The following is a 115,343-nucleotide window of genomic DNA, read 5'->3' as shown; positions in this document are numbered from 1 at the left end:
TTCGTTCTTTTTACCAATGGAGGAGAACTTGAAGTTATAAAAATGGATGCTTATAAAATGGAGTCAGTTTGGTCAGAAGAGAAGTAAAAATAGTAAACAACAATGAAAAATTTATTTGCAGGAATTATAATACTATTTACTGTAAATTCCATATACGCTCAGGAAATTAAAATTTATGACCCGGAAGCCAATGCTAAAGAGGAGTTGGCTGATGCGGTTAAAAAAGCATCAATGGAGAATAAACATGTTTTTATTCAGGTTGGAGGAAATTGGTGTCCCTGGTGTATAAAGTTTCATCGTTTTGTTGATGCAGATTCCGAGATTAAAATTTTTGTTGAGGAAAATTTTGAAATTGTCCGGGTGAATTATGACCCAAAGAATAAAAACAAAGAAGTACTTGCCGGACTCGAATTCCCACAACGTTTCGGATTTCCGGTATTTGTCATTCTTGACGGAGAAGGAAATCGGATTCACACACAAAATTCTGCCTTTCTTGAAAAAGATGATGGATATGATCGAAATAAGGTTTTAAGGTTTTTTAAGAATTGGGCTCCGTCAGCCTTAGAACCGGAAAATTACAAATGATAGTTTTGTTTTACAGGAGAAGTGAAATAAGCTGAACTACGACAATCAAAAGCACCATTGCCACTGGGTAAACAGTTGCGTAAGCAATAGAATGCGCGTTGGTCTCTGTCATAGAATCGGCAGCGGCAAGACCCGGTGTGCTTGTCATGCTGCCACTAATTGCACCGAGAAGACTTAAAACATTCATTTTGAAAAACCATTTTCCAACAAGTGCAGCAATTATCATTGGGAAAAGTGTTATTATTCCTCCAAATAAGAAAAGCTGAATGCCGTATTCGTTAAAGGTCTTCACTATTTCAGCCCCTGCATCAGAGCCTACTGCAGCAAGAAATAAAATAAGCCCGAATTGGCGCAGCAACTGATTTGCAGCGCCACTCATTGTCCATATCACTGGACCGGTTTTTCCAATCCTGCTTAATGCAAGTGCAATTACTAAAACACCGCCTGTAAGTCCTAGACTAAAAGAAAAACTTCCCATATTTAACCCGATTTTTCCAACAAGAACTCCCAGGATTATTCCAAGTGCAACGGGTAGAATATCTGTATCGGAAAGCCTTTTTTGATCGTCACCAAAGATTTTGGCAACCATTTCCATATTTGCTTTGCTACTGGCAATAATTAGTTTATCGCCAAATTGTAATTTAGAACCAGGCGAAGGTGAGATATTGATTCCTGAGCGACGAATCCGGGTAATCGTTGCATTGTAAGTGTAAAGCAGGTTTATTTGTCCGATGGTTTTATTTACAACTTCTTTGTTTGTAACTAAAACCCCACGTACATCATATTTAGGGTCAAGTGGAATTTCCTCCTCTGTCGGCTGCCCAATAAGTAATTCTACATTTTTTAACGCTTCTTCTGTTCCTACTGCCTTTATTAAATCTCCTTTATGTAGAATGGTTTCAGGTGTCGGTGTTACCGCAATTCCTTCATGTACAACACGCGATACTACTGCTTTGGTCATAAAACGAATGCGAAGTTCTCCAATCGTTTTTCCAACAATGTTTTCATTTTCAACAAAAAAATTCCGTCGATTTATTTCCGGGAACTCTTCTTTTATTTTTGAATTGAATTCTTCCTCCGATTTCTTAAGTGAAATATTTAGAATTTTTGGTAAAAAACGAATAAAAAGAATTACTCCAATTACTCCAAAAGGATATCCGACTCCATAGCCGATCGATGCAAGAGGAGAATTTGTATAATCAATTGCCGCAGCCAATCCGGGAGTACTTGTCAAAGCACCCGTTAGAAGTCCGATGGCAATATTTTTGTCAATTTTGAAAACAGAAACAATCAAGACAGTAAAAGCCGCCGCTATTACAATCAACACTGTAGCAAATGAGGCCAGTTGGCGACCTTCCTTTTTAAATGATTCGAAGAATCCTGGTCCGGCCTGTATTCCAATGGTGAAAATAAAAAGAACCAATCCGAGGTTTTGGAAATCTTTTGGGATAACAATTCCATAATGGCCAAAGATAAGCGCGATAAATATAACCGCAGAAACATCAAGCGAAAGCCCAAAAATCTTAATTCTGCCCAGGATAAACCCAAGCGCGACTATTAAAAACAGAGCAAAATAACTGTTTGACAAAAGTTCCATTTTCCATTCCAATTTTCGTTGCAAAGGTAAGGAATTGCTGAATTTACGATAGAATTCTTATTTCTACCCTTTATTTGTAACAAAGAATTAAAGAAACGATTTGAGAAAAAAGCGGATCAGAAATTCAAACTATTCGAGAAGAAAATTAAAATCATCCCCTTCTGAAAGTTCGATTGCTTGCTCTCCTTTTTTGAATATACGGCACGTTTTGTCTCCGATTAATTCGAGCTGATTATTTTCAAGCAAAAGCATTGTCCCTTCGCGCAGTCCGGCGACATAAACAGAAGGATTTATTTCGATAAATTCCGAGATTCTCTGTTCACGTGTTTCTCCGCCATGTCCCTCAGGGTTTTCATCTAAGTAGTGTGGGTTAATTTGAAAAGGAATTAAATTCATACAATCAAAACCTTTCGGGTCGATAACCGGCATATCGTTGGTTGTGCGGAGCGTAGGACAAGTAACGTTTGAACCAGCACTCCAACCAATATACGGCGTTCCTGATTTTACTTTTTGAGCTATGGCTTCCATTAATTTTTCATCGTTTAGCATCCGGGCCAATTGCCAGGTGTTTCCTCCTCCAACTACAATTGCTTCTGCATTTTTAATTGCTTCAGCGTGATTGTCAAAAGTATGAATTCCTCTTATGTGGTGGCCAATTTCTGCAAAACGTTCTTCTACTTTTTTACAATATGCGTCAAAGGAAAAAGTTACCGCAGCGTAGGGGATAAAAACTGCTGTTACAGGTTTTTCTCCAAAAAATTTTTGAATTTCGTATTTCGGATAATCCAGATAAGGTTCTCCGGGCATTGTTGAATTGCTGATTAAAAGAAGTTTCATAATTTAATGGTTGAAATTGGACGGCGAAATTATATAAAACCCTGATATTATTTGAACTAAAATGTTGGTCAAATTTTTTATTCCGTTTATTGTTGAAAAAAGTAAAGATTTGTAATTATAAAAATAGTTTTGCAAATAGTCTTCACGTTTTCTTTCTAAAACCTTGACAATTTATAAGTTAACAAATCGTTAATCGTACAAAGAGTTGATATCGCTATTGGCCAGTTCGATAAAATAGGCAGCAATTCTGTCTGTTACATCATTTAGAAAACGGACTCCCTTTTCGGGAGTGGATTTTTTAGGATTACCAACTCCGGTATCTTCCGATACCTTATCCCAGCGCCGGGGTGTCCAGGCTGTTTTTTCTTTTAAACTTTTTAATTTGAAAGATTTTTCTACTCCTTCACCCGCTTCTTCAAGAGGTCTTACCAATTGAGGGAAATAATGCATGATAATACTGGTTTCCATTTCATTGGCGTGGTCACCATCCTCTTCAAAATAGTCCTTATTGTCAAACAATTTGAACCATTCTACAATAGAAAGGAACATTTCCGGGAATTCGGGCTGCAGGTCTCTAATCAACTGTTTAAAGTCATTTCCTCCATGTCCGTTCATCAACACGAATTTTTTGATTCCCTGGTTGTACAAGGCTTTCAGAATATCGCGAAGAATCATTTGCTGAGTAGAAATCGAGGTGTGAAGGCAAAATGGCAATTCAATTTGCCCCATGTTTTGAATACCCAGGGGAATGGTGGGTAAAACCATTACTTTTGCGCTTTTCTCCCATGCTTTTTCTGCCGCTTCTTCTGCAATCTTAGCTGTTTCCAGCGAATCAGTTCCATACGGAAGATGATAATTATGTGGTTCGGTTGCTCCCCAGGGTAAAACGGCAACCTCGTATCTTTGACTTTTTATTTGTTTCCAGTTGGTTTGTTCTAAAATGTATGGTTTCATATTATCAATTTTAAAAACTTACTATGGTAAAGCCAAAAGTAAAAGGCGTTAATTCCGGGCCTTTGTGTTCTTTAAAAAGCGGAAGCAGTTCATAAGTGGCAAAAAGATTGATTCTTCGATAACCGATCCGAGCCATGAATCCGTATTTAAAGTTTTGTAAATGATAATGCCCGGGCACTTTCAATTTTTCTTTTTTCCCCTCAATCCGGTATTTTATTTTTGTATGACTGTTAATTCGGTAACTGGTGTATAATCCTGTCGATAAATAAAGCCTGTTTTCGTAATGATTAATAGGAATTTGGAACTCGGCAAGTAGAGGTAAAAGAACAGAAACAATAGAAAGTTTTGATTTCTGATTTTGGTCGAAATACAGGGTTTCCGATTCAATTTTATCATTGTCACCCCTTAAAATTGTTGTATTTTGGTCAAGGCGGTAGCTCTGTAGGTGAAGACCCAAACCCGTGACCAATCCAATTGTATTTCTGTTGTGCTGTAAACCAATACTTTGCTGAATAAAATTGATGTAAGTAGAATTTGAACGGAATACATCGTTATTCATAAATTCGGTTTCATAACCCGAGTAATCTTTATTCAGAAATGAGTTGAACCCAAAATCAACACCCGCCCAATGACCGATAAAGTTATCTTGCCAGAAATTAAAACCATGTTGTGTAATTTCACGAATATCAATTTTCCGAAGGATTTTCTCAGGATCTTCCTGAATAGGAATAATTGAATCTGTTTCCTGAGCCTGTATTTTTTTTACGGCTCCCAAAAGCACAAACAAGATTGTAATTTGGAAGAGTAATGTTTTCATTGGCAAATTAATATTCATACCTTTTTTGTTTTTGAAATGAATATTATAAGACAACAAAGGTAATGGTTTCATGTTTATAAAACTACAAATCCTAAACGTTCGTCAATTTCAGTTTTAAACTAAGTTTAGTATTTACCTCAGGTTTAGTTAACATTGAGGAGTTTATGTAAAGAAAGTTTTATAATCTGCTGAAATGCATTAACAGAATTTTGTTTATTTTTTTCCAGAAACAGGTGAATAACACTCTTTTTTAGGAAAAAAAAGCAGGTCCGATTACAGAACCCGCTCTTTGTTTGAGGGATGGATTTGGGGATTATTTAAAGGATGGTTTTATTCAGAAAGACATATTATTCTTTGAGTATCACTGTAAGTTCCTGTTTTTACGCTATTCCATATGGTTTTTTGGATAGCTTTTAAGTAGATGGAACCACAGTTTCTATTTGTAAATGTTACGATATTAAATTGACCTGAACCTGTGGTTGTGCCACTTTGTCCCAGACCGGTTCCTACCTTGGTGTATGTTCCGGTGTTTGTTGTTATCGAATACTTCTCTAAATAATTGTCATCAACTGTAAATTCACCGTGTATTGTATCTCCTTTTGCATAATGAGAGCAGTTTCCCTGATCATCGATCGTTAAACTAACTGCCGGAAATGTATTATCCATTTGTATAACCTGGCTATCAGAAGTTCCGTTTTGATTTTCTATGGTAACTAGCAGTTTATCGTTGGTGCCGGGTGAAAACCTCGCTAACACACTATCGATATTGTTATAATATGGCTGATACGTATATTCATCGCTAACCGGAACTTCTACCGGATGTGTGACTATCCCTGTGGCCGGGTTATAGCCTAACAAAGCAAGTTTATTGTTCAGGTAGTAGCTTCCACCCGTCGTGAGGTTTGTAATTTTAACCTTGTATTTCATTCCGGCAAATGAGGTTGATACGCCTTGTACCACGATAATTCCACCGAATGGACTTCCATTAAAGGTGTTTGTTTGGTTAAATTCTATTTTTGCTCCCGGTAAAGTAAGTCCGGTAAAATTGTCAATATTATCTGTAGAAACTCCGCCTAGGGTAATTATTTTAGGTGAATTTGCAGTCCACACCATTCCTGGTTTTATTTGGATATAAGATTCAACAATATTACCCCAGTGAGAACATTCCATTCCGGACGGCGGAACATTCCATGACAAGATTGCCCTGACTTTCAACACCCTTGGCCTATTGCATTTACGTTTAAATTTTGAGAAATCGTAAGGCAGGATAACTGAATATGACAATCCTCCCCTGGGAATACTTGCTATGTCGTGAACATTTACAGAGGTTGTACCTGCATGTTCCCAGCTGCAATTATCCTCTTCCTGTATCCAAAAAGAAACATACTCTCTGCTTCCGTCTTTGCATAAATCTCCGTTATAACCGGCTGGTTTCTTCACTTTCAGAGTTCCGATTAAAGCTTCCTGATTGTAATCTGCTCCCACACAAAGTAACTCTTCATAAGTCGTATTGCATTTTAACTTATTTAATTTTCCTAAACTTTCAACAAACGATAATTTATTGGATTCAAACAACTTATATACATTGTTTGAAATTGTGTAATCGGGAGAACTTCCTGCTTCTTCTAAAAGTTTATATCCAAAGCGGTATGGTTCTATTTTTTTCTTTCTGTAAGTATTGGCTAATTCCTGAAAATCAACCTTGCCGGATAGCATTTCCTTTTTTGCTTTTTTTAAAGAGACATCGCCTTCGGGAATTGTTGTAGCGATATCGTTTAACGAAACTTCCGGATTCAGTAATGCCTTTTCAAATAAGCTGCCAACTTCAAGTAAAGGTAAATTAGGGATAAAGAATTTTATGGGGCTAATTTGAATATATTCTTCTTTTACATCTCCCCAAATGTAGCTCCCTGTAGTTAAGTTGGGGTCATTCGGCGCAGGAACAGAATTCCATGATAACACAGCTTTAACCTTTGGCAAGTTTGCTTTTACACACAAATCCTGTTTTGGCTTAATTTTTAACCGAACTACATAATCAATTGGTTTTTCGGGTTTACTATCGCAGTCTTTTTGAGTAGGAATATCGTGGGCGTTAAAAGCAGTAAATCCCATGTCATTCCACCCTGAACCATCGTTATAATCCAAATAGAACCGCACATATTCGAATGAGCCCTTGGTGCACAAACTACCTGAATAGCCCGTTTCTTTTTTTATTTTTATTACGGCAGTTAATTCATTAAAAGCCGGATTAAAGCCAACGCATCCTAACTCCTCATAAAATTTATTCATTTTTGTTTTAAAAAAATCCAGAGGTGTGTTCAGCTTCAATTTTGGGAAATCTTTTTCTCCTACAGCCATAAAGAAGTTAAACTCTTTCCGGGCTATTAACAATTGTTTTTCGTTTAATTCTGACATGATTATTAATGTTTAATATTTCCTACTCTGTTTACAATTGGCTTTTCGGATTGCGCCCATTGGGAAAATTGTTTTTTCAATATCTGCATAACACAAAATTAGTATCAGTGGAGGCATGAGTCAAGAGTTAAACCGCTGATATACATTCATATGTGCCCCTTATGTTTCGAGGTAAAAGCTCTTGATTCTGAGGGTGAAAACCCTTCAGGCTGAACGGGGTAAATCCCCCCTTTGCAAAGGATTTTGACCCATTGTGACAGGAAATGATGTTTGTAATATTCAAGTAGTGAGAGCGATACCGCTTTCTTGTTTTTATTTGATGTAGAATATATATTGCATTACGTAGAAATGCCCGTAACTTTGTTTAAACCATTAAATTTTTAATATCATGAGAATTATCAAGATGAAAGTAACAGGATTGTTGTTTTTATTGTTAATAACACTTTTTTTCAGCGCCTGCAAACAAACAATTCCAAAGCCTGATCCGGTAAAAGCTCCTGAGCAAATTATATCTTTAGAAACTGCCCGGGAGATGTATGAAACCTATTCCAAACGTAGGGTTCCCGTTATCAGGGCATATGAGAAAGAGCAAAACAATAATGATGAGGAGTTTAATCCCACGCGTTCCGGTTGGTATGATTTTCGAACGATTAAACAGTACATCACTTTTATTGAACAGGAAGCGGAAGCAGCTGGTGTTGAGATTTCAGGATTACAATTTTATTTTGCCAATTATCCGGACAGGACAAAGTTTGAAGACGGAACAACGGTAACCTATCCAAGAAAGAATTCATTTTTTATTGTACCAACATTAAAGGTTGAAGGGAAAGACTATGGGTTCTTTACCGCTGAATCGGAAGATGGAGAGAGACAGGCAGTGTTGATAAATGAAAGGGCTAAGATTATGACTGATAGGTTGCAAAAAATTGATAAACACAACAAAAGCGGATCAATTGCCAATAAGACAGGACAGGTTAACAGTTTTTTTAGTTATGTTGGTTTTAGTAGTGGCTCAGGTTTCTCCGCTGCCAATGCATCGTCTGGTCAACGAAGTTTAATTTTGAATGAATCAAATTTAGTCCCGCCACCAAATCAAACTGATTTTGATTGAGTTGATACATAAGACCAATTTATGAAAGTTGAATTTTTAGATATTGTTTTAGGTTATTTCGTTTTAGTTATTCAGGTAGCCGTTGCTGTTATTGCAGTGGTTAAATACCAGGCGTATAAAAGTACGCCACTAAAATACATATCTATCATTTTAATTTACACTGCGGTTAATGAAATAATTGGTAGCCTCAATATTTATTCAAATAACAATAATGTATTGATTTACAATATATACAATGTTATATATTTTCTGTTTTTTTACAATGCTTTTTGGTATTCAATAACAAAGGAAAAGTATAGAAACTGGATTGTTGTTTGTGTAGGTATCTTTGTTTTAGCCAGCGTCGTCAATCCTTTTTTTCAGAATTTTATAACAGAATCTCAGTTACTGGCTTATGTAGTTGGGGCATGCGCTCTTTTGTTTTGTATTATTTTGTATTACATCGAAATTTTATCCACATCCAAAGTCTTGTTAATCAGGCGGGATCTTTTGTTTTGGATAAGTGTTGGATTATTGCTTTTCTATGTTGGTTATATCCCGATAAAACTAACAAGAGTATTTTTTGAGTATCAGGATAATGTATACTTAGCTTTAAGAATAGTGCATAGAATACTGATATTGATTTTAAACGGCTGTTTTATTATTGGATTTTTATGGATGAAAAAGAAATTGCCACGCTAGTCTCTGTAATTATTTTAGTTGTTCTTGTAATAATAATTATAACGTTATTTTCTGTTTTCGTGACCCGGAAGAACAGACTTTTAAAAGAGCAGGAGAAGGTAAAGGAAGCCTTTGAAAAAGAACTGACCGATACACAGATAGAGATCAGGGAAGAAACTTTACGCAATATCAGCTGGGAACTTCACGATAATATCGGGCAACTGCTTACTTTGGCAAAAATTCAGTTACAAAATGCAAACGACGATTCACAAGCTATTACCGAGGCCATTAATACAATCGGAACAAGTTTAAAAGAATTAAGAAGTTTGTCTAAACTTATTAATCCCGACACATTGAGAAGTCTTTCATTAGTGGAAGCAATTCAACTTGAAATAGAACGATATAATCGTTTAAAATACCTGGTAGCTACAATCCAATGTTCCGGGACTATTTTTTCTATAGATAATAAAGTTGAAATTATCATTTTCAGGATATTGCAAGAGTTTTTCACAAATACAATCAAGCATTCAAAAGCATCAGAACTTAATGTGGAAATAAGCTATAACGACAAAACATTAACAATTAATGCTGTTGATAATGGTATTGGATTTGATTCCACCCATTTTGGTCCCGGTAAAGGAATTGGTTTAAACAATATTAAAAGCAGGGCAAAAATGATTAATGCAGATCTGGAAATTTTATCCGCAAAAGATTGTGGAACCCAACTTTCGCTAACTTATAAAATTGAACAAATATGAATTATACTGTAGTTGTAGTAGATGATCATACCCTTCTGTCACAGGCGATAGGTGACCTGGTCGACAATTTTGATCATTTTTCTGTACTTTATGTTTGTAAAAACGGACAGGAATTGCTCACAAAATTCAAAGATCCTAAAAACATTCCTGATGTTGTTTTGATGGATGTGAATATGCCAATTCTAAACGGAATTGAAACTACTGCTCATTTAAAAGAATACTTTCCTGAAGTAAAAGTACTGGCGCTTTCCGTGGAAGAAGATGAAACAACCATTATAAAAATGCTACGTGCAGGTGCGAAAGGATATTTATTAAAAGATGTAAAAAAAACTGAACTTAAAAATGCCTTGCTTGAGGTTTTGAAACAGGGCTATTATTATACGAATACCGTTTCACAGGTTTTAATTCATTCACTGGAAAACAGAGGAGACAGCGCCTTTTCCCTGAAAGAACGGGAAATTGAATTTATTCGGCACGCCTGCAGTGAAAAAACATACAAGGAGATTGCCGGAGAAATGTATTTAAGCCCGAAAACAATAGAAGGATACAGAGATGCTTTGTTTGAAAAATTAAATTTGCGAAACCGCACGGGGCTTGTGATATATGCAATAAAAAATAAAATATTCGTTCCAAAGTAAATTTGATTGTTTACCTGGAAGATTAGAACTACTGTTTTATAGTTTCCAGTAGATACGATTTGTTTACAATCAAAAAGAAAAAGCTATAAATGCCTGTATTTCATTTTAAAAGAATACCTTTGCGCGCATTATTTTATAGAAGTATTTGAATGACATTATTTAATGAAATGGGGCTAAGCTCCGAAATTCAGTTGGCAATTGAAGAACTTGGTTTTGAGCAGCCCACACCAGTTCAGGAAAAAACAATTCCATTTTTATTGGAAGAAAAACAGGATATGGTTGCCCTGGCGCAAACCGGAACGGGGAAAACTGCCGCTTTTGGGTTGCCAATTATTCAGCAGATTGATACATCAAACAAAGATTCTCAGGCTTTGATATTAAGCCCAACCCGGGAACTGGCACTTCAGATTGCCAATGATATCAATACATTTTCAAAACATCTTCCCAAAATTAATGTAGCCGTTCTTTATGGTGGCGCCGATATAAAAAAGCAAATTAAAGATTTGGAGCGAGGCGCACAGATTGTAGTCGGAACACCCGGAAGAACACTCGATTTAATCAAACGTAAAAAGCTGAAAGTAAACGATATTCAGTGGCTTGTGTTAGATGAGGCTGACGAGATGCTTTCCATGGGTTTTAAAGACGATTTGGATGCAATCTTGGAAAATTCGCCGGAAGGAAAACAAACTTTGCTGTTTTCGGCTACAATGCCTAAAGAAATTGTAGGTATTGCAAACAAATACATGAGCAATCCATTTGAAATTTCAGTTGGGAAGAAAAATACCGGTGCTGAGAATGTGGAACACAATTATTATGTGGTTCATGCAAAAGACAGGTACCTGGCGTTAAAACGAGTTGCCGACGTCAATCCGAATATTTACGGAATTATATTTTGTCGTACCCGAATGGAAACCAAAGAAGTTGCTGATAAATTGATGCAGGATGGATACAATGCCGACGCACTGCATGGTGATTTATCGCAGGCACAGCGCGATCATGTAATGGCTCGTTTCCGGGGAAAACATCTACAAATGTTGGTGGCTACCGATGTGGCAGCGCGTGGGTTGGATGTGAACGACCTGACACACGTTATAAATTATAATTTGCCGGATGATCCGGAAGTTTATATTCATCGTAGTGGCAGAACAGGACGTGCAGGGAAAAAAGGTATTTCTGTTACTTTGATTCACCTGCGTGAAAAAGGTAAATTACGCCAGGTTGAAAAAATTGTAAATAAAAAGTTTGTTAAAAAAGAGGTTCCCTCCGGAAAGGAAATTTGTGAAAAGCAGCTCTTTAGTCTTATCGACAAGGTGGAGAGGATTGAAGTAAACGAATCACAAATTGGCGAATTTATGCCGGTAATCTACAAAAAACTGGCCTGGCTCGATCGTGAAGAACTGATCAAACGTTTTGTTTCGGTTGAATTTAATCGATTCCTCGATTATTATAAAAATGCACCCGATATTAATGTGGATGAATCCAAACAAAACGATGATTACCCGGAAGGGCGGCGGAGCAGAAAACGCGACCGTAAAAAAAGAGGTGACCGAAATGATCGAAGCGACCGCAATGACAGGAGGAGAGGCGGTTATGAGTTTTCCCGATTCTTTTTTAATTTGGGGAAAAAGAACGGTGTCAGTAAACGGACCATTATCGATTTAGTGAACCAGAATTTGCCCAATAAAAGCGTTGAGATTGGAAATATAGAGGTGCTGAAAAGTTTTTCGTTTTTTGAAGTTGATAAACGTTTCGAAAAAGAGGTATTGAAATCATTTAAAAATGCTAAATACAAAGGTCAGCGCATCGGAATTGATATTGCAAAAGGGAAATAGAAAGATGTAAAAATATGACTTGAAAAGCTGTTCGATTTGATTTGGGCAGCTTTTTTTATTTAAAGAATCAGTTAATTATTGCTGAACTTTTTGCCAGTCTGTCTCCCATCCAAACTCTGCCATCCGGCTTTTCCCTGTCCGGCTTTTTAAGGGAGAATATTCCCGAAAAGCGGAATCCACATTCGTAAGTCCCTTTGGGAATAAAAGGGTATCCCGATTTTTGAACAGTTCGGGTTATTGTTTCACCACTGTTTAATCTTATCATCCAATCCAGTGGGTTGTCACTTTCCGCAGGAGCCTGTGAACCGCTTGTGCTCTGATAAATTTTTTCTGTAGTTCTTAAAAACACTCCATTATGGTAGTAATGGAAATGTGCTTCTCCCATAATCAGAGGATCAAAAACATAAAGATTTAATTCGTCGTTATTTTTAATGGTGAAAGTATACCGCAGCTTGCAACGATTGTTTATTGAATCGTTTTCGATAATTTTTACAGAATCGATAGAACAATCAATACCGGCATGGAAAATCTCATAATTTCTTAAAGTCTGAATAATCGTATCGTTCATGCGAAAATCATGTTCCATCGGAATTCTACCTGTTGAGATTTTTATAATATCGTGTGGATAAAGTCTTGGCATAACATCAATAACGGGTCCTTTGTAGCTTGTCGAAGAATACCCGGGCCAAATTACGCCAGTATAATGTCGAACTGAATCAATTGCGACCACGAAAGGTCTTCCATAAACTGATATTCCTAACTCTGGAAAATCTACGGATTTGTTCAAATAAATGGCATGAACAGAAGTGTCGTACAATTCAATATTCCCCTGAGCTACAAATGGTGGTTTTAGTAATTCCAGTTTATTTATGTCTGCATTGGAAACATCGGCCCCTGTTAAACTTTCATCTTTCAAAAAATACATATTGAATCCTACATAAGAAGAATCAACAACTTCAGCCTCCAACTCTGGTTCTGGTTCTGTATTGATTAACTGATCATTTTTTTCATTGCAGGAAATAAACATTGAAAACAAAAACAGAAGGTGAAGAAGGCGTTTCATTTTATTTGGTTTAAAAGATTTTGGCAGTTATAAAGATAAGTAATTTGGTAAAAACCAACAATCTACATACTTCTTTTCTTTTTGCCCGATTTTGCTTTTGGGTTAAACTCCAGACAACGTTTTACCCATTTATCCAAATCCTCATCCATATCTACTGCTTCAGCGTTAATTAACAGGAACCCTTTCATCGACTTGCCGGAATCATCGAGCAAACGGCAATCTTTATTTTGCAAATATTTATCTTGATCCTCCGGAGGAATACGAACCAATAACTCTTCTCCGGACACTCCAACACACAATTTTTCATCCACAAAAAAACTAAGGGTACCAAACATTTTTTTCTCTTCAAATCCTATTTTGTTTCCTTTTAATGAATTGCGGACACGGTCGGCCAGATATTCGCAGTAAGCCATTTTTCTCTGTTATTTTTTGTTTGTGCCATTTTGCAGCCAGATATCGATTCCCGGGGCCCGGAAAGCGTAGGGTTTTGAAAGAATATCATAGTCTCCGTCGCCATCAAGGTCGGCAATTTTAGCTTCGTGGTGGCTAAAACCTTCGTTAATTATATAGTCGGTAAAATTTCCCTTTCCGTCGCCAAGTAGAATCCGAAGTTTTGCGTCAGGATTGTGCTGTTCGCTAAACCGCATTTCTGCATTAAAAATATCGAGGTGTCCATCGCCGTTAAAATCAATAATTTCTATCGAATGACCGTTGTCAATTTCAGTAATTAAAGTTTTTCGTTTCCATGTTCCGTTTTGCCATTCATACAAAAACATGGGAGCAATTCCATCGCCAACCACAAGTACAATTTCCGGTCGTCCACCTTCAATAAGTTGTGCTGCTGCAGAACGAGAGAAAGAGTAAGAGGCATCTACAATATTTTCCTGCAATTTTTTGTCTCCTATTTTTTTAAACCACCGGCCTCCGCCGATAATATCGGTAATACCATCTCCGTCAATGTCGGCTTTGGCCAGCCCTTCGTGTTCATTTACACGTTTCCAGCCTGGCATTTCACCCGGAGGTTGCATTTCGCTGTCGTTTGCGTAGGAATAAATCGGAATCATTTCCCACTCTTCACTTTCTCGCGGGTTTTTCGGAATTTCAGCCAGGAATAGCGTATTTGCATTCTGGTTCCAGAATGCCAGCTCCATTGAACCATCTCCGTCAAAATCCCCAAAAAGCTGGTCGTGGTGTTTGGTGGCGCCCGATTTTTTTATGGTATGGCGTTTCCAGGGTATTTCCGGACTGTAATCGGGATATGGATTTTCCCACCACCATACTTCGCTGGAGCGGGATTCGCCACCAAAAACGGGATCCAGGTCACCATCGTTATCAATATCCCAAACTGCTGCACCTGCTTCAATTCGCAAAAGCCCGGCATCTAAAATGTATCTGTCCCACTTTTCTCCGTTTTTTTTGTACCAAACTACTGCCGGCGCCTGCACTCGCTCAGCGACAATAAAATCATTTATTCCGTCTTTGTCGATGTCAAAAACAGCGCAACTTGTTTGTTGTTCGCTGCCGTTGGGAACCTCCAGATCTCCGTTTTCCGAAGAATAATGTTTCCATTCAGTCTCAGGGATGGGAGGCTGACTAAATCCTTTTCCGCTAAAAAGAAAAATTAAAAAAATGAGGTGTAAAGTTTTCATTCTAAACTAATTTTGTGTTATAAAACTAATTGCCTGTTTTGATTTTAGCAAGCGGAAAGTCCTCTCATTTTACGAATAAGCGTCTAAAATTTACGATTCAGCAAGATTTATTTTCAAATGCCGGTTTTTCTGCTGAATTTTATTTCCGGTAATATTGAGTTAAAACACCAAAAAACGAACATGTGAAAGTTTCAAAGAAGATATTTTTTACCCGGTTAAAAGTTTTTGGCGGAGCTTTGGGTATCTCGCTTTTTTTTAGTTTGGTTCTTCGCGGAAAGTTGTTCGGCTCTGGTTTATGGAACATGTTGGTTTTGACCTATATTCAGCTTGAAATATTTCTGTGGTTGGGAAATCGTTTTTTCAGAGATATAAAAAGAGAATCAGTTAACTACAAACGTAAAATGGTTTCGCGTTTGTTAAAGTTTTACCTTGCCGTTTTGGCTATTGCGTTTGTAATTTTTATGACGGTTTACACCGCAAATTTTGTGTTAAACGGCGCTGACTTTAGTTACTATTTTATCGGGTTGAGAGAAATAGAGATGAAAGGTTTTTTAACGGCCGCACTTATTGGTTTTTCGTTGGGTGCGCTTTTCTTTTTTTACGTCCAATGGGCAGAAGCTTTGCAACGCGAGCAAAAGCTCACACGGGAAAAGCTCGTTTTTCAGTACGAAACTTTAAAAAACCAGGTGAACCCGCATTTTCTTTTTAACAGTTTGAACACACTTTCATCGTTGGTTCGCGAAAATCCTGATCTTTCAGAAGAATTTATTCAAAAGCTGTCACATATTTATCGTTATGTTCTTCGTGATAAAGAAAAAGAGCTGGTGCCGCTTTCTGAAGAAATTGATTTTGTAAGAGACTATTTTTACCTGCGGAAAATAAGAGACGAAGAAAAGATTGATTTGAAAATTGAAATCAGTGAAATGCCGGGAGCCAAAGTGCTACCGGTTTCTTTACAACTTCTGGTTGAAAATGCCTTAAAACATAACTCTGCAACGCGCAACAATCCGTTGGAAATTATCATTCGCACTGATGGATTGGACAAGTTGGTTATTCGAAATAATTTACAAAAGAAAACAAGATGGGAAGAATCCTCTAAAATAGGGCTGAAAAATTTAAATGAACGGTGTAAATTAATACTAAACCAGGAGGTGGAAATTCGTGAAACTGAAAGTGAGTTTGTTGTAAAAATTCCTGTTAAGATTGAATCCATATGAAAGTAGTAATTGTAGAAGATGAACGTTTGGCTGCTGAAAAACTACAGCGGCTTTTAAAACAGGTCGATTCCGGCATTGAAGTTTTAAAAGTACTGGAGTCGGTTGAGGAATCGGTAAACTGGTTTTCTGCAAATGTTTCGCCCAATCTTGTTTTTATGGACATTCAACTTGATGACGGCATATCCTTCGAAATTTTTGACACCTTAAAAATTGAAGTCCCGGTTATTTTTACCACTGCATTTGACGAATATGCCATTCGGGCGTTTAAAGTAAACAGTGTGGATTATCTTTTAAAACCGGTTGAGAAAGCTGCCCTTGAAAATTCGCTGCGTAAATACAGGAATATTTATACTGCAAAACAAACAGAAATAAATATTTCGAAAGTGTTTGAGCACATGGCAAAGACTTATAAATCGAGGTTCCTGGTGAAAATAGGAACTCACTTTCAATCAGTGCCGGTTGAAAATATTTCCTGTTTTTTTGTTGAAGAACGTTCAACATTTCTAAAGACGAAAACCGGTAAGAATTACGATCTGGATTATTCACTTGACCAGATACAAAAGTTAGTGGCCCCGGAATTGTTTTTTCGGATAAACCGTAATTTTTTGGTCAATATCAATTCTATCTCTGAAATATTAAGTTATTCAACAAGCCGGCTAAAATTGAAACTTCATAATTTTTCTTCGGAAGGACTAATTGTTAGCCGCGACAAAGCAGGGGAGTTTAAGCTTTGGATGGACAGATGAATAAAAGTGAGATTAATAATACGGAGTACAGAATAAAAAAGGTTGAGTTCGGAAAACTCAACCTTTTTTACATTATATTTTTATCCTGGTACTAAAATCTCACATTTTACTTTTTTGTAATAACTGCTACCCAACCACCGCCGGGTGCCATTTCTACTTTTACTTTTGATGAACTGCTTACGGTTATTTTTTCCTGTGAAAAATCGGCAGCATGTTTATCGGCATTTACACCGTCTTTCCAAATTTCCATTGTATAATTTCCATCTCCAAGGAAACTTAGATCCAAATTTAGTGTACGCGGATCCCAGTCGGTCATTGCACCAACAAACCATTTATCGCCTGATTTACGGGCCACTGCTATGTAGTCGCTTACTTTTGCTTCCAAAACTTTGGTATCGTCCCAAACAGCCGGAACAGCTTTCAGAAATTCCATACATTCCGGTTCGCGGTAGTAATTGGAAGGGTTGTCGGCAAGCATTTGCAGCGGACTTTCAAAAACCACATACATACCCAACTGGTGACAACGAGTTCCCGGACTCATCGGCTCTGTAAAAACTGCGTTAAAATTGGTTTTGTTGGCATTTAACATTGCGCCCGGTGTAAAATCCATTGGCCCGGCTACCATTCTTGTAAAAGGTAAAGTAACATTGTGTTCCGGGTCTGGTTGATTTGACCATTTTGCATTTTCCAGGCCTTTTACACCTTCATACGAAATTACATTGGGGTATTTTCTGTCGAGACCTGATGGTTTATAGGCCCCGTGGTAGTCTACAAGCAACTCGCGTTTGGCACATTCACGCGCTATTTTTTCATAGAAATTAACCATCCACTGGTCGTCGCGCTGCATAAAGTCGATTTTAATCCCTTTTACACCCCATTCCTGAAATTGATCAAGTGCTTCGATAAGTTTATCGTCAAGAGCTTTCCATACTACCCAAAGAATTACGCCAACATTTTTTTGTTTTCCGTAATCAACCAGCTCCTGAATATCGATGTCGTCAACCACATCCATAATGTCTTCGAGGTGATACCAGCCTTCATCCAAAATAATGTATTCCAATCCGTATTTCGACGCAAAATCGATGTAATACTTGTATGTATTGTTATTCACCCCCGATTCAAAATCAACACCGTAAATATTGTTTGCATTCCACCAGTCCCAGGCAACTTTTCCCGGTTTTATCCAATCCGTATTTTCCAGTACATTTTCAGGAGCCAGTTTGTAAATCATTTCCGATTCTACCAATCCGGCATCATCGGTAATAATCATCGCTCTCCACGGAAATGTTCTTGTTCCCTTACATTCGGCAATATAATCGGCATATTTTGTAGGAGCCACGTTACGGTCGCCGTTTTGTTTGGTTTCCAAAACTACGCTTGGGTATTTTCCAACTAAAGCATTTGAATTCTCGGTGCTTCCTTTTAAAAACATTCCGGGATAATCCATTAAATCCGATTCAGATATATATACTTTAGTGTTGTTTCCGCAGTCAACCAGCATTCCCGTAGAACAGAAACGGTTAGGAGTTACATCTGAAAGTTTTACTCTTTCATAAATCCGCTCCTGATGAGTAAACATACTCTCTTCTTCGGGGAACCAAATTTCATGGTTTGCCGGAAATGCAAAAGTAGCCTGCTCACTCACAACTTTAAACGGTTCTTTCTTCTCAACTCCCCAACGATAAGCTACTCCGTCGTTATAAGCTTTGAATTCAAGCGAGTAATTTTTGAAAGATAGTGTGAGCAAATTGTAATGATCTTCAATTTGAGCGTGTTTTCTGTTCACTACCGGAATAATTTCCTGGTTTACTTCCGTTGTTTTTGTTTTTCTGACTCTTGCGTTTTCACCCAAAACCAAACCGTCATCCAACTTCATCGAAATTGCGGAAGGCGTGATGATTTCTTTTCCATTAAGTGAAACAGCGTAAGTAATGTTTTCATCTACAGAAACAGTAACCTTCAATTCTCCGGAGGGAGAAGAAACCGTGTATTCTTTTGCGTTTAGATTTAAAATCAGGAAACTAAACAGAGTAATAAATAAATATTTTTTCATTGTTATTAAGTTTTTTTGGTTTTAGGTCGGCAAGTTACTTAATAATTCAATTTTTTGGGAATTTTTATCTTTCGAAAATTACTTTCGAAGAAAAACTTCACAAAAAAAGATATAGATTATTTTACCCATTTAAAAGCAAAATATTCGCATTGTCCTTTTCCTGCATTTCGTATTCCGTGCGGAACTTCATCTGTAAGTAAAACCAGTGAACCTGGCCCCATTCGGTGAGGAGTTCCGGCTATGGATTCTTCAGCCTCACCTTTTATTATCAGAATAATTTCTTCATTGGAATGAACATGTTCAGCATGACTGGTAACTCCCTCATTTAATGTGGTAACATGCATTTCCAGATTCGAAAGCAGTGAAGTTTCACGATCCATGATCTGCCGTTTTCCTCCTTTGCTGGTTGTTTGAAACGCAATTTTCTCCCAGTCATAAAAGGCAGATCCTCCATTTTGTTTTGTGCCGTTTTTATCAACCTGTGAGTTGGCTTTCCAACGGATGATATAATAGGATGCCTGAGTATCTCCTGCATTCTGAATCCCGTGATCATCACCTGGTAAAGCCAGGATTACACTACCGGGTCCCAAAATCTTTTTTACTCCCTTAATGTTTTGTTCAATCTTTCCCTCTTTTACAATTATCAATTCTTCTATGTCGGTATGAACATGGCTTGCATGAGGTGCATTTCCCGGATCTAAAGTAGTTACGTGAATTTCAAGGTAATCCAACGCATTTGTTTTTCCTTCCAAGATCTGTCTTCGCTCCCCGGAATTTGTTTTTTCTATTTTCAACGCATTCCAGTCATAAACTTTTGTTGAAAGTTTTTTCTCTGGCACAGTTTGAAATGTATTTCCTAGGAAAAGGATTGGTAAAAGTAAAATTAATGTTTTCATTTTTAGTCGTTTAAGGATTACAATATATGGCTTTTTTTAACCAGAGAAAAGTAAAGGTGTAAAATGCTTGCAAATGAAGCCATGAAATTTATAACTTTAATGAAACTTAATTCTGAAAAAATGAAAAAAATAATAATTGGAATCTGTCTTCTGGTGGCGGGAATTTCGTTAAAAGCAGCCACGTTTGATAAAGACACAATTAAAACTTCGGATGGCGATTTAGTGATAACATTTATTGGCCACGGAACATTAATGATGGAATTTAACGAGAAAGTTATTCATATTGATCCGGTGGGGATGTTTGCCGATTACTCCGCATTACCAAAAGCTGATATGATTTTGGTAACCCATTCGCACGGCGACCATTTGGATGTAAACGTGATTAAGCTGTTAAAAAAGGAAGCCACAGTTGTTGTAATGACCGAGTCGTGCAAAGAGACATACCCGGATGGCTTAGTGCTAAAAAATGGCGATTCGGTAAATTACTTTGACATCGACGTTGATGCTGTTCCCGCATATAACATTAAACATGTGCGAAGCGAAGGAAATCCTTTTCATCCTAAGGGAGAAGGGAACGGATATGTTTTGCATTTTGGCGATATAAACGTTTATGTTGCAGGCGATACTGAAAATATCCCTGAAATGGCAGATTTAAAGGAGATTAATATCGCATTCCTGCCAATGAACCTGCCTTATACAATGACTCCGGATATGGCAGCCGATGCCGCCAGGATGTTTATGCCAAAGATTTTGTATCCGTATCATTTTGGCGAAACCGATACGAGGGAACTTGTTGAGCTGTTAAATACAGAGAAAGAGATCGAGGTCCGGATAAGAGAGCTAAAATAAATACCGGAAAAATGATACAGGTACAAGAAAGCCGCAGGATATTATCATGCGGCCTTCTTTAACCTTAAAATCTTAATTACGTAAAAAATGTTTAAGGAGTTAATATCGAGGAAACTATTTTTTTTTCATTTTTTTACAACCTCTAGTTACACAAACTGTTGTAATCGAAATTCCCATTATTGCAAAAGCGATAAGAGAACCATAGAAATATTTTGATGGTAAATTTGCACAACATGTCAAAAAACCAAAAAGTAAAGTGGCCAGGAATCCCAGAATTCCCCATATGCCTAAATTATATCCAATTAAGAACAGTTCTTTTTTCATTTTATAATTTTTTATGAATTTTGCATTGTATATTCTTTGACAAAATTTTCAAACTCCAATACTTATGCTTGTTTCATAATGTAAAAATAAATTTAATTCTGGTCATTTGTCCATAATGTTGTGTGATATTTGTTCTTATTTATTGTGATATTTGTTACATATTAAAAAAGGAGATAAATGGAGCGGGGAACAAAAAAATGTTTGGGTTGTACAATAAAATCGACTGCTGTTTCTATTTTGAATCAAAATGAATTGTCTGTTTTAGAAGACGGATGTTCTCAGCACGAGTTTAAAAAAGGAGAATTGCTTTTTAAAGAAAATACACCGGCTCATTCCATTTGTTACATACGAAGTGGTTTTGTAAAGCTGGTGAAGAAAGGTCTTGGTAAAAAGGACTTTATCTTAAATATCTCGAAAAGCGGAGCTTATCTGGGTGTTCAGCATTTAAGCCACAAACAGGGAAACTGTTATTTTTCAGCCATTGCAATAACCGATGTTCAGGTTTGTTTTATCGAACTTGATGTTTTTGGCAGACTGCTTGAAAGTAATGGTTCCTTTGCAACTGAAGTTATCTCGTATATTTTTGAAGATGAAATGAACTATTTCGACCGGCTGGTAAATAATGTACAACAACAGCTGCCCGGTCGACTGGCAAATACACTCTATTATTTTCGGAACGAAGTTTATAATCAAAAAGAGTTTAATTTGAATATCAATCAAACCGAACTTGCTTCGTTGATTGGAACATCGCGTGAAAGCGTTTCAAGGTTATTAAAGGAGTTTCAGCAAGCAGGTATAATTAAAATGGAAAAAAATAAAATTACCATTTTAGATGAAAACCGGCTTTTGGAGATAAAACATAAAGGTTAATAAAAAGCCGCTCTTTTTTAGAAAGGGCGGCTTAGAATTATTGTTTAATCTGTTAATCAATTCATTTGTATTGAAGAATCAATTTTTTTAATCGATTTCAGATTTTTATTCATTGATTTCATTACTGAATCAAAATTGCCTATATCAAATGACTTGTCTTGCATAGATGCCGCCGGAAGAACTGCAATTCTGAATATTTGATTATCTGTTTCTGCCGGGAGCAATTCTGATGTTGTCCATTCCAGAAAGATTTGTACATTCTCAACTGTATAATCAAAATTGTACTGAACAACACCGTCGTTTTCTATAACAACTGTTTGAGGGAGTAATCTCCAGATATCTTTGCCATCCCAAACATCCCATAAAATATAAACCAGAACAACATCCTCATTATAGACTGTAAAATTACTTGGGAAATCGAAAAGAACTGAATATTCATTTCCGGCAGTAAAGTTAATCGGATCGGTTTCAAAAACAGTTCCGATTTCTGCATCTATTCCATCAAATCCTGGTTCTCCGGGAGGGCCGGGAGGGCCAACTGGTCCTTCACACGATGTTGTAATGATAAACGCTAAAACTAAAAATAAACTTGCTATTGTTTTCATGACTAAAAAATTAAAAATGGTTAATTATGAAAAGTGTTAAACAATATTAATGCCAAATGTAATCAACTTCAGGAGATGTATTTTTTTTATCCCCTTAAAAAGTTTTCTGAACGTGCAAGTTTTAAGAAGAGTTGGTGTCAAAAGTTCAAAATTCATTAAAATGAAAATAGCTGTAGAAGTAAAGATTAGTAATAACGGGTTTGTTTTTAATTCAAAAACCGGCGATTCATTTAATCTGAATCCTTTTGGCCTGGAACTGATTAAAAATATCCAGGCAGGAAAAGATTTTGATTTTATAAAAAAGGAAATGCTTGAAAAGTATGATGTTGATGACCTTACTTTTGAGAAGGATTTTTATGAATTCTGCGCGTTGCTGAAACATCACCAAATTCTTGAACAGGGCGATCCGCTCGATTTTAATTAATCGCAAAATGGCAAAAACAAAAATTACATTGGCCGTTACCGGGTTGAATAATACAGATAATCCGGGGCCGGGAGTACCAGTGATTCGCGCAGCGAAAGAATCGGAAGAGTTGGATGTTCGGGTAATTGGGTTGGTTTACGAAAACCTTGAACCCGGAATTTATATGGAGGGTTTGTGCGACCGGATTTTTCAGATTCCTTATCCTTCTTCAGGCTCGAACGAATTGATTGAGCGGATTGAAAAAATTCATCAACAGGAAAAAATCGATGTGCTGATTCCGAATTTCGACGCCGAACTTTTTTCGTTTATGAAAAATGAGCAGCGGTTGCTTGATAAAGGAATCCACACCTTTTTGCCCAACCTGAAACAATTTCAGGAAAGAGAAAAAGAAAAGTTACCTGAGTTTGGTAAAAAGTACGATGTGAAAGTTCCGGGAAGCATCAACCTGGGAAGTACAAATCAGATTTCCGACATGGAAGACAAATTTGATTATCCTGTCATGATAAAAGGCCAGTTTTATGATGCTTACGAAGCCAGTAATAAAGAACAGGTAAAGCAGGCTTTTTACAAGATTTCATCGAAATGGGGACTCCCTGTAATTGCGCAGGAATTTGTAAAAGGGATTGAAGTGAATGTAGTTGCATTGGGCGATGGAAAAGGGAATACAATTGCGGCAGTTCCGATGCGAAAACAATATATTACCGACAAAGGAAAAGCCTGGGGGGGAATCACTCTGGCTGACGAAAAGATGATGGAACTCACTCGCTCTATTATTCAGAAAACAAAATGGAAAGGCGGCATGGAACTGGAAATGATTAAAACCAGCAAAGGAGAGTATTATTTGATTGAGATAAATCCGAGAATCCCTGCCTGGGTCTATCTGGCCGTTGGGGCCGGGCAAAATATTCCGGAAGCTTTAATAAAATTAGCACTCGGGCAGGAAGTTCAGCCAATGACGTCCTATAAAATTGGGAAAATGTTTGTTCGCTATTCGTACGATATGATTGTTGACCTCGAAAAATTTGCAGCAATTTCAATGAACAAGGAAATTTAAAACAACAGAAAATGGAAAAGTTAAAATATGAAAAGCCGCTTATCAGTAAAATTACGGCAGGGATGCCCAATAAATTCGGGTTGCCTTCAAAAATAAAAACAGTTTCTGAAATTGATGGAATTCCGGTGTCAAAATTAATGGAACAATATGGTTCACCGGTATTTGTGATTTCAGAAAAAACTATTCGGGAAACGTATGCTGAGGCAAAACAAGCATTTGAAACCCGCTATCCGAAAGTACAGTTTGCTTGGTCGTACAAAACCAACTATCTGGATGCTGTGTGCAGTATTTTTCATGATGAGGGATCTTGGGCTGAAGTGGTTTCAGGATTTGAATTTGAAAAGGCGCTCTCGCTGGGCGTAAATGGTTCACAAATTCTGTTTAATGGTCCTGAAAAGTCTGAAGAAGATTTGACCTTAGCAATAAACCACAATGCTTGCATTCACATCGATCATTTTGATGAACTGTATTTACTGATTGAAACTTCCCGGAAACTAAATAAGAAAGCGCGGGTTGCCATCCGGGTAAATATGGACACTGGTATTTATCCGATGTGGGACCGTTTTGGCTTTAATTATGAAAACGGAGAAGCCTGGAATGCCATTAACCGGATAATGTTGGCAGAAAGTCTTGATTTAATCGGGCTGCACACACACATCGGAACGTATATTATGTCCGCTTCTGCTTACGCTGTTGCTGCGTCAAAACTGGCAAATCTTTATATGGCTACTCACCGGAAATTTGATCACTGGTTAAAGTATATTGATCTGGGCGGTGGTTTTGCTTCAAAAAATACGCTAAAAGGCGCTTATATGCCGGGTTCGGAAACTTGTCCGTCGTTTGACGAATATGCAGAAGCCATTTCAAATGCTTTGATTTCTTCGGAAATTCCGCATGAAAATCTACCCGTTCTTTTCCTTGAAACCGGCAGGGCACTGATTGACGATGCCGGTTATTTACTCACTACAGTTTTAGCCAACAAACGTTCGTCTATTGGCCGCCGCTTGATGGTAATTGATGCCGGAGTAAACATTCTTTTTACAACGTTCTGGTATAATCTGGGTGTTTTTCCGACCAAGGAAACTTCTGATTTTTTGGAAGAAACTACTATTTATGGTCCGCTTTGTATGAATATCGATATTATTCGCGATGCCATAAATTTTCCATCAGTAAAAGTTGGAGATCAGCTTGTTATTGAACGGGTTGGCGCATATAATATGACCCAGTGGATGCAGTTTATTACATTCCGGCCAAATATTATTTTGATTGACACGGAGGGTAAAACGCATATTATTCGGAATAAAGAAAAACTGGAAACCATAACCAGCTTCGAAATGAATCCTAAAAAATAGCAATTTGGATGAAAAACAACACCTTGAACGGGAAAGATATTGTTGATTCGGTTTTAAACAGTTACGCGCAGGTATTTTTTTCAAAATCAAAACTACTTGCCGCATTTTTAATTGTAATCAGTTTTTTTGATTACGGTGCGGGAATTGGTGGACTGATTTCCGTTTTTATTGCAAATACACTGGCTCGTTTTCTGGGGTACAATAAATATTTTCTGAATTCCGGCTTGTATGGATTTAATGCGCTGCTGGTTGGGCTGGGTGTTGGTTTATTTTACCAGCCATCGGTGCCGTTGTATATTTTAATTGCGGTTGCGGCCATACTTACGTTCTTTTTAACCGTTGTTTTTCAGGGTGTTTTGGGGAAATACGGATTGCCCTATTTAAGTGTTCCTTTTTTGTTAGCCATTTGGGTTGTCGCGCTTTCTGCGGGCGACCTTTCGGCTTTAAATATAAGTGAACGAGGAATTTACACCTACAACGAACTTTATGCTTTGGGCGGGCAGGCATTTGTAAATTTTTACGATTTTCTTGAAACTCATATTCGGTCTTCGTTTATTCGGATTTATTTTCATTCACTGGGTGCAATTTTCTTTCAAACCCATTTGCTGGCCGGAATTATCATTGCCATTGGTTTACTTATTTATTCTCGGATAACTTTCGTGTTGTCGATTTTAGGTTATTCCATCGCGTATCTTTTTTATCACCTTGTAGGAATCGAATTTAATTCGCTGGGATACACATTTATTGGCTTCAACTACATTTTAACAGCAATTGCTCTTGGCGGATATTACCTCGTTCCTGGAAGAGTGAGTTACGGTTGGATAATTTTGTTGCTTCCTGCAGTGGTTTTGATTACAACCAGCACACAGCAAATATTTTTAACATTTAAAATTTCACCCTATTCGTTGCCGTTCAACGTAATTGTTTTGATGTTTTTGTATGCATTAAAACTGCGTGAGGTGCGGCCCAAGAAACTGGTTGAAACGCCTGTTCAGTTGGGGAAACCAGAGAAAAATCTGTATTTGTATTCCGGTAACCTAAAACGTTTTCCTTCTGCTTACCCGGTTTCAGCTTCGTTACCGTTTTATGGCGAGTGGACTATTAATCAGGGACACAATGGCGAACATACGCACAAAGGAGCCTGGCGTCATGCATGGGATTTTGTGATTACTGATAAAAACGGGGCACAATTTAAAGGCTCAGGCGATTTTCATGAAGACTATTTTTGTTTTGGGAAAGCAGTACTTGCGCCTTTCGACGGGACAGTTGTTGAGGCAGTAAATAATGTTGAAGATAATACGATTGGCGACATTAATACAAAGGCCAATTGGGGGAACACGGTGATAATAAAACACAACGATTATCTGTTTGCCAAACTCAGCCATCTGAAATTTCATTCAGTGGAAGTAAAACCCGGCGACCAGGTTAAAAAGGGCCAAATTATTGGACGATGTGGAAATTCTGGGCGTTCGCCATATCCGCATTTGCATTTTCAGTTTCAAACAACTCCATACATTGGTTCTGTGACACTCGATTATCCTTTTGGTCATTATTTGCTGAAAGAAGAAAATGGTTTTACTCAGAAAAATTTTGATTTCCCAAAGAATAACCAGGTGGTTGTAAATCCTTCAAAAAATGAAATTCTTTCAGAAACATTTCATTTTATTCCGGGGCAGCGCTTAAAAATTGATGTTGAAGTAGATTCAAAAAAACAAAAATGGCAAAAACTGGCTGGTAATTTCGAATTAGAAGTTGAGACCGATGTTTTTAATACGACTTATATTCAATGCCCTCAAAATGCTGCAAAAGCTTATTTATACAACGATGAAGATTTGCACTATTTTACCAATTTCACCGGATCTAAAAACACCGCACTTTACTGGTTTTTTATTTCGCTTTTTAAAGTGCCGCTGGGTTTTCTGCCCAATAGCAAAATTAATGACAGTATTCCGTTAAACATGATGTTTGGAGGGATTTTGAAATTTTTGCAGGATTTTATTGCGCCTGTTTTTCTCTTTCTGAAAGTGGACTATGCGCTGACAATGAAAGAATCCGGGGATATTTTGTCTTCCGGAGATATTGAAATGACCGCAGAAATAACTAAAAAAATATTTGGCCGCGAAGCCGGTAAAATTTTGGCTGAAATAAAAATAGGGCAGGAGGGAAAAATTGAAATTAATATAGAATTCAATGAAGATAAAATTAAACTAATATGTCAAAACGAGTTGGATTAATAATAGTTTTTGGGCTGCTATTTCTGGCTGTTTCTGCACAGGAAACCTGGAACTATGTTGAAGTTGATAAAAAATCGTATGAATTATATCAGCAAAAAAACTGGGCTGAAATCATTAAATATTCAAAAGAAGCGCGGAATCATGGAATTGATTTTTTCTATTTACAGGCACGTACGGGAATTGCCTACTACAATTTAAAACTGTATCGGAAATCAACAAAATGGTTTTTAAAAGCGTACGAAAATGACCAGTCGTTTGATTGGCTGCAGGAGTATTTATACTACAGTTTGGTTTTTGGTGGAAGAACGGCGGAGGCACTAAAATATGCCAAAGACTTTACGCCGGCACTTCAGCAGAAAATAAATTATGCTCCTGCAAAAATTTCAAGGATTGCCTTTGAAGGGGGCTACAGTTTTAATCCTGATTTCGACAAAATACGTGAAGTTTCCTATCAAGAGCAGTTAATTGCTGATGATGATTACGGAGAAGCATATTTTCTGGAAAATTATCATTTTGAGTCGTTTGATTTGAGTCATCAGCTGGCCCCGGGTGTTAGTCTGAGTCATAATTTTACGTATTTAGGAATGAACAAAGAGGAGCAGGTTTACTGGGGGGCGAAAAATGAATTTCCAATAAAAGTCAATCAATTTCAATATTTTATAAATCCTCTTTTTGTGTTGGGGAATAAATGGTATGTTTCTCCGTCAGCCAGTATTGTTTGGGGAAATAGTGAATTGATTTTAGGGAATTATGATCCGAATACCTTTTATCTGTATAACTTAAAATATTCCGATTTTATATTTTCAACATCTACATGGTCGCATTTTGGAAATTTTTCACCGGGAGCAGAAATAAACTTGGCCAATATTTCTGATGTAAGTTTTACCCAAATGTCGGCATGGATAACCTATTATCCTTTTTCGAAACCAAATTTTTACATCACTCCGCGGGTGTATTTTCGGAATGATAAGGCGGAAAGTCTTGGATATAACACTTTTGAAATCTCTGGTGGTGTTCAGTTGGGACCGGTTCATTTATCAGGGAAATATTTAAACGGTGATATGCGCAATTTTGTTGAATCGGCCGGTTATGTAGTTTCTAATTTTCCCGGGAGCTCGGACCAGAAGATTATGGGCAGTTTGTATTTTCCGGTAGGGAAAAAATACCAGCTTGTTTTTAGATATATTAATCAAAATATTAAAGAAAATTATCAGGTTTATACCAGCGGTGTTAAAAGCAACTCGTTGGAATATAATTACGTAAAACACACTTTAACCGCAGGAATATCATGGAATTTTTGAGAAAAAACAGCATTTTGGTTCTACTCGTGCTACTTTCTTTTTCAGCGTGGGCACAGAATAACCAGGAACTTTTGGAAGACGCGTTTGCAAAAAGTTACACATCGGAGAAAAACGGAGATTTTAAAGCTGCAATGGATCCGTTAAAAAAAGTATACGATGAGTCATCGTACGAAATTAACCTGCGGCTGGGTTGGTTAAATTATAATGCCGGTTTATTTGACGAATCTACCATTTTTTATAACAAAGCGCGGGAATTAAAACCATATTCCGAGGAAGCCCGCTTTGGATTGATTTTACCAAAAGCTGCGCTTGGGTGTTGGGACGAAGTAATAGAACTTTACGATAAAATCCTGGAAATTAATCCAAACAATACCGTTGCCATGTACCGTTTAGGTTTGGTTTACTATGGTCGTAAAGATTATTCCAGGGCTTATCCGCTCTTTAAAAAGGTAGTCGATTTATATCCGTTTGGCTACGACGGGCTGTTAATGCTCGGCTGGACTTCCTATTTTTTAGGGAATTACAACCAGGCAAAAGTCTTGTTTCATAAAGTTCATTTGTATAATCCAAACGATGAGTCGGCTACCGAAGGTTTGACATTGATAAAGTAAATAAATAACACAATCATAAGCGGCAACCATAGGAAAAAACGGCAATTTTTTAAAATCTACGGTTCTTCCAATATTATATATTATTGCGTTATTATTTTTTTTCTTTTGCCTTATCTTCTGCTTTTTCCATAGTGAGTTTTAACGGTTCAATTTCTTCGCCCCAGTAAATCGTTTGATGTGGGAATGGTATTTCAATCCGGTGTTCATCAAATGTTTCTTTTAAGCGTTTCCGGTATTCACGACCAATTGTCCATTGTTGAATGGGTTTTGTTTTAATTCGACCTTTTACAACAAGGGCGCTGTCTCCAAAACTGTCCAATCCAAAAATCTCCATTGGTTCAAGAATATTGTTTTTGTATGCGTCTTCTTCCATCATTCCGTCGGCGACCTGTTTCATCAGTTTCATCACTTTATTTAAATCTTCTTTATAAGCCACGCCGATATCAAAAACCATAGCCGACCAATCTTTAGTCATGTTGGAAACCGTATTGATTTTTCCGTTTTGAAAAATATGAACCACACCCGAGAGGTCGCGTAAAGTAATTGTTCTGAGTTCAATTTTTTCAACCAATCCACCAGTCCCGTTTATTATTGCCACGTCGCCGGTTCTGATTTGGTTTTCAAGCAAAATAAAGAAGCCGGTGATAAAATCGCGAACCAATTCCTGTGCTCCAAACCCAACAGCCAAACCAATAATTCCGGCACCAGCCAATATGGGAGCAATGTCAATATTTATTTTTTTGAGGAAAATCATAATAAAAACAGCCCAAATGACGATGGAAATTCCTTTTTTTACAATTCCCATAAGTGTATTTAAACGTTTTTCTACTTCCAGATTGGGCTCTTCTTTTCGGTTGACAGTTTTTTTTGCGAGCACAGATTTTAGTTTTCGAACCATAAAAAATCCGACGCGCAGCGAAATAATTAGTAGTATGACCAGAATTACAAGTGAAGGTAATTCCGACACAATCCAACTGGTTAAGCTTTTTGCAAATGTTTCCCAGAACTCGGGAGTAAAAATATTTCCCATACTCTTTAATTTTCAGTTTATAAAAAATTTTCAGTAAACAGAATTAATAAAAGATTATGCCAGAGAGAGTTGAATAATGGTTTTTTTGGGTTACATGCCTGATACTAAAATGATTATTTCATTCTTTGACTGAAAGTGTTGTGTGTATTATACGGACAGATTTTGTGAGATTAATTGTGGAAATCTTTCACAAGTTATAAAAAATAGGATAAAAAAATCCCGGATGTAAATCCGGGATCTTCTGGTTTTCTGTTTTTTATATGAACTAAAAATTGGGTCCGGTTCCATCGCAAGTAGTAGAATCATTGGAATTGTAATAGTAATATCCCGGAGTCCATTCTGAAGTATTTGAATCGTCAAGAATTTTGTGGTACTCTTCTTCAGTAATTACAGTAGGAGTGTAGGTTTCGCCCTGGCGCGACAAGGCAAAAGTAAAGGCTTTCAAATGGTTTTTAGAGCCACGTAGTAAGTTTGAGTAAACCCGAATTACATCTTCATTTTGAGTTTCCTCCAAGTGGTTTTGTAAATCGTTGATATCAAACTCTTCAATAAATGCACCCACTTTTAAAGCTTCAACAAGACCTGCAGATCCATCTTCAGTTAATGATGCGAACAATTCACTAAACATCGGATTTGAAAAAACACCTGCTTCATCCGTTGCCGGATCTTCGAGTCCGTAACCTGACATCAGGTATAAAACGGCACTGGTGTGTGCACTTTCACTCTTTGAAATGTTGTCGAAAATTACATAGTTGTAGGTTTCAAAAAACGAAGAATAAACATCGTGTGCCAGTTTTTCTTCTTCGCGCATCTCCATCAGTCCTGCAACTTCTGCATCTGTCAGACTCCCTGAAAAAGTACAACTATCGCCTGGAGCAAGTGCTATTTCACTACTTTTTTCTTCATCGGCTGTCGCCAGCGTTTCTTCTACCTGACTGATTGTTTCGGAACACGATACCATTAGAACTGAACCGATGGCCAAAAAGGCGTTGAATAATAGTTTTCTGATTTTCATAACATTAATTTTTGTTTGAATATTGTTAAGTTACCTTGGGGGATAACATTAATCTGTTGTTTGTTTAATTGAACCGTGGACAATTTCTGTAATATCCTCTGCCATATCCGGCCCCTCTGGATCCTCCTCTGTTTCCTCTCGCGAAACCCTGCTGGTTTCCGTATCCGGCCCCATTTCCGCGCTGATAAGCCATTCGTTGATTTCTATAATTATTTCCACGTAACTGAAGAAGTTCGTACTCTTTTTGTTGATCTTCAGTGAGTAATTTTTTTACTTCCATTCGATGTGCAACTACATTCTCCAACATTTCTTCCCTGATGATATCTTTCTCATCCCAGTTTGCTGTTGCACGTCTTTTGTCTCGTAATACATCCATTTGTTCCTGGTGTTTGTTCTCCAGTGCTGTGATGGATTCAACCTGATCATCTGTTAAATCGGGAAGATAGTTTACACAGGTAACTCTTTCATTGTTCTGAGCAAATGCTCTGTTTCCGTTTCTCCACCCTTGAGCGAAAAGAGTGCTTGTTCCTAATGCGAGGGCAAAAAATACCCCGGCAAATTTTTTTAACTTGCTAATTTTCATGATTTTAAAATTTTAAATTGAATTTTTGTTTTTACCTTCTATTTAATCTGTTTCTACCGTATTTTGGTAATTTAACATCTTCGTTTTTTTGCAGTACCGACATAAAAATTTCATTCAGTTTTTCGCGCTGTTGCTCATCGCATTCGTTTTTCATCGCCAGATAATAGGCAATAGTTTCTTTTTTTAGTTCGGTATGCAATTCTCCTATTTGTACTGAAATGGAATCGAGTTTTGTCTGAACCGGACTTTCTTTCCCCATTTCTTCAACCATTTCATGTCTCAGCGCTTCCAGGTCGTGGTTAATTTTCCAGGCTTTCTGATTAAAACTTCTGTTCAACTCACGAAAAGTATCCATCTGATCAAAACGCAGGTCTAATTGTTCTCTAAAAAAACGCGTGCGTCGCTCTGCCGGAACTTCAATAGCTACCTCTTCGGTTTGTTCCATCGTTTTTTTATCCTGCATTTTGTGATAAAAAAATGAAAAGCCCATGGAGATATTGGTTGCCAGCAGAATGGCAATTGCCCAAATCAGAATCCTGTATTTATTTGATTTTACCATTGCTTACTCCATTAAAAATCCTTCAATCGGTTCCGACTGCATTTCATTCAAATATGGAAAAATTTCTTCGGATGTATAATGTACAGAAGCAGTATTTACCTGCACAGGAGTAGCAATTTTAAAACCAGTATAGATCCCGGCGATCAGTAATATCGAGAAAAATACCGGTTGAATAATGTTAACCAAAACCGGTTTCCAGAACGGAACTTTTGCAGGTTCAGCCTGAGATTCCAAACGAGCTTTTAACCGGGTGTAAAAGAACGGATTTGTTTCTGTCGTTTTTTCTTTTTCTATAATCCCAAGCGTTTTTTTCAAGTCTTGTGCAAACGCTGAACACTCGTTACAGCTTGAAATATGTGCTTCAATTTGCTTTTCTTCTTTTTCCGGTAAGTCTCCTTCGAGAAAGAAAATTAAATTTTTATGTATTGTCTTGCATTTCATTTTTTGCTTGTTGTTTATATGACACAATTCTGAGTTATAACTTGCACCTAAATACACTTTTTTTTGTAGCAGGTATATAATTTTTTTTGTAGGTTTTTTTTAGCCCTGTGAATTAACGATTCGATGGATGAAACTGAAAGGTCCATCACTTCTGAAATTTCCTTATACGACAGGTCTTCATATTTATTGAGTGAAAAAGCTACCTTCTGATTTTCCGGTAACGAGTTAATAGCTTCATGCAACACATTTGCCCTCTGATTATTTTCAAGATTAAAATCAGCATCATCACTGTCTCCCGAAGTAAATTTTTCAAAAATGGCATTTTTTGATTTCACTGTATCGTCAAGCGATTGAAACCACTTGCGTTTTTTATTGTCGCGGATAAAATTCAGCGAGCGGTTTACAGCAATTCGGTACAACCAGGTCGAAATTTTTGAATCGGCCCTAAAACTCTGAACAGAACGAAAAACTTCGATAAAAACATCCTGCGCCACATCTTCGGCATCGTCTTTATCATGCAGCATTCCAAAACAGGTATTTACAACCAATTTTTGGTATTTGTCAACCAGCTCTTTAAACGCTTGTTCGCTACCGTTTTGAAGTTTTTCTATGATTTCGGCTTCTGTCATTCAGAAAAAACATCTTTTAAATTAGCTTAATTTTGCTGAATAAAAAACTTCGGGATTTTATTCTTTTGAAATCAGGTCATAAATATCCCGAGGTGGAATATTGTTGTTATCGCCAATATCGCGCAATGTTTGACCTTTTTCTGCTTTTATCCGGTTTTCTTTCAGCAGCTTTAAAACATCGTCAGCGTCTTTGTTTAACTCCAGTGCAAAATCCTCGATGGTTTTTCTTCCAATGCCCGATCCTTGTCTTTGCGATTCCGGTTTTCGGGTAATTTGTCTGTAAATTTCCAGTGGAGTAGTGCCGTTAATTTTTGCAATTTCACTTAATGTTTGCTGGTTCGTATTGCTAAAGCTAATCTGATGTCGCGATAAATTGTTGGTTATTTCTTCCAGCGTAATATTCGTTAGTTGTCCGTCAAGTTCGGCTAAAGTAAGTAATTCTGCATGTGGAATGGGTGGTTCTTCTTCTGCTTTCTCCCACGAGTCTGTAAAATATTCGCTTGCATCCATTACAGACTGGAACGGGGGAAGCGAAAAAAGAATTCCAAAGAGGAAAATGACAAACAGAGCTGAGGAGAAAATAAACTCCCGTTTTTTATTCAGCCCGCTTGTTGCTTTTGATTTTATGTAGGAAAGAAATGCTTTCCAGTTGATGGTAAAAAGATGAAAGACGGATAAAATAACAAAACTGAAAGAGAAAACAGTGTGTAAAGCCTGCCAGCCTTCTTTTGTTAGTCCTGCTATTTCCCAGTTTACCCAGTGGGCATACCTCCCGGGAGGAGCCACGTATAAAATAATTCCGGAAACGATGATTACAATAAACGAATAACTTAGTCCGAAACTAATAAATGCCCGCCAGCTAAATTTGTTTTTCATTTGTGTCTTTTTTTACAATTGTTCTTTATTTTGAGGTAAGACACAACAACAAAACAAAACTTGCGGAGGGTAAATATTTTTGTGAAAATTTAGTGCGTTTTGTCCTGATCATGGTAGGGCGATTCCAACTTTCTGCCCCGGTAGGAAAACCTTTTCGACATGATATTCAAAATTTCATTTGCCGTATTTTCGATGGGTTTGTTTGTTACATTTAAAACCGTAAAATTACCTTTGTCAAAAACAAACATGGCATTTCGTATTTCCTCTCTTACTGATTTTTCATCGATGTACTTTTCATCCTGGTGATTATTCCAGCTAAGGAGACGCTTTTTTCGGTGGGCGATGAGCTGATGAACCCCGATGTGTAATCCAAAAACGCGTTGCGGATCCACTTTAAATAATTCGTGAGGTGGTTGAATGCCATTAACAAGCGGAACATTTGCAACCTTCCAGCCATACATAGCCAGGTAAATACTTAGCGGTGTTTTTCCCGCACGTGAAACACCGGTCAGAATAATTTCTGCTGACTTAAGGCGCTCGGGACTCATACCGTCGTCGTGTGAAAGTGTATATTCAATCGAATCGATTCTGTCAAAATACTGCTGGTTGATTTCGCGGTACAGGCCGGGATGTTTTAGTGGTTCCACTTCCAGAGACGAATCGAGATAGTTGGCTAAATCTCCCATAAAATCGACGACTCTGACTTTAAATTCTTTACAAAGTTCATTTATTTTAGACCGGAGTTCAGGGTTTACCATGGTATGCGTGATCAAACCTCCGTCGGTTTTGGCCTGCATTACCACATCAAAAATCTGGTCTTCGTCAGAAACATGTGGAACAATAACCACCGGGATGTCATTCTCCGGATATTGGATAAGTAATGATTGCACCATATTGTTTCCGGCAAGTCCGCGCCCTCCTGAAACGACGTATATTGGGGGAGGTAATATACTTTTTTGAATGTTCATAAGCTGTCTTTTATTCTTGAACAAAAAAAGAGCCCGCCGGGTTTCGACAGGCTCAAAATCTTTTTATAATATCGTGTTGTGTATTATTCCGGTTTTAGACTCATTTTATAAGTTGCTGCTTTTTTAACTTCGGTTTTTGAGAATGGATCTGCGTGGTATTCATTATTTAAATATCTTTCCAATTGGTCGAGGTAAAAGTCACTGGAAGGAATTCCGCTGGTTCCCGTCGGGATAATGGTTTTGGAAGCATCCCAGTTCCCTGCATCAAAAATATGGCGGTGAGAAGCCCCGTGATTTACTGTGTACAGGTTATTATAGGAATAGGAAAAAGGGCTTACCGTATGAAAACTTCCGGGAACTCCGTATGGTCCGCGATTGAGTTTAAATGCTTTATCCAGAGCATTTACCACTCCTAAAGGATGACTCATGGTAAACGTGTGAATTTTGCTCCAGTTCCAGTCTTCCACGTTGTTTCCAAGCTGAGCAGTCAGATCTGCCACCGTTTCCTTAAAAGAGCGGACGATTATATCATTAAAGGTTTCGGTTTCTGTGGTGTTTTTATCGTCAATCCAGTCCGATTTTTTGCCTGATAAAATGCTTAACATCAGGTTTTCAAGCATTGAACGCTGGCTTTTTATTGCTTTAAAACTTTCTTCTGACAGTTCGTCTTTCACCAGATTTTCACATACTTTCCGGTACAATATTTCAAAAACCGATGTTGCCTGGCTTTCCCGTGTCAGCACAAAATTCCAGGTTGCGAGTTTTTTCTGAGCCTCTTTTTCTGTTTCATTCAGATCCGGTGCAGCAGCCAATGCCTCAAGAAAAACGGGAGTAAATTTTTCCGCTTTTTTTGATTTGTAATCGGCATGCATTTTTTTAAAATCTTCAATTCCCAGCTTTTCCTTTTCCTGCAACATTTCCCTGATTCGGTTTATCCGGTTGGGCACGGCAAACCAGTGACTGACGTAATAGGGATAGTCATCCGGAACCGTTTTGTTATTTGCCGAAGAAACATAACCCCGCCCAGGATTTAATTCATAAGGAAGTTCTTCAAAAGGTACAATACCTTTCCAGTCGTATTTGCTGCTGTCGCCGGGGTAAATCTGAATGCCGTTTCCTTCCCGAACGGGAATTCCGGCACTGCATTGTAAACCAATATTTCCTTCTACATCGGCATAAACAATATTCTGGCTCACCGAAATAAAAGTCTTTACAGCATCGCGGAAGTCGCTCCAGTTATTTGCCCGGTTTAACAGGAAAACAGTCCGTATTTCATTGCTCATTTCATTTCCAAGCCAACGAACGGAAAGCGGAGTTTCTTTTTCGTGTTTAAAACGGTTTACCAATGGCCCGCGGTGTGTAAATTTTAAGGTCTCATGAATTTCGTCGCCTTCCTTGGTTTTTATAATTTCTTCCTGAATGATAAGGTCTTTCCACTCGCCGTCAAATAAATATTTTGTTGAATCTTCGTTCAGTTTTTCGGCATAAAAATCAAGGTCATCAACCATTACATTGGTCATTCCCCAGGCAATGGAATCGTTATGGCCGGCAATGATAAATGGTTGGCCCGGGATGGCCAGACCGGTGACATTTAGTTTTCCCGGTACACTTTGGTGGATTTGATACCATATTCCCGGTGCAAAAAGTCCTAGGTGCATGTCGTTGGCCAGAATCGGTTTGCCTGTTTTACTTTTTTTGCCCGAAATTGCCCAGTTGTTACTTCCGTGAAAAATTTCAATGCCCATTTTTTCCAGATTTTCACTGGCAGATAGTAAGGTTTCAGCAATTTTTTCTTCCGGGAGTGTAAAATCCGGAAATACTTCTGTGGGCTGGTTTTTCATGTCGGGGATAAGTTCTGCCAGTTGTTCGGGATTTATTTCTTTTTTGATGTTGTGCAGAAATATTTCAGAACCCCAGCCGGAACTTAAATCCCAGGCCATATAACCAATTAAGTTTATGGAGTGAACAGGTTCCCAGTATTCCGGATGATACCCTAAAACACGAAATTCGGGGGGTAGAGGATTTCGTTCAATAAAATAGTTAAACCCTTCGGAAAAGGCCTCCAGCGCAGCAACGATTTCAGGAGACGATGTTTGGAGTATTTGTTCCGACTTTTCCTGAATGCGGAGCGAACGCATCAACAAATCAGTGTTTATCTGATCTTTCCCCATAATTTCAGACAACCGGCCCTGTGTGACCCTGCGTAATAAATCCATTTGCCACAAGCGGTCTTGTGCCATTACAAATCCAACAGCGCGGTATAAATCTTTTTCATTCTGTGCGAAAATGTGCGGGATTCCATTTTCATCACGGAAAACGGATACGCTGTCAGTTAGCCGGGAAAATGTTAAATCCCGGTTGTAGTCGGGGAGGGCGTCGTTTTGCATACTCTTTAACAAAATGTATCCGGCTGCAACAACAATGACGATTAAAATCAGCAGACCCAGTAAAATTCGTTTTAGTGTTCGCATTTTGGTATTTTTAGTGAAATTCAAAAAAGACGTGGAAATTTACCAATTGAATTTCAAATAATTATATATTTATTCCATTAAAATATTCAATTTCAGCTATAGACTTTACTTCTAAAATAGAGGAAATTTATTGTAAACTAAAAAGCTTAACGTATGAAAAAGTTATTTGTTCTTTTTTTACTGGCAACGTATGCTATCGCCGGATTTTCGCAGGATGCCGATAAAATTCTGGGTGTTTGGTGGAACGATGAGAAAACGACAAAAATTGAAGTTGAAAAGAAGGACGGGAAATATATCGGAACCATAGTTTATATGATTCCCGAAAAGTATGAAAACGGACAACCACCAAAAGATAAGGAAAATCCGGAACCGGAATTACGCGATCGTTCGATTGTAGGCTTGCAGATTTTAAGCGGTTTTGAATACAATGCCAAAAAGGAAGAATGGAAAGAAGGAACAATTTATGATCCAAAATCGGGGAATACCTATGATTGTTACGGCTGGATGGAAAACGAAGATCTGCTCAAACTAAAGGGTTTTGTTGGGGGAATGCGCTGGTTGGGCCGCAGCTCGGAGTGGTACCGCACGACTTTATAGATAGTCTTTTTCGTTACAAATATTTTGTAGGAACTATCCGGAAACCTGCACGGAGAATCCGGCTTGTTCCACTTGTTTGGCTATTTGATTCAGGTCGGGAAGCGGAACTTTTTCCAGGGTATCGATCGGTGTGTCCCGGGCAATGGTATATATCATTACCTGCCTGGGATTTATTTTTTTGAGCAGTTCAATCCAGGCCAAAACCTCTTTTTCAGTAGTGTTATCAATGGTTTTCCTTTTGTAGCAGCCACGAATAAACATGGTTTGAATAATTACGTTTCCCTTAAAATCAGTGAGTTGTTCCACTACTTTTTTCAAATTGAAATATCCCTGTGGACAATCCATTTGTTCAACGGTTTTTTCAAATGCCGAATCGAGTTTTTGAATGTTGTCTTCTATTTTTTTCAGCGCCCCGAACACCGGTTTTTTGTGAAGCATGGTGGCATTTGATAAAACTGCAATTCTTGCATTTGGTGTAAACTGGTTACGTAGTTCAATGGTGTCGTTAATTATTTCTGCAAACTCAGGATGAAGTGTTGGTTCTCCGTTTCCGGCAAATGTAATTACATCGGGCAACTGGCTTTCAGCTACCATTTTTTTTAACACTTCGGCAAGTCTTTTTTTCACTTCTTCGCGAGCGGGCAGTTTCGCTTTTTCTTCCCGTTTTTTGGGATTGCGACCACATTCGCAATAAATACAATCAAAAGAACAGATTTTTGTATGGGTAGGCATCAGGTTGATTCCGAGCGAAACACCAAGACGCCGGCTTTTTACCGGCCCAAAAATAATCTCATCAAAAAGAAAAGTAGCCATCTTAAAAATTTTTGCAAAGATAGCCTGAAGAATTCCGATTTTCGAATATGAAGAGTTATTTTTTCCTGCGGATTGCGACTCACACTTTTCTAAGAAAGTCTTTTTAACTTGCTTCTTCCGGTAAGTTTCATGTGCTTGAAATCGATGCCTGTAATCAGATTAATTCCGGGTTTCTTTCCTGTTTCAAAACTTCCCAGATGTGTTTCCATTTTAAGTGCCCTTGCTCCGTTGTAACATCCCCACCGGATGATTTCTTCCAAATGTATTCCCGGGAAATTTTCCTGGATAGTAAGCATCTCTGCCAAAACAGAAAGCTGATGATTGGAAGCCAGACTATCGGTTCCCAGACAAATAGGAAGATTTTCGTTTTGAAATAATTCTACCGGTGGCAGTTGGTTTTCGATGTACAGATTTGAAAGCGGACAAAGAACAAAAAAAGTATTGGATAGCGAGCGGTGCTCTTTCAGGTTCTCAATATCTTTCTTTTTTGTAAATGTGTTGTGCACAAGCAGAAGTTGGTTTTCCTCCGGCAAATGTTTTAATACAGAGGAAATGGAGCTTTTTCCTGTGGCTTTCCAGAACGAAGTATCTATTCCGAGGTTATTTTTAAAATGATGTAAAATTGAACCTGTGCCGTCGACAAAGAATTGTTCCTCGGCTTTACTTTCCTGGTTGTGTATACTCAGCATACTTTTTTCAGTTGCTGCGTCTTTCCTAATCTTTTTAAAAAGTGGTTCGGAAACCGAATAAGACGAATGAGGAGTAATTGACGCTGACAGCCCGTTTTCTGCAAACTGATTTTTTACCTCTTGTGCGATTGAAAATGATTTTTCTGCTCGCGAAGGATGAAATCCAAATGATTCAACAAAAGTATGATACTGAATTTTACTTTTTAGCTTTGTTGGAATCGTAACAGATGAATTGGCAATATCGCCCACCGCTGCAATTCCGTTGGCCCACATTTTTCGGTCGGTCTTTCGAACGATCTCCTCCTGATTTTTTGTTTCGTTATTGCGTAAGCGGTTGATGTCTTTTACAAAGTCGCTGATACTGGTTTTTTCGGGGATTACATCTTTCATGTGCGAAAGTTCGAGGTGGCAATGGGTATTTACAAAACCCGGTACTAAAATACCACTGTAAAACTCAAGACCTGCCTGTTCCGGCTGATTCTCTTTTTGTTGCTGAATTTCAATAATTGTTCCGTCGTCTTCGCAAATCAGAATTCCGTTTTTTACAGGTGCACTATTTCCGGGGAAAATATATGTAGCAGAAAGTTTCCTCACGGTGAATTATCTTTCATCCTCAAATTCAAGCAATTCGTTTTTACGTCCCGATAAATCCTGTTCCATTTCGCTTAACCGGCTTTGTACTTTCCGGTACATTTTTTCAAAATTCTTGGGTTTGCTAAGATAGAATATAAGCGATTTTTCAAAAACAGAATCCGGAACCTGGTATTTATCTAAAATAGCGTAGTAAAAATCAGCGGATGTAGTGTTTTTAATGGTTGAATCCTGCCGGTTGCGATTGTAATAGGTTGCTTCAGCAAGGTGGACATCGATAAGCATATCAATCATTTGGTTTTCTTTGACCAAATTCTCGGGTTTTTCAACCGTTGGCTCGTCGCAGGCTGCAAAACCCAAAATTGTAAAGATGATTATGATGATGTTCTTTTTCATTCAGGGGGCCAAATTATAAATTGTTCCTTGACTTTTCAATATTCAAATGGTTAAAAAAAGCTATTTTATCCGAAAATACTTCTGAAGACTTCTTCAACACGGCTGGTTTTTACAATATCAATTCCAAATCCGGATGCATCAAATCCTTTGTTTAGTGAGGGGATAATGATTTTTTTGAACCCCAGTTTGGCGGCTTCGGCTATTCGTTGTTCAATTCGGTTTACTGCACGAATTTCGCCTGTTAATCCCACCTCGCCCGCAAAACAAATTTTATGGTCGATGGGAATGTCGATATTTGAAGAGAGAATAGAGCAGATGACAGCCAAATCGGTAGCCGGGTCGTTTATTTTTAATCCGCCGGCAATATTCAGAAACACATCTTTTTGAATGAGTTTAAAACCGGCTCGTTTTTCCAGAACCGCCAGCAACATATTTAGCCGGCGTAAATCAAATCCGGTGGATGAGCGCTGTGGTGTTCCGTAGGCAGCTGAACTTACCAGCGCCTGAATTTCGATTAAAATAGGGCGAATTCCTTCAATTGTGGCAGCAATGGCTGTGCCGCTCACATCGTCGCTTACTTTTGAAATCAGTTGCTCCGAAGGATTGGTAATTTCCCGTAATCCGTCACTGCGCATTTCAAAAATACCCAGTTCGTTGGTGGAGCCAAAGCGGTTTTTGTTCGAACGTAAAATCCGGTACATGTAATTGGTATCACCTTCAAATTGCAAAACGGTGTCTACAATATGCTCCAGCACTTTGGGGCCGGCAATACTTCCTTCCTTATTGATATGACCGATAAGAACAACTGCAACTCCGCTTTTTTTTGCAAATCTTAAAATGGCCGAAGTACACTCACGAACCTGTGAAACTGACCCGGGTGAAGATTCAATATTTTCTGTTGAAATGGTTTGAATGGAATCGATAATCAAAACATCGGGTTGAATTTGTTCGGAATGTGCGAGCAGATTTTCCAGTGAAGTTTCACTCAGAAAAAGACAATTGTTGTTGCTGATGTTTAGTCGCTCGGCACGAAGTTTTATCTGTTGCAGACTCTCTTCTCCCGATGTATACAAAATTTTTTGTTTGTTTAATTTAAGTGCCAGCTGCAGAGCCAGTGTCGATTTTCCGATTCCCGGATCACCGCCCAAAAGAATCAATGAGCCGGGAACTATTCCGCCACCAAGTACACGGTCGAATTCCTTAATTCCGGCAACAATCCGTTGTGTTTTTGCGGCTTGAATATTTTCCAATGTTATCGGCTGGTTTCCCAAGTGCCGGGCAGCCACTTTTGCGGCACTTTTCTTTTTTTCAATAATTTCTTCCAAAAAAGTATTCCACTCGCCACATGAAGTGCATTTCCCCATCCATTTTGGAGATTGAAAACCACAGTTCTGGCACGTGTATATCGATTTTGTTGCCGGCATAGCCTTGTTGCTCTTTGTGTTGCTAAACGTTCAGTTGCACAAAGGTATCTCTTTTCTTTAAGTTGTCTATTTCAGACTTTTTATTTTTTGAATGATATCGCTGGTTGATACTCCCGGCACCAAATCAAGTGTAATTACTTTTCCCCCGTTTTTTAGAACCGTGTCGTGTCCGGCAATTTCATGAACTTCGTATTGTTTCCCTTTTACCAGTACATTGGGATTGATTTGCGCAACCAATTTTGCAGGAGTTTCCTCAGAAAAAAGAATAACAGCATCAACAAAACCAAAAGCAGCAAGGATAATAGCGCGGGCCTTTTCATCCATTACAGGGCGATCGAAGCCTTTTAACAGTCTTACCGATTCATCGGAATTTAACCCCACAATCAGTTTGGTTCCCAGTTGAGCCGATTTTTCCAGCGAATCAACATGCCCGTGGTGAATAACGTCAAAACAGCCATTGGTGAATACAATGGTTTCGTTATCTGCTCTCCACTTTTTTACAAGTGCCTTAAAATCCTGAAAGCTGGAAAATATCTTTGTCTGAATATCTGTATCCATTTTAAAAATTCCCAAAAGTATAAAACTAAAACAGAGAACAAGAAAGATTGTCATGAAAAGTTTTTTCAGGAGCGTAATTTTGGCTGAAAGGAAATGTCGGGAGTGTTGGAATGGATTGAAAGGAGATCGATTCAGTAGGCCCCGGACTGCTGCAATAACCCGCTTCCATGCTACTTTTTTTATTCGCTCACAAGCAGAAAGAAAATGCAAATTTGCTTCCCCTCCTGAAAATTAGAATGGTTCTAAATCCCCCCCCCAAAAAAATTATTTTGAGTAAACCGGGTTTAGAAAAGATTAATTGTTATTTTCGTCTTGTTACTCCAGGACAGAACCCCTGCCGGTAGCACATATTTTTATAACACGCATTAAGAAAAACGAGAAATAAGATGTTTGTAGTTTTTTACAAATATCAGATGTTTTGTTTTTTATAATAGTCTCAAGGGCAAAAAGTACCCCAACACTTTAAAAAAGAATCAGGAAGCAGAAGATGTTTTATCCACTGCTCTTATTGAAACAGATTGATGAAAAAAAAGAGTTTTTTAATTATTTTAGGATTTTGGATATTGTTTTCCTCCTGTGAAGAGGAGGTTACTCTCGATTTTGACAACGAACCCAAATTGTGTTTGAATTGTATTCTTAATCCCGATTCAGTTGTCAGCGCCAAATTAACCTTGTCGCACCGCCTCGATAATTCAGGGAAATTTGAAACGGTTGACAACGGAAATCTTACGTTGTACGAAGGGAATGAGTTATTCGGCATATTTGAACCACAGGGAAACGGCAGGTACCTGATAAATAAAAGGCCGGTAGAAGGGAAAACATATAAAATTATTGCTGAAGCAGGCAGTTATAACACCATTTCGGCCACCACAATCCTTCCTGATTTCCCGGTTGTTGAATATTCCAAAGAAATTATCGGACATGCCTCTTATGACAGTACCTTGGATGTTTATAACCTGAATGTGCAGCTTAAAGATAAACCCGGAAAAGATAATTACTGGATTTATGAGAATAATGTAGTAAGCGGGGTAAAATATGGTGGAGGGGGTCGGGAAATTAATACACTGTTTATAGATGATTTTAACAAAGAAATTGATACAGAAGTCAAATACGGCTTTACACTTTTTTTGGGTGTGCGTTTGTCTGACGAAGGGTACGACGGACAGTCAATGGATTTTGTTATTTCTGATTTTATTGAAGCGACAGAATACCGTTATACGGAAGCAGTTCATTTTTTAAATGCTGATGAGCACTATGACAAGTATATAAAAACTTCAATCCTTAACCGGATTAAAGAAACCTCTGATTTGCCTTTTTTTGAGCCGGTTCAAATGTATTCAAATATTCAAAACGGTTACGGGATATTTGGTTCCTGTGCCATAACGAGTGTTAAATTGTAAACCCCGCAGCATGAAAAATTTTATATTGATTCTTGCCTTTTTTACACCACTATTTATCAATGCCCAAAATAAACATACAATTTCCGGTTATGTAACCGACGGCAGTTCGGATGAACGGTTGACAGGGGCAACAATATTTAATAAAACTACGGGAAAAGGTACGGTGAGCAACAATTATGGTTTTTTTAGTTTAACCGATATGGAGGGCAACTGCCAACTGGAAATTCGATTTGTGGGATTTAAAAAGAAGGCCTTGGTTTTATATTTGGAGAAAGATACTTTTCTAAATGTCAGCCTGCAAAGAGGCATTGAGATAGAGGAAATTAAAGTAAGAGGCCATGAAATAAAACGAAGTAATCCCGAGTTATCCATACTGAGCCAACCCGGAATTACAATGCAGATGATCGAATCGGCGCCGGTTATTTTAGGTGAACATGATATTTTAAAAACGCTCCAGTTTATGCCTGGGATAAAACAGGGGGCTGAAAATACGGCCAGCTTTAACGTGCGCGGAGGCAGCGCAGATCAAAATCTGATTCTTTTGGATGGGGTTCCCGTATATAACGTAAATCACCTGATGGGCTTTTTCTCCGTTTTTAATACTGACGCCGTTAAGGATGTAGTACTTATAAAAGGTGGTATTCCTGCCCGCTATGGAGGGCGTTTATCTTCGGTGCTGGACATTTCAATGAAAGAAGGAAATTTAAACAAAAACAGCGGTGTGTTTTCCATTAGCCCGGTTTCGGGACGTTTTACATATGAAGGCCCCATTAAACAGGATAAAGGCGCATTTATTGTTTCAGCACGTCGTACATTTTTCGATATTCCCATGGCGGCTATTCAGAAATTGAATGGAGAAGGGGGGGTATACGGTTACTATTTTTATGATTTAAATACAAAAGCCAACTGGATTTTTAATCCGGGAAGCCGGCTCTATCTTAGCCTCTATACAGGAAAAGATAATCTGTTTTCAAATACGAGGGTAGGAAACGATTGGAAATCGAGGTACCGCTATAACTGGGGAAACATAACCACTGTATTGCGATGGAATAAAGTGTTTTCTTCAAAGTTATTTTCGAATTTTTCTCTTTACTACAGCCGTTTCCGACATAATGAGTTGGGAAAAGCAAAAGATAAAAACACACAAACGTTGTTTAAAACAACGTCTGAACTTCAGGATATATCGTTTAAATCTGATTTTGATTTTTATGTTTCTCCTCAATATACGTTTCGGTTTGGTTCAAAACTTTCACACTTGGTGTTCAACCCGAACATTATCCAGGTAAAAAGTACCGAATCGGACATTTCGTTTAATAATCAAAATAGAACTCAGGCTGCCCGAGCCGATGTGTATTTTGAGAATGCTTTTGATCTGGGGAAATTAAAACTAAATGCAGGAGGCCGTTTATCAGGATATTTTACGGAAGGGAAAAATTACTTCCATATTCAGCCGCGTTTTTCTGCCGGTTTTGAATTATTTCCCCACATAAATATTTCCACATCCTATACACAGATGGTTCAAAATATTCATTTGCTAACCAATTCATCATTCGGAATGCCAACTGATTTGTGGGTCGCTTCAACCGATAAAGTTGGGCCTCAGTTGGCACAGCAGTTTACGATGGGGTTGAGTAAACAAATTCGCAATGAAATTTCGTTTAACATTGAAGGATACTATAAACGGATGCATGATGTTGTGCGGTTCGATGAAGGTGTGGCTTTTTTAAATCCAAAAGAGTCTGCCTGGGATAGAAATGTTCTTGTAGGTGAAGGCAGGGCTTACGGAATGGAATTTATGACTCAAAAGAATAGTGGCAGGCTAACCGGCATGTTGTCCTATACCTTGTCGTGGTCCGAAAGAAAATATGTTGGTTTAAACAACGGAAACTGGTTTCCGTTTAAATATGATCGCCGTCATGATGTTTCTTTTCTGGCAGAATACAGGTTTAAAGAATCATGGAAAACAACCCGTTCTTTTTCAATAGGATTCACATTACAGTCAGGCAACAATTTAAGTGTAGCCGATGTGGAATATGAAGGCCTGCTAACTCCAGGCAGAGAACTTGCTGACTATCATTATGACTGGGAAGTTATACGCCAAACTTACGACAATCCCAACAACTTTAAAATGCCCACATTCCATCATCTCGATATTGGTTACAGTATTGTAAAACAAAAAACCGACAGTAAAAGTGTTACCTGGTCGTTCTCGGTTTACAATGTGTACAACCGGATGAACCCTTGGTATTATTACAAAAGCGAAGGTAAGGTAAAACAGGTTTCACTGTTTCCAATTATCCCCTCAGTTGGTTTTAAATATGAATTTTAAGTCTTTTGAACATATTAAAAATTGAGCCATGAAAAAAATTATTTTAAGTCTTTTGATTTTGAGCATTACAACAGGAATTACAAATGCACAAAAGAATTTCGAGTTGGGAGCAACTGCAAACGCCGGTTATTATTTCCCCATAAATGAAGGGATATTTGGAAGTAGTGACAAACAACAGGGATTTTCGTCAGCTATCGGGACCTATCTTTCTTATCAATTGTCCGGAAGAACCCATGTTGATATTGGTCTCAATTATAGATTGTTGCATACTGAAGTTTATGCACACAGCAATTTGCATCCTGCTGTAACGTGGCATTATTTGGCTGTTCCGTTTGAAATTCGTCAAAATTTCGGAAAGAAAATATTTGCAACAACCGGAATTTCTGTTTTAACGAGTTTACAGGAAGTTCCCAACAATGGGCAAAATACGGAAATGACCTGGAAACTTGGGGCAGGATTTGATTTAAAAAAAGGACGAATATCGGTTCAATTTGAACGTGGGTTTAATAATGTCACCAAATATGCAAAAATAGAAGACAGTCAGAATTATCTAATGGCATCATTCAAACATCAGGAGATTTATATCAGGTTGGAATACCCGCTGTGGAGCTTTTAGTGTTCTGTCGTGATGGCAGGATCGTATGATAAATTAAAAACTAAGTAGAGACAGACCGGGAGCTGATAAATATTTTCCCCTGAAAATCTGTATCCGTCTTAAAAATTTTTAAAAGAGTAAAACTGAAACAGAGAACAAAAGAGATTGTGATGAAAAGTTTTTTCAGACAGAATTTTGGAATATTAAGTGTTTTGTCAGCCAGATAGAAATAACAAACATTAGCTTTAACTGATTGACTTTTCTGTACAACTAATTTATTGTTTTTTACATTTTAGAATTTAGTTTTTAACATAGTTTCAAATTTTCAATATCGATTCTTTGTTACTTTTGGACTTAGTTTTTTTGATGTAAAACACAGCTGGCAAACAGAAATTTAAACCCAAATAAACCCAAAATGAAAAAGCTTTTCTTACTCAATCTATTATTTATTTTATCTGTATACCCGGTATTGGCTCAACGTATCACCGAAATTGGCCTCACCGGGGGCGCTGCTCGTTTTTATCCCGAGGCTCAGCACATGGGGGCAAATCGAAACAATTCCATGGATAACGACTGGGGTTGGTCGGCGGGAGTATTTATTGAAGACCACTGGAAACCCAAAATTCACCAAATTGTGGAAATAAATTTTTACAAGTTATCCAGTGACGTTTTTTTGCAAAAAAATCCTGAAGGCCCCTGGGGGATTGGTGATGAGCGTCAACCCATTTACGGGAATTACGACAACACATCGTTTAGTCAAATAGCCATTTCGGGAGGTATAAAATACTTTCTGAATAAAAAGCTATTTGTATATCCGGGCTTTGAGTTTGCCCGGGCATTAAACAGTGATGTAGATATCAACAAAACTACTTACAATTTAAAACTTGGAGGAGGGGTAAATCTCAGAGGAGTTGATATTCTGCTTGAATATGCCTACGGACTAAAATATCAGCGTATTGTGTACGATCCAACGGTTCCGTTTGCTACCACCCACCGGAATACATACCTGCAGTTGAAAGTGCAGATTCCCTTATACAGATTGAGATAATTTCTTGCTAAAACTTACAATCAAAATAGTACCATATTATGAAAAGTTTAAACCAAACAATTTTTGTATTCCTTCTTGTAGTGTGCAATTTGGGTGCAAAAGCTCAACGAACCACCGAGATTGGTTTTACTGGTGGAGTTGCACGTTTTTATCCGCATGTCGAATTTTTTGAGAATCCAATCAATAATAATTCAGTCGGAAATGGGTTAGGTTTTTCAGTCGGAGTGTTTTATGAATATGATTTGTTTTCCCGGTTTCACCCAATACTTGAGACAAAATATCTTTCCACTTCGGTAAATAATATTTATTTGGAAAGTGGATTGGTTTTTAATGAGTCAGCCGGGTACGGATATAAAGCTGCAGTAGCAGAGAACTTTGGCGACAAAATATTTCATTATTTACAGTTTTCACTTGGAGCTAAACTTTTTTTGAATAAGAAGCTGTTTTTTTATCCGGCTTTTGGTTTCTCAAAATCGCTTGATGAGAGTGTCGATTTGTATGCTTTAACCTATTATTCAAAAGATTGGGAATATGTTCATATTACCGACCGCTACTTAAAAAAGATTTTTTATCACACCAGTCTTGCATTTGGCGCCGACTTTAAGGCTTTTGATGTTATGCTGGAGTATGTATATGGATTAACGTACCACCTTTCATTTTTCGATTATTCAGTCCCTTTGGGCATAAATCATCGAAACAACTACCTGCAGCTAAAGATAAATGTGCCTTTGTTTAAATTGAATTAGCAAAATGTTATGATTTCTGCAAAAATTTTTAGGCGATTTTTATTTCCCGGCACGAGCATATTCTTATTTTTTGCCTGTATTAGCAATGTTGATTTAAAAATAGGTTCAGAAAATCAACAATTTGTTTTAAACAGTATTCTTGATACAAGTAAGGATACTGTTGTGGCCCGGCTCACAAAAACAAAGAATATTACTTCAGCGGAATCGTTTGAAGCAGTAAGAGACGCAGAAATCGTACTGTTTGAGAATGATAAAGAACTAGGGCACTTTACTTATTCAGATTCTGGCGCTTATTTTTTGGTATACAATCCAAAACCGGGATTGAAATACCGTTTGGAAGCAGAAACAGGTGACGGTAAAATTTGGGGAGAAACAACTGTTCCAAAAGAAACAGAAGCTAGGTTTGAAAAACGGGCTTCATCAATAGAAGGCTATCAGGTTTCTTTGGAGGACAACGATGATGACGATAATTTCTATTGGATTACAGCAACCGGATATGTGGGAGCTTCTGAACATCAGTACAAAAATATTGCCTGTATTATATCCTCTGATTTTGAATATGCTGACGATTTTAACCGCTACACAAGTGAAGGCACATTTAAATTTGAGTACGATTATTATTTAAGATTCTCCGATAATCAACTGACTGATAGTACTTCTATTTTATTTAGGCCGGAATGTGTTAATTCTCCTATCACGGTATTTCTTTTGTCAACCGATTATCACCTGGATAAATATATGAAATCGAGCCTGTTGCTGGAACGGATGGATTTATATGCAGAAGATACACCCATTATTTATTCTCCTCAGCCTGTGTATTCCAATGTTCATGGCGGAACAGGGATTTTTGGGTCTTTCACCGGTGTTTCACAAAAATTCTCGAAGGATTAGCCATGAATATAAAATACCAGATAAAATTTGTAGCAATCGTTCTTTTTAGTCTGATTGTATTTCAACCAGCTTTTTCGCAACAAAACAGTACCATAAGCGGATATGTTTCCGATGCATCTTCCGGTGAACGGCTTTCGGGCGCAACGGTTTATGTTCCCGAAAGCGGGAAAGGTGCGAGCTGTAATGAATATGGCTTTTTTAGCCTCACCATTCCATCTGCACAAACAACAGTAGTTTTCAGATTTGTGGGTTACGAACCTTTTGTTTTCAAACTAAAAATTCCGAAAGACACGGTTCTGAATGTTCAGTTAAATGCCAACAATACGATTGAAGAGGTAAAAGTAACCGCAACTTCGAAGGAAGATTTTTTATTGTCGCCCGCATTTGGGATGCACCGCCTCAATGCAAAACAGGTGGAACAAATTCCGGCTGTGCTGGGCGAGCCCGATTTGTTAAAAGCCATCCAGTTACTGCCAGGGGTTTCTTTTTCTACCGAAGGTTCAACAGGGTTTAGTGTTCGCGGCGGCAGTCCCGACCAAACCTTAATCCAGTTGGACGGTGTACCTGTATATAATGTAAACCATTTGTGGGGTTTTATGTCGGCCTTTAACAACGATGCCATTAGCGAAACCAAACTGTATAAAGGAAGCCTGCCCGCTCGTTTTGGCGGCAGGCTGGGCTCGGTACTCGATGTACGGATGAAGGAAGGAAACCTGAAAAAACGCACGGGTACTTTTTCCGTCAGCCCCATTGCCGGGCGTTATACGCTGGAAGGGCCCATTGTAAAAGACAAGGTTTCGTTTATGGTTTCCGGGCGCACAACCTGGGCTAACCTGTTGCTTTCGGCAGCCCAGCGGCTGGAAGGTCAAAACAACGAAGAAAGCCAGCTTCTCACCTATGGATTTTGGGACATAAATGCCAAAACCAACTGGATGATTAACCGCAACAACCGCCTTTATCTTAGTTTTTATACCGGGCGCGATGCTTTTGTTACCGAAGACGGAGGCGGCAGGTACCAGGATTACACAAAATTTAGTTACAACTGGCAAAATCTGACCAGTGTATTGCGCTGGAATCGCATTTTTTCGCCTGTGCTCTTTGCTAATTTCTCGGCTTATAACAGCCGTTTCAGGCAGGAGTATTTAAATAAATTTGACAAAAACGGAAAAGATGAATACAAAGGCTACAATAATCTGAACGACTGGTCGCTGAAGGGCGACTTCGACTGGTTGCCGGAAACAGGGGTCAGCTTTAAATTCGGGTTTCAACTTTCAAATCAAAAATTCAGCCCTGAGATTATTTCCTATACATCAGATTCTACTTCGTTTACATTGAACGATGATATTTTTACACGGAATATTATTTCTGAAGTTTACCTCGAAAGCGAAGTAGAACTTCCCGGCAATTTGAAAGGGAGTTTTGGTTTACGGGGCGGGAACCTGGCAACACAAAACAAAAATTATTGGAGCCTGCGCCCGAGGGTTGCTTTGAGTTATCTTTTTTCAGAACAGGTGTCAGGGAAAGTATCCTGGTCGCGGATGAAACAATACCTGCACCAGTTACAAAACACCACGCTTGGAATTCCCACCGAACTTTGGGTTTCTTCCACCGATAAAATAAAACCCGGAACATCTGATTTATTTTCTGCAGGACTATTTTGGAAACTCAAGGGGAAGTATCAATTCTCAGCCGAAACATTTTATACGTCGCTACAGGATGTAATCAGGTATAAAGACGGAACAACAGCTTTAAAAGAACGCGGCGACAGCTGGGAAGATTATGTAGTCAGCGGCAAAGGAGAATCATACGGACTGGAACTGATGGCCGAAAAAACAACCGGCAACCTTACAGGTTGGATTGCCTACACACTTTCAAAAAGTACACGGCAGTTTGATGAAATTAACTTTGGTAAAATCTTTCCTTATGCTTACGATCGTCGCCACAAGTTAAACGTGAATGTCAACTGGTTTTTGGGGCAAAAAAGTAAAAAAGGCATGGTTATAAAAAGGAACTTATCCGGGACATTCAATTTTGCATCGGGCAAATACATTACATTGGCGGAACAGGAATACCAGGCTATTCCGTTGCCGCTTATGGAAGGTTCCCGCTACCGTGCCGATTGGTTTGCTACTCGGAGTTATATAAATTCAGTAAATAATTACCGGATGCCCGATTTTCACAACCTCAATCTTTCCTACCGTATCGAGCGGCAGAGTGCGGATAAAACCATTATCTGGGATTTTTCGGTTTACAATGTGTACAACCGTTTAAACCCTTGGTATTACTATAAAAAAGGCGACCAGATGAAACAGATTACCTTATTTCCGATTATTCCTTCGGTTGGTTTTAAATATGAATTTTAAGTCTTACTGATTTTGAGCATTACAGCAGGAATTACAAATACACAAAAGAATTTTGAGTGGGGAGCAACTGCAAACGCCGGTTATTATTTCCTCAAAAATGAAGGGATATTTGAAAGTAGTGACAAACAACAGGGATTTTCGTCAGCTATCAGAATTTATCTTTCTTATCAATTATTTGAGAGAACCCATATTGATATTGGTCTCAATTATAGATTGTTGCATGCTGAAATTTATGCATACAGTGATTTGCGTATGCGGCCACTATGTTTTCGGTTGAAAGAACGCACAGAAGCTCGCATTTGTATTTGTTTTACTGTTCGATTTTTAAATATTGGGCTGAAGTCCTTGAGTTAGATGGTTTTCAATAACCTCAGGCTTAAGCTGAGGTTATTGGAAAAAACATTAATTTCCGGGCTTCAGCCCCGAAAACACACATCTCTGGTTATCTGATTTTTATTTGTGTACTGTTCATCATTATGTCGAGTGTTCGATCTTAATCAGATACTTTTGTTTGTTTTACTACAGCGAACAAATAAGCAGAACAAAAATGATTTATCGCCGGAAAACGCGATCGGTATAAATCAAAAAAATCAGACGGTTATGTTATAAACTGACGAAATTGAGTAAGGTTAAAACAAAAATATTACAGCCAAATAAAATAAAAAGCAGCTTTTAAAATGTAGTTTCAGCCAGAGTCTGACCGTATAACTGTATAATGCTGTGAAAGTTGCCGGTTTTCTGAATCTTGCTAATTTTACAGTCTTTATGAATAAAACCAACTATGAAACTTATAACTTATATTAAATTTGTCTTCGGGACTCTAACTGCACTTTTTTTATCGTTGAATGTAACTGCACAAACCAGTGTATCGTTAAAATCGCAGTGGCTCGATCCAACCAATCTTTTTACAGAAAAAGTACCAACTGCAGAATTTAGCACCACTTTTTCAGTTGGCGGGCCCTGGAGCCTGTACTTTTATTATGCGCACGATATTGAAGGTTTGACACCGATTTATTTAATTGGCGGCGTAAACAACACCCGCGAATCGGTAAGAACCGATAGCCTGGTATTTTCATCGCCCGAAGCGAGAGTTTTCCCGAAATATTCCCGAAATATCTTTGTAAGTTACCAGTACAGCGAAACCATTCGCCAGCTTTCATGGATTCAACCCATTGTTACCTGGGACTGGAATTTTATTAAAAATCCATCGAAATCGGTACATACACTAAGCGCTGAAGTTTCCGGCTGGATGTCGTTTCAACGGGGAAATGAATACCAGGATGGCGGATACATCAGTGGAAAATACAACTGTGCCAAACACTATGAAAAATGGACGTTTAACGGAAGCCTTTCCACACTTGCTATTGAAATTTTTGAGTCCGGCAGGAATATTTTTGTTCTTGGCGAGGTTTTAAGTCTTTCATCAACCTACATTCCATTTAACACAACACTTGAAGTCGTTTTAAACAAACCATTGATTACAGAAGAGGACAGTGAGTTGGGCTTTACAATAGGATTGATAAAAGAGTTTTAAAATACCGACTTTGCAAATCTGCACCAGTGTGAGTATACAACCTCGTACAAAAAGGAATTGAAAAAACAGGTTGAGAGAAAAAAATGCTGATTGAGGGGAATAGGCTGCCTGTGGCCGGCATCCGTCGGTAGGGGCTAAATTTTGCCAAAGCATTGTGAATATCCATCCAAAGCCCGCCTGAACAAAAAGGAAGCCATGGATGAATGTCCAGGCCTCGTCCGGGCAAAAAGTAAAACCATGGATGTTTATCCAAACCCTGTCCGGATAAAAAAAGAAGTCGTGGATGAACGTCCAAAGCCAGTTTAAATAAAAAGTGGGGGTATGGATATTTATTCATCGTTTCAAATAACGGAAACGAGCCTTTGGAGGTTGGTTTATGCCCTAAAACATTGGTGTATATTTATCTGCACCAGTTTTAATTTATACATTTAAAATCGCAACAAACCCATAAACAGAAGAAATGAACCCATCTTATAACACTTAAATCAAAGAAAAATGATTGAAAAGTTAATTTACCAAAGCCGCACTACGGAAGTAGATGCCGTGTCTGAACGAATGATTGGCGCTTATCAAAAAAGTGATTTGGGTGGCGATATTCATCTTGCGAAGATATTTTCCGACCTGCAGGATAGTTCGGCCCACCTGACGGATGCAGTGAAGCAAACAAAAGCCCAATCGGAACTTGAACAACAAGACGAAATACGTGACAACAAGCTACGTGCCCTTTATTATCTGGTTAACGGATTTCTGCATCATCCTGACCCTGCTGTACAGAATGCCGCGAAGGAAGTAAAGAAAATAGTCGACAAATATGGCCTGGCGGTAACAGGTGAAACCTATTCTGCCGAGTCGTCACTTATTTCATCTTTGCTGGGCGATTTAGCGAAACCGTTACTGCAATCTTCTGTTGCTGCGCTATCGGGTTGCGCTGAGCTTATTACTGCTTTACAGGAGGCACAAACCGGTTTTGAACAAACGCGTTTAGACTGGGAATCCGAAAAAGCCAGGGAAAGTACGCACAGGAGTGCAACAGATGTTAAAAATGAAGTGGTGGAAATTATTAATGACAAGCTGGTGATCTATCTTCGCGCCATGGAAATGGTTGACGCAGAAAATTACAGCAAATTTGCCCGTGTCAACGCACAAATCATCAGCGATAACAACGAAATGGTGAAAAAACGCCGGAAAAAACCGGAACTGACGGAATAAAATTATCACAGTTAAAACAAAAGGGAAGTATAAAAGATGGGTGCTTCCCTTTTTTGCAGTATTTTTCGGGTGTAAAAATGATCCCGCACATTTTGATACAATTCAACAGAATAATTGAAGATGACAAAATAAGTAAGCTCCGGTAACGCTTTCTTAAATAAAAATGTAAAATGAAAAAATCCCCTTTTTTCTGATTTTATTGATGTTTTTACTCGCAGCCTGTAATTCTGTTACTTGCGATAATGGTGCAGAACCGGATGTATTGGAAATATTTTATACAGAATACAAAGACCTGCAAACGATAAGCATAGAAGGATATAAAAAAGGAAGTAATTTTACGGAATTAACAGATGCTTCCTGCAAAATAATTGCCTACAGCGAGATTGATACAATAATGCATACCTTCGACTGCCGGCTAAACAAGAAAATAAACACAAAACCGTATTCTAAAATTACGCTTCAGGCTGACCATAGGGTTTGTGGTTTGTTACCTTACGGATATAAATGCAGAAGACGAATTATGTTGTGATGGGATGTTTGTAAAAAATATTCAAAAAGGCTTGACAGATACGATGTGAATGCTGGCCTTTTTGCCTGCCAGGTACTCAACGTTTTCTTTCAGTAATATACATTTTATACTATCTGGTTGGTTTCGGTATCCGGGAAAACCAGCCAGGGTTTAAAGTTTTTGGCTTCTTCAAAATCCATTTGAGCGTAGGAAATAATGATGACCACATCGCCCACAGCTACTTTACGTGCTGCCGGGCCGTTAAGACAAATGGTACCAGAGCCGCGTTCGCCTTTTATAATATATGTTTCCAGACGTTCGCCGTTGTTGATATTAACCACCTGCACTTTTTCGTTTTCAATCAGGTTAGCTGCATCCATCAAATCCTCGTCGATGGTAATACTGCCTACATATTGCAGGTTGGCTTCGGTAACCGTTACTTTATGTATTTTCGATTTACAAACTTCAATTTGCATGACCTTGTCCTTTCAATTCAAAACAATATTGTCAATTAATCTGACTTTGCCACAGAATACTGCAACACAGCCTACTATTGTATTTTCTTCTTCCCAGTTACTAACGGGTTGAAGTTTATTATCTTCAACTATCTCTACATATTCAACAGACAGGTACGGGTTTTTGTTGATGTTTTCGATAACCCATTCTGTAAGCTCCTTTACGGATTTTTGACCGACAAGTTGTTTGGCTTTTAACAATGTTTCCGAAATAAAGGCTGCATTTTTTCTTTCTTCGGAATTTAACAACTCATTTCGGGAACTCATCGCCAAGCCGCTTTTTTCACGAATAATTGGGCAGGCAACAATTTCTACCGGCAGATGGAGCTGTTTTGTCATGTTTTTAATAATGGCAACCTGTTGGAAATCTTTCATCCCGAAATATGCCCTGTCGGGTTTTACCATCCCGAAGAGTTTACTCACCACTTGTGCAACGCCATTGAAATGCCCCGGCCGATGTTTTCCCTCCATTACGGTTTCCAACATTCCAAAATCAAATTTTCGCGTATCGGTTTCCGGGTACATTTCCTCAACCGAAGGAGCAAAAATCAGCGCTACTCCCGATTTTTCAAGTAAATTTAAATCGGCTTCCAAGTCGCGCGGATAGCGTTCCAAATCTTTTGGGTCGTTAAACTGGGTTGGATTCACAAAAATACTTACAACAACCACCGGATTTTCTTTTGCGGCTTTTTCAACCAGCGATATATGTCCTTTGTGCAAAGCACCCATCGTAGGGACAAAGCCAACCGTTCCGGACATCCTTAACTGCTGCAGTTCTTTCTGTAAATCGTTAACTGTTTTAACCAGCTTCATTTGTCAAAAAATTTAACGGTGCAAAGTAAATAAAATTAATCCGGAATATATCAAGAAAAGAATGCAGACAAGTACTCTGATAACACGGATAAAGCGTCTGAATTGAATATTCAGGATATTTTTATTACCTTTGCAGCCTGTAATAAACTGCGCATACAGGTCAATGGAAAAGAAAAAGATCCTTTATATTTCACAAGAAATCACCCCATACCTACCTGAAACTGAGATGTCAGAAATTTCTAGATATTTGCCACAAGGAGTTCAGGAAAGAGGAAGGGAAATCAGAACTTTTATGCCGCGTTACGGCTGTGTTAACGAACGTAGAAACCAACTTCACGAGGTTATCCGATTATCGGGAATGAACCTGGTAATTAACGATACCGATCACCCGCTGATAATTAAAGTGGCCTCGATACAGGCCGCACGAATGCAGGTGTATTTTATCGATAATGAAGATTATTTTCAACGCAAACATGTGTTAAAAGACTCCAAAGGCAATGAATTTGAGGATAATGACGAACGAGCGGTATTTTTTGCCCGCGGCGTTTTGGAAACAGTGATTAAATTACGCTGGGCTCCTGATATTATCCATTGCCACGGATGGTTAACCTCACTTGTTCCGTTGTACATAAAGAAATATTATTATAACGACCCGCTTTTCAAGAATTCAAAAGTCGTATACTCTGTTTATAATGACGATTTTAAGAAAACTTTAAATTCCAGCTTTAACAACAAGTTGTTGTTGGAAGGAATTACTGCAGATGATGTAAAAACCATTGATGATCCTACATTCGAAAATGTTTCGAAAATGGCAATTGATTATTCGGATGCAGTTGTACAGGGTACTGAAACTATTAACGAAAATGTTGAAAGATATATTCAGTCAACAAATAAATTGTTTCTCAATTACCAACCAAAAGAAACTTACATTGATGCGTATAATGAATTTTACGATAAAGTGTAAGTGTTAAAAGATTGAATTTTATCTAAAAAAAATCAAATATACAATCATTTACGTGTTGCCATCGTTTGTTTTTTTATACGTTTGTGTAACTTTTTGAATAAGCCAAATTGCAAATAAATTAATGAAGAAACTACGTGAAAGCCAAATCTAGAAATAAATATTTTATCTTGTTGATTGTGATGTTTTTAACAAGTTTTGTTTTTACACATTGCAAAAAGTACGACGATCTTGGAATGGAGATTTTACCTTCTACGGATTTAATCTCAGTTAAAAATACGATTTTAAAAGACGATATCAGGGCCTATACCATCAGGGAAGATTCAATTCGCACTGATGGGGCATCTAAAAGTTTGTTTGGAAGCTTTAATGATCCGGTATTTGGAAATACAACCATTGATTTTGCCACACAATTCAGACTGGTTGGTTATCCTGATTTTGGTGAAGCGCCCGAAGCTGATTCCATTTTTTTGTATTTGTACTATAAAAAGATTTTTGGAGATACGGTAACAACTCAGAAAATCAGAGTTTATGAGCTGGAAGAAAGTTTGTATGCTGATCAGGAAGAAGGAACAGGGGATAATACAAGTTACCCCTACTACCAAAATGTGGGCTTAAAAGGTATGGCTTCCGACCAGCTGCTTGGTGAACTGGATTTTGTTCCTCAGATAACACTTGATTCAACCGAGACGGATACATTTTATCAGGTAATAAAGGTGCCGCTGGATATTTCTTTGGGGGATAAACTGGTAAATGCAGATTCAGCAGACATGGTTAGTAATGATGATTTTTTGAATTATTTTAAAGGACTGTACATTGAAACAGAAAGAATAACGGATGATCAGGGAGCAATTCTGTCTTTGGAAGCAGCTTCAGATAATAGTTTTCAGGGGTCTGCGCTTCTTGTGTATTACAACAATGAAGAAATCCGAAATATAACGACCGATACGTTGCTAAGTATGCCTTATATTGTTACAGAGTTTAGTGCCCGGGTAAATCATATTGAACACGATTATTCAGGAACTCCGTTTTTTGGAAGTTTGAGTAATCCGGGTATGGTAGAAGATTCGCTGATATATATCCAAACAACCGGTGGGCTTGAGTCAAAGATTGATATCGACAATCTTTCACTTTGGCGGGATTCGGTAAATACGGCGATTAACAGAGCGGAACTTGTTTTTCAGGTCGACACGACCGTATCCGATTTGGAAAATTATCCTGCTCCGAGCCAGCTTTTACTTACCTATATTGATAGCACCGGACAGGAATTTCTCCCTAAGGATTACTCCTTTAGCCCCGCATTTTATGGCGGTGTATTAGATACTTTGGACTATACTTATCGTTTTAATGTTACACAACATTTGCAGCAAATAATAGATGGAGAGGTTGGAAACCTTGGATTTAACTTGACGACAGCTACTAAGAATAGCGAAGCGAAAAGGGTTGTTTTAAAAGGGAGTACAAGTGAAACAGGAATACAATTGATTATAACATATTCAAAATTTTTGCAGCAGTAGGATGATAAACCGGAAATAAAAAATGGGCACCGGATTTCCGGTGCCCATTTCTTTTTATATGATTGGTATATTTTACTTCGTTCTAATTTGAATGGTTGTGATATCCTCGTCTTTGTTTGCTTTAACATCAATGGTTACGATATCTGTTTTATCCAGTTGTTTTATTTCATCGGCGTCAACCTTTTTACCGTTCAGAAAGTATTCTGTACTGTCGCCGGGATAATTCAGAAATACAGGTTGCCGCTGATATCTCTCTGCCATTTCCCGGTATTTTTCTGCCATTTCCATTTGTCTCTCTGCCTGAACACGTGCCTGTTCTTCAATTTTTGCACGTTGTTCATCGGAGAAATACTGTTGTTTTTCAATCAATTCCTTTTGGCGGGCAACCATTTGTTCTATTCTTTCCTGCGGAAAGTACACATTGGAGTTTTGGCCAAAATAAACAGCTGCTCCGTTGTTGTTATTTATTTTGTAGAGGTTTTCAAGGCCACGTAGATTGAGTGCTTTGTTTAAGTCGGCAACCGCAGTTAAATTGATATTTCCCTGAAGTTCTATCAAACCGGTATTTGCATTGGAATGAGTTAAAACAGCCAATGATTCGATTTTATCCTGATTTTTTTTGAGATAGACTTTCACCTCTTCTCCCATCCTTTTTTCAGTCTTCAGTAAAGTATAATCTCCATTTTTGTAGTGGTTTAAAATGGTTTGATACAAGCCTTCCGACAGTGAGTTTTTGTCTTCTTTTTTCGGTTTATCTTCTGCTTCGGCAAATAGGGTATAACTCTGGTTTAGGTTGCTTTGTGAAACCACCACAATTTTATCCAGGTTTTTAATCGCGTCAAATGCCGACGACTCACTGTCAACATTTTTCTTTTTTAGATAAAGATCAAACATGTCTTTGGTTATCATACTGGCACTAAAACCTTCCTGATCTGAATATGCATTTGTTAGCTGGGCAAAGAGGTTGTTGTCTCTTTGGGCTAACGCCGGTAGCGAGAATACCACCATCAATAGATAAATCATAATTTTTTTCATGACGATTGTTTTTAGTTTATTATTATTACATCTTCTCCTACCCAAAGTATCAGCATATCTTCCTGTTCTTTTGGTTGTATGTTCTGTGAAACCTGATACAGAGCCTTTTCCATTACCAGAAATTCGTTTTCCAGTTTGGTGTTTCTCATTTCGCGGTAGCCCAAATAGGCGGTTAACAGAATGACTATTGTTGCAGCAACTGATGCAAACCGAAACCAGCGCATTTTAACAATTTTGTTGGGTTGAGCAGTTTGCTCTATTTTGTCAAAAATCGTTTTTTCCAAATCTTCGGGAACAGAGCTTTCTGAATTGAAAAATCCAAAAATATCCTGCTCTGACGTTTGATTTTCTTCCAGAAGAATTTCGTTTTTTAACCAACGCTCTTCTTCGATTGTCGTTTCGCCTTTATAATATTTGTCGAGCAATTTGTCTTTCTCTTCCGTTTTCATAATCGTAAATTTTTTCTACTTCCTGTTTTACTTTTAACCGGGCTCTTGAAAGTATTACCCTGATATTAGGTACCTCATATCCCGTAAATTCCTGAATCTCTTCAAAGCTAAATCCGTCGATGTCACGCATTTGGATTACAGTTTTGTATTTCTCAGGTAAATCATCAATTATTTTGCGCACCTGTTCGTACTTTTCTTTTACATCAGGTTGCGTTTCTGTCGATTCAATATTTAATATTTTGTATTCTTCGTTCTCTCCAAAGGTCGACGGGCGCTTTTTTTTCAACAAATCGAAGCTGTAGTTTTTTGCCGCGGTTACAATGTAGCTGTTTAAATTTGAGCACTTTATCAACTCGTTTTTTTTATTCCACAGCTTTATCATTAGTTCTTGCAAAGCATCCTGCGTTTCTTCCTCGTCCTTCAATATCCGTTTTAACATCGGATATAATTTTCGTGAATATGGTATTACCTTATTTTTAAACTCTTCAGCAGTCATCTGATTATATGGACGATTTCCTTCCTAAATTATAACAAAAGAGATGATTTTTTTACAAAACGCCCGGATGTATTTAGCTAGTCGCTTTGAAAATCTTATTTTTGCAACTTTGTTTTTGGTATGACAATAGAACAACTCATCACCTTTTTACTTATAGGAATAGGACTAAGTTTTGATTCATTTGCTGTTTCGGTTTCCTGCGGTCTGATGAAAAGAGAAATTCGTTTTCATCAAGCTTGCCTGGTCGCATTTTCACTAGCTTTTTTTCAGGGTACTTTTCCTGTTGTTGGCTGGTTAATCGGAACCGGAGTAAAAAATCTGATATCCAGTTTTGACCATTGGATAGCTTTTGGGCTGCTTATCTTTATTGGAATAAAGATGATTATTGAAGGCCTCAAACCCGACGGGAAACTTCAAAGTTTTGATCCTTTCAGAATAAGGGTTTTAGTCGGGCTTTCGGTAGCAACAAGCATTGATGCCCTGGTGGTTGGTTTAAGTTTCGGATTTTTGGATATGCCTATTCTTTTCCCGGTAATCGTAATCGGAAGTGTTACTTTTATTGCTTCCATGTTGGGAATGCTTTTCGGGAAAAATATCCCCGCAAAACGAAGTCACCAATCAATTGTTTTGGGAGGAGTAATTTTAACTTTAATCGGAACAAAGATTCTTCTCGAACACCTGTTTTTTTAGTTATCTGAATTTTTTTTCTATGAGCTTGTTATTTAATTCGACCGGGAAGAAGGGATAGGATTTAACGAGTTCATTACCTTTGTTGCAGCTATGGGAAAGCAATTGAAAATAGGAAATTTGGAAATTGACGGAGTGCCGCTTTTTTTAGCTCCAATGGAAGATGTAACCTATAAATCATTTCGTTGGATGTGCAAGAAGTTTGGCGCTGATGTGATGTATACCGAGTTTGTGTCTTCAGAGGCTTTGGTGCGTAATGTGGAAAAATCAAAACTGAAGATGGAGTTGTTTGATTTTGATCGGCCGGTTGCTGTACAAATATACGGGCACAATATCGATTCAATGGTTCGAGCCGCTCAGGTGGCTGAGGAACTCAATCCTGATTTTATTGATATCAACTTTGGGTGCCCGATGAAAAAGATAATTCGCCACGGAGCCGGCGCGGCATTGTTGAAAGATTTGCCCAAAATGCAGAAAATGTCCACAGAAATTGTAAAGGCTGTTCAGGTTCCGGTTACTGCAAAAACACGATTAGGATGGACTGAAAGTGATAAACCAGTACTTGAAGCGGCACTTCGTTTACAGGACGCAGGGATTCAGGCGCTGGCAATTCACGGTAGGACCCGGGAACAACTTTACACCGGAACAGCAGACTGGACTTTGATTGGTGAAGTAAAAAATCATCCGCAAATCGCTATTCCGATTATAGGAAACGGAGATATCAACAGCGGAGAAAAAGCCCGGGTATTTCTTGAACAGACAGGTGTTGATGCTTTAATGATTGGGCGGGGGGCTATCGGAAGACCATGGTTGTTTAAAGAAATAAAACACTATCTTAGAACAGGAGAGAACCTGGCACCTCCAACTGTTGCTGAAGTAGTTGATGTTCTGCGCGGGCAGTTGAAAATGAACCTGGAGTGGAAAGACAACGAGCGCTCCGGAATTTTGATGATGCGTCGTCATTTTGCAAAATATTTTCCGGGCTTGCCTGGTTTCCGCGAACTGAAAATAAAATTACTCACTGCAGAAACCAATACGGAAGTAAACGAAATTCTTGATAAGATCGTTGATATGTATGGGAGTTACCAACCAGACTTTACAAATGCAAGCCTAAAATAATGAAAAACGAGTATTCTAAATATTATTCTGAAAAGTCGCTCTGGGAAAAAATAAAGAAGTTTTCAAAATCAGCCGGTTCCAAGGTTGTATATGGTGTTTTGTTGCTTTTTTATGTAATGAAAGATAAAAGTGTGGGGGTGAAAACAAAACTTACTATTGCTGCTGCGCTGGGGTATTTTATTTTACCAACCGACGGAATTTTTGATTTAACGCCCATCATTGGTTATTCAGATGATCTGGGAGTTCTTATTTTTGCCCTTTCTCAGATTTCTGCCAACATAACACCAGAGGTAAAGGAAAAAGCCCGCAACAAGCTTGCTGAATGGTTTGGTGAAATTGATGAGAATGAACTTCTTGAACTGGAAAATAAGATTTTTTAGAAAAATTAAAAATCCCTAATTGTAAGCTTCTTTTTTAACATTCGTTAACTCTTGCAAATAATGTGGCATTAGTTTTGCGTTTATTTAAATATCTAGATATCTAAGACTGATAAGAACCAGGCAAATTTACAAACTTGGCTTTTGTTCGTCAGTCGGCGAACTTGTTTTTTGTTTTCTGTTAGCATGAATAGCCGGTATAAAAGCCGGCTATTTTATATTATTTTCCATATTTTTGGACTCCAAACTTTTTTTTATGATAGAACAACTGGACTTTACAATAATCCAATGGTTTTTATTGGCTTTTTGCGCAGTGCTTGTAGGGATGTCTAAAGTTGGTGTTCCGGGTGTTTCGATGCTTGTTGTTCCAACGCTGGCAATTATTTTTGGCGGAAAGGCATCAACCGGAATATTGTTACCCATGCTTATGATGGCTGACTTATTTGGAGTTGGTTATTACCACAGGCATGCCGAATGGAAATATCTCTGGAAACTGTTACCCTGGGCATTTATCGGGGTAGGAATTGCCCTTTGGGTCGGAGAAGTAGTAAATGACGAATGGTTCAAAAATATTATTGCAATTTTGGTTTTTGTCTGTATCGGTTTGATGATTTGGAAAGACAGACAAAAAGGCAATAATTTGTTCCCTGATACCTGGTGGTTTGCAGCTACAATGGGCGTTTTGGGTGGTTTCGCAACCATGATTGGAAATGTGGCAGGTCCTATCTTTGCCATTTATCTGCTGGCGATGCATCTTCCCAAAAATAGTTTTATTGGCACTGGAGCGTGGTTTTTTCTAATCATCAATTTTTCAAAATTTCCTTTGCATATTTTTGTGTGGAAGACAATAGACTGGCATACCTTAACCCTTGATATTTTGATGTTGCCGGGAATTGCACTTGGCGCATTCCTTGGTATTAAGCTGGTAAAAAGATTATCTGAAGATGTTTACCGCACGGCAGTAATTATTGTAACAGCTCTGTCGGCATTTTTACTTTTAATTTAAAAGAAACTTTATGGAGGCCTTACGAAATTTTTTTTACGACAAAAAGGTAGAGAAAGTCCTGGACATCGGTACAGGTACCGGAAAGTTTATTGAGGTTTTGAAGAAGTCATTTTCTGAGGCAGAATTTTTTGGCGTTGATCCTGATGAAAATTCACTAAAAGAAGCAAAAGAGTGTTTTCCCGATGTGGTATTTCAAAAAATGGGGGCAGAAGAGCTTTATTTTGAAAATGATTACTTTGATGTAGTCAGCCTTTCAATGGCCTTACACCACCTGCCAAAGGTAAAAAGAGGATTAAAGGAGATAAAACGTGTAGTAAAGCCACAGGGGTGGATTATTATAAATGAATTGTTTAGCGATAATTTAAATCCGGCACAGGAAGTGCAGAAAATGTATCATCACTTTCGCAGTCGCGTTGACAGGTTAACCGGTGTCAGTCATCGTGAAACCTTCAGAAAAGACGAAATTCTTCAGATTATCCGGCAGGCAGGAATTTCAATTCAGTTTTTCTTTGAACACAAGAGAGAAATTAATTTGATTGAAGAGGAAGGTGCACTTGACAAAATGACGGAAAAGATGAAACAAAAGCTTGAAACAATCAGCGAGCGACCTGAATTTGAAGAAATGCAACCACAAATTGAAGAATTCAGGGAGAAGGCGTTGGAGTTTGGCTTTCAACCTGCAACCAATGTGGTAATTGTTGGACGTAAAAAGTAGTTTATAAAAAGAAAAGGACCATTTCCCAAAGAAATAGTCCTTTATATATATCTGATGTTTGTCTTTTTATCCTTTTAATGCCTCGGCACCACTCACAATTTCCAAAATTTCGTTTGTAATAGTTGCCTGACGCGCTTTGTTGTATTGTAAAGTAAGGTCGCCAAGAAGTGCTGTTGCGTTATCAGTTGCCTGATGCATGGCTGTCATACGGGCGCCGTGCTCTGCTGCGTTTGAATCGAGAAGTGCTTTGTAAAACTGTATTTTTAATGAACGCGGAATTAGTTCCTGGATGATGTACTCTTTTGAAGGCTCGTAAATAAAGTCGAAGTTGGTATTTTGTGCTTCATCGTCCTCTTCAATTTCAACCGGTAAAAACTGTTCGCTGGTTTGAACCTGAACAGCTGCGTTTTTAAACTGGTTGTATACCAGCTCAACCCGATCGTAACTTCGTTCAACAAAAGCTTTCATAATTTCGGAAGCAATTTCATTTACATTATCGAAAGTCAGTTCATCGTAAATTTCATTCTTGTTTCCCGAAACTTTCATTCCCCGGTGTTTTAGTTGTCTTTCACCTTGCTTTCCAAGGCAAATAAATTCAACGTTTCCCAGTTGAAGTTGCTGGCTGTATTTGGTTTTAACCAGTTCAATTGCCTTTTTGGCAATATTGGTATTAAAACCGCCGCACAAACCACGATTTGAAGAGACAAGGATCACGAGTACTTTGGCTGGAATTCTTGATTGAGTATAAACCGAATCTTCAACATTTTCGAGGCTGGCGCTTAATGAAGTTAAAATCTGATGCAGTTTTTCGGCATACGGACGAATTTGTAAAATAGCATCCTGGGCTTTTTTTAATTTTGCCGCCGAAACCATTTTCATTGCACTCGTTACCTGCCGGGTAGTTTTTACCGATGCAATTCTTGTTCGTATTTCTTTTAAACCAGCCATAATTTATTTGTGAATGTGTTTTTGAGTGATTGAGCGACTGAGGTTTTACATCCTCATTTTCTCAATAACCCTTTCACTCCGTTACTTAATTACTTTTTAAACTTTTCTGCAACTTCAGCCGCCACTTTTCGGATGGTTTCCTCACCCTCGACTGTTAACTTCCCTTCTTTTAATTCATCTAAAGTTGCTCTGTATTGCATTTCCATCATTTCGAGGAAGTCGGTTTCAAATTCTTTTACTTTCTCAACCGGTACATTTCTCAGCAACTCTTTTGTTCCGCAATAAATTATTGCCACCTGCTGTTCGATTTTCATCGGAGCATACTGACCTTGTTTTAGTATTTCTACGTTTTTTCGTCCTTTGTCGAGAACGCGCATGGTAGCTGCATCAAGGTCGGAACCAAATTTTGAGAAAGCTTCCAGCTCACGGAATTGAGCCTGGTCGAGCTTCAATGTTCCGGCAATTTTTTTCATTGCTTTAATCTGCGCACTACCCCCCACACGCGAAACCGAAATACCTACGTTAATTGCAGGACGGATACCTGAGTTAAACAGGTTTGATTCAAGGAAAATCTGCCCGTCGGTAATTGAAATTACGTTGGTGGGAATATATGCAGAAACGTCTCCTGCCTGTGTCTCAATAATTGGAAGTGCAGTTAACGAACCGCCTCCTTTTACTTTATCTTTTAAACAATCAGGAAGGTCGTTCATATCTTTTACAATCTCATCACTTTCGATAACTTTCGCGGCACGTTCCAGTAAACGGGAGTGTAAGTAAAATACATCACCCGGATAGGCTTCACGACCCGGAGGACGACGGAGCAACAACGAAACTTCGCGATAGGAAACGGCCTGTTTTGAAAGATCGTCGTAGATAATTAACGCATCGCGGCCGGTATCCCGAAAATATTCTCCAATAGCTGCACCTGCATACGGAGCATAGAATTGCAACGCTGCCGGATCTGACGCAGTTGCCGACACGATTACGGTATAATCCATTGCACCGTGTTTCTCTAATGTTGCTGCAATGTTGGCAACGGTTGAACCTTTCTGACCGATTGCTACATATATACAATAAACCGGTTTTCCTTTTTCAAAATTTTCGCGTTGGTTGATAATCGTATCAATGGCAACAGCTGTTTTACCTGTCTGGCGGTCACCGATAATTAATTCACGCTGACCTTTACCAATTGGAATCATGGCATCGATGGCTTTCAATCCGGTTTGAAGTGGCTGTTTTACCGGTTGGCGAAATACAACACCGGGAGCTTTTCTTTCCAGCGGCATTTCAAACAGTTCACCCTGAATAGCTCCTTTTCCATCAATTGCATCTCCAATAGTATTGATAACACGGCCCAGTAATGGTTCTCCTACCATAATTGAGGCAATTCTTTGGAGCCTTTTTACGGTATCACCTTCTTTAATTTCTTCGGAAGGCCCTAATAAAACTGCACCAACATTGTCTTCTTCAAGATTAAGAACAATTCCTTTTACTCCGCTGTCGAACTCTATCATTTCGTTTGCTTCTACGTTTGAAAGCCCGTAAATACGTGCAATTCCGTCACCAACCTCCAAAACGGTTCCAACTTCTTCCAATTCCGCTTCCGATTTGAAGCCTTCCAATTGTTGTTTCAGAATCTTAGATACTTCAGCAGGTTTAATATTTGCCATTTTATATTTTTTTACGCTTTCGGTTAATTTTTTAATTCAGTTTCCAATAATGTCTGCTTCACTTTTTTAAGCTGTGTGGCAATACTGGCATCATATTGTTTGTCATCCAGTCGCAAAATCATTCCGCCAATAATGTCGGGATTGACCTGGGTTGAAAGCTCTATTTTTGCAGTGAGTTCTTTCTCCATCAGCTTTTCAACTTTTTTGACTGTATCGGTGCCTATTTCCGAAGCTGTTGTTAGTATTGCAGATTTTATATTTTGATCTTTCCGGGTGAGCGCAAGGAAATTTCTGCAAATTCCCGGAATGTGCACTTCTCTTTTGTTTTTTGCAATCAGGTTAAGAAAGTTTAGTGTAAGTTCATTTACATTCCCTTGAAAGATTGCTGTAATCAATTCTATTTTTTTTGATGTTTTTACGATTGGGCTTTCCAGCAAAAGAATAAAATCGGCAGAGTCTGCTCCAACAGAAGCAACCAACTCAATATCTGCTTTTAAGGGTTCGAGGAGGTTTTTTTCTTTTGCCAGTTCAAAAAAAGCTTTGGCGTATCTTACTGTAATTGCACTTTGGTCCATAGGATTAATTCAGCTTAATTTCATCGATTAAACCATCTACCATTTTTTCCTGTTCGCCCTTATTGCCCAATTCTTTTTTTATCACTTTTTCCGCGATAATTACCGACAATTCGGCTACCTGTTTTTTAATATCGTTAATGGCAGCTGTTTTTTCACTTTGAATTTGCTGGCGTGCCTGTTCGATACTTTTTTGTGTTTCGGCACCGGCTTTTTCTTTTGCTTCAGCAATAATTTTTTCCTTTATTTCTTTTGCTTCTTTCAGGATTACATCTTTTTCCCTGCGGGCTTCAGCAATAATTTTTTCATTATCTGCTTTTAAACCTTCCACTTCTTTACGAGCGAGGTCGGCAGAGTTTAATGCATTGGCAATTGATTCTTCCCTGTCTTTTAACGCATTCAGAATTGGTTTCCAGGCAAATTTCCGGAGAATAAAAAGCACAATTCCGAAAATAATAATCATCCAAAATATTGTACCGGGATTTGGTGTAACTAAGCCCATAATTTTAATTTTTTAAAGTTGCGGCAACTGCATCCCCGGCAATCCCGGGGATGGTTGCCCATTTTTTTTTGCTAAACGAAAATAACGAGTGCACAAATGATCACAGCAAAGAAGGCAACACCTTCAATCAACGCTGCAGAAACGATCATGTTAGAGCGAATGTCGCCACTGGCTTCGGGCTGGCGGGCGATAGCTTCCATAGCGCTGGCACCGATTTTACCGATACCCATACCTGCACCAATTGCAGCTAACCCAGCTCCCAAAGCAGCACCCATTTTACCGATGGTTGCACCGGCGGCCGCTTGTAGCAATACAGTTAAAATTGCTGATAACATAGCATTTAATTTTAATAATTATTAATGATGATCTGCTGTCGCCATTCCAAAATAGAGTGCCGACAACAGCGTAAAAACATAAGCTTGTATAAACGAAACCAGTACATCCAGCATTAAAATGAACACTGAAAATGCAACTGAAATCGGGCTCGCAGCTAATCCAACACCAGCATTAAATAAACTGGCGAAAATAAAAATCAAACTTACAAAAACCGTAACAATCATATGGCCGGCCATCATGTTGGCAAAAAGTCGCACCATCAAAACAAACGGTTTTGTAATTACTCCCGATAGTTCAACAATCGGCATTAATGGCAAAGGAAATTTTAACCACCATGGTACATCCGGGTTATAAATTTCTTTCCAGTAATGTTTGTTTCCGCTAATGGTAGTAATTGCAAAAGTGAATAATGCCAAAACCATTGTTACGGCAATGTTACCCGTTACATTTGCACCAAATGGCGGAATGGGTATCAAGCCCATAAAATTGTTGATCAGAATAAAAAAGAAAACAGTGAGAAGAAATGGCATAAATTTTTCGTATTTCTTTTCACCAATAGCGGGCTTTGCAACTTCATCACGAATAAAAACAATAATTGGCTCCAATGCATTTTGTAATCCTGAAGGCGCTTTCCCTTTATTTTTCTTTGCTGATGAGGCAACGGCAAGCAAAACCCATATCAAAATAACAACCGAAACCAAAATTCCGGCAACTGTTTTGGTAATTGAAATATCAGTAGGTTTACCTGCTTCCAGGCCGTGTTCGTCAAGTTCTACAATTTTTCCTTTATTTTCTTCGGTTTGCGAAAGGCGAAATCCTTTGTAATCCTCATGACCGTGATGAAATTTGGATGACATAAAAACGTAAAAACTTTTGCCATCGTGCAATTCCGGATTTTTGCTGTAAACAATTATTGGCAACGGAATACTTATATGAATATCGCCAAACGATACGATATGCCAGTCGTGCGCATCGGAAACATGCTCAATTACAAATTCCCCGGCATTAAAAGATTCTTCTTCGTGAGAGCCTTCACCATGTGATTCTTCCGCATGTGCTGAATGTTCTTCTGCATGTTGCGCTAAAGTTGGCACAGAAGAAATCACTGACAAGGCAAGAAATATCCAAAATATCTTCGCGGTTTTCAGCATAGTTTTATCCAGTTTGTCAAGTGTCCACAAATTTAAAAGAATTTTTTTACCGTCTATGAAAATTTAATTTTTTCCCGTAAGAATTAACAATGTCGAAAAACTAGATTTAAAAAGATATGTTAAAGAAAATGTTTTAGGTGTTTTTTTGATGACGCTACATATTGTTTCAATTAAATAGGCACAAAAACAGAAGGTTTTGTAGAGAATTTTGCAACCATTTATGTTATGAAAAACCGTGGATGCTTGCTATTGTTTGTGCCCATTTTATAAAACTTGCTGAACAAACAGGAAATATTAATTTGCTTGCTACGTCGCAAAACGAAATTGCATATGTATACCGGATAAAAAGGGATTTACGAAGATCATTAGACTATTGTCAAAAAGCTTATTCAAACTTTATTGATTTGGGTTTATATGAATACGCTATTAATCTAAGTGGAGCTATATCGATTGTTCCGCATACAGGGAAAAGCTGCAAAACGATAACAGGAGTCAATGATTTTTAATAACTGATGGTAAAAAGACACATGGTTTAGGTGTCTTTTCTTTTGGAAATCCGGGTGATTTCTGAAACTTCAACAAAGGAAAAAACAAGGTAAAGGAAAAACAGGGCAATTACAAAAACGAGCGCATTTTCCGGGTCGTTGGCAATATATACAACTGCAAAAACCGAATAGACGATCAATTTGAAAAAAGTGATCAACATGGTGCTTCGTGTAAATTTCCCTATATCCTTTTTTGCGAGTTTTAACTGATAGGTGTGAACAGCTATCGCAACAATTAAAAAGAAAACCAAAGCATACGGGAAAATTGATAAATAGTATTGTGGAATAAAAAGTGAAAAAGCCAGCCAGCCAACTAGTACAATAGCCGTAGATAAGGCAAGTATTTTTGCTATAAATCGGTTTAAACTGGTGTTCATTTTTTTAGCAGGTTTCTGGTTCCGTAAATAATTGCAACTATAACTGAAAATACCATTAATCCCAATGTAAACCCTTTAAATTCATTTTTCATCCACTGGTCAATTTTATAGCCCAGGAAAGTAAAAATTCCAATGATGGCCATCATTTCGAAACCCAGGCTGGAGTAGCGAATGAAGTTATCAAGTTTCTTTTTAGGCTTATTTTGTTTTTGGTGGTTCATAGGCAGGTTTTTCTCCTCCCATTTTACAATTGCCTATGTAGATTGAACCCGGTTCCACAGAAAGTTTCCCGACAACGATGTCGCCATAAACTTTTGCTGTAGACTTCATGCATAAGACACTTAGAACTCTAATTTTTCCTTTGGTGTATCCGGCAACTTCTACATTGTTACTATCTATTTCTCCGATAATTTTCCCTTTGGGACCAATAACCAGTTTTCCTTTTGCGGTAATATTTCCTTCGAGCGTGCCATCGATACGAATATCTCCGGACGCTGAAATATTCCCGTTAATAACGGTTCCTTCGCCGATTATGTTTATCTGGGGTTGTGTTTCGTCGTAGGGTTTTGTTGTTTGCTTTGCCATTTTTAGAATCATTTAATAATTTCTCTTTAGAATACTGGTCTTACAACTTCTTAAAGGGGAAAAATTGGTGTCTGAAATTACAAAATTTTGTAATGGCTCCAAAAGTAATTTTCTTTTTTTGCGAAAGAAGGTCTGTTTAGTATTATTTATCTTCAGTTGGATTGTAGGCCCATTTCAGGAAAACGCTTCCCCAGGTAAATCCTGCTCCAAATGCTGCAAGAATTATGTTGTCGCCTTTTTTCAGCTGATTTTCATAATCGTATAAACAAAGTGGTATTGTTGCAGCAGTAGTGTTTCCGTATTTTTGTATGTTGATCATCACTTTGTCTTTGTTTAACCCCATTCTGCGTGCTGTGGCATCGATAATACGCATGTTTGCCTGGTGCGGAACCAACCAAGCCACATTTTCAGATTTTAATTTGTTTTTTTTCATTATTTCAACAGCTACGTCGGCCATGCTTGAAACTGCTGCTTTGAAGACTGCCTGTCCTTCCTGGTACACAAAATGTTCGTCTCGTTCTACTGTTTCACAGGAAGCCGGGCGTAACGAACCGCCTGCTTTCATGTGCAGATGGTGTCGCCCAAGTCCGTCAACCCGATTGATATAATCAATAATCCCAACTTCATCGATGGTTGGCTCAAGCAAAACTGCAGAACTGGCATCTCCGAATAACGGACAAGTTGTGCGGTCCTTGTAGTTTGTAATGGAAGACATCATGTCGGCCCCTACAATTATAACTTTTTTATACCGACCCGATTCGATAAACTGAACACCGGTTGACAGTGCAAAAATGAACCCTGAACAGGCAGCATTTAAATCAAAACTCCAGGCATTGTGAATCCCGGTTTTGTGTGCAATAATATTTGCTGTAGCCGGAAATGGCATGTCGGGTGTAATGGTGGCACAAATTAACATATCTACTTCATCAGGAGAAGTGTTTGTTTTTTTTAACAGTTCCATTACTGCCGCCGCACCCATATCGCTGGTTGCTTTTCCTTCTTCTTTTAAAATACGGCGTTCTTTTATACCAATGCGTTGCATGATCCATTCGTCGGATGTGTCAACCATGGTACTTATTTCTTCATTTGTTAATTTATAATCGGGTAAAAAAGCTCCAACTCCTGTAATTGCTGCCCTGATCTTTGTTCTGCGCATTGTTGTATAATTGTTTCAAAAAAATCTGGGTGAATATAGAAGTAATATGCTGTTTATGCAATGAAACAGGGGTGTGACAGGCAAAGAGGTTAACAAATAATTAAGTTTATCCTGAACAATTAATTCGTATGTTCGAAAAATAAAAAAACCAGGTGTTGTACCTGGTTTAAATAGCAATTTCTTTTTCAATAACCTGCTTGCCTCTGTAGTATCCACATTCCGGGCAAACGGTGTGGTACTTTACTGTGGTTCCACAGTTTGAACAAGTTGCAAGCGTTGGGAGCGTAGCTTTGTAATGCGTACGCCTTTTATCCCTTCTCGATTTTGACGTTTTATGCTTCGGATGTGCCATCGTATTTTAATTTTAATTGTTATTTCCTAATTTACGTAATGCTTCCCAGCGAGGGTCAATTTGTTCCTGTTCTTCTTCCTCAGCCGGAGAATTCATATAATTTTTCAGTTTTTTTAGCATTTCTTTGTTGCATCCTCTTTTTCCTTCTTCATTTTTGGGATGAACATGCCGCAAAGGAATACTTAACATTGTATATTCATAAAAAATTTGCGCCAGGTTAATATGATGTTCTTCGGGTAAAACCCAAATTACATTTTCTCCGTCTTCAAACTCCTGTTCGCCAAATTTTACAAAAATTTCTGTTTTGTGTTTTATCTTTTGCTGGTAATTGTCCAGACATCGGTCGCACATGAGTTCTACCCAACCTTTTATTCTAATGTGAAGTTTCAAAAAAGCACTTCGTTTCTCCAACGTTACTTTTATCTCTGCTTCACCGTTATCAACCAGGCTACCTTCAAAGTGTTCAAAGAACTTACCGTCTACTTGGAATTCAAATTTATGCTCGCCTTCAGAAAGACCTTTAAAAGCAATGTTATATTTTGTTTTCCAATTCACGGCTCGAAAAAAGTGTTGCAAAAGTATAAATTTTTTATAAACACCCGAAAAATTCAAAGAATTATTTGTTTTCTTTAATCTCCTGAATATTATCTTGTGACGTTTAGAACAGTTCTAAATTTTTCGCGTTGTAAATATTTTTTTTTGAATTTAATATTCGTATTGTTACATTTGATTTGTTCCTCCTAGGAAAAAGCCCCTTATGGTGACATACATATTTTCATAAAGATGATACTTAAAAAGAGAATATAGAATTTATAATATTTTATGAATTTAAAGTCTATGTTTTCAATATAAATTCAAGGGTTAAAGCAACCCAGCCCTTATAAAAAAGACCGGGTTGCAGAACTTGTTTATTAACCAGAGTGGGAAGTTGCTGCCTTCCACTCATAAAACATTACAAAGAAAATGAAAAAATTTGTTGTTTTTATTATGGTCGTGTCGGTTTTAATCATTTTTAATGGTTGCCAGAAAGAAGTTGTTAATGTTTCAAATGATTCATTAGAAGAATTAGTAAATACAAAAAGTGTATCAGATTCTGAATTTGAAAAACATGAGTATAATGTATTTGTCAAAAAGTTTGCTAGGTCACTTGCTATGTCTTTGGATAATAGAGATATGAGGAAGATTTTAAAACAAGAAGCACTATGCAAGATTGATGGTGACTACGATGTCATTTGGAAGAATTTTAAACATTTTAATATAAAGAGTACAGATGGAGAAAAAACTGTGAAAAATGTTATCGCGAAGGAGATGGATGGGAAACAAAAGGAAAAAAATATTAAAGAGATTGATGACTTTAGCGAAAAATACAAGAAATTTCAGATTTCAATACCAGTTAAATGCGAGGAGTGGGATATAGATACTTATTCACCATATGTTGCTTTTTTACCTGCAGAATATGACGAAAAAATGGAAGTAATTGAAGCTTTTGATGCTAAGGGAAATCTCATTGAATTAAGTAATAAAGAGGCTCCAGACCATACTGTAATAGTAGTTAGCTTGAATGAAAGATCTGATAACAATGGAGAAATATTAGATCAATTTTTAAATTTAAAAGACGGAATAATTGGTGAACCATGTACTTCTCCTCCTACTTCTCCAAGTAGCTTAAATGCTACGACAACAAGAAATAGCATTATGTTGAGTTGGTCACAGACTTATCCTAGCGAAGTAACTTGCTTATCTGGATACAAAATTTATAGAAAGGCAGAAGATGAGTCCTCTTTTACATTTTTAGGACAGAATATCTTTAGTGGAGATAGGGTGTATTATGATTCTGACTTTGAATCTTCAGATGCTAATAAGTCATTTTCCTACTATGTAACTGCTTATGGTTTAGCGGGAGAGTCGTTACCTTCCAACATTGCTTCTGCGATTGCTCCTAACCCTCCAAATCCCGTAATATCTTTCGATGTGACAAACTATGCGTATAGGACAGCATTTTTAAACTGGAATAACGATAACAATGACTATCATTCAGAGACTCGAATATATAGAACCAATGTAAATTCAAATCCTTATTTTGAACTTTTTCAAAGTTATACTGATAATACATCTGATTATTTTGATACTAATTTAACACCTGGCCAAAAATATCATTATAAAATTGTGCATGTAAATGGGATCGATGAATCGAATGCAAAATATGATTTTGTCCGAATTCCATATCGTGATATAAATACAGGCAGTCCTGTGTATATTACTAATATATCGTTTACTGATTGGGAATTAGAGGAGTGGCCTGCGGGTAAACCTGAATTCCAGATTTGGGTTGCTAATGCTGATAAAATAACCGGTTTTAAGGACTTTGTGGTGGGGAGTACAAATAAAGAAAGTGGTAGGCGTTATGACTTTTCTTCCAGGACTAAATCTCAGGATTTCAGTGAAAATGCATTATTTCTCTGGAACCCACAGTATTGGGAGGATTTGGTTGCAATAAAAGTAATAGAACATGACGAAGATTTAGGGGATAATAGTGAGAATTCTTCAATTGGAACAAAAGTTAATTTAAAAAATGATGAAGATGCAACATTGAGTTATTCTTTAACGGGACAACTTGCGTTCAGTTTTGAAGATCATTCCGAAGATTGTGGCACAACGTATTACAATTATTTCGATAATACGTGTACTGAACTTAGTGCAGGCTTTAATTGGGGTGTTAAGTTGCAAATAGACGTTTCTAACTAGTTGAACATATAATTATGAGAAAAATAGTACTCTTTTTTTTGTTAATAATTTTATCAATTGGTGGTAATTCTCAGAATAAGCAGAATAGTATTAGCATTGGGGTGAATAGGATGCAGCCAACAAATACGGGGTCCAACTATGAAGCCGATGTTGGATTCCAGATTAATCTATTTTCTCGAAAAGTTATTTCGAAATCATTTTCATTTGAAAAAGGAGTATCTATAATTTATACTAGATTTGATGATCATAAGGAACATGAACTGTTATTAGAGAATAATACCTACTCTTTAAGTGTCCCTTTAAAATATTACTGGACAAGAATAAATTACGCTCACCCTTTTTTAGGAATTGAAGGCATCTGGCGCTTTTACAGTGATACTGATTATTTTGCTTTAAACATTCAAAAAAATGAAGTATCCAAGTTGCAGTTAGCATTTATTCTTGGTACAGAAGTTAGAATTTTGAAGCAGTTTGATATAAGTTTAAAATATCTTTTAACACCATACTTAATATCTTATGGAACAATGGATCTTAATGGGTTTCAAGTTTCATTAATATATACGTTTAACTATTGAACTAAGAAGAACTAGCTTCAGAATCAAACAAAGCCTACTCCTAAAGAAATCATGCTTTAGGAGTGGCTTCTATAATGTTTCACTTATTCAACACAATCCGGAAAGTGGTTCCTTTTCCAATTTCTGAGGATTTTATAAAAATTTTGCCATTGTGGTAGTTTTCAATGATTCGTTTTGCCAGTGAAAGCCCAAGCCCCCAACCCCGTTTTTTTGTTGAGTAGCCCGGGTTAAAGACTGTTTTGTGTTGCGATTTGTGAATTCCTTTACCGGTATCCGAAACATCGATGTTAATTGTATTTTCTTTTTCTTTTACACTAATAGTTATTGTGCCGTTGTTGTCCATTGCATCAATGGCATTTTTACAAAGGTTTTCAATCACCCATGAAAACAAGGCTGCATTTAAAGGAGCGGGAATAAAATGGTTTTCGCCAAAGGAAGTTTCAAATTTAACTTTGCCCGAAGAACGTGTTTTAAGATAACTAACGGTTGAGCTCAGTACGTCAACCAGATTTTGTTGTAACAATTCCGGTTTAGAACCGATTTTGGAAAACCGTTCGGTTATTTTTTCCAGTCGTTGCGTGTCTTTTTCAAACTCACTAACCAGGGTTTTGTCAACATTTTGTAATTTTAATAATTCAATCCAGGCCATTAACGATGAAATTGGCGTGCCCAACTGGTGGGCTGTTTCTTTTGACATGCCAACCCAAACCTGATTTTGTTCTGCCTTTTGTGTGGCATTGAAAGCGAAATAGGATACCAAAATGAATATTACAATTACCACAAGCTGAACCAACGGATAATAACGAAGGTTGCGCAAAATATTTGACTCGCTAAAATAAAGTAAAAGCGTATTATTTTCTGAGAGTTTTATCGGAATAGGGGGAGAATAGTCTTTCATTCTTTTAAGTTCTTTTGTAAGAACTTGTTCCCTTCTTTCCTTTTTGTAATTGATGTTGAAATCATTATTAAAAGAACCGTCGGGATTTACGATAATAATTGGAATGGTTGTATTCTGTTCCAGAATTTCATTTATAAATGTTAAATAAGCAGAATTTAGTTTTTGAAAATCGGATGATGAGCCCGTTGCGCTTCCGCTGTCAACAAATCGTTTTGTTGCTTCAGCCCAGAGTTCTACTTTTTTACGCTCTTCCTGAGCCATTTTCCCTGAAAGCCAGTTGGTATAAAGGAGTGATACAACGCCAATTATTACTGCCACAATAAGCAGCAAAATTTTGCCGCGTTTTCTTTTTAAATAAATATCCAATACAAAACGTTTTTATTTCAATAGTTGAAAACGAATGAAAGATATAAATATTATATCAGATAAAACAGGATTTCTTACTGAACGGGCCCACGCTGTAATTATGATTTTTTCAGAATCTCCAGGACTGAAGTTTTTATTCCTTTTGCATCAATATTACATTCCTTGTATAAATCTTCCGGGGTTCCATGTTCAATAAACCGGTCGGGGATACCCAGAATTTTTATTTGGTTTGAAAATCCGTTTTCTGCCATAAATTCCAAAACAGCACTTCCAAAACCACCTTTAACTGTCCCGTCTTCAACAGTTATAATGGTTTTAAATTTTTTGAATACCTGTGTTAATATTTCCTTATCGAGTGGTTTTACAAAACGCATATCATAATGTGCTGCTGAAACTCCTTCTCCGGAAAGACTTTCTACTGCCCGCTGTGCAAAAATTCCAGATTTCCCAATAGTTAAAATGGCAATATCTTCACCCTCGGATAATACGCGACCTTTGCCGATTTCTATTTTTTCGAATGGTTTCTTCCAGTCGGGTTTTATTCCGCAACCACGCGGGTAACGAATTGAGAACGGCTGAGCGATATCATCAAGTTGGGCGGTATACATCAAATTACGTAAATCAATTTCATCCATTGGAGCAGAAATAATCATGTTGGGGATCAAGCGCATGTATGAAATGTCAAAAGCTCCATGGTGGGTCGGCCCATCTTCTCCAACAAGCCCTCCGCGGTCGAGGCAAAAGACAACATGTAATTTTTGCAGGGCCACATCGTGAATGATTTGGTCGTAGGCACGTTGCATAAAAGTGGAGTAGATGTTACAAAACGGAACCATTCCCTGGGTTGCCAATCCGGCCGAAAAAGTAACGGCATGTTGCTCTGCTATCCCCACATCAAATGCGCGATCAGGCATCTTTTCAATCATCAGGTTCATTGAACATCCGGTTGGCATGGCCGGAGTAATACCAACAATCTTTTTATTTTTTTCGGCCAATTCGACTAATGTTTCACCAAAAACATTTTGGAATTTTGGTGCTTTATCAATCGGACAGTCGCACGAGTATATTTCACCTGTAACCTTATCAAAAAGACCCGGAGCATGAAACTTGGTTTGGTTGATTTCAGCTTGTTTAAATCCTTTTCCTTTTTTGGTTATAACATGCAATAACTTAGGGCCGGGAATGTCTTTTAAATCTTTTAAAACTTTTGTAAGATAAACAATATCGTGTCCGTCTACCGGGCCAAAATACCTGAAATCAAATGCCTCGAAAAGATTGTTTTCTTTTAAGATTATGTTTTTCAGGGCATGTTGGTTTTTTTGAAGGAACCGACGGGTTTTCTGTCCAAAGCCATCAAGTTTACCCAATCCTTCCCAAACATCTTTTTTAAATCGGTTGTAGGAATGAGATTTTGAAATGTTTAACAAATACTGGCTGAATCCACCTACACTAGGGTCGATTGCCATATTGTTATCATTCAGAATAACAAGAATATCGGATTTTCCTGCTCCGGCATTGTTCAGGGCTTCAAAAGCCATTCCTCCTGTCATTGCTCCGTCGCCGATTACGGCAACAATTTTTCTATCCTTTTCTCCTTTTATTTTGGAAGCTACTGCCATCCCAAGTGCGGCAGAGATAGAAGTTGATGCATGACCAACGCCAAAAACGTCGTATTCACTTTCTGTTCTTTTCGGAAATCCACTTAATCCTTTGTATTTTCTATTGGTGATAAAAGTTTGCCGGCGACCAGTCAGAATTTTATGCCCGTAAGCCTGGTGTCCAACATCCCAAACCAAAAGATCATGCGGGGTGTTATAAACATAATGCAAGGCTACGGTAAGTTCCACAACTCCAAGGCTGGCCCCAAAATGCCCGGGGTTTGTCGAAACAACATCAATAATAAAATTTCTTAAATCATCACAAACTACCGGAAGTTCCTCAAGTTTCACTTTTTTGAGTTCTTCCGGGTTATTTATTTTTTCAAGTATTCTCCCCTTTATTTCATCCATATTTGCGAAAAAATATCGTCAAAGATATAACAAATCCTAAACAACAGTTTGTTCAAAAGAGATTTAAATCTTATTTGTTCTACATTGTAAAAGAAGTAATTTTATCAAAAAAATAAAATGACAAAACTATGAAAACAGGAAAAAAGATATTGTTACTCGGCAGTCTGATTATTTTCATATCTTCATGTGTCTCCCTAAAAGAGTTTAATGAAACCAAAGACAGGCTTACAACAGAGAATGAGCAGCTAAAACGTAACAAAATGGATTTGGAGGCCGCCAATGCTGAATTAAAGAGTCGGGTAGAACAATTGAATTCGCAGAATAAGGAATTGCGGAGTCAGCTGGAGGAAGCGCTTTATGATTTAAATGTTCAGAAACAAAGTAACAGCGCTTTACAAAAAGACGTAGATGATCTTCAAAAGCAAATGGAGGCTCTAAATTCGGGAAGTTCTGCTGAGATTGAAAAGCTTTTAGCTGAATTACAGGAAGCCCGGGGTGATTTGAATAGTCGGGAAGACAAATTGCGGGCGGCGGAAAAAGAACTGGAAGAACGAAATGCTAAGCTTATAGAGTTGCAGAATATACTTGCTCAACAGGAACAGGCTGTTCAGGATTTAAAGAAAAAGGTTATGGATGCTTTGGTTGGCTTTAACAACAACGGGTTGACAGTTCATGAAAAAAATGGAAAAGTGTATGTTTCGCTGGAAGAAAAATTGCTTTTTAAAACTGGACAGTGGGATGTTGATCCCAAAGGGCAGCAGGCTTTAAAAGAACTGAGTAATGTTTTGGCACAAAATCCCGACATTAATATAATGGTAGAAGGACACACAGACGATGTTCCGATGCATGGTTCCGGAGCAGTGAAAGACAACTGGGATTTAAGTGTAATGCGTGCAACTGCCGTTACAAAAATTCTGACTCAAAATAAACAAATCGATCCAAAAAGAATAATAGCAGCGGGGAGAAGTGAATATTTACCGCTTTTGGCTGATAAAACAACGGAAGGACGCCAGATGAACCGTCGAACAGAAATTATTCTTACACCCAATTTGGACGAATTGCTCGAAATTATTGATATGAACTGAACCAATTATAGTGAACGCTAAAAAGACGGCAACGTTTTTGTTTGCCGGAAATTATTTCTCACCAACAAACGAGTTTATATGGTAAAGACCATCGAGTGTTAAAAGCGGCTCAATGGTCTTTATTTTTTTTGTGAGTGGCGCAACAACAGAACTCAAACCGCCGGTAGCAACCACATGCAGTTTTTCGTTTAATTCTTCTTCTGTTCTTTCAATAATAGAATCAACAAGGCCGGTGTATCCAAACACAATACCTGACTGTATTGCATGAATGGTATTTTCGCCCAAAACTGAAGGCGGAGGAGTAAGATGAATTTGTGGTAACTGCGCTGTTTTTCCTGCAAGCGCGCTTACCGCTGTATTTAATCCCGGAGCAATAGCGACTCCTCTGATTTCCGAGTCTTTTCCGATTGTGGTAAAAGTAAGTGCTGTACCAAAATCAATAACAGTAGTTAATTTGCCGTATTTCTGAAATGCAGCAACAGAATTGGCTACCAAATCTGCCCCTATTTCATAAGGATTTAGCACCTTCACGGGCAACTTTTTGTAAATATCAGGATTTACGATAGTTTGTTTTGATTCGGGGTACAGACCTTTTAACATTTCTGAAAACGGATGTACAAGCGATGGTACAACACTGCTCAGAATAATTTGTGTAATGTTGGTATTACAAATTTTTCCGCCGTTTAATAACGATCGGAAAATGACTTCGTATTCGTCGGCAGTTTTTAGGTGGTCGGTTTGAATGCGCCAATGATTTTTCCATTCATTATTTTCGTTCACTCCAAAAACAATGTTTGTATTTCCTACATCTATTGCCAGTAACATGATAAATTGGTTAAAATTTCAATTTCCAAAATACAAATATCAGATAATTTTCATTGTTCGTAAATTCGCAAAAGGTTTTTCATAGGATTTTTAAGATGAAGTTTTAGCATTTCATTAAAATCAAAATAAACTGAGTTGGTTATCTTGTTCTTTTTCTTTTTGAGGAGGTCTGTTTTTTATTTGCAGAAGCAACTCCTGTTGGATTGAATTTAAAAAAGGGCTTTTCGGAAGATTAAATTTTCTTCCGCGGATGGTTCTCGTTTTTGCATTGGTGAGGTAAAGTAACTTTTTTGCTCTGGTCATTCCCACGTAAAGCAGTCGTTTTTCTTCATCTTCATCCACTTCATTTTTATATAAAGTATAGGGAAGTAGTCCTTTTTCGCACCCGGGAATAAAAACACATTCAAATTCCAGTCCTTTTGATGCATGTAACGTCATTACCGAGACGGCTTCCAGGCTTTTGTCGTATGCGTCGGTTCCCAATCCCAGTTTTAGAAATTGCAAAAATTCAGAAACAGATTTTTTCTCCGTTGCGAGGTTGATAAAACGTTTCCACTCGTTGGGTTGAATCTCTTCTTTGTCAAAATATTCTTTTTTAACAAAGTCGAGAAAGGAATTTACATCTGGCTTTTTTAACTGTGTTTTTACCAATTCAAACTGAAGTTGGGAAATATTTTTCTTTTTCAATTTAAAAACAGGGGCTGCCTGTTCAAACGAATCAAGCAAAAATGCACCGATAATATCTGTAAAACTTTGAAACGGTTCCTGTTTAAAATAGGGTATGGTTCCTGCTTCCTGGTAGGGTACATGATGATCGCGCAGTGCTTTTGTGATGGCTTCAAACTGATTGCGCGTGCGGCATAAAACTGCCAAATCAGACAAACTGTTTATGGTTTCGTTTTTATCGCCTTGCGCTACCGAACTGTCAATGGAAAAGAAACTTACACCACCAACCAAATCAACAATCTGGCGGGCTATAAATTCAGCTTCGGCAGCGCCGGAAGGTTGTTCGGAAATTGAAATTTGTACGCCTTCATTTAATCCTTCCAAAAGGCCGGATTGTTCGATTACATTTGACGAAGCTGTTAGAATGGTTTGAGAACAGCGGTATGATTTGGTGAGACGAAAGATTTTGGCTTTCGGATAATCTTCCGAAAATTTTGAGATATAACCCGAATTTGCACCGCGGAATCCGTAGATCGATTGGTTAGCATCACCCACAACACATAAATTTGAGTTGGAGTCGGGGGCCAGCAAACGAAGCAATTTGTATTGCGTATCGTTGGTATCCTGGTATTCATCAACAAAAATAAACTGATATTTGTCTCTTAGTTTTTTTGTTATTTCTTTGTTTTCAGAAAGAAGCTGAACCGGTTTTTCAATCAAATCGTCAAGATCAAAAGCATTTAGTTTTTGTAATTCGTTTTCATACTTTTTAAAAAACGGATTTTCCGGCAGGCTTCCTTTTTTTATTTTGGAAATCTCCGCCGAAAGTCTTTTTGTTTCACTTCCTTTTTCTTTGGAAATTGACTTGATAATTTCTTTTTTCAGGCTTTCATCAACAAGAATAAAGTTTGCATTACGGTTGAACTCCGCATTATAATCTTTCAAGATAGCAAGCCCAAAAGCATGAAATGTTGAAACCGTAACTTCACCCGACTGGTTTTTATTTTTTAAAATTGCTTCAAGGCGTTCTTTTAGTTCACCGGCGGCTTTGTTTGTAAACGTGATGGCCAGTATCTCGTCTGGTTTTGTATGATGATTTCCAATCAGCCAAGCAATTTTGCCGGTTAAGGTTTTTGTTTTGCCGGTTCCGGGGCCGGCAATAATTAACGAGGGCCCCTCAATGTGCTGAACCGCAGTGAATTGTTCCGCGTTTAAATTGTCAAAAGTTGGCTGTTGTGCTTTTTGAGTTTCATATTTTTGCTCTTTTTCCGCAGCCAGATTTTTTAACTCTGTTTTTTTGCGAATGAGTTTTTGAATTCCTTTTAAATCAAAATTTATCAACGCTCGTTTTTCAGGAGGCGCAGGTTTTTCTATTTGAAAAAGCGCATTTGTAGCTTCGAAGTTTTTAGCCTCACCGTTTTTGAAGACTTTAATAACACCATATTCTCCGTCGTAACCTTCCTGTATGATAATTTCGCGACTGCGCATTCGTCGAATGGCTTCTGCCAAAGTTTTTGACGTTTTTTTCTCGATTTCTTCAATTGGCATTTCCAGTAAAATGTCGAGCTCTTTACCCAGTTTTTGAATGGTTTGCGAATATTCTTCCGCAACTTTTTTTGACTTTACACCCACTCCTGCAATTTCTGAAAGAATTTCAGGAAGTGGAATTATCGATTTAAAGGGCAATTTGTTGGGACGTGCTGAAATATCTTCTCTGTCGGTAAGTTGAATCACGCGGTTCATTACTCCAACGGTTACCGGCTTTTTGCATGATGGACAGATTTCATTGTGTTTTAGTGTTTCAACCGGATCCCAGCAGATATTGCATTTCCTGTGTCCGTCGTAATGATATTTGCCTTCTTGCGGAAACATATCAATGGTTCCGTGGTACTTTCTCGGATCTCCCGTTTTTAGCGCTTCCACCAACGAAAAATAATCAAGCTCCGTATTAAAAACATTGGCATTTCGTCCCAGCCGGTCGGGAGAATGTGCGTCGGAATTGGAAACCAATGTAACATTATCGAGAAAAGAGCAAAGCCAGTTCATCGGAGGATCTGTTGAAAGTCCGGTTTCGATGGTATGAATGTGTGGAGAAAGATCGGCAAAACATTCTTTAAGCGAATCAAAACCTGATTTGGACCCCAGCATCGAAAACCATGGAGTCCAAATATGTGCAGGGATAAAATAATTGTTATCTCCGCATTCCAGAACTATTTCAAGCAGATCGCGGGAGTCGAGCCCGAGAATTGGACGCCCGTCGGATGTAAGGTTACCTCCGAGATCGATAAGTCGTTGATTTATTTTTTCTGCTTCTTCAAAACCGGGAACTAAAACAACATTATGTACTTTTCTCACTTTTCCGCCACGTTTGTAAATATTACTGATTTCGGCAGTAAGCAAAAAATGTGTATCGTTATCGCCCAGAGGAGATTCAAGTTTATAATTGCTTTTAAGTTTGAAAAAACCATTTCCATCCGGTTCTGTTTTTTCTTTCAACTCATCAAGCCATCCGGGATGCGTGAAATCCCCCGTACCGACAATTTTAATTCCCTTTAATCCTGCATGATAGTCCAGGTATTCAGGTGTGAGTGTTTTGCTTGTTGCCCTTGAAAAGTGAGAGTGTATATGTAAATCAGCAATATATTTCATAACAAATTAATTGGTTTAAAATATACGCGATTTTGAGAGACTAAACCAAACATTTAAGCGTTAATTTATTATGTCGCTGTAAAAGGGTTATTTTATTGTTTGGTTAAGAAGTTAATGGTTTGCGATCTGAAAAAAATATAGTATTTTTAAACAGAAGCTAAAGTAAAAATCAGATGATATGCAAAAAGCAAAAAATCCGCTAATTTTTGTCGTAGAAGACAGTTTGGTTTACAAGGATTTAATTGTTGGTTATTTAAAATCAAAAAAGTATCAGAACATTAAAACATTTAAAAGCGGTGAAGAGTGTTTAAAAATGATAGATTTAAAGCCTGATCTGATTGTTTTAGATTATTCATTTGAAGGAATTAATGGTCTTGAGTTGATGAAAAAAGTGAAAGAAGATCATCCGGAAATTGACTTTATTTTTTTAAGCGCCCAAAACGAAGTTGAAGTTGCAGTAAAAATTATGCGGATGGGGGCGGCTGACTATATCATAAAAAATGAAAAAGCACCTCATAATTTGCTACGTTCAATCGAACATCTGATTTCAGTAACCAGGGAAATTAAAATCAGGCAAGGATTTAAAATAGGTGTCATTGGTTTTTTTATCATGTTATTTGTTATCATTATGGTAATTATATTAATGACAATTTTTCTGGAAGACTTTAATTTGTAATTTTTTGCTTTCTTTTTCCTGATTTTTAACTCAACCTAAAACATTTTAAATTGAAAAGAAATATACAGCTATTTGTTGTTTTGTTTTTTACAACTTTTACACTTGTTTCCTGTTTGCAGAAAGAAAAGGAAGTTCCTGGCTATTTAAAATCATATTCAAAGGAGTATCTTGAGAATCCGAGGCAAGCCAATTTGAAATGGTTTACCGATGCTAAATACGGCATGTTTATTCATTACGGACTTTATGCACAACTTGAAAAAGGAGAGTGGGTACAATTAAGGGATACAATTCCTGTGGCTGAATATGCTAAATTGAAGGAAACGTTTACTGCCGCTGACTTTGATGCTGATTTTATTACCGATCTAGCGCTAAAAGCAGGGATGAAATATATTACCATCACATCAAAACATCATGATGGTTTTTGTCTTTTTAAAACCGGGCAGACAGACTTTAACAGCATAAATTCTCCCTGTGGAAGGGATTTAATTGGAGAGCTGGTAGAGGCCTGTAACAACAAAGGGTTAGGTATATTTTTATATTATTCTTATGCCGCCGATTGGAAACATCCCTATTTTTATTCGTGTGAAGCGGGTTGGCAAAATGCACGACCTGCCTATAAAGAACCACAGGCGGAGTATAAATTTCAAAAAGATGAAGATTTTAAAATTTATGTGGATTATGTTCATGCGCAGGTGAAAGAGTTGTTAACACAATATCCAACCATTGCAGGTATTTGGTTTGATCCGATAATGGGATTATATAACCGGCCAGACCTTTTCCCGGTAGAAGAAACTTATGCGCTCATCCGGGAGTTGAGCCCTCATGCGCTTATTTCATTTAAACAAGGTGCCAACGGCGACGAAGATTTTTCAGCACCCGAAAGAAATGCAGGTGCAAAGGTAGGCGCAGAATTTGAGGTTGCTCAAATGGTATACGAAAAAAATAAAAACAAACCCAAAGAAATTTGTAATACGCTTCAGAACCATGCCTGGGGCTACAATAAACAGGACGACGGAAATCATAAAACAACTGAACAACTGTTGCAGATAATAAAAGATACATGGGTGCAGGATGCTAACCTTTTGATGAATGTTGGACCTTTGCCTGACGGAGGATTTCCGGAGGAAGATATTAAAACGCTTACCGAGACTGGTGAGTTATTAAAAAGTCAGGGACTAGTTGACTAAAAATTAAAAAAAGTGTGCTGACCTGATTTTTTACAGTTTCCTTTCTGTCATATTTATTACCTTTCCGCCTTCATCAAAAAAATTGAGAATATGGGTTTTATCTCTTTAATGAAAAAGTACAATACAACTTTTTGGGCTTCTAATACCATTGAACTTTTTGAACGCTGGGCCTGGTACGGATTTTACCTCGCTTTTGCGCTTTATTTGGTAAACTCAAAAGATACAGGTGCCTTAGGGTTGACGCAGGCACAAAAAGGAGTGATCATGGGAACCGGTTCTATGTTGTTGTATTTTTTGCCTGTAATTACGGGAGCCATTGCCGACAAAGTTGGGTATAAGAAAATTCTGTTTCTTTCATTTACACTTTATGTTTCAGGATTTTACATGATTAAGAGTTTTGATACCTTCGGCTGGATGTTTTTTGCATTTGTATGGACTTGCGTGGGGGGCGCTTTTTTTAAACCCATTATTTCGGCCATGGTTGCCCGCACTACAACTGATGAAACATCATCAATCGGGTTTGGCATTTTTTATATGATGATAAACATAGGAGGATTTATCGGGCCGTTTATTGCCGGTATTTTAATGCAAAAAACATGGGACTATGTATTTTATATGTCAATTATGGCAATTGGGGTAAACTATATCATTACTCTGTTTTTCTTTCGTGAACCGGTTATTAAAGAAGGTGACTCATCATTACTTGACAATATTTTACAGGCATTTGTAAATATTTTTACTACGCTTAAAAATTGGAAATATGTAATGTTTCTGATAATAATGATTTTGTTTTGGACTGCCTTTAATCAGTTGTATTATTCGTTTCCTGTTTTTATCGATCAGTGGGTTGATACATCTGTTGTTTATAATGGTATTCACTCGTTTTGGCCGTGGTTGGCAGAATCGATTGGGACAAGTGAGGGTACAATTACAGCGGTAACAATGTCAAGTATGGATTCTTTTTACATTATTATTTTTCAGTTGATGGTTTCGGCTTTTGTAATGCGCTTTCGCCCGTTGGCAGCAATGATGGGAGGAATACTGGTTTTAGCCGGTGGCCTTGGATTAATGTTTTCAAATCAAAGTGGCTGGCTCATTTTACTAGGTGTTTTGATTTTTGCTCTCGGGGAAATGGCTAGTTCTCCAAAATTTACCGAATATGTGGGAAGAATTGCACCACCAGATAAAAAGGCACTTTATATGGGAACCTCGTTTCTCCCGATTGCTGCCGGACATCAGTTAGCGGGCTGGCTTTCAGGTGGTGTTTATGAAAAAATTGCTGATAAAATCTATTTGTTGCAACAGGAAGTAACCAGCAGGGGAATTTCTTTGCCGGAGATCTCAGAAGAAGTGACAAAAAATGATTATGTCGAAATGGCGTCAGAAAAGCTTGGTCTGCAGGGAACAGAGCTCACCAACTTTTTATGGAACAATTATCATCCCGCAAATATTTGGATGATATACGCCGGGGTAGCAGTTGGCGCTGTTGTTTTCCTTTGGTTGTATGATAGGTTTGTAATCGGGAAAAACTAATCATCGATAAAGTATCTCCACGGTTTGCTTATCCATGGCTCTCCCGCATATTGAATTCCAATCCGGGGAGATGTATGAATAGTCACTTTTTCGTTGGAATCTTCAATCCATATCCGGTTTGATGTTGAGAGGTCTTCACCGTAAAATGTCTTGTCCAGTTGAAGCGCTTTCCCAACTCTTCCCGGACCGGAAATTCCTTCTAATCCACGAATGAGAATTGCAGACGCATCATTTTCAGAACCCGCTACAATATTTAGCATCCAGTACATTCCATAAATGAGATAAACATAAATTACGCCTCCCTCATGAAACATAATTTCTGTTCGGGGCGTTCTTCCTTTACTCGCGTGGCAAGCTAAGTCTTGGGTTCCGCGATAAGCTTCTACCTCGGTAATTTTGTAACGGTGGATTGTTTTGTTATCAAGTTTTCGAATGAGAGTTTTTCCCAGCAAGTTAGGAGCAATATGTATAACATCGTGCTGAAAAAAATCACATGAAAGCCGCAGATGCATCAATTTTTTTTCTTTTTCCTTCTAAATTCAACAAAGCCATAAGCAATAACAGCAAAAATCAGAACAAAGGAACTTGCAAGAGAGATCTTATTGCCAATGTAATATGATTTTGGTTCAAATTTAAATTCAACTGTATGTTCGCCTTCGGGCAAAACCATAGCCCTTAAAACATAATTAACTCTAAAGTGCGGAACTTTATTGCCATCAACATAAGCGTCCCATCCATTTGCATAATATATTTCAGAAAAGACAGCTAGTTGTTCAGTGGCTGTACGCGCAGAATATTTTAAGTAATTTGGTTGATATTCGGTTAATGTTATGGAACCATTTTCGTCTTTTTTAAACTCTTTATTATTTAAAAATTCTTCAAATCGTTGGTCAACAATTGCTGTTTCAGAGGGAATAAAATCATTCATCGCATCTATTTCATCATCTGCATTTTTAACCATTTTATAATCAGATACAAACCAGGCATTACCCAAGGCATTGGGGTTTTGAATTGGTGCCTGATTCAGATCATATATAATGTATCGGGTATTGAGCATATTTATTGCAGGGAGGTCGCTAAAAACGGATTCCATATTATCACCTGCCTGTAATTTTTTTACCATTTCCTGAATTTCCGGCATTAGGTGAAAGTCGATCAATTCCTGATAACGCCTGAGTTTAGCAGCATGATACCCACCTACGTTTTTATGGTAATATGAGGTTCTTGCATCTTGAAAAGGATTTTGCAGGGGTAAAACACGGTAGCTCAGGTTGGTATCTTTTAAAATCTCCTTGTCGACCGGCATCATTGGAAAGGGATTCTCAACTTCTTTTTTCGACTCAAAGTTATCATTGTTAAGGTAGCGTTTATCAACGCCCCAAAGGTCGATAAGTATCAGAACTCCCAGAATTCCAACAAACAAATTTGTTTTGATTTTTTGTAAATTCCATACATACAATGCTCCCACTCCCAATATAACAAAGAGGAAAGAACGGAAAGCATCGCTTCGGAGCATGGCTTTGCGGTCTGCAATAACACTGTCAATTAACCAATCCGGATATCTTATAGCATCTGTGGCATTTGAAAAATTACCTGCAATGCCGGGTAAAATTACAAATAGAAGAGAAATACCACCTGTAATTATGACTGACCATTTAAGTCCGTTTAACCAGATTTTTTTATCAACTTTTCCGGTTAATATGTTGTTAAGCGCTATAAAGCCAAGCAGAGGCATAGCCAGTTCAGTAATGCTCAATATAATTGTGGGAGCTCTGAATTTATTATATAGCGGAAGATAATCAAGAAGAAAGCTGGTCAACCACATAATATTTCCTCCCCAGGAAAGAATAATTGTGAAAACAGTGCTTAAAAGAAGCCACCATTTCATTGGTCCCTGTACAACAAAAAGGCCAAGAATAAAAAGCAAAACTACAATTGCACCAACATAAACAGGCCCGGCTGTACTTGGCTGATCGCCGTGATAGGTACTTACTGCCCGTATATTTTGCCGAAGGTTCTGTACTCCCTGTCTTCTCATGGTTTGGTAGCTTTCGGAATCAATCCCCGGGTTTATCTGACTTGCTCCACCTTTAAAATTTGGAATCAATAAAGTAAGTGTTTCATCAATTCCGTAGCTCCATTGAACAACATAATCTTTGTCTAGACCGGAAGTTTGGTTCTCTTCCTGGTGTGTTAATTCAGAGGGGCCGCGTATAGTTTCGTGGGAGTATTCCCAGGTAGTCAGAAGTATCGTGAGGTTTAGGCCAATAGCAATAAGGACAGCGGGGATGAATGTTAATATTGTTTTTAGATATTGAGACAGTCTTTTTTTTATCAGTGAGTCAATAAACATAACAGTCAAATAAATGGCAATAAGTATAAAACCATAGTAAGTAATCTGAAAATGATTGGCTTTTATTTCCAGTGCTAAAAAAATAGATAATAATAGCGCACCCCAAAATCTTTTTTTATTAAAAGCAACAACGATGCCTGCAACTATTCCCGGGAGGTATCCAATTGCAATAGCCTTTGAAGTATGGCCTGCTGAAAGAATTATGATAAGATATGTTGAAAAAGCAAAAGCAATGGCTCCAACAATAGCTAACCACCGATTTATTCTCAATGAGATCAACAAGATATAAAAACAAAAAAGATATAAAAAGATAAAGCTAAAAGGTCGCCCTAGAAACTTCACTACTTGGTCTATTGATTTAAGGATGACGTTTTTTTGTCCGAAATTAATTTGGTAACCCGGCATTCCTCCAAACATACTGTTGGTCCATAGAGGATTTGTATCAGTTTCTTTTTGAAAAGTTATTATTTCGTTAGACATTGCAATTGAAGCTAAATTGTCATGCCCAACTATTTTCTTTCCTTCAAGGGCCGGATAAAAATATATAATTGACAGCAAAACAAATACTAGTAATGCAATAATAATCGGTGTTGATTTTGTTAAAGTTGACTTGATCATGCTTTTAGTTCTTTAAGAAATCTATTTGTGGTTAAAAGTAAGTTATTCGTTTTTATATCGGAAATATTTTTAAGGAGACTAACACTTTTCACTAAAATTAATACTGTCAAATATTTTCTGAGTATGTGAGTCCCAGGTATAATTTAATTTTACTTTTTCAAAGGCATTGTTTCCCAGTTTTCTCCTCAGCTCATTTTTTCTTATTAGCAGGTTAATTGAATCTACTATTTTTGTTGGATCTCCCGGTTGTATTAACAAAGCATCTACTTCGTGTTCTAAAATTTGTCCAATTTGGTCAAGGTCGCTTGCAACGATAGCTTTTCCCATAGCCATATATTCAAATAATTTTGTAGGACTTCCAAAAAAGGAAGTTCCATCAGAATTTGGAATATGAGGTGACAACAAAATATCACATGCCGCGAGGTATTCCGGGGCTTTATTTTGCGGAATAACTCCAGTAAAAATAACATTTTCGAGGTTGCCCGAATCTTTTATCATTTGAAAAACCTTATCAAATAGTTTTCCGGAACCGATGAGTAAAAATTTCACCTTTTCTTTATGAGGATGATTAAAAAACAGGATAATTGCCTTCGCTAGTTCAATTGCACCGTGCCATTCTCCAAAAGTTCCTATAAAACCTGCAACGATAGTCTTCTGCTCTAGCTTATGATGTTTACGAATGGCATTTCCCGAAATCTGAGGATTAAACTTTTCAAGATCGATACCGTTAGGATAAAAGATTATTTTTTCTGTAGGGATACCTAATTTTATTAGATTTTCTTTTAGGGCCACTGAGACAACAACTATGTAACTTGCCTGATTTAAATTGTATTGTTCTATCCGGGCTACAGCAGGTAGTAAAATGTATTTTTTAAGAAAATTAGTTAACGTCTTTTTAACAGAGGTATTCTGTTTACTCTGTCCTTTCCAGTTTTTTATTTTCCAAACTTCAGAAGAATTGAATTCCAGAATTAATGGTATTTTATATTTTTGGGCGAGCCATGCCCCTGAGAAAGAAGCTTCAGAGTGCCTGTGATAAATATAATTGAATTCATTAACCCGGCCCTTCAATTTTTTAATTATTTTGAGATTGTATAAAAACTCATTAATAAATTTAAATAGAAATTTGTATCGTACTGGTTTAATAACTTCGGTTTTAATATGTACGCCCGGAAGTTGAGCGTTGCTAATAACATGTAGTTTAGCTTTTTTATATAAACTATTTATAACACCAGCCGTATGTCCTACCATTCCACCTGCAGGGCCAAAAAAATATATAGTTCTTAAATATAAAATTTTCATTGTAAATAATTTTGGTTCAAAAGTTTACCATATCCATTTGAGAATGGATATATTTTATTAAAATTTTGGGCAAAGGGAGTATTTGCCCTATCTGTGACTGTAATTTGCTTATTTCCAATTTCAATAGTTCTTGTATGGATAATTTTTCTGTTTTTGTACAGCACTGAGATAGACGTATCACTGAACGACAAAATATATGTTTTGTGATGCCCTATCAGGTGAAAAAGCCCATTTTCTAATGATTCTTGCTCACTATTTTTATGGATTGGCACATTATGAGCTGCTGTTTTTCTAAATTGGTTTCGTTTTTCTGGTAATGGAGTATAAAGGAAGGTTCCAGGGTCGGTTAAAATATCCTTCCCGTTGACTGTTAAAAAGATGGAAAGTTTATCGTTATGTGAATGTCCTCCCAATCCACATGCAACATTTACACCCACATAAATTCCTGCAAAAATTCTTGTACTTTTAAAAATATAGACTCCAAAGTTTGGATAAAAATGTTGTGTGATTTTTGATTTATCAAGTGAAATTCCGTAGGCAAATGTTCGGGTTGCTGAATATTTTAAATGTGGAATTTGCGGATTTTTCAAAGTTTCCAGGCGATTCTCAATTTCTATTTTTTTGGCACGGAAGTGTTTGCTTAATGTTTGGACAATCAAATGTTCTAGTGGGAAGAATTCTGGTTTTTCTGCAAAATATCCCAGGGTTGCAGCTTGGAAGGTTTGGTGATTAAGGCAATTCTCATCCCAAAATAAACTTTGCTCATTTTCTCCAAGTTTTTTAACTAATGAGAAATATCCGCTGAGATTTTTATATTTTTTTTCTGCTTCTGTAGTATTTAAAAATTTACCATTTGGCGAAAATCGAAAAAAACGACCACTGTCGTTGTCCCCAATTTGTATGATATTTCCATTTGGTTTAGTAACTGAAATACTAAATTTCAGTGCTTTGAAAAGTTTTGTATCAAAAATTTCAAGAAAATCGAAACCGTTGCTCCAAGGTTGATTTTCCAGTTTTTCCAGCTTGGGTCTATACTTCCACATTTTGTGGTTGTACCGGTGTAATGCTTCTTTTTTTGTATCATCTAATCCCCTGATTAATGCTAATCCGTATGTAAATAGTTCTCCGCTCAATCGATGATAGGCAGTTGATGATTCAAAATTACTTCCATCGTCAAAGAATTGCTTATTTACTTCCTTCAAAAATTCTTGAATGGAAAATGCTAACCAGCAATTCGTCTCTTCACTATTATTTAAGTAAGCGGCAATAAATAGTAATCCGCAAATATCTGAAAGATAATGGTTCGAGGTAACCAATTCGCTATATTCCAGGTGTGATACGATAAAATGACCATGTTTATAAATTGTTTGGCTTAATATTGATTTGAACTGACCATCTAAAATATTATTTGTATCTGTTTTTTTTAACAAATCGTATGAAACAAGAAGGTTAGCCGCCCTTATACCAACATCCATGGGACAGCTCCAGTTTGCGCCCATCCCGTAAGGATTTGCAGAAAGAAAATCGAGTACCTGGTGGTGAAACTCTTTGACAATTTTATCTTTCATTTCAGGGAAAGCAATGGCAAAACAAGCCATTTGCGGCAAATGTTGCATACGGCTTAATTCCCAGGGGACTTTAATATCTGCACCTTTCTTGGTAAGTTTTCGTTGGAGATCAAAAGATAATTTCTGATTCCATCGAAAATTACATTTAAAATCTTTCTGCCAGTCGATAGGAATGTATGCCTCATCAGAAATTAGTTTCCATATATCTTTTGAATTCTTCAGGTCTTTTTCGGCTATAATCGTTTTTAGCCACTCCCCTTCCTTATCGAATGTCACTATATCAATATTCATCGAATAACAAATGCCCTCTGTTCCTATTGATTCGCTGGAATAACTGTTTTTCACCCATCCACTACCTAGCAAATTAAAGCGATGTGAATGGTACATTTCGAAAAGATAAACAGCAACCTTGGGGTTGATGTAGGATGATTCGATGGGTAGATTCTTGAAATATGAGTTGGAAATATTAATATTTTTCGGAAGCTCAATATTTTTTCTTTTGATAAGAAAAGGAAATCTTTTTTTTAAAGATTTCTGAAAAGTAGAAATAAAAAATTGAACCAGTTTTGTAACTGGCTGATGAGAAAGGAAGAAAAGGATTTCTTTATTTATTTTCATTTCTGACTCTAAAAATACGATTTATTAGCGGTTTTATAATTCCATTGATTTCATCAGAAATATTTAAAATAATAGTAAAGCCTATGAACAATCCAGCAATGATGGTACTACGAATAAAAATATCTACAATTAGATTGTTGAACGGTTTAAGCAAAAAAGAAGGAATGATACTGATAGCTCCAATAACTAAAATCAATAAGTGTTTACGATTGTAAGGGAATAATTTCATGTTTATTTTTAAAAAGAGAACCCTAAATAATGCGCTCAACAAAAAAGTCAAAACGGTTGCTATCGCTGCACCTTTCATCCCAAAAGGGGGAATAAAAAGCATATTAAATGCAATGGTGAAAAAAATGGTTAAAAACATAAAATATGTTTGTATCTTATATTTATCTGAGGTGCCGAGAATAAAACCAGCTGCACCTGTAGAAGTAAGTAATAAATAGGCAAATGAATACAGTACTACAACTGGCTTACCAGCAAGGTATTCTTCTGGAAGGATTCGAAAAATATTATTTAAGTTGCCAACAATTCCAATAAGTATCAGAGTTGCAAATGCCATTTGATTAATAGTACTTTTATAATAAATATTCGATATTTCTTTTCTGTCGTTTTTTTTCCATGCTTCGGCCAAAAATGAAACAGAGATTTTGTTAAGCGAAATAAACGGTATTTTGATAATAGTGCCAAATAAAGCACAAATACTAAATATTCCGGTTAAACTCAACGACAGGTATTCATTGACCATAATTCGGTCGATATTGGTAACAATCACTCCACTGGATGCTCCCAGAAAATTATAGAGCGATATGGTTATTATTTGCTTAAATAAGGGTTTATCAATGAATCTTAATTGTGGTTTTATTTGGAAGTGTCCTCTTTTAATTAATTTAAATAATACGGGGAATGCCGGGAAAGAAAGAGCCAGTGTGAAGCCAAACATATATTGCTGGAAGGTTATAATATGAAGTGAATAAAGGACGATAAAGATAAAATTCAGTGCCTTATAACCAAAATCCATCCAAAAGGTTCCGGTAATTGCATCAAGCATTATTTTATTGTAGCCATCCAGTAAAATAAAAACTAATCTGAAAAAAGTAATAGGGATAAGTAAAAAAAGATACTCAATAAGAAGAGGAGATTTTTCAATGTTACTATTAATTAAATAAGGCTTTAAAATGAAAAAAGCAGCTACAACGATAAAAAAACCAAGAAGTCCAACGAGTGTCATTAAAAAAGGAAATCCGTTATGCCCTTTTGCGGCATCTCTGAAGTAGGGAAATAAACGGTTTGAAACGCCATTAAATCCAAGTGTGCCAACCAGACTAAAAATAGCCGTAATAGATAAAACAATTTGGGTTAAGCCAATTTCTTCAGCAGAATAGAATTGGGGCATTAAGATAACCACATTCAAATATCCGATACCAACTCCCAAATATGAATAAATAGAGCCACGTATAGTTTGTTTCTGAATAATGCCCATTGCCAATATTTTCTTTTTTTGTTAAAAAGTTACGAGTTTATTATAGACAAAATAAGATTATCTTTTTTTTAAGTAGAACACACCAAAGTCTCCATCTTTTTGTTCATTTAGTTTATCTGCCATCTTTTTATAGTTTTTAACATCTCTTTTTGTGAATACTGATTTTTTTTGATTTTCATAATATGAGTTTTCTGATCGGAGTGGAATGTTAGAAAGAATTTGTTCTGACCCGATAAACTGAAATTCAGTTGAGTCATAAGCTATATGTTCCAACTCAAAACCACTCTTATCGGCCAATATTTTTATACTTTTTTCGGTGTGCAAATAATAATGCCTCGGAGGGTCAATAGCAATCCAGTTTAACCCGTATTCTCTCCAAGAGAATTTATCTACAATGGGGATTCTGATCATTAGGAAATTATCTTTATTTAAAAGTCGACTTATTTTTGTTAAAACGTCTAACTGATGTGGCATGTGTTCAAGACAATGATTCATCATTACAAAATCAAATGTTTCATTAATTTCATTTATATCCTTTTTCAAAATCCTTAATCTTTTGTCGAAAATAATATCCTCATCAATAAAAATATCAGTTCCTGTTATGTTTTCAAATCCTTTGTTTATAAGTCTTTTAATTAAGGCACCTGTGCCTGATCCGATATCAAGAATTTTTGAATTAGGTTTTACTTTCGGATACTTGAGTAACCTTTCAAATCCACATTTGTAAATTTTAGAAAGCAATAATCCAATTATGTCAAATTGGTCTAATAAACAGTATTTTAATTTACTTTTTCTCAGGCTATGCAAAAGCCAGCCATTATTTTTTTCAACAGGCTTTGTAAATGAACTATATATTTTGGGGTAGTAGTCGGCTATATTTTCAGGGTACTCTGAAATTTGTAAACATCCACAATTATCACATTTGAAATAACGAAATTTTTCCTTAAGGTTATAATACATTTCCCTAATTTCAAGTTCAGTATTGTTTGTTGAATTCCCGCAAATTCTACATTCGTTCATTATTGTTTCCTTTCATCAAATCAGTTAAAACTACTAATGATTTTATAATATTTTTATAATAAAATCTTCTTTTTCTGTAACTTTTAGGATACTGATAATTTGTAGAGGAATCTTCATTATGGTATATTTTAACCTTTGGATAATATAGAGATATCAAGTTATCTCTGTGGGAAATAAAATTAAGAATTGACTCTTCTGAATACATAAAAGTTTTAGGATATAATCCATCATAATTTGCTATATATAACGGAGAAAAGATTAAACAGCTTCCATGTAAAAGTAATCCTGTTTTTTCGTCTTTATATGACTCTTCTTGATCATTACTCGGCAAATATGACTTACTATAAAATTTTTTTTTGAAATCTACAAGTACTTTGTCCAACAAAAACAGATTAAGAAATCGCATAATCCTAAAATGTCTCAAATACTGTTTTACTATTTTTAAATCAGTATATAATACTCTTCTTGGATTTTGATGTTTCCCATCAACAGTTGAAATAATATCTGGACCAAGGATATGAAAGTTACTGATATAATATCTTCTCAAAATTTCTTCCACAAAATCATCCTGTTTAATGTACGTATCGTTATTTAACAAACATATAAATTCAGATTTTAACTTATATTTAGCAAATGAGAATCCTAAATTATTGCCTCTGGCAAAGCCTAGATTTTTTGGACTTTCCAATACATGAATGTTTTTATTTTTCAAGTACTTATTTTTTAAATAGATACCGCTTTCGTTTGTTGATCCGTTATCAACTATAATTATACTGTAATTTGAGTAAACTATGTTTTTTAATATTGAATCAACGCAGGTTATTGTGTCTTCTATAGTTTGATAGTGAAGGATTACAAAAGAAAAATTAATCATCGAGTTTGCTTATGTTGTTTAATTTCAGTAATATAATTTTGTATATTCTTAAATGTTTATACAATTATAATTCAGATGCTTTAAATATAAATTTTCACACTCGGGTTTTAATTAGAAATTTTTTGTGGGTATTGTATCGCAATTTTTAATGTAATTAATTTCCATAAAAAAATAAAATCTTTATCAGGAAGCTTATTGTCCAGCCCTGATTGCAACAATTTATTAAATGCCTTTCTATTAATTATTTTATCAAAATTTTTATCCTTTTTATTTATATACGACCCAAACTGATCGCTCTCAAGTAGTTTTTTTAACCAACTTGAGTGGTTATACTCTCTTTTAAGGCTTTTATCTAATATACGACTATTGAATTCATGAATATAGTGCATAAAAATATATCGGATTCGATTAAATCCTTTTATTGGAGCACACCTTTGCCCATCTATAAAAGGTATTCTATTAAATTGGTTCGAGAAAGAATTAATAGTTGTTGTAATCCCTTCTGAATAATTTCTAAAATCGTTATCGACATTTAAACATTTAATGTAGAATTGATTGTCCATATAAGGAGCTACAACTTCTAACAAATTATTATGAAAATTATATAGTGTTCCAATCCATCCACGCGTATATCTTTCGAATAAAATGTTAACAAATTTCTGGCTTGCGTCGTATCCATTAAGGTTTTGAGTTTGTTGTGATATTTTTTGCCTGCTGTTTTCTCTAAATGTATCAATTGTTTTACAGAATTCTTTTGTGCAATAACGATAAGCTACGTCTGAATTGAATAGTCTTTTCGACAGAATGCTCCATAGGGGTTTTGACTTCAATAGGTTCTTTCTCGAAATCTTATCGACGTACCATTTATCTCTGATTACCTCACCCAAACCACCTCCAACTTTTGTATTGGTAAATTGTCGTCTGACGGTACTTCTTGTGCCTTCTTTTATTGTTTCAAATAGATTATAATAACCACCAGATAAAAAAAAGTAATGCTCCCATTTTTTTAAGGAATCATTGATTTTGTTGTTGATTTCAATTGTATGTAATGGTACTTTTATTTTTCCTGCCATTTTTTTTACAAACTCAACTTCCTTATCTTTTTCTCCATGAACGGCAACGGTGAAGTTCTTTCTCAGATTGAGTGCGCCAGAAACTATTAATCTGCTGTCATATCCACCTGTTAAATCAATAGATGAATTGTTTCTAATTCCATTGTTTACGACCTCTGAAAAATTATTGACAAAATCACTGTAAGAAGGATGCTCTATCTTCGGCAGAGTAGCGGTTTCTTTTAGTTCTCCTCCCTGAATTTCCAATTTGGAGCCCGGCTTGATTTTTTTAATTTCATCAAAAAAATAATACTCGGGATAAAATCCCTGGGTGAGAGAAAAGTACTGTGCAAGTGAATTTGAATTAATAGTTTTTGAATTTACAGGAAGCCATAAGGGATTATTTGACAGTGTAATTCTTTGGGTTGTGTCAACATAAAATGTATCAAAAGAGTTTGTAAAATCTTTGATAAATTCAACGGAATGTTCTTTTTTATTAATTACAATAAAGTTAAAGTTTCCAAATAATGATTCTGTTTTTGTATAATTTTCAAGAGTAACATTTTTACTATGTCCGTGAATAAAAAGCAATTTTTTATCATCTTCAATTAATGTTATGTTTCTTTTTGTTAAATAAGAGAATACAAATAACCTGATATTATCTTTTTCATATTTGAAAAGCTCAACCAGATCAAATTTTTGTTTAAAAGGTTCTAATTTGGAAAATGAGCCTGTTTTTAATATTTCAAGATGAAAGAGCATTTATTGTTGTATTGCCAATGATATTTCTGTTGTTTGCACCATATCCCACCATTCAATGGGCCAATTTTTGTCTTTTTCTGTGAGGGATTCAAATAGGGCTTTTAGTTCTTCCAGCTGTCCTTTTTCACTTCCGGATGTTCTTATTTCATTTATTTTTATTCCGTAGCCCTTCAGTTGCTTATAGTCTTCCATCACAATCGACTTTTCATCGAAATGAATTTCCATATATTCTTTGGGTAAAGATTTATTGCCAACGGCGAAATATTCAATGGTGCATACTGAACCATCCTGGTATTTTAATACAATCGATTTATTGTCAGACGAGCTAACGGCCCCATTGGTTGGAGTTAGTTCTTCCACACTTATTGATTTTATTTTACTTTCAGTAAAAAAGGTCATCAGATCAATGAGGTGGCAAGCCTCACCAACTATGCGGCCGCCCTCTTCATGTACCCAGTGATCAAGCGGTATATACCCGGCATTCATTCGGTAATGAATGAATAGCGGATTGATTCTTTTTTGGGTATGCTGTTTAATTTCCTGTGCATATTTACTAAACCGGCGATTGAACCCGACCATTAATAAAGGTTTTTCTCCATCCCTGTCATAAAAATCTTGTAAAGATTTCAAATCCTTTTGGTTTGTTGCAAGTGGCTTTTCAACAAAAACATGTTTGCCTGCTTTCAATGCGTCGAGAGTAAGTTGTGCATGTTCGCCATGGCGTGTACAAATTATAACAAGGTCTATGGAGTCATCTGATAGAATATCGTTAATATTTGTCGTTGAATAAGCAGCTCCAAACTGTTTGGCTACTGCTGTGGCTTTATGACCGGTACGATTTACCACCGCAATTAACTGAAATTTATTATCCAGCATTTTCATATTTGGCAAATGCATCGCTGTAGCAAAACTACCAGCACCTACTAAAGCAACATTAATTTTTTCTCTAAGAACAGGTACTGCTTTTATATTTATTTTTCGGGAATGTTGGGTCAAAGAAACGATTTGGTCTGAATCTATACTTCCATAATCAAGTATAACCATTAAAGGTCTTTGTTCGCTATTATTCAGTAATTGAAAAGCTTCAGTAACATTTTGAATTCCAAATTTATGCTGGATAATCTTATCTAAAACAATTTTATGTTCTGACAATAGCCGAAGATATTCTGTCATATTTCTATTTTCAGTCCATCGTACATAAGCATAAGGATAATCATGTCCTTTTTCTTCGTATTCTGCGTCATAACGTCCCGGCCCGTATGAACTGGAAATTAAAAAATCAAGTTCCTTTGAGTAGATATCACTCCGTTTAATTTCCATTCCTGAAACGCCTACCAGAACAACTTTTCCTTTTCTTTTGCAGCTTTTAAATGCTTCAGACAAAGGGTGACTGCTTGATGTGGCTGCTGTAAATATCACGGCGTCGGTACCTTTTCCTCCTGTGTAATTTGTTATTAGTTTTACCTGATCCTCTTTTGAGGGATTAATGATTAATTCTGCCCCTAACTCTTTGGCAATGGCCAATCTCTTTTCATCAATATCTACAGCAATAACTCTGATTCCGGAAAGTTGTAATAACTGGACAGTCAAAAGCCCAAGTATTCCTGCACCAACTACAACTCCAAATTCTCCAAATCGTAAATCGGCTCTTCTTACTCCCTGAATTGCAATTCCACCAAGTGTAACCGTAGAAGCTTTTTCAAAATCAAGGCTATCGGGAATTTTCATTACCAGATTCTTGGGGACATCGACAAACTCAGCATGATTTGCTAATCCAGCTCCGGCCGCTGCAACGCGATCGCCAGGCTTGAAATCAGTTACTTCCTCGTCAACAGCCAAAACAATACCGCTTATGGAATATCCTGTGGGTTTTCCTCCTTCGCGCATGCCTGTAATCCTAGAGAAAGTTTTTTTGATACCTGTTTCTTTTATCATTTTCAGACCTGTTTTAACATTTTCAGGTTGTTCAAGAGCGAGTCTGACTAATGATTTTTTTGTAATATCCACATTTGACATTTCTGTCCCTGCAGAGATACAGCTGTTAACTACTTTTATCAGAATTCCTCCTTTTCGTACTAAAGGAGCAGGTACTTTTTCTGCCAATACTTTACCTTTTTTTACGATTGCTTGTAGCATTGAAATTATTTTAAATTTTCAACGATTCTTTCGGCCGCCTTTCCATCTCCATAAGGGTTATGAGCACTAGATACGGACTTATAATATTCAGTATTTTCAATAAGTTTTACAGCTTCTGAAAAAATGATATTTTTATCAGTGCCAACCAATTTTACAGTACCGGCTTCAACAGCTTCCGGACGCTCGGTGGTATCACGCATTACGAGAACCGGCTTTCCAAAACTGGGTGCTTCTTCCTGAATACCTCCGCTGTCGGTAATGACAAAATAACATTTTTCAAGCATATAAATAAATGGGAGATATGAAAGAGGAGAAATTAAGTGAATATTTGAAGTTTCTCCTAAAAGATCGAATACTGGTTTTTGAACATTTGGGTTTAAATGAACAGGGTAGATGATATTTATCTCAGGATATTTTTCTGCTATTTTTTTTAAAGCAGAACAGATTTGTATAAATCCTTCACCAAAGTTTTCACGTCGGTGCCCGGTAACCAATATAAATTTTGATTTTAAAATATTTTGATCGAGGTTTTTATTTATTTCTGTTTTTATCTGCTTTTTAAGATACACGTCGCTTTTAATTTTGGCGGATGCCGTAAAAAGTGCATCAATAACTGTGTTCCCGGTTACTTTTATATTTTTGGGATTGATATTTTCGTTTAATAGATTTGTTTTTGCTGTTTCGGTAGGAGCAAAGTGGTAAGTGGCAAGTGCCCCTGTCATTTTACGGTTCATTTCTTCCGGCCAGGGTGAGTAGATATTGCCAGTTCTTAATCCGGCCTCAACGTGTCCTACATGAATTTGTTTGTAGAAGGCAGCCAAAGCGGCAGTCGACGATGAGGTTGTGTCTCCGTGTACTAAAACCACATCGGGTTGAAAATCATCAAGTACATCTCTCATTTTTAAAAGAACCCGGCTGGTAAGTTCAAATAAATCCTGGTTTGGTTTCATTATATCCAAATCATAGTCGGGTGAAATATCGAAAATATCAAGCACTTGATCCAACATTTCACGGTGTTGTGCTGTAACACATACTTTTGAATTTATATGTTCGGGGAACCTTTCGAGTTCTTTAACCACAGGAGCCATTTTTATTGCCTCGGGGCGGGTTCCAAATACGCTCAGTATTTTTTTCATTTTGTAATATTAGGTTTAATCTGAAACTTAATTTCATTTTCTTACGCCACAAAAATCTAGTTCTCCCGGTTTATATTTCAGCATTAAAAATTCGCGATGTGCAACAAGATATACGATAATGTCTGCTTGCTCCCAAGCATCCATATAGCCCGTAAGCTCAAGTTCAATTGACTTTTTGAGATTAGGTTCAACAATGAGATACTCTGCCTCTCCGAAAGAGAGCATCTGCTGAACAACAAATTTTGCTGGAGATTCTCGTAAGTCATCAATATTAGGTTTAAAGGCTAGACCCATTAAAGCAATTTTAGGTAACCGGTTATTTTCTTTTTGAAATTGTAATATAGTTACTTTCAGTTTTTCAATAACCCATTGGGTTTTATAGTTGTTTATTTCTCTCGCGGTTCTAATAATTTTGGCTTCTTTTTCAAAGTCGGAAACAATAAACCAGGGATCAACGGCAATACAATGTCCTCCAACTCCCGTTCCCGGTTGCAAAATATTCACTCTCGGATGTTTATTGGCCAGCTTTATTAAATCCCAAACATTTATTTGAGCTTTATCACATATTATAGAAAGCTCATTCGCAAAGGCAATGTTTACGTCACGTGATGAGTTCTCAACCAATTTACACATTTCAGCTGTACGCGAATTTGTTGGGTGGAGAGGCGCTTTTACAAATTGCTGGTAAAAAGAAATAGCCGCTTCTGTCGACTTCTCATCAATGCCACCGATAACACGGTCATTGTTTTCAAGTTCATAAATAACATTTCCTGGTAAAACTCTCTCGGGACAATAAGCAATATAAATTTTGTCTTTTAATTCCGGTCTTTCTGAATATATAAGCTCAGCCATTTTTTCAGTAGTGAAAATGGGGCTGGTAGATTCAATAATAAAGAGATTGTCTTCCCGTAGGAAGGGGATCACCATTTTTGTTGCCGACTCAACAAAACTAATATCCGGAATGTGATTGTCTTTGAAGGGGGTTGGTACAGCTATCAAAAAGACGTTAGCTTCTGAGGGGTGAGTTGATGCAGTTAATAATTCTTTGTCAATTACATATTTTACTAATCCGTCCAGTTCAGGTTCAACAATGTGAATCTCACCACGATTAATTGTGTCGACAACATCTTTATTTACATCAACACCTATCACGCGTATATCTTTTTTCGCCATTAATGCAGCTGTTGGAAGCCCAATGTACCCAAGCCCCATCATTACAGCCTTTTGAAATTTTTTGTCCATTTTTATTTGTTGCGGTTACGGATTGACAAATTTATATTATTCAGAAGAAATAAGGTTATTTAAAAAGATTTTGTTTCTATTTTGGTAAGAACATAATAAATAAAAAAGTTTCAGAACACTAATTTTGTGTGTTTATTAGTTTATTATTTTAATTGACAAAATTAATCGTGAATGCAAACCATTCAAATGTCTGACCTATATGGCCAATATTTAAGCATGAAAGATGAGATTGATGCTGCCATTCAGGAAGTTATTCGCTCAGCAAAATTTATAAAAAGTGGAAAGGTTCTTGAGTTTGAAGAAAAGCTTTCTCAATATCTGGATACAAATGTGATTTCTTGCGGAAATGGAACGGATGCTCTTCAACTCGCTTTTATGGCCTTAAAATTGAAATCCGGAGATGAGGTTATTACTACGCCCTTTACATTTATTTCAACGGTTGAGGTTTTGGTATTGCTTGGTTTAAAACCGGTGTTTGTGGATGTTTGCCCCAACAAATTTAATATCGATTCTTCGAAAATTAAGGCTGCAATTACCGATAAAACAAAAGCAGTTTTGCCGGTTCACTTGTTTGGTCAGTGTGCGGATTTGGAGACAATTCAATCGCTATGTAAAAAACATGGTCTTTTTTTAGTTGAAGATGCTTGTCAGGCACTGGGAACTGACTTCCTTTTTGAAGACGGCACAATTCAAAAAGCCGGAACAGTTGGAAATATAGGATGTAACTCTTTTTTTCCGTCAAAAAATCTGGGAGCGTTTGGTGACGGAGGAGCAGTTTATACAAGCAACAATGAACTGGCAAAAATGGTCCGTTCTGTCGCAAATCACGGAAGAAAAGAAATGTATGTTTATGAGCGTGTGGGCTTAAATTCCCGGCTTGATAGTATACAAGCTGCCATTCTTGAGGTAAAACTGAAGTATATTAAGAAACATATAAAAATGCGGCAAGATGTTGCAGCTTTTTACGATGAATATTTAAAAGAAATTGAGGGACTTCAAATTCCGACACGAGCAAATTATAGTACACATACTTTCCATCAATATACTGTTAAAACGAAAAAGCGGAATGAATTGCAAATGTTTCTGAAGAAGAGAGGAATTCCGTCGATGGTATATTATCCTCACCCGATTCATCTACAGGAAGCGTACCAATTTTTAGGATATAAAAAAGGAGCTTTTCCTCATTGCGAACAATTGGCAGAAACTGTGTTATCTTTGCCCATGCATACTGAATTGACTGAAAAACAATTGAAATATATAGTTGATTCAATTAAAATATTCTTCAAAAAATAACTATGACTGATACTTTTATCCACGAAACCGCAATAATTGATTCAGGAGCTCAAATCGGGAAGAGAACAAAAATTTGGCACTTCTGTCATGTTATGGGAACGGCGAAAATTGGGAGCAATTGTATTCTTGGTCAGAACGTGTTTGTGGGGAGCGATGTAAACCTGGGCAATAGTGTGAAGGTGCAAAATAATGTGTCGGTTTTTGAAGGTGTAGTTTGCGAAGATGATGTATTTCTCGGGCCATCGATGGTTTTTACCAACGTTATAAATCCGCGAAGTTTTATCGAACGAAAAAATGAATACAAAAAAACACTTGTAAAAAAAGGAGCAACAATTGGCGCCAACGCTACAATTCTCTGTGGTTTAACTTTGGGAAAATATTGTTTTATTGGTGCAGGTGCCGTTGTTACTAAAGATGTAAAAGCTTTTGCGCTAATGAAAGGCGTGCCTGCTAAACAATATGGCTGGGTTAGTCGGTCAGGTGCCATTTTAGGAGATGATTTGGTTTGCCCTGAAACTGGTGAAAGATATAAACTCAATGGTGAATTTTTGGAATTGGTTACAGAAAAATTAAGCTAATCTCGAATTGGAGACAAGTGCAGATTAATTTATAAATGAAAAAATTTGGACTAATAGGCGCAGCAGGTTATATCGCCGAACGGCATATGAAAGCCATCAAAGAAACCGGAAACAAGCTGCTTTGGGCGGCAGACCAGTTTGATGTAATGGGACGGATGGATAGTTATTTTCCTGAAGCAGAGTTTTATTTACACGAAAATGCAACTCAAAACTTGATAACAGAGACAGAGCCGGTTGATTTTATCAGCATTTGTTCGCCGAATTATATACATGCTTCACACATTCGGTTTGCACTTAAAAATTCTTCTGATGTGATTTGCGAAAAGCCGCTTGTTATTTATCCAAATGAGTTGGTTGAGTTGAAAAGGGTGGAACAAGAAACCGGGAAAAAGGTATTTACTGTTTTGCAATTGCGTTATCATCCGGAAATTCTCGCGTTGAAAAGGCAAATTGAAAACAAATCGGATAAAGTTTATGATGTCGATTTGACTTACATTACCTCACGGGGGAAGTGGTATTTTAAAAGCTGGAAAGGCGATATCGAAAAATCGGGTGGGGTAGCGACAAACATTGGCATTCATTTCTTTGATATGCTACTTTGGATTTTTGGCAAGGTTAGGAAAAATGTAGTTCATATTTACGAACCACACAAAGCTGCCGGGTTTCTTGAGTTGGAAAAGGCAAATGTACGCTGGTTTATGAGCCTCGATTGTGATGACCTTCCTCAAAATACAAAAGAAAAAGGTTTACGAACTTACCGCTCGATAAATGTTTCGGGGGAAGAAATTGAGTTTAGTGGAGGTTTTACTGATTTGCATACAGTAACTTATCAGAATATTTTAAGCGGGAATGGATTTGGAATTGACGATGCCAGAGAAAGTATTGTACTAACAGACAAAATAAGAAATACAACCTCGGTGGAAATAAAAGGGGAGGTGCACCCATTATTAATTCGTCATAACCTGTAACTTATTTCTCAGCAATTTCAATGAATTTCTTAGTTAGATTCCTTCTTGAATATTTTTCAAATGATGAAATACTTGATTCAATTTGGTTTTGTTGAAAGAGTTTAAAATAATTTAAAACAGACAATTTAATTCCAGCAGCATCATTAAAATTGTGGGTCACACCCGATTTAGTTTCATTGATAATAGTTGCAAAATCTGCATTTTTAGGCCCAATGGCAAGGATTGGTCTGTTGACGGCCAGGTATTCGTACATTTTCCCGGGGAGGATTCCTTTGACATTTGGAGTATCATTTATAGGAAGTAACAGTAAATGTGAACGATGGAGCATTCTTAGCCCTCTTTTATGAGGAAGATGTGGTGTGATTTTAAGATATTCAAATAGATTGTTGTCTCTAATGCTTTTTATTACTGAATGATCAGTTTGGCCAATTAAATGGATTTGAATTGATTTTTTGAATTCGTTATTTTCTTTACATAGCTCACAAATTGCTTTCCACAATGATGCAGGGTTGCGATCTTTATTTAATGCTCCCAAATGAGTTATCGTAAATTTTGCTTCCATTGGTTCATTTTCGAAATGGTAGTCCTCAGGATCATAGCCATTGTTGACCAATTCAATTTTTCGACCTCCCAGCTTCTGGAATTCCTGCTGCCATGAAGGACTTACTGTAACTACGTGATCTGCAGAATCTAATACACGCTTTTCCAGTTTGTGGTGCTTCTTATCTCCCCATTTGGTTAATCTTAGTTGAGAATAAAAATCTATATTGGTCCATGGATCGCGAAAATCGGCAATCCATTTAATATCAATTTTTTCCTTGAGTTTAAGTGCTATTAGATGCATGCTGTGTGGCGGGCCAGTTGAAACAATCAGGTCAACATGGTTTTTTTTCAGATAGGATGAAAGATATTTTACAGAAGGTTTTATCCAAAATTTTCGTGGATCGGGAATCATCAGGTTTCCGCGAAGAAATACAGCTAGTTTATTCTTCCAGTTTCCCGATGATGCTTCTGAGATATATCCGGCTTTAAATTTTGTATTTTTTTTCTTTCCCGATAATCTCCTGTAAATATGGTAAGGTTCCCAAATTGGTGTTTTTAATTCAATAATCTCAGGATGAATTTCAGATGTCAAACTTTCATCCAAAACAGAAGGATCAGGATTTAAAGGTGTGTAGACTATCGGTTTCCATCCAAAATCCGGAAGATATTTTGACATTTTAAGCCAACGTTGTACCCCACCTCCTCCGCTTGGAGGCCAATAATATGTAATGATTAGGACTTTTTTCATACACCCTCTTGGTAGTCTATTTATTCAGGATTGCTCTTGCATAATTCTCCCAACTCAAATTTTCTGCTGTTTTTTCTACATTTGCACCAGGCAAAGGAGAATCAAGGAAACGCATCATTTGCTCCGCCATTGAATCAATATTATTTGCTTCGGCGAGGTATCCGTTAAAGCCGTCTTTTACTGTTTCCGGGAAATGGCCAACTTTGGTAGCTAAAATAGGTAGTTTGAAATTATAACTTAGGGACTCAATTCCCGAAGGTGTTGCTGTGAGGTAATAGAGAACAACACAATTGCTAACCTGAAAATATTTATGGACATCTTCGTTCGGGACAAATTCATTAAATACTGATACTTTATCACGGATGCCATATTTATCAATCAATTCCAAAGGGTGATAGTCTTTTTCATCCTCTTTATTTCCAAGAAATATTTTTTTTGCGAACCCGAATAATACCTTTTTTATTTTGGTGCTAAGTTTTTTGCTGTCAAGTGTGTTCCAAAACGATTCGCCACAAATAAGTAAACTTACGTCATCTCTTTTTTCGACTACTTTAGCGAAAGCATTTATAGCATTGTGGAGTCCTTTATATTTTCTGATAAATCCAAAAAACAAAAAAACATTTTCGCGTAAATTATTTTCTTTTTTGAATTTTTCAACATTAAATTTCGAATCGGGTTGAAACAAATCGTAAATAGGATGATAAAGTTTAATTACGGTTTGTGCATTTTCTGAACGCTCTCCTGTTTTTGTTAAATGAAGACTCTTTGTTGGGAACAACTCCTGTAATTCATTAAACGTTTTTAATGCATGTACAATATATGAATCTGAATTTTTAATTCCGTATTTTGTAAAAAAACGGTCGATTTTGCTTTTTTCTTTTTGAACAACAAAGTGGAGGTCAAAAATAACTTCTGCCTTTGATTTTTTCTTAATTTGTTTTGCGATATGTTTCAAAGGAAGGCCCTGCAATGCAATTGACCATTGAAAAATTACGATATCGGGATTTACCGAAGATATAAAATCAGCAGTTCTTTTCCAGCTTCCCGGCTTGTTGTAGTTGGTGAGATAAGTGCAGGTGATATTTGTTCCTTCCAATAAATCTACCTTGCTTTTTTTGTCCTTAAACTCACGCGGAATGATACTTGGGTACTGTTGAGTCCAGGAAACGATGTGAACTTTTATGTTTCCGAGTTTGTCGAATGTTTTTGCAAGAGAGGTGTTGTAGTTGGCCATTCCTCCCTTAAAAGCAGGTCCCGGACCAAAACAGACAACCGTTTTATCAGTCATGATTATTGGTTAATTTCTTTTTTGTAAACCGCATCGTATACTCTTCTCATACCTTCGCGAATAGAGATTTTGGGTTCCCATCCCAGGTTTTTATTTACCCAGTCCATGTTACAGTATCGCGAATGGACTCCTACAGGTTTGTCTAGTAGTTGTTTAATTTCCGGGCTGTAACCTGCAAACTCACAGAAAAGTTTGATTATCTCTCTGAAGTTAGTTAGTCTTCCCATCCCGATATTGATAGCGGTTCCATCGTGAATTTTTTCCATCGCTACATGAATACAGTCCAAAACATCGTCAATGTGAACGAAGTCGCGCCCCTGATATCCTGTTCCCCATACTTCGAATGGTTCTTCTCTGTGAACTGCTCTTCTGGCAATCGCCGGCACAGGATATGAATAATCCTGATCTTCTCCATAACCTGAAAATGGACGTATACATGTAATATTTACACCGTAATGTTTCGCAGTAATTTTCGCCAGAAATTCTCCGGTGAGTTTTGACCAGCCATAAGTCATATCTGGCTGCCCCATATTGTTGAAGTCTATATCCGATTCTTTTAACTGTACCTGATTTTCTTCAGTTTGAAGATTGACAGGGTAAGCTGCACTTGAGCTTGGGTAGAGGACTCTTTCTGGTTTATGACGGCTAATCCAATAAAAAAACTCAGCATCAATGGCTAGATCTAGCGCAACCATAATCGGGTCGCCGTCAATTTTGGCGCGGCCTCCAACGATAGCGGCAAAGTGGTACACATCGTGGAATTTTTCAAAGTCCAATTCAAAATGATTGTTAAACCATTCAGCATCTTCTCCAAGCCAATGCAAAACATTTCTGAAATCTTCTTTGAGGAAAAGTAGTCGTTCATCATTTCCGTATACTTCAATTTCCTTTATATTTTTTTGATAAGGAGCGTCTAACCACGTTTTAGGATGCGTTCCAACAGAAAGATCATCAATAAAAATTATACGATCGTTGGTTGAGTTATACAACCGTCTCACCATGTTCTTTCCAACAAAACCGCAACCACCGGAAACTAAATGAGTTTTCATAAGGATTTAATTTGTTTTATGTTGTTCTAATATAGATTATTCATCTCGTAAAATACATATAATAACCTAAAATTAGGTTGAGAAAAATCATCTACCTCTAGTTTCTACTTCTTTGTTAGAGGGGATTTACTTACAAGAAGATATATTTGGTTTGATCAAATTTCTGCAAATAATTTTTTGTAGCTCACCTGCTCGCCAATAATTTTCCCAATCTCGCTGATAGCAACACGTTCCTGTTCCATCGTGTCGCGATAGCGAATGGTTACTGTGTTATCCTGCGTTGTTTGATGATCGACAGTAACACAGAACGGCGTTCCAATTGCATCCTGACGACGGTAACGTTTTCCGATAGAATCTTTTTCGTCGTACTGGCAGTTGAAATTAAATTTCAAATCATCAATAATTTCGCGTGCTTTTTCCGGCAGTCCGTCTTTTTTAACCAACGGCATAACAGCCAGTTTTACCGGAGCCAATACTGGCGGAATTTTCAGAACTACACGTGAGTCTTTTTCCAGTTCTTCTTCACAATACGATGCTGAAATCACCTGTAAAAACATGCGGTCGACACCAATCGAAGTTTCCACTACAAACGGAACGTACGATTCATTCAGTTCCGGATCGAAATATCTGATTTTTTTGCCTGAATATTTTTCGTGTTGTGAAAGGTCAAAATCAGTGCGCGAGTGAATTCCTTCCACTTCTTTAAATCCGAATGGAAATTTGTATTCCACATCTACAGCAGCATTGGCATAGTGAGCCAGTTTTTCATGTTCGTGGAAACGGTAATTTTCATCACCAAAACCAAGAGCGCGGTGCCATTTAATACGGGTTTCTTTCCATTTTTCAAACCAGTCGAGCTCGGTGCCGGGACGTACAAAAAACTGCATTTCCATTTGTTCGAACTCGCGCATTCTGAAAATAAACTGGCGAGCAACAATTTCGTTACGGAAAGCTTTACCAATTTGAGCAATTCCGAACGGAATTTTCATACGTCCGGTTTTTTGAACATTCAGGTAATTCACAAAAATTCCCTGTGCCGTTTCCGGGCGAAGATAAACTTTTAAAGCACCATCGGCGGTTGAGCCCATTTCTGTGGCAAACATCAGGTTAAACTGACGGACATCGGTCCAGTTTCGTGTTCCTGAGATAGGACAAACAATTTCCTGGTCGATGATGATTTGTTTTAGTTCTTCCAGATTATTGTCGTTCAATGCCTGTGCAAAGCGGGAATGAAGTTCATCGTATTTTTTCTGGTTGGCCAAAACCCGCGGATTGGTTTCGCGGAACTGTTTTTCATCAAAGGAATCGCCAAAACGTTTTTGTGCTTTAACCACTTCTTTATCCATTTTGGCCTCAAATTTTGCCAGTTGTTCTTCAATTAAAACATCGGCGCGGTAGCGTTTTTTCGAATCTTTGTTGTCGATTAACGGGTCGTTAAACGCATCCACGTGACCGGAAGCTTTCCAAATGGTAGGGTGCATAAAAATTGCAGAATCAATACCAACTACATTTTCGTGCAGCAGAACCATACTGTCCCACCAATATTTTTTAATGTTATTTTTTAATTCAACGCCGTATTGACCATAGTCGTAAACTGCGCCAAGCCCGTCGTAAATTTCGCTTGACTGAAATACATAACCGTATTCTTTGCAGTGTGCAACCAGTTTCTTGAAGATGTCTTCCTGTGCCATTTATTATTCGATTTTCAAATTGAACGACAAAAATATAATATAATTGATTGCCGCGAAAAAAGATTGGGTTAGAATTTCGTTTCAGAAGAATTATTCTACTTCTTCAAAGTCAATATATTCACCATCGTCAGGATCGAAATTTTTATTTTGTCGTCTGTTTTTCTCGATAGTGACTTCTCCTTCTCGTTTGGTTGAACGCTGGTTTTGCCGTTGTTGCTCCTGCATTTTTTGCTGCATATTTTTTACACCTTTGTCAATTAGCATGGGTAAAACATAACGCGAAATGATACGAATTGCAAAATAGATAATTGCAATTACAAACAGCGTTCGTATAAAATTGAAAATGTATAATATTGTCAATATGTCCATCAATGCAATTTTAGTAAATAATTGAAAGAATTCTGTTTCAACCTGCAAATTTAACTTTTATTAGGATTGAAAGGATACAAAAAAAGGCGGGAAATTCCGCCTTAATTTTGAATATTTTTATTGAGTTATCTCTGGCTGACGTCGCCACCGCTTGATTCATCAGTGTCTTTTATTTTAGGGTTTCCAAAATAACGAACATCACCTCCGCTACTTGCTTTTGCGTACAATTCTTCGCTTACCGTTACATCGGCATCTGAGCCGCTGCTAACACGAACTCTGCAAATCGCTGTTTCGAGACCACGTGCAGAAATGTCGCTGCCGCTGCTTGCTTCTGCTTCAAAAGTTTTTGCTTTCCCTGTTAGTTTTGCATCTGATCCGCTGCTTGTATCCAGTTTTATATTTTTGTAAACCAAATTCAAATCCACGTCACTTCCACTGCTGGCTTCAATATTGATATTTTCACCTTTTAAAGTGTTTTCCGATTTTACATCCGATCCTGAAGAAGCATCAATTTCGTTTAATTCTTTTACTGTTACGTAGGCTTTTTTGGTTTCATTTCTACCTCCCCAGTTAAACCAGTTGTTATTGCGTTTCATGTAGATATGAAGGACATCGCCTTTTACTTCTGTTATAAGTTCGTCAATAATATCGTCGTCGGCAACAACTTTAACTTCTTCACTGTTACCCATTGTAATATAAAGGTCAATTCCTGTTGAAACCTTTATTGCGTTAAAATTTTTTACTTTTCTGTTCTCGGTTTCGTCACTGTTTCCGGCATAAACCGAAGCATTAATTCCAATGGCAGCAATAAAAATAAGGATGGCAAGCTTTTGAATTGTTTTCATATTATTTTGTATTAGCATGATTTTTAAAAGGACGTGTTAAAATAATGGAAGTTACACTTTAGGCTAATTTTTTCTGACATTTCCACCGGAAGAACTATCTGTATTTATGGATTTTGGGTTTCCTGAATAAAAAACGTTGCCTCCGCTGCTGGCACGTCCGTCCAGTTTTTCCCTTACATCAATCCAGATATTTGCACCGCTACTTGCACTCGCATCACAATCGTCAACGGTTAAATCTCCGGCTTTAATGTTCGAACCGGCGGAAGCTTTTCCGGTAAACAATTCACTGCGTCCTTCCAGCTTTATATTCGAACCGGCAGATGCAGAGACATTCAGTTTTCGCGTGTCCACATCTAATTTCATGTTGCTTCCTGCAGATGTAGACAGTTCCAGACTTTTTGTTTTAATTGTATTTTCTGAAAAAACATTGCTTCCTGCAGTAGATGTGATTTCGTTTACTGCGGAAACAGTTACAAAAACCTTTAATGAAGTTGAACTTCTAATGTTCTTATTTATCGATACCACAAGTGTATTAGCTTCAATTTTTGTTTCAATTGCATCAAGCAGATTATCATCGGCTTTAACAACCACTTTCTCTGTGTTGCCCTGTGTGATGTAAACATTTATTCCCCGGCGTGCCTTTATTTCGTCAAAAGAGCCAATATCCCGGGTTTCCTCAACCACATTTCCGTTTCCTTTTATTGAAGGCCCCATAAAGGTACACGACGAAAAAAATGAAGCGGTAAAGATGACTATCAACGAAAGGAAAATCTTTGATCTCATATTTTTCTGTTTAATTATTTAACTTAGTTGAAATGAGATACTAATGTACACCAGATGATGAGAAGCTTACAAGTTTTTTCGTTGAAAGTATGGTTTTTGCCGGTGAACCAAGAATAAAAAGAGGCTGTCCCAAAAGTCTGATTATGTATTTGAAGAGTTGAGTATTTGAAAAATTTCTCAGATACCTACCCGAATACAAAATCCTTTTGGG

General features: G+C 37.3%; 111 protein-coding genes (1 of these 111 running past the window's edge). 46 read left to right on the top strand and 65 right to left on the bottom strand.

Going from position 1 to position 115,343, the window contains the following annotated elements; all coding sequences use genetic code 11:
- Positions 1–87: the final stretch of a glycoside hydrolase family 32 protein gene (locus K5G00_RS12555; protein WP_238766509.1), read on the top strand. The gene continues 1,368 nt to the left of window position 1, outside the view; the window shows 87 of its 1,455 coding nt (coding positions 1,369–1,455); the start codon falls outside the window, past its left edge; its stop codon occupies positions 85–87.
- 15 nt (positions 88–102) lie between these two features.
- On the top strand, positions 103–585 hold the full coding sequence (locus K5G00_RS12550) for a thioredoxin family protein (RefSeq protein ID WP_238766508.1): 483 nt from the start codon (positions 103–105) through the stop codon (positions 583–585).
- Positions 586–595: 10 nt separating this feature from the next.
- Here the strand turns inward: K5G00_RS12550 and K5G00_RS12545 are convergent, their stop codons facing one another.
- From K5G00_RS12545 to K5G00_RS12525, 5 genes are all read right to left on the bottom strand, one after another.
- Positions 596–2,182 carry an aspartate:alanine exchanger family transporter gene (locus K5G00_RS12545; protein ID WP_238766507.1) on the bottom strand — a complete coding sequence of 529 codons (1,587 nt, stop codon included), beginning with the start codon at positions 2,180–2,182 and terminating at the stop codon, positions 596–598.
- Between the two features lie 129 nt (positions 2,183–2,311).
- On the bottom strand, positions 2,312–3,019 hold the full coding sequence (gene pepE / locus K5G00_RS12540; protein WP_238766506.1) for a dipeptidase PepE: 708 nt from the start codon (positions 3,017–3,019) through the stop codon (positions 2,312–2,314).
- Positions 3,020–3,208: 189 nt separating this feature from the next.
- Positions 3,209–3,973 (bottom strand): creatininase family protein, encoded by a 765-nt coding sequence (locus K5G00_RS12535; RefSeq protein ID WP_238766505.1) that lies wholly within the window; start codon positions 3,971–3,973, stop codon positions 3,209–3,211.
- Between the two features lie 10 nt (positions 3,974–3,983).
- Complete coding sequence (locus tag K5G00_RS12530) at positions 3,984–4,808, bottom strand: outer membrane beta-barrel protein (RefSeq protein WP_238766504.1); 825 nt, start codon at positions 4,806–4,808, stop codon at positions 3,984–3,986.
- Positions 4,809–5,120: 312 nt separating this feature from the next.
- Positions 5,121–7,205, bottom strand: a complete 2,085-nt coding sequence (locus tag K5G00_RS12525; protein WP_238766503.1) for a hypothetical protein — start codon at positions 7,203–7,205, stop codon at positions 5,121–5,123.
- A gap of 388 nt (positions 7,206–7,593) precedes the next feature.
- Here K5G00_RS12525 and K5G00_RS12520 point away from each other — a divergent pair, with 388 nt between their 5' ends.
- From K5G00_RS12520 to K5G00_RS12500, 5 genes are all read left to right on the top strand, one after another.
- Positions 7,594–8,316 (top strand): hypothetical protein, encoded by a 723-nt coding sequence (locus K5G00_RS12520; protein ID WP_238766502.1) that lies wholly within the window; start codon positions 7,594–7,596, stop codon positions 8,314–8,316.
- Between the two features lie 21 nt (positions 8,317–8,337).
- Positions 8,338–8,997, top strand: a complete 660-nt coding sequence (locus K5G00_RS12515) for a hypothetical protein (protein ID WP_238766501.1) — start codon at positions 8,338–8,340, stop codon at positions 8,995–8,997.
- Positions 8,970–9,734, top strand: coding sequence for a sensor histidine kinase (locus K5G00_RS12510; RefSeq protein ID WP_238766500.1), 765 nt, complete (start codon positions 8,970–8,972; stop codon positions 9,732–9,734). Before K5G00_RS12515 ends, K5G00_RS12510 begins: the two co-directional genes overlap by 28 nt.
- Positions 9,731–10,372, top strand: a complete 642-nt coding sequence (locus K5G00_RS12505; RefSeq protein ID WP_238766499.1) for a response regulator transcription factor — start codon at positions 9,731–9,733, stop codon at positions 10,370–10,372. Before K5G00_RS12510 ends, K5G00_RS12505 begins: the two co-directional genes overlap by 4 nt.
- Before the next feature lie 149 nt (positions 10,373–10,521).
- Positions 10,522–12,204 carry a DEAD/DEAH box helicase gene (locus K5G00_RS12500; protein WP_238766498.1) on the top strand — a complete coding sequence of 561 codons (1,683 nt, stop codon included), beginning with the start codon at positions 10,522–10,524 and terminating at the stop codon, positions 12,202–12,204.
- Between the two features lie 67 nt (positions 12,205–12,271).
- Here the strand turns inward: K5G00_RS12500 and K5G00_RS12495 are convergent, their stop codons facing one another.
- The 3 genes from K5G00_RS12495 to K5G00_RS12485 form a co-directional block, all read right to left on the bottom strand.
- Positions 12,272–13,267, bottom strand: a complete 996-nt coding sequence (locus tag K5G00_RS12495; protein WP_238766497.1) for a hypothetical protein — start codon at positions 13,265–13,267, stop codon at positions 12,272–12,274.
- Between the two features lie 62 nt (positions 13,268–13,329).
- Complete coding sequence (locus K5G00_RS12490; protein WP_238766496.1) at positions 13,330–13,680, bottom strand: TfoX/Sxy family protein; 351 nt, start codon at positions 13,678–13,680, stop codon at positions 13,330–13,332.
- Between the two features lie 9 nt (positions 13,681–13,689).
- Positions 13,690–14,916 (bottom strand): FG-GAP repeat domain-containing protein, encoded by a 1,227-nt coding sequence (locus K5G00_RS12485; RefSeq protein ID WP_238766495.1) that lies wholly within the window; start codon positions 14,914–14,916, stop codon positions 13,690–13,692.
- Positions 14,917–15,098: 182 nt separating this feature from the next.
- Between K5G00_RS12485 and K5G00_RS12480 the strand changes: the two genes are divergently transcribed.
- Both K5G00_RS12480 and K5G00_RS12475 read left to right on the top strand, forming a co-directional pair.
- Positions 15,099–16,133 carry a sensor histidine kinase gene (locus tag K5G00_RS12480; protein WP_238766494.1) on the top strand — a complete coding sequence of 345 codons (1,035 nt, stop codon included), beginning with the start codon at positions 15,099–15,101 and terminating at the stop codon, positions 16,131–16,133.
- Positions 16,130–16,879, top strand: a complete 750-nt coding sequence (locus K5G00_RS12475) for a LytR/AlgR family response regulator transcription factor (RefSeq protein WP_238766493.1) — start codon at positions 16,130–16,132, stop codon at positions 16,877–16,879. The genes K5G00_RS12480 and K5G00_RS12475 overlap by 4 nt, the downstream gene beginning before the upstream one ends.
- 106 nt (positions 16,880–16,985) lie before the next feature.
- On the opposite strand, the gene K5G00_RS12470 is transcribed toward K5G00_RS12475, so the two are convergent.
- Positions 16,986–18,932, bottom strand: a complete 1,947-nt coding sequence (locus K5G00_RS12470; protein ID WP_238766492.1) for a glycoside hydrolase family 97 protein — start codon at positions 18,930–18,932, stop codon at positions 16,986–16,988.
- Positions 18,933–19,048: 116 nt separating this feature from the next.
- Positions 19,049–19,828, bottom strand: a complete 780-nt coding sequence (locus K5G00_RS12465) for a cupin domain-containing protein (RefSeq protein ID WP_238766491.1) — start codon at positions 19,826–19,828, stop codon at positions 19,049–19,051.
- A gap of 120 nt (positions 19,829–19,948) precedes the next feature.
- On the opposite strand from K5G00_RS12465, the gene K5G00_RS12460 reads away from it, so the two are divergent.
- A complete protein-coding gene (locus K5G00_RS12460) occupies positions 19,949–20,677 on the top strand; it encodes an MBL fold metallo-hydrolase (protein ID WP_238766490.1) in 729 nt (242 codons plus the stop codon).
- Positions 20,678–20,791: 114 nt separating this feature from the next.
- Here the strand turns inward: K5G00_RS12460 and K5G00_RS12455 are convergent, their stop codons facing one another.
- On the bottom strand, positions 20,792–21,001 hold the full coding sequence (locus K5G00_RS12455) for a hypothetical protein (RefSeq protein WP_238766489.1): 210 nt from the start codon (positions 20,999–21,001) through the stop codon (positions 20,792–20,794).
- A 177-nt stretch (positions 21,002–21,178) separates the two neighbouring features.
- Between K5G00_RS12455 and K5G00_RS12450 the strand changes: the two genes are divergently transcribed.
- Positions 21,179–21,871, top strand: a complete 693-nt coding sequence (locus K5G00_RS12450) for a Crp/Fnr family transcriptional regulator (protein ID WP_238766488.1) — start codon at positions 21,179–21,181, stop codon at positions 21,869–21,871.
- Positions 21,872–21,927: 56 nt separating this feature from the next.
- On the opposite strand, the gene K5G00_RS12445 is transcribed toward K5G00_RS12450, so the two are convergent.
- Positions 21,928–22,476, bottom strand: coding sequence for a hypothetical protein (locus tag K5G00_RS12445; RefSeq protein ID WP_238766487.1), 549 nt, complete (start codon positions 22,474–22,476; stop codon positions 21,928–21,930).
- Between the two features lie 160 nt (positions 22,477–22,636).
- Here K5G00_RS12445 and K5G00_RS12440 point away from each other — a divergent pair, with 160 nt between their 5' ends.
- Genes K5G00_RS12440 through K5G00_RS12410 form a run of 6 tightly spaced genes read left to right on the top strand, consistent with a single transcriptional unit; the run spans position 22,637 to position 29,452 of the window.
- Positions 22,637–22,900 carry a PqqD family protein gene (locus K5G00_RS12440; protein ID WP_238766486.1) on the top strand — a complete coding sequence of 88 codons (264 nt, stop codon included), beginning with the start codon at positions 22,637–22,639 and terminating at the stop codon, positions 22,898–22,900.
- Between the two features lie 7 nt (positions 22,901–22,907).
- On the top strand, positions 22,908–23,954 hold the full coding sequence (locus K5G00_RS12435) for an ATP-grasp domain-containing protein (protein WP_238766485.1): 1,047 nt from the start codon (positions 22,908–22,910) through the stop codon (positions 23,952–23,954).
- 11 nt (positions 23,955–23,965) lie between these two features.
- Positions 23,966–25,306, top strand: a complete 1,341-nt coding sequence (locus K5G00_RS12430) for an alanine racemase (RefSeq protein WP_238766484.1) — start codon at positions 23,966–23,968, stop codon at positions 25,304–25,306.
- 8 nt (positions 25,307–25,314) lie between these two features.
- On the top strand, positions 25,315–27,540 hold the full coding sequence (locus tag K5G00_RS30050) for an urea transporter (RefSeq protein WP_317235544.1): 2,226 nt from the start codon (positions 25,315–25,317) through the stop codon (positions 27,538–27,540).
- Positions 27,519–28,841, top strand: coding sequence for a tetratricopeptide repeat protein (locus K5G00_RS12415; protein ID WP_238766483.1), 1,323 nt, complete (start codon positions 27,519–27,521; stop codon positions 28,839–28,841). Before K5G00_RS30050 ends, K5G00_RS12415 begins: the two co-directional genes overlap by 22 nt.
- Entirely contained in the window at positions 28,829–29,452 is a 624-nt protein-coding gene (locus tag K5G00_RS12410; protein ID WP_238766482.1) for a tetratricopeptide repeat protein, read from the top strand. Before K5G00_RS12415 ends, K5G00_RS12410 begins: the two co-directional genes overlap by 13 nt.
- A gap of 91 nt (positions 29,453–29,543) precedes the next feature.
- On the opposite strand, the gene K5G00_RS12405 is transcribed toward K5G00_RS12410, so the two are convergent.
- The 9 genes from K5G00_RS12405 to K5G00_RS12365 all read right to left on the bottom strand — a co-directional run bounded on the left by K5G00_RS12405 (position 29,544) and on the right by K5G00_RS12365 (position 38,024).
- Positions 29,544–30,482: a mechanosensitive ion channel family protein gene (locus K5G00_RS12405; RefSeq protein ID WP_238766481.1), complete on the bottom strand. Its 939-nt coding sequence runs from the start codon at positions 30,480–30,482 to the stop codon at positions 29,544–29,546.
- A gap of 265 nt (positions 30,483–30,747) precedes the next feature.
- Entirely contained in the window at positions 30,748–31,497 is a 750-nt protein-coding gene (locus K5G00_RS12400) for a DUF2202 domain-containing protein (protein ID WP_238766480.1), read from the bottom strand.
- A 64-nt stretch (positions 31,498–31,561) separates the two neighbouring features.
- Complete coding sequence (locus K5G00_RS12395; RefSeq protein ID WP_238766479.1) at positions 31,562–32,080, bottom strand: hypothetical protein; 519 nt, start codon at positions 32,078–32,080, stop codon at positions 31,562–31,564.
- 31 nt (positions 32,081–32,111) lie between these two features.
- Complete coding sequence (locus tag K5G00_RS12390; protein WP_238766478.1) at positions 32,112–32,639, bottom strand: hypothetical protein; 528 nt, start codon at positions 32,637–32,639, stop codon at positions 32,112–32,114.
- Between the two features lie 3 nt (positions 32,640–32,642).
- Entirely contained in the window at positions 32,643–33,080 is a 438-nt protein-coding gene (locus tag K5G00_RS12385; protein ID WP_238766477.1) for an anti-sigma factor family protein, read from the bottom strand.
- A gap of 47 nt (positions 33,081–33,127) precedes the next feature.
- The gene (locus K5G00_RS12380; RefSeq protein ID WP_238766476.1) at positions 33,128–33,709 is read right to left on the bottom strand and encodes an RNA polymerase sigma factor; all 582 of its coding nucleotides are present in this window, start codon (positions 33,707–33,709) and stop codon (positions 33,128–33,130) included.
- A gap of 57 nt (positions 33,710–33,766) precedes the next feature.
- Entirely contained in the window at positions 33,767–34,585 is an 819-nt protein-coding gene (locus K5G00_RS12375; protein ID WP_238766475.1) for a DUF4405 domain-containing protein, read from the bottom strand.
- 89 nt (positions 34,586–34,674) lie between these two features.
- Positions 34,675–35,553, bottom strand: coding sequence for a pyruvate, water dikinase regulatory protein (locus tag K5G00_RS12370; RefSeq protein WP_238766474.1), 879 nt, complete (start codon positions 35,551–35,553; stop codon positions 34,675–34,677).
- An 83-nt stretch (positions 35,554–35,636) separates the two neighbouring features.
- Positions 35,637–38,024, bottom strand: a complete 2,388-nt coding sequence (locus K5G00_RS12365; RefSeq protein ID WP_238766473.1) for a penicillin acylase family protein — start codon at positions 38,022–38,024, stop codon at positions 35,637–35,639.
- 153 nt (positions 38,025–38,177) lie between these two features.
- Between K5G00_RS12365 and K5G00_RS12360 the strand changes: the two genes are divergently transcribed.
- On the top strand, positions 38,178–38,621 hold the full coding sequence (locus tag K5G00_RS12360) for a DUF2147 domain-containing protein (RefSeq protein WP_238766472.1): 444 nt from the start codon (positions 38,178–38,180) through the stop codon (positions 38,619–38,621).
- Positions 38,622–38,654: 33 nt separating this feature from the next.
- Here the strand turns inward: K5G00_RS12360 and K5G00_RS12355 are convergent, their stop codons facing one another.
- The 5 genes from K5G00_RS12355 to K5G00_RS12335 form a co-directional block, all read right to left on the bottom strand.
- Positions 38,655–39,434: a radical SAM protein gene (locus K5G00_RS12355; protein ID WP_238766471.1), complete on the bottom strand. Its 780-nt coding sequence runs from the start codon at positions 39,432–39,434 to the stop codon at positions 38,655–38,657.
- A gap of 89 nt (positions 39,435–39,523) precedes the next feature.
- The gene (locus tag K5G00_RS12350; protein ID WP_238766470.1) at positions 39,524–40,717 is read right to left on the bottom strand and encodes an amidohydrolase family protein; all 1,194 of its coding nucleotides are present in this window, start codon (positions 40,715–40,717) and stop codon (positions 39,524–39,526) included.
- A gap of 6 nt (positions 40,718–40,723) precedes the next feature.
- The gene (locus K5G00_RS12345; protein WP_238766469.1) at positions 40,724–41,110 is read right to left on the bottom strand and encodes a DUF4296 domain-containing protein; all 387 of its coding nucleotides are present in this window, start codon (positions 41,108–41,110) and stop codon (positions 40,724–40,726) included.
- A gap of 65 nt (positions 41,111–41,175) precedes the next feature.
- Entirely contained in the window at positions 41,176–42,534 is a 1,359-nt protein-coding gene (radA, locus tag K5G00_RS12340) for a DNA repair protein RadA (RefSeq protein WP_238766468.1), read from the bottom strand.
- A gap of 66 nt (positions 42,535–42,600) precedes the next feature.
- Entirely contained in the window at positions 42,601–43,092 is a 492-nt protein-coding gene (locus tag K5G00_RS12335) for an adenylyltransferase/cytidyltransferase family protein (RefSeq protein ID WP_238766467.1), read from the bottom strand.
- Positions 43,093–43,613: 521 nt separating this feature from the next.
- Here K5G00_RS12335 and K5G00_RS12330 point away from each other — a divergent pair.
- The 11 genes from K5G00_RS12330 (at position 43,614) to K5G00_RS12280 (ending at position 55,736) form a co-directional block, all read left to right on the top strand.
- The gene (locus K5G00_RS12330; protein WP_238766466.1) at positions 43,614–44,492 is read left to right on the top strand and encodes a DUF4249 domain-containing protein; all 879 of its coding nucleotides are present in this window, start codon (positions 43,614–43,616) and stop codon (positions 44,490–44,492) included.
- A gap of 10 nt (positions 44,493–44,502) precedes the next feature.
- Positions 44,503–46,821: a TonB-dependent receptor gene (locus tag K5G00_RS12325; protein WP_238766465.1), complete on the top strand. Its 2,319-nt coding sequence runs from the start codon at positions 44,503–44,505 to the stop codon at positions 46,819–46,821.
- 28 nt (positions 46,822–46,849) lie between these two features.
- Entirely contained in the window at positions 46,850–47,437 is a 588-nt protein-coding gene (locus K5G00_RS12320) for a hypothetical protein (protein ID WP_238766464.1), read from the top strand.
- 394 nt (positions 47,438–47,831) lie between these two features.
- Entirely contained in the window at positions 47,832–48,464 is a 633-nt protein-coding gene (locus K5G00_RS12315) for a hypothetical protein (protein ID WP_238766463.1), read from the top strand.
- A gap of 38 nt (positions 48,465–48,502) precedes the next feature.
- Positions 48,503–49,210 (top strand): hypothetical protein, encoded by a 708-nt coding sequence (locus tag K5G00_RS12310; protein WP_238766462.1) that lies wholly within the window; start codon positions 48,503–48,505, stop codon positions 49,208–49,210.
- A 9-nt stretch (positions 49,211–49,219) separates the two neighbouring features.
- Entirely contained in the window at positions 49,220–50,101 is an 882-nt protein-coding gene (locus K5G00_RS12305) for a DUF4249 domain-containing protein (protein WP_238766461.1), read from the top strand.
- A gap of 2 nt (positions 50,102–50,103) precedes the next feature.
- Positions 50,104–52,464, top strand: coding sequence for a TonB-dependent receptor (locus K5G00_RS12300; RefSeq protein ID WP_238766460.1), 2,361 nt, complete (start codon positions 50,104–50,106; stop codon positions 52,462–52,464).
- 781 nt (positions 52,465–53,245) lie between these two features.
- Positions 53,246–53,998, top strand: coding sequence for a hypothetical protein (locus K5G00_RS12295; protein ID WP_238766459.1), 753 nt, complete (start codon positions 53,246–53,248; stop codon positions 53,996–53,998).
- Between the two features lie 141 nt (positions 53,999–54,139).
- A complete protein-coding gene (locus tag K5G00_RS12290; RefSeq protein WP_238766458.1) occupies positions 54,140–54,304 on the top strand; it encodes a hypothetical protein in 165 nt (54 codons plus the stop codon).
- Positions 54,305–54,493: 189 nt separating this feature from the next.
- Positions 54,494–55,207, top strand: a complete 714-nt coding sequence (locus K5G00_RS12285; protein ID WP_238766457.1) for a DUF6261 family protein — start codon at positions 54,494–54,496, stop codon at positions 55,205–55,207.
- Positions 55,208–55,409: 202 nt separating this feature from the next.
- A complete protein-coding gene (locus K5G00_RS12280) occupies positions 55,410–55,736 on the top strand; it encodes a hypothetical protein (RefSeq protein WP_238766456.1) in 327 nt (108 codons plus the stop codon).
- Positions 55,737–55,840: 104 nt separating this feature from the next.
- Here K5G00_RS12280 and panD read toward each other — a convergent pair whose 3' ends face one another.
- The gene (panD, locus tag K5G00_RS12275; protein WP_238766455.1) at positions 55,841–56,191 is read right to left on the bottom strand and encodes an aspartate 1-decarboxylase; all 351 of its coding nucleotides are present in this window, start codon (positions 56,189–56,191) and stop codon (positions 55,841–55,843) included.
- Positions 56,192–56,203: 12 nt separating this feature from the next.
- The gene (gene panC, locus K5G00_RS12270) at positions 56,204–57,043 is read right to left on the bottom strand and encodes a pantoate--beta-alanine ligase (protein WP_238766454.1); all 840 of its coding nucleotides are present in this window, start codon (positions 57,041–57,043) and stop codon (positions 56,204–56,206) included.
- Between the two features lie 163 nt (positions 57,044–57,206).
- Here panC and K5G00_RS12265 point away from each other — a divergent pair, with 163 nt between their 5' ends.
- Together K5G00_RS12265 and K5G00_RS12260 are read left to right on the top strand one after the other, a co-directional pair.
- Positions 57,207–58,007, top strand: coding sequence for a glycogen/starch synthase (locus K5G00_RS12265; RefSeq protein ID WP_262921350.1), 801 nt, complete (start codon positions 57,207–57,209; stop codon positions 58,005–58,007).
- A 134-nt stretch (positions 58,008–58,141) separates the two neighbouring features.
- On the top strand, positions 58,142–59,521 hold the full coding sequence (locus K5G00_RS12260; RefSeq protein WP_238766452.1) for a DUF4270 domain-containing protein: 1,380 nt from the start codon (positions 58,142–58,144) through the stop codon (positions 59,519–59,521).
- A gap of 72 nt (positions 59,522–59,593) precedes the next feature.
- Here the strand turns inward: K5G00_RS12260 and K5G00_RS12255 are convergent, their stop codons facing one another.
- Genes K5G00_RS12255 through K5G00_RS12245 form a run of 3 tightly spaced genes read right to left on the bottom strand, consistent with a single transcriptional unit; the run spans position 59,594 to position 61,501 of the window.
- Complete coding sequence (locus K5G00_RS12255; RefSeq protein WP_238766451.1) at positions 59,594–60,556, bottom strand: DUF4252 domain-containing protein; 963 nt, start codon at positions 60,554–60,556, stop codon at positions 59,594–59,596.
- Between the two features lie 11 nt (positions 60,557–60,567).
- Complete coding sequence (locus K5G00_RS12250; protein ID WP_238766450.1) at positions 60,568–61,005, bottom strand: hypothetical protein; 438 nt, start codon at positions 61,003–61,005, stop codon at positions 60,568–60,570.
- Positions 60,962–61,501 (bottom strand): RNA polymerase sigma factor, encoded by a 540-nt coding sequence (locus K5G00_RS12245; protein ID WP_262921349.1) that lies wholly within the window; start codon positions 61,499–61,501, stop codon positions 60,962–60,964. The genes K5G00_RS12250 and K5G00_RS12245 overlap by 44 nt, the downstream gene beginning before the upstream one ends.
- Before the next feature lie 120 nt (positions 61,502–61,621).
- Between K5G00_RS12245 and K5G00_RS12240 the strand changes: the two genes are divergently transcribed.
- The 5 genes from K5G00_RS12240 (at position 61,622) to K5G00_RS12220 (ending at position 65,405) form a co-directional block, all read left to right on the top strand.
- A complete protein-coding gene (locus K5G00_RS12240; RefSeq protein WP_238766448.1) occupies positions 61,622–62,191 on the top strand; it encodes a manganese efflux pump MntP in 570 nt (189 codons plus the stop codon).
- Positions 62,192–62,281: 90 nt separating this feature from the next.
- Positions 62,282–63,307 (top strand): tRNA dihydrouridine synthase DusB, encoded by a 1,026-nt coding sequence (gene dusB / locus K5G00_RS12235; protein WP_238766447.1) that lies wholly within the window; start codon positions 62,282–62,284, stop codon positions 63,305–63,307.
- The gene (locus K5G00_RS12230; protein ID WP_238766446.1) at positions 63,307–63,687 is read left to right on the top strand and encodes a YkvA family protein; all 381 of its coding nucleotides are present in this window, start codon (positions 63,307–63,309) and stop codon (positions 63,685–63,687) included. Before dusB ends, K5G00_RS12230 begins: the two co-directional genes overlap by 1 nt.
- Before the next feature lie 253 nt (positions 63,688–63,940).
- The gene (locus K5G00_RS12225; RefSeq protein WP_238766445.1) at positions 63,941–64,690 is read left to right on the top strand and encodes a sulfite exporter TauE/SafE family protein; all 750 of its coding nucleotides are present in this window, start codon (positions 63,941–63,943) and stop codon (positions 64,688–64,690) included.
- 10 nt (positions 64,691–64,700) lie between these two features.
- Positions 64,701–65,405, top strand: coding sequence for a class I SAM-dependent methyltransferase (locus tag K5G00_RS12220; RefSeq protein WP_238766444.1), 705 nt, complete (start codon positions 64,701–64,703; stop codon positions 65,403–65,405).
- A 66-nt stretch (positions 65,406–65,471) separates the two neighbouring features.
- On the opposite strand, the gene atpG is transcribed toward K5G00_RS12220, so the two are convergent.
- The 6 genes from atpG to atpB form a co-directional block, all read right to left on the bottom strand.
- Positions 65,472–66,353 carry an ATP synthase F1 subunit gamma gene (gene atpG, locus K5G00_RS12215; RefSeq protein ID WP_238766443.1) on the bottom strand — a complete coding sequence of 294 codons (882 nt, stop codon included), beginning with the start codon at positions 66,351–66,353 and terminating at the stop codon, positions 65,472–65,474.
- An 89-nt stretch (positions 66,354–66,442) separates the two neighbouring features.
- A complete protein-coding gene (gene atpA / locus K5G00_RS12210; RefSeq protein WP_238766442.1) occupies positions 66,443–68,023 on the bottom strand; it encodes a F0F1 ATP synthase subunit alpha in 1,581 nt (526 codons plus the stop codon).
- 23 nt (positions 68,024–68,046) lie between these two features.
- The gene (atpH, locus tag K5G00_RS12205) at positions 68,047–68,598 is read right to left on the bottom strand and encodes an ATP synthase F1 subunit delta (protein ID WP_238766441.1); all 552 of its coding nucleotides are present in this window, start codon (positions 68,596–68,598) and stop codon (positions 68,047–68,049) included.
- A 4-nt stretch (positions 68,599–68,602) separates the two neighbouring features.
- Positions 68,603–69,097, bottom strand: coding sequence for a F0F1 ATP synthase subunit B (locus K5G00_RS12200; protein ID WP_158866585.1), 495 nt, complete (start codon positions 69,095–69,097; stop codon positions 68,603–68,605).
- 71 nt (positions 69,098–69,168) lie between these two features.
- Positions 69,169–69,432, bottom strand: coding sequence for an ATP synthase F0 subunit C (gene atpE, locus K5G00_RS12195; protein ID WP_158866587.1), 264 nt, complete (start codon positions 69,430–69,432; stop codon positions 69,169–69,171).
- A 21-nt stretch (positions 69,433–69,453) separates the two neighbouring features.
- Entirely contained in the window at positions 69,454–70,584 is a 1,131-nt protein-coding gene (gene atpB, locus K5G00_RS12190) for a F0F1 ATP synthase subunit A (RefSeq protein WP_238766440.1), read from the bottom strand.
- Positions 70,585–70,823: 239 nt separating this feature from the next.
- Here atpB and K5G00_RS12185 point away from each other — a divergent pair, with 239 nt between their 5' ends.
- The gene (locus K5G00_RS12185) at positions 70,824–71,090 is read left to right on the top strand and encodes a hypothetical protein (protein ID WP_238766439.1); all 267 of its coding nucleotides are present in this window, start codon (positions 70,824–70,826) and stop codon (positions 71,088–71,090) included.
- 26 nt (positions 71,091–71,116) lie between these two features.
- Here K5G00_RS12185 and K5G00_RS12180 read toward each other — a convergent pair whose 3' ends face one another.
- The 6 genes from K5G00_RS12180 to K5G00_RS12155 form a co-directional block, all read right to left on the bottom strand.
- Positions 71,117–71,506, bottom strand: a complete 390-nt coding sequence (locus K5G00_RS12180; protein ID WP_238766438.1) for a hypothetical protein — start codon at positions 71,504–71,506, stop codon at positions 71,117–71,119.
- Entirely contained in the window at positions 71,503–71,727 is a 225-nt protein-coding gene (locus K5G00_RS12175) for an AtpZ/AtpI family protein (RefSeq protein WP_238766437.1), read from the bottom strand. Before K5G00_RS12175 ends, K5G00_RS12180 begins: the two co-directional genes overlap by 4 nt.
- On the bottom strand, positions 71,705–72,091 hold the full coding sequence (locus K5G00_RS12170) for a bactofilin family protein (RefSeq protein ID WP_238766436.1): 387 nt from the start codon (positions 72,089–72,091) through the stop codon (positions 71,705–71,707). The genes K5G00_RS12175 and K5G00_RS12170 overlap by 23 nt, the downstream gene beginning before the upstream one ends.
- A 142-nt stretch (positions 72,092–72,233) precedes the next feature.
- Positions 72,234–73,247: a beta-ketoacyl-ACP synthase III gene (locus K5G00_RS12165; RefSeq protein WP_238766435.1), complete on the bottom strand. Its 1,014-nt coding sequence runs from the start codon at positions 73,245–73,247 to the stop codon at positions 72,234–72,236.
- 166 nt (positions 73,248–73,413) lie between these two features.
- Positions 73,414–73,599, bottom strand: coding sequence for a 50S ribosomal protein L32 (gene rpmF, locus K5G00_RS12160; protein ID WP_158866614.1), 186 nt, complete (start codon positions 73,597–73,599; stop codon positions 73,414–73,416).
- Between the two features lie 12 nt (positions 73,600–73,611).
- Entirely contained in the window at positions 73,612–74,154 is a 543-nt protein-coding gene (locus K5G00_RS12155) for a YceD family protein (RefSeq protein WP_238766434.1), read from the bottom strand.
- A gap of 408 nt (positions 74,155–74,562) precedes the next feature.
- Between K5G00_RS12155 and K5G00_RS12150 the strand changes: the two genes are divergently transcribed.
- Both K5G00_RS12150 and K5G00_RS12145 read left to right on the top strand, forming a co-directional pair.
- The gene (locus K5G00_RS12150) at positions 74,563–76,344 is read left to right on the top strand and encodes a DUF3103 family protein (protein WP_238766433.1); all 1,782 of its coding nucleotides are present in this window, start codon (positions 74,563–74,565) and stop codon (positions 76,342–76,344) included.
- A gap of 14 nt (positions 76,345–76,358) precedes the next feature.
- On the top strand, positions 76,359–76,919 hold the full coding sequence (locus tag K5G00_RS12145; RefSeq protein ID WP_238766432.1) for an outer membrane beta-barrel protein: 561 nt from the start codon (positions 76,359–76,361) through the stop codon (positions 76,917–76,919).
- A 79-nt stretch (positions 76,920–76,998) separates the two neighbouring features.
- Here the strand turns inward: K5G00_RS12145 and K5G00_RS30045 are convergent, their stop codons facing one another.
- Together K5G00_RS30045 and dxs are read right to left on the bottom strand one after the other, a co-directional pair.
- Positions 76,999–78,135: a sensor histidine kinase gene (locus K5G00_RS30045; RefSeq protein ID WP_238766431.1), complete on the bottom strand. Its 1,137-nt coding sequence runs from the start codon at positions 78,133–78,135 to the stop codon at positions 76,999–77,001.
- A gap of 146 nt (positions 78,136–78,281) precedes the next feature.
- Positions 78,282–80,192, bottom strand: a complete 1,911-nt coding sequence (dxs, locus tag K5G00_RS12135; protein ID WP_238766430.1) for a 1-deoxy-D-xylulose-5-phosphate synthase — start codon at positions 80,190–80,192, stop codon at positions 78,282–78,284.
- Positions 80,193–80,320: 128 nt separating this feature from the next.
- Between dxs and K5G00_RS12130 the strand changes: the two genes are divergently transcribed.
- Entirely contained in the window at positions 80,321–81,277 is a 957-nt protein-coding gene (locus K5G00_RS12130) for an OmpA family protein (protein WP_238766429.1), read from the top strand.
- Between the two features lie 51 nt (positions 81,278–81,328).
- Here the strand turns inward: K5G00_RS12130 and K5G00_RS12125 are convergent, their stop codons facing one another.
- Complete coding sequence (locus K5G00_RS12125) at positions 81,329–82,102, bottom strand: type III pantothenate kinase (RefSeq protein ID WP_238766428.1); 774 nt, start codon at positions 82,100–82,102, stop codon at positions 81,329–81,331.
- Positions 82,103–82,222: 120 nt separating this feature from the next.
- Entirely contained in the window at positions 82,223–85,417 is a 3,195-nt protein-coding gene (locus K5G00_RS12120) for a UvrD-helicase domain-containing protein (protein ID WP_238766427.1), read from the bottom strand.
- 178 nt (positions 85,418–85,595) lie between these two features.
- On the opposite strand from K5G00_RS12120, the gene K5G00_RS12115 reads away from it, so the two are divergent.
- From K5G00_RS12115 to K5G00_RS12105, 3 genes are all read left to right on the top strand, one after another.
- Entirely contained in the window at positions 85,596–86,093 is a 498-nt protein-coding gene (locus tag K5G00_RS12115) for a response regulator (RefSeq protein WP_238766426.1), read from the top strand.
- Positions 86,094–86,143: 50 nt separating this feature from the next.
- Complete coding sequence (locus K5G00_RS12110) at positions 86,144–87,280, top strand: alpha-L-fucosidase (protein ID WP_238766425.1); 1,137 nt, start codon at positions 86,144–86,146, stop codon at positions 87,278–87,280.
- Positions 87,281–87,370: 90 nt separating this feature from the next.
- Positions 87,371–88,813 carry an MFS transporter gene (locus K5G00_RS12105; RefSeq protein ID WP_238766424.1) on the top strand — a complete coding sequence of 481 codons (1,443 nt, stop codon included), beginning with the start codon at positions 87,371–87,373 and terminating at the stop codon, positions 88,811–88,813.
- Here the strand turns inward: K5G00_RS12105 and K5G00_RS12100 are convergent.
- From K5G00_RS12100 to wecC, 11 genes are all read right to left on the bottom strand, one after another.
- Positions 88,810–89,325 carry a DNA-3-methyladenine glycosylase gene (locus K5G00_RS12100; RefSeq protein WP_238766423.1) on the bottom strand — a complete coding sequence of 172 codons (516 nt, stop codon included), beginning with the start codon at positions 89,323–89,325 and terminating at the stop codon, positions 88,810–88,812. The two genes, K5G00_RS12105 and K5G00_RS12100, sit on opposite strands and share 4 nt — an antisense overlap.
- Positions 89,325–91,784 carry a YfhO family protein gene (locus K5G00_RS12095; protein WP_238766422.1) on the bottom strand — a complete coding sequence of 820 codons (2,460 nt, stop codon included), beginning with the start codon at positions 91,782–91,784 and terminating at the stop codon, positions 89,325–89,327. Before K5G00_RS12095 ends, K5G00_RS12100 begins: the two co-directional genes overlap by 1 nt.
- 78 nt (positions 91,785–91,862) lie before the next feature.
- The gene (locus K5G00_RS12090) at positions 91,863–93,086 is read right to left on the bottom strand and encodes a glycosyltransferase family 4 protein (protein WP_238766421.1); all 1,224 of its coding nucleotides are present in this window, start codon (positions 93,084–93,086) and stop codon (positions 91,863–91,865) included.
- Positions 93,083–95,272, bottom strand: coding sequence for a heparinase II/III domain-containing protein (locus K5G00_RS12085; RefSeq protein ID WP_238766420.1), 2,190 nt, complete (start codon positions 95,270–95,272; stop codon positions 93,083–93,085). The genes K5G00_RS12090 and K5G00_RS12085 overlap by 4 nt, the downstream gene beginning before the upstream one ends.
- Positions 95,259–96,755 carry a lipopolysaccharide biosynthesis protein gene (locus tag K5G00_RS12080; protein WP_238766419.1) on the bottom strand — a complete coding sequence of 499 codons (1,497 nt, stop codon included), beginning with the start codon at positions 96,753–96,755 and terminating at the stop codon, positions 95,259–95,261. Before K5G00_RS12080 ends, K5G00_RS12085 begins: the two co-directional genes overlap by 14 nt.
- 57 nt (positions 96,756–96,812) lie before the next feature.
- Positions 96,813–97,775: a class I SAM-dependent methyltransferase gene (locus K5G00_RS12075; RefSeq protein WP_238766418.1), complete on the bottom strand. Its 963-nt coding sequence runs from the start codon at positions 97,773–97,775 to the stop codon at positions 96,813–96,815.
- The gene (locus tag K5G00_RS12070) at positions 97,762–98,649 is read right to left on the bottom strand and encodes a glycosyltransferase family 2 protein (protein ID WP_238766417.1); all 888 of its coding nucleotides are present in this window, start codon (positions 98,647–98,649) and stop codon (positions 97,762–97,764) included. The genes K5G00_RS12075 and K5G00_RS12070 overlap by 14 nt, the downstream gene beginning before the upstream one ends.
- A gap of 107 nt (positions 98,650–98,756) precedes the next feature.
- Entirely contained in the window at positions 98,757–99,968 is a 1,212-nt protein-coding gene (locus K5G00_RS12065) for a hypothetical protein (RefSeq protein WP_238766416.1), read from the bottom strand.
- Between the two features lie 495 nt (positions 99,969–100,463).
- Positions 100,464–102,599 (bottom strand): bi-domain-containing oxidoreductase, encoded by a 2,136-nt coding sequence (locus K5G00_RS12060; RefSeq protein ID WP_238766415.1) that lies wholly within the window; start codon positions 102,597–102,599, stop codon positions 100,464–100,466.
- A gap of 5 nt (positions 102,600–102,604) precedes the next feature.
- Positions 102,605–103,735 (bottom strand): non-hydrolyzing UDP-N-acetylglucosamine 2-epimerase, encoded by a 1,131-nt coding sequence (wecB, locus tag K5G00_RS12055; RefSeq protein ID WP_238766414.1) that lies wholly within the window; start codon positions 103,733–103,735, stop codon positions 102,605–102,607.
- 33 nt (positions 103,736–103,768) lie between these two features.
- Positions 103,769–104,977, bottom strand: coding sequence for a UDP-N-acetyl-D-mannosamine dehydrogenase (gene wecC / locus K5G00_RS12050; protein WP_238766413.1), 1,209 nt, complete (start codon positions 104,975–104,977; stop codon positions 103,769–103,771).
- A gap of 171 nt (positions 104,978–105,148) precedes the next feature.
- Between wecC and K5G00_RS12045 the strand changes: the two genes are divergently transcribed.
- From K5G00_RS12045 to K5G00_RS12035, 3 genes are read left to right on the top strand one after another with little or no spacing between them, the layout of a single operon-like run.
- Positions 105,149–106,270, top strand: a complete 1,122-nt coding sequence (locus tag K5G00_RS12045) for a DegT/DnrJ/EryC1/StrS family aminotransferase (protein ID WP_238766412.1) — start codon at positions 105,149–105,151, stop codon at positions 106,268–106,270.
- A gap of 2 nt (positions 106,271–106,272) precedes the next feature.
- Positions 106,273–106,848: an acyltransferase gene (locus K5G00_RS12040; RefSeq protein WP_238766411.1), complete on the top strand. Its 576-nt coding sequence runs from the start codon at positions 106,273–106,275 to the stop codon at positions 106,846–106,848.
- Positions 106,849–106,883: 35 nt separating this feature from the next.
- Positions 106,884–107,816, top strand: coding sequence for a Gfo/Idh/MocA family oxidoreductase (locus K5G00_RS12035; RefSeq protein ID WP_238766410.1), 933 nt, complete (start codon positions 106,884–106,886; stop codon positions 107,814–107,816).
- 1 nt (position 107,817) lies between these two features.
- Here K5G00_RS12035 and K5G00_RS12030 read toward each other — a convergent pair whose 3' ends face one another.
- The 7 genes from K5G00_RS12030 to K5G00_RS12000 form a co-directional block, all read right to left on the bottom strand.
- Complete coding sequence (locus K5G00_RS12030; protein WP_238766409.1) at positions 107,818–109,107, bottom strand: glycosyltransferase; 1,290 nt, start codon at positions 109,105–109,107, stop codon at positions 107,818–107,820.
- Between the two features lie 16 nt (positions 109,108–109,123).
- Positions 109,124–110,395 (bottom strand): glycosyltransferase, encoded by a 1,272-nt coding sequence (locus tag K5G00_RS12025; RefSeq protein ID WP_238766408.1) that lies wholly within the window; start codon positions 110,393–110,395, stop codon positions 109,124–109,126.
- A gap of 2 nt (positions 110,396–110,397) precedes the next feature.
- The gene (locus K5G00_RS12020; protein WP_238766407.1) at positions 110,398–111,444 is read right to left on the bottom strand and encodes an NAD-dependent epimerase/dehydratase family protein; all 1,047 of its coding nucleotides are present in this window, start codon (positions 111,442–111,444) and stop codon (positions 110,398–110,400) included.
- 155 nt (positions 111,445–111,599) lie between these two features.
- Positions 111,600–113,135 (bottom strand): glycine--tRNA ligase, encoded by a 1,536-nt coding sequence (locus tag K5G00_RS12015; protein ID WP_238766406.1) that lies wholly within the window; start codon positions 113,133–113,135, stop codon positions 111,600–111,602.
- A gap of 90 nt (positions 113,136–113,225) precedes the next feature.
- Positions 113,226–113,504: a DUF4834 family protein gene (locus K5G00_RS12010; RefSeq protein ID WP_238766405.1), complete on the bottom strand. Its 279-nt coding sequence runs from the start codon at positions 113,502–113,504 to the stop codon at positions 113,226–113,228.
- A 125-nt stretch (positions 113,505–113,629) separates the two neighbouring features.
- Positions 113,630–114,349: a head GIN domain-containing protein gene (locus K5G00_RS12005; RefSeq protein ID WP_238766404.1), complete on the bottom strand. Its 720-nt coding sequence runs from the start codon at positions 114,347–114,349 to the stop codon at positions 113,630–113,632.
- A gap of 63 nt (positions 114,350–114,412) precedes the next feature.
- Positions 114,413–115,132, bottom strand: coding sequence for a head GIN domain-containing protein (locus tag K5G00_RS12000; protein WP_238766403.1), 720 nt, complete (start codon positions 115,130–115,132; stop codon positions 114,413–114,415).
- Positions 115,133–115,343: the final 211 nt, after the last annotated feature.

Source organism: Maribellus maritimus (assembly GCF_022267315.1).
GTDB classification, from domain to species: Bacteria; Bacteroidota; Bacteroidia; order Bacteroidales; family Prolixibacteraceae; genus Draconibacterium; species Draconibacterium maritimum.
This window is presented reverse-complemented; position numbering and strand designations above follow the sequence as displayed.

Coding starts and splice junctions, on each gene's coding strand:
- K5G00_RS12550 (WP_238766508.1), top strand. CDS start 103: ATGAAAAATTTATTTGCAGGAATTATAATACTATTTACTGTAAATTCC.
- K5G00_RS12545 (WP_238766507.1), bottom strand. CDS start 2,182: ATGGAACTTTTGTCAAACAGTTATTTTGCTCTGTTTTTAATAGTCGCG.
- pepE (WP_238766506.1), bottom strand. CDS start 3,019: ATGAAACTTCTTTTAATCAGCAATTCAACAATGCCCGGAGAACCTTAT.
- K5G00_RS12535 (WP_238766505.1), bottom strand. CDS start 3,973: ATGAAACCATACATTTTAGAACAAACCAACTGGAAACAAATAAAAAGT.
- K5G00_RS12530 (WP_238766504.1), bottom strand. CDS start 4,808: ATGAATATTAATTTGCCAATGAAAACATTACTCTTCCAAATTACAATC.
- K5G00_RS12525 (WP_238766503.1), bottom strand. CDS start 7,205: ATGTCAGAATTAAACGAAAAACAATTGTTAATAGCCCGGAAAGAGTTT.
- K5G00_RS12520 (WP_238766502.1), top strand. CDS start 7,594: ATGAGAATTATCAAGATGAAAGTAACAGGATTGTTGTTTTTATTGTTA.
- K5G00_RS12515 (WP_238766501.1), top strand. CDS start 8,338: ATGAAAGTTGAATTTTTAGATATTGTTTTAGGTTATTTCGTTTTAGTT.
- K5G00_RS12510 (WP_238766500.1), top strand. CDS start 8,970: ATGGATGAAAAAGAAATTGCCACGCTAGTCTCTGTAATTATTTTAGTT.
- K5G00_RS12505 (WP_238766499.1), top strand. CDS start 9,731: ATGAATTATACTGTAGTTGTAGTAGATGATCATACCCTTCTGTCACAG.
- K5G00_RS12500 (WP_238766498.1), top strand. CDS start 10,522: ATGACATTATTTAATGAAATGGGGCTAAGCTCCGAAATTCAGTTGGCA.
- K5G00_RS12495 (WP_238766497.1), bottom strand. CDS start 13,267: ATGAAACGCCTTCTTCACCTTCTGTTTTTGTTTTCAATGTTTATTTCC.
- K5G00_RS12490 (WP_238766496.1), bottom strand. CDS start 13,680: ATGGCTTACTGCGAATATCTGGCCGACCGTGTCCGCAATTCATTAAAA.
- K5G00_RS12485 (WP_238766495.1), bottom strand. CDS start 14,916: ATGAAAACTTTACACCTCATTTTTTTAATTTTTCTTTTTAGCGGAAAA.
- K5G00_RS12475 (WP_238766493.1), top strand. CDS start 16,130: ATGAAAGTAGTAATTGTAGAAGATGAACGTTTGGCTGCTGAAAAACTA.
- K5G00_RS12470 (WP_238766492.1), bottom strand. CDS start 18,932: ATGAAAAAATATTTATTTATTACTCTGTTTAGTTTCCTGATTTTAAAT.
- K5G00_RS12465 (WP_238766491.1), bottom strand. CDS start 19,828: ATGAAAACATTAATTTTACTTTTACCAATCCTTTTCCTAGGAAATACA.
- K5G00_RS12460 (WP_238766490.1), top strand. CDS start 19,949: ATGAAAAAAATAATAATTGGAATCTGTCTTCTGGTGGCGGGAATTTCG.
- K5G00_RS12455 (WP_238766489.1), bottom strand. CDS start 21,001: ATGAAAAAAGAACTGTTCTTAATTGGATATAATTTAGGCATATGGGGA.
- K5G00_RS12450 (WP_238766488.1), top strand. CDS start 21,179: ATGGAGCGGGGAACAAAAAAATGTTTGGGTTGTACAATAAAATCGACT.
- K5G00_RS12445 (WP_238766487.1), bottom strand. CDS start 22,476: ATGAAAACAATAGCAAGTTTATTTTTAGTTTTAGCGTTTATCATTACA.
- K5G00_RS12440 (WP_238766486.1), top strand. CDS start 22,637: ATGAAAATAGCTGTAGAAGTAAAGATTAGTAATAACGGGTTTGTTTTT.
- K5G00_RS12435 (WP_238766485.1), top strand. CDS start 22,908: ATGGCAAAAACAAAAATTACATTGGCCGTTACCGGGTTGAATAATACA.
- K5G00_RS12430 (WP_238766484.1), top strand. CDS start 23,966: ATGGAAAAGTTAAAATATGAAAAGCCGCTTATCAGTAAAATTACGGCA.
- K5G00_RS30050 (WP_317235544.1), top strand. CDS start 25,315: ATGAAAAACAACACCTTGAACGGGAAAGATATTGTTGATTCGGTTTTA.
- K5G00_RS12415 (WP_238766483.1), top strand. CDS start 27,519: ATGTCAAAACGAGTTGGATTAATAATAGTTTTTGGGCTGCTATTTCTG.
- K5G00_RS12410 (WP_238766482.1), top strand. CDS start 28,829: ATGGAATTTTTGAGAAAAAACAGCATTTTGGTTCTACTCGTGCTACTT.
- K5G00_RS12405 (WP_238766481.1), bottom strand. CDS start 30,482: ATGGGAAATATTTTTACTCCCGAGTTCTGGGAAACATTTGCAAAAAGC.
- K5G00_RS12400 (WP_238766480.1), bottom strand. CDS start 31,497: ATGAAAATCAGAAAACTATTATTCAACGCCTTTTTGGCCATCGGTTCA.
- K5G00_RS12395 (WP_238766479.1), bottom strand. CDS start 32,080: ATGAAAATTAGCAAGTTAAAAAAATTTGCCGGGGTATTTTTTGCCCTC.
- K5G00_RS12390 (WP_238766478.1), bottom strand. CDS start 32,639: ATGGTAAAATCAAATAAATACAGGATTCTGATTTGGGCAATTGCCATT.
- K5G00_RS12385 (WP_238766477.1), bottom strand. CDS start 33,080: ATGAAATGCAAGACAATACATAAAAATTTAATTTTCTTTCTCGAAGGA.
- K5G00_RS12380 (WP_238766476.1), bottom strand. CDS start 33,709: ATGACAGAAGCCGAAATCATAGAAAAACTTCAAAACGGTAGCGAACAA.
- K5G00_RS12375 (WP_238766475.1), bottom strand. CDS start 34,585: ATGAAAAACAAATTTAGCTGGCGGGCATTTATTAGTTTCGGACTAAGT.
- K5G00_RS12370 (WP_238766474.1), bottom strand. CDS start 35,553: ATGAACATTCAAAAAAGTATATTACCTCCCCCAATATACGTCGTTTCA.
- K5G00_RS12365 (WP_238766473.1), bottom strand. CDS start 38,024: ATGCGAACACTAAAACGAATTTTACTGGGTCTGCTGATTTTAATCGTC.
- K5G00_RS12360 (WP_238766472.1), top strand. CDS start 38,178: ATGAAAAAGTTATTTGTTCTTTTTTTACTGGCAACGTATGCTATCGCC.
- K5G00_RS12355 (WP_238766471.1), bottom strand. CDS start 39,434: ATGGCTACTTTTCTTTTTGATGAGATTATTTTTGGGCCGGTAAAAAGC.
- K5G00_RS12345 (WP_238766469.1), bottom strand. CDS start 41,110: ATGAAAAAGAACATCATCATAATCATCTTTACAATTTTGGGTTTTGCA.
- radA (WP_238766468.1), bottom strand. CDS start 42,534: ATGCCGGCAACAAAATCGATATACACGTGCCAGAACTGTGGTTTTCAA.
- K5G00_RS12335 (WP_238766467.1), bottom strand. CDS start 43,092: ATGGATACAGATATTCAGACAAAGATATTTTCCAGCTTTCAGGATTTT.
- K5G00_RS12330 (WP_238766466.1), top strand. CDS start 43,614: ATGAAAAAAAAGAGTTTTTTAATTATTTTAGGATTTTGGATATTGTTT.
- K5G00_RS12325 (WP_238766465.1), top strand. CDS start 44,503: ATGAAAAATTTTATATTGATTCTTGCCTTTTTTACACCACTATTTATC.
- K5G00_RS12320 (WP_238766464.1), top strand. CDS start 46,850: ATGAAAAAAATTATTTTAAGTCTTTTGATTTTGAGCATTACAACAGGA.
- K5G00_RS12315 (WP_238766463.1), top strand. CDS start 47,832: ATGAAAAAGCTTTTCTTACTCAATCTATTATTTATTTTATCTGTATAC.
- K5G00_RS12310 (WP_238766462.1), top strand. CDS start 48,503: ATGAAAAGTTTAAACCAAACAATTTTTGTATTCCTTCTTGTAGTGTGC.
- K5G00_RS12305 (WP_238766461.1), top strand. CDS start 49,220: ATGATTTCTGCAAAAATTTTTAGGCGATTTTTATTTCCCGGCACGAGC.
- K5G00_RS12300 (WP_238766460.1), top strand. CDS start 50,104: ATGAATATAAAATACCAGATAAAATTTGTAGCAATCGTTCTTTTTAGT.
- K5G00_RS12295 (WP_238766459.1), top strand. CDS start 53,246: ATGAAACTTATAACTTATATTAAATTTGTCTTCGGGACTCTAACTGCA.
- K5G00_RS12285 (WP_238766457.1), top strand. CDS start 54,494: ATGATTGAAAAGTTAATTTACCAAAGCCGCACTACGGAAGTAGATGCC.
- K5G00_RS12280 (WP_238766456.1), top strand. CDS start 55,410: ATGTTTTTACTCGCAGCCTGTAATTCTGTTACTTGCGATAATGGTGCA.
- panD (WP_238766455.1), bottom strand. CDS start 56,191: ATGCAAATTGAAGTTTGTAAATCGAAAATACATAAAGTAACGGTTACC.
- panC (WP_238766454.1), bottom strand. CDS start 57,043: ATGAAGCTGGTTAAAACAGTTAACGATTTACAGAAAGAACTGCAGCAG.
- K5G00_RS12265 (WP_262921350.1), top strand. CDS start 57,207: ATGGAAAAGAAAAAGATCCTTTATATTTCACAAGAAATCACCCCATAC.
- K5G00_RS12255 (WP_238766451.1), bottom strand. CDS start 60,556: ATGAAAAAAATTATGATTTATCTATTGATGGTGGTATTCTCGCTACCG.
- K5G00_RS12250 (WP_238766450.1), bottom strand. CDS start 61,005: ATGAAAACGGAAGAGAAAGACAAATTGCTCGACAAATATTATAAAGGC.
- K5G00_RS12245 (WP_262921349.1), bottom strand. CDS start 61,501: ATGACTGCTGAAGAGTTTAAAAATAAGGTAATACCATATTCACGAAAA.
- K5G00_RS12240 (WP_238766448.1), top strand. CDS start 61,622: ATGACAATAGAACAACTCATCACCTTTTTACTTATAGGAATAGGACTA.
- dusB (WP_238766447.1), top strand. CDS start 62,282: ATGGGAAAGCAATTGAAAATAGGAAATTTGGAAATTGACGGAGTGCCG.
- K5G00_RS12230 (WP_238766446.1), top strand. CDS start 63,307: ATGAAAAACGAGTATTCTAAATATTATTCTGAAAAGTCGCTCTGGGAA.
- K5G00_RS12225 (WP_238766445.1), top strand. CDS start 63,941: ATGATAGAACAACTGGACTTTACAATAATCCAATGGTTTTTATTGGCT.
- K5G00_RS12220 (WP_238766444.1), top strand. CDS start 64,701: ATGGAGGCCTTACGAAATTTTTTTTACGACAAAAAGGTAGAGAAAGTC.
- atpG (WP_238766443.1), bottom strand. CDS start 66,353: ATGGCTGGTTTAAAAGAAATACGAACAAGAATTGCATCGGTAAAAACT.
- atpA (WP_238766442.1), bottom strand. CDS start 68,023: ATGGCAAATATTAAACCTGCTGAAGTATCTAAGATTCTGAAACAACAA.
- atpH (WP_238766441.1), bottom strand. CDS start 68,598: ATGGACCAAAGTGCAATTACAGTAAGATACGCCAAAGCTTTTTTTGAA.
- K5G00_RS12200 (WP_158866585.1), bottom strand. CDS start 69,097: ATGGGCTTAGTTACACCAAATCCCGGTACAATATTTTGGATGATTATT.
- atpE (WP_158866587.1), bottom strand. CDS start 69,432: ATGTTATCAGCAATTTTAACTGTATTGCTACAAGCGGCCGCCGGTGCA.
- atpB (WP_238766440.1), bottom strand. CDS start 70,584: ATGCTGAAAACCGCGAAGATATTTTGGATATTTCTTGCCTTGTCAGTG.
- K5G00_RS12185 (WP_238766439.1), top strand. CDS start 70,824: ATGCTTGCTATTGTTTGTGCCCATTTTATAAAACTTGCTGAACAAACA.
- K5G00_RS12180 (WP_238766438.1), bottom strand. CDS start 71,506: ATGAACACCAGTTTAAACCGATTTATAGCAAAAATACTTGCCTTATCT.
- K5G00_RS12175 (WP_238766437.1), bottom strand. CDS start 71,727: ATGAACCACCAAAAACAAAATAAGCCTAAAAAGAAACTTGATAACTTC.
- K5G00_RS12170 (WP_238766436.1), bottom strand. CDS start 72,091: ATGGCAAAGCAAACAACAAAACCCTACGACGAAACACAACCCCAGATA.
- K5G00_RS12165 (WP_238766435.1), bottom strand. CDS start 73,247: ATGCGCAGAACAAAGATCAGGGCAGCAATTACAGGAGTTGGAGCTTTT.
- rpmF (WP_158866614.1), bottom strand. CDS start 73,599: ATGGCACATCCGAAGCATAAAACGTCAAAATCGAGAAGGGATAAAAGG.
- K5G00_RS12150 (WP_238766433.1), top strand. CDS start 74,563: ATGAAAAAATTTGTTGTTTTTATTATGGTCGTGTCGGTTTTAATCATT.
- K5G00_RS12145 (WP_238766432.1), top strand. CDS start 76,359: ATGAGAAAAATAGTACTCTTTTTTTTGTTAATAATTTTATCAATTGGT.
- dxs (WP_238766430.1), bottom strand. CDS start 80,192: ATGGATGAAATAAAGGGGAGAATACTTGAAAAAATAAATAACCCGGAA.
- K5G00_RS12130 (WP_238766429.1), top strand. CDS start 80,321: ATGAAAACAGGAAAAAAGATATTGTTACTCGGCAGTCTGATTATTTTC.
- K5G00_RS12125 (WP_238766428.1), bottom strand. CDS start 82,102: ATGTTACTGGCAATAGATGTAGGAAATACAAACATTGTTTTTGGAGTG.
- K5G00_RS12120 (WP_238766427.1), bottom strand. CDS start 85,417: ATGAAATATATTGCTGATTTACATATACACTCTCACTTTTCAAGGGCA.
- K5G00_RS12115 (WP_238766426.1), top strand. CDS start 85,596: ATGCAAAAAGCAAAAAATCCGCTAATTTTTGTCGTAGAAGACAGTTTG.
- K5G00_RS12105 (WP_238766424.1), top strand. CDS start 87,371: ATGGGTTTTATCTCTTTAATGAAAAAGTACAATACAACTTTTTGGGCT.
- K5G00_RS12100 (WP_238766423.1), bottom strand. CDS start 89,325: ATGCATCTGCGGCTTTCATGTGATTTTTTTCAGCACGATGTTATACAT.
- K5G00_RS12095 (WP_238766422.1), bottom strand. CDS start 91,784: ATGATCAAGTCAACTTTAACAAAATCAACACCGATTATTATTGCATTA.
- K5G00_RS12090 (WP_238766421.1), bottom strand. CDS start 93,086: ATGAAAATTTTATATTTAAGAACTATATATTTTTTTGGCCCTGCAGGT.
- K5G00_RS12085 (WP_238766420.1), bottom strand. CDS start 95,272: ATGAAAATAAATAAAGAAATCCTTTTCTTCCTTTCTCATCAGCCAGTT.
- K5G00_RS12080 (WP_238766419.1), bottom strand. CDS start 96,755: ATGGGCATTATTCAGAAACAAACTATACGTGGCTCTATTTATTCATAT.
- K5G00_RS12075 (WP_238766418.1), bottom strand. CDS start 97,775: ATGAACGAATGTAGAATTTGCGGGAATTCAACAAACAATACTGAACTT.
- K5G00_RS12070 (WP_238766417.1), bottom strand. CDS start 98,649: ATGATTAATTTTTCTTTTGTAATCCTTCACTATCAAACTATAGAAGAC.
- K5G00_RS12060 (WP_238766415.1), bottom strand. CDS start 102,599: ATGCTACAAGCAATCGTAAAAAAAGGTAAAGTATTGGCAGAAAAAGTA.
- wecB (WP_238766414.1), bottom strand. CDS start 103,735: ATGAAAAAAATACTGAGCGTATTTGGAACCCGCCCCGAGGCAATAAAA.
- wecC (WP_238766413.1), bottom strand. CDS start 104,977: ATGGACAAAAAATTTCAAAAGGCTGTAATGATGGGGCTTGGGTACATT.
- K5G00_RS12045 (WP_238766412.1), top strand. CDS start 105,149: ATGCAAACCATTCAAATGTCTGACCTATATGGCCAATATTTAAGCATG.
- K5G00_RS12040 (WP_238766411.1), top strand. CDS start 106,273: ATGACTGATACTTTTATCCACGAAACCGCAATAATTGATTCAGGAGCT.
- K5G00_RS12035 (WP_238766410.1), top strand. CDS start 106,884: ATGAAAAAATTTGGACTAATAGGCGCAGCAGGTTATATCGCCGAACGG.
- K5G00_RS12030 (WP_238766409.1), bottom strand. CDS start 109,107: ATGAAAAAAGTCCTAATCATTACATATTATTGGCCTCCAAGCGGAGGA.
- K5G00_RS12025 (WP_238766408.1), bottom strand. CDS start 110,395: ATGACTGATAAAACGGTTGTCTGTTTTGGTCCGGGACCTGCTTTTAAG.
- K5G00_RS12020 (WP_238766407.1), bottom strand. CDS start 111,444: ATGAAAACTCATTTAGTTTCCGGTGGTTGCGGTTTTGTTGGAAAGAAC.
- K5G00_RS12015 (WP_238766406.1), bottom strand. CDS start 113,135: ATGGCACAGGAAGACATCTTCAAGAAACTGGTTGCACACTGCAAAGAA.
- K5G00_RS12010 (WP_238766405.1), bottom strand. CDS start 113,504: ATGGACATATTGACAATATTATACATTTTCAATTTTATACGAACGCTG.
- K5G00_RS12005 (WP_238766404.1), bottom strand. CDS start 114,349: ATGAAAACAATTCAAAAGCTTGCCATCCTTATTTTTATTGCTGCCATT.
- K5G00_RS12000 (WP_238766403.1), bottom strand. CDS start 115,132: ATGAGATCAAAGATTTTCCTTTCGTTGATAGTCATCTTTACCGCTTCA.